The sequence below is a fragment of the Bradyrhizobium sp. WYCCWR 12699 genome (assembly GCF_032144035.1).
In the GTDB taxonomy this organism is placed as follows: Bacteria; Pseudomonadota; Alphaproteobacteria; order Rhizobiales; family Xanthobacteraceae; genus Bradyrhizobium.
In genome coordinates this window covers 1,670,320-1,784,033 of record NZ_JAVTJN010000039.1, presented here as the reverse complement: position 1 = coordinate 1,784,033, position 113,714 = coordinate 1,670,320, and the positions used below count along the sequence as shown (strand labels likewise).

At 61.6% G+C, this 113,714-nt stretch carries 101 protein-coding genes and 1 pseudogene (2 of these 102 only partly in view); 54 read left to right on the top strand and 48 right to left on the bottom strand.

The features are described from left to right. The 6 genes from ybaK to RPS27_RS38955 all read left to right on the top strand — a co-directional run. Positions 1-54, top strand: the 3' portion of a protein-coding gene (ybaK, locus tag RPS27_RS38980; protein ID WP_212068849.1) for a Cys-tRNA(Pro) deacylase. 420 nt of this gene lie to the left of the window's left edge; 54 of the gene's 474 nt are visible here — the last part of the coding sequence; its start codon lies beyond the left edge, outside the window; it ends in the stop codon at positions 52-54. A gap of 237 nt (positions 55-291) precedes the next feature. Next, on the top strand, positions 292-735 hold the full coding sequence (locus RPS27_RS38975) for a hypothetical protein (RefSeq protein WP_211419631.1): 444 nt from the start codon (positions 292-294) through the stop codon (positions 733-735). After that, positions 732-1,589, top strand: a complete 858-nt coding sequence (locus tag RPS27_RS38970) for an alpha/beta fold hydrolase (RefSeq protein WP_212068850.1) — start codon at positions 732-734, stop codon at positions 1,587-1,589. The genes RPS27_RS38975 and RPS27_RS38970 overlap by 4 nt, the downstream gene beginning before the upstream one ends. Positions 1,590-1,605: 16 nt before the next feature. Next, a complete protein-coding gene (locus RPS27_RS38965) occupies positions 1,606-2,802 on the top strand; it encodes an ABC transporter substrate-binding protein (RefSeq protein WP_212068851.1) in 1,197 nt (398 codons plus the stop codon). A 61-nt stretch (positions 2,803-2,863) separates the two neighbouring features. After that, entirely contained in the window at positions 2,864-3,745 is an 882-nt protein-coding gene (locus RPS27_RS38960) for an NAD(P)-dependent oxidoreductase (protein WP_313755084.1), read from the top strand. A gap of 8 nt (positions 3,746-3,753) precedes the next feature. Continuing rightward, the gene (locus RPS27_RS38955; protein ID WP_211419627.1) at positions 3,754-4,506 is read left to right on the top strand and encodes an IclR family transcriptional regulator; all 753 of its coding nucleotides are present in this window, start codon (positions 3,754-3,756) and stop codon (positions 4,504-4,506) included. 1 nt (position 4,507) lies between these two features. Here the strand turns inward: RPS27_RS38955 and RPS27_RS38950 are convergent, their stop codons facing one another. After that, complete coding sequence (locus tag RPS27_RS38950; protein ID WP_211419626.1) at positions 4,508-5,203, bottom strand: GntR family transcriptional regulator; 696 nt, start codon at positions 5,201-5,203, stop codon at positions 4,508-4,510. 156 nt (positions 5,204-5,359) lie between these two features. On the opposite strand from RPS27_RS38950, the gene tcuA reads away from it, so the two are divergent. From tcuA to tcuB, 3 genes are read left to right on the top strand one after another with little or no spacing between them, the layout of a single operon-like run. Then, positions 5,360-6,751 carry an FAD-dependent tricarballylate dehydrogenase TcuA gene (gene tcuA, locus RPS27_RS38945; RefSeq protein WP_212068853.1) on the top strand — a complete coding sequence of 464 codons (1,392 nt, stop codon included), beginning with the start codon at positions 5,360-5,362 and terminating at the stop codon, positions 6,749-6,751. A gap of 25 nt (positions 6,752-6,776) precedes the next feature. Then, a complete protein-coding gene (locus tag RPS27_RS38940; protein ID WP_212068854.1) occupies positions 6,777-7,805 on the top strand; it encodes an esterase in 1,029 nt (342 codons plus the stop codon). Positions 7,806-7,809: 4 nt separating this feature from the next. Further along, positions 7,810-8,910 (top strand): tricarballylate utilization 4Fe-4S protein TcuB, encoded by a 1,101-nt coding sequence (gene tcuB, locus RPS27_RS38935; RefSeq protein ID WP_212068855.1) that lies wholly within the window; start codon positions 7,810-7,812, stop codon positions 8,908-8,910. A gap of 3 nt (positions 8,911-8,913) precedes the next feature. On the opposite strand, the gene RPS27_RS38930 is transcribed toward tcuB, so the two are convergent. Both RPS27_RS38930 and RPS27_RS38925 read right to left on the bottom strand, forming a co-directional pair. Next, complete coding sequence (locus RPS27_RS38930) at positions 8,914-9,582, bottom strand: alpha/beta hydrolase family protein (RefSeq protein WP_212068856.1); 669 nt, start codon at positions 9,580-9,582, stop codon at positions 8,914-8,916. Positions 9,583-9,587: 5 nt separating this feature from the next. Continuing rightward, a complete protein-coding gene (locus RPS27_RS38925; protein WP_313755083.1) occupies positions 9,588-12,992 on the bottom strand; it encodes an acyl-[ACP]--phospholipid O-acyltransferase in 3,405 nt (1,134 codons plus the stop codon). A 669-nt stretch (positions 12,993-13,661) separates the two neighbouring features. Between RPS27_RS38925 and RPS27_RS38915 the strand changes: the two genes are divergently transcribed. Next, positions 13,662-14,282, top strand: a complete 621-nt coding sequence (locus RPS27_RS38915; protein ID WP_212068911.1) for a TetR/AcrR family transcriptional regulator — start codon at positions 13,662-13,664, stop codon at positions 14,280-14,282. Positions 14,283-14,295: 13 nt separating this feature from the next. Here the strand turns inward: RPS27_RS38915 and RPS27_RS38910 are convergent, their stop codons facing one another. The 3 genes from RPS27_RS38910 to RPS27_RS38900 form a co-directional block, all read right to left on the bottom strand. Further along, positions 14,296-15,603 carry a GGDEF domain-containing protein gene (locus tag RPS27_RS38910; protein WP_211419620.1) on the bottom strand — a complete coding sequence of 436 codons (1,308 nt, stop codon included), beginning with the start codon at positions 15,601-15,603 and terminating at the stop codon, positions 14,296-14,298. A gap of 246 nt (positions 15,604-15,849) precedes the next feature. Continuing rightward, positions 15,850-17,154: a nicotinate phosphoribosyltransferase gene (gene pncB / locus RPS27_RS38905; protein WP_194406391.1), complete on the bottom strand. Its 1,305-nt coding sequence runs from the start codon at positions 17,152-17,154 to the stop codon at positions 15,850-15,852. Positions 17,155-17,232: 78 nt separating this feature from the next. Next, complete coding sequence (locus tag RPS27_RS38900) at positions 17,233-18,153, bottom strand: LysR family transcriptional regulator (protein WP_194406392.1); 921 nt, start codon at positions 18,151-18,153, stop codon at positions 17,233-17,235. A gap of 100 nt (positions 18,154-18,253) precedes the next feature. Between RPS27_RS38900 and pcaH the strand changes: the two genes are divergently transcribed. Both pcaH and pcaG read left to right on the top strand, forming a co-directional pair. Next, on the top strand, positions 18,254-19,042 hold the full coding sequence (gene pcaH, locus RPS27_RS38895) for a protocatechuate 3,4-dioxygenase subunit beta (protein WP_212068858.1): 789 nt from the start codon (positions 18,254-18,256) through the stop codon (positions 19,040-19,042). Between the two features lie 3 nt (positions 19,043-19,045). Next, a complete protein-coding gene (gene pcaG / locus RPS27_RS38890; protein ID WP_194406394.1) occupies positions 19,046-19,672 on the top strand; it encodes a protocatechuate 3,4-dioxygenase subunit alpha in 627 nt (208 codons plus the stop codon). A 5-nt stretch (positions 19,673-19,677) separates the two neighbouring features. On the opposite strand, the gene RPS27_RS38885 is transcribed toward pcaG, so the two are convergent. After that, a complete protein-coding gene (locus tag RPS27_RS38885) occupies positions 19,678-20,577 on the bottom strand; it encodes a helix-turn-helix domain-containing protein (protein WP_212068859.1) in 900 nt (299 codons plus the stop codon). A gap of 50 nt (positions 20,578-20,627) precedes the next feature. Between RPS27_RS38885 and pobA the strand changes: the two genes are divergently transcribed. Beyond that, positions 20,628-21,800, top strand: coding sequence for a 4-hydroxybenzoate 3-monooxygenase (gene pobA / locus RPS27_RS38880; protein ID WP_212068860.1), 1,173 nt, complete (start codon positions 20,628-20,630; stop codon positions 21,798-21,800). A gap of 32 nt (positions 21,801-21,832) precedes the next feature. Here pobA and RPS27_RS38875 read toward each other — a convergent pair whose 3' ends face one another. The 3 genes from RPS27_RS38875 to RPS27_RS38865 form a co-directional block, all read right to left on the bottom strand. Continuing rightward, entirely contained in the window at positions 21,833-23,983 is a 2,151-nt protein-coding gene (locus RPS27_RS38875) for an adenylate/guanylate cyclase domain-containing protein (protein ID WP_212068861.1), read from the bottom strand. A gap of 18 nt (positions 23,984-24,001) precedes the next feature. Further along, positions 24,002-24,670 carry a hypothetical protein gene (locus RPS27_RS38870; protein WP_211419615.1) on the bottom strand — a complete coding sequence of 223 codons (669 nt, stop codon included), beginning with the start codon at positions 24,668-24,670 and terminating at the stop codon, positions 24,002-24,004. Positions 24,671-24,852: 182 nt separating this feature from the next. Continuing rightward, the gene (locus tag RPS27_RS38865; protein ID WP_212068862.1) at positions 24,853-25,977 is read right to left on the bottom strand and encodes an HD domain-containing phosphohydrolase; all 1,125 of its coding nucleotides are present in this window, start codon (positions 25,975-25,977) and stop codon (positions 24,853-24,855) included. 258 nt (positions 25,978-26,235) lie between these two features. Here RPS27_RS38865 and RPS27_RS38860 point away from each other — a divergent pair, with 258 nt between their 5' ends. The 14 genes from RPS27_RS38860 (at position 26,236) to RPS27_RS38795 (ending at position 41,400) form a co-directional block, all read left to right on the top strand. After that, positions 26,236-26,559 (top strand): lipid asymmetry maintenance protein MlaB, encoded by a 324-nt coding sequence (locus RPS27_RS38860; protein WP_212068863.1) that lies wholly within the window; start codon positions 26,236-26,238, stop codon positions 26,557-26,559. Continuing rightward, entirely contained in the window at positions 26,559-26,924 is a 366-nt protein-coding gene (locus RPS27_RS38855) for a response regulator (protein WP_018317043.1), read from the top strand. The genes RPS27_RS38860 and RPS27_RS38855 overlap by 1 nt, the downstream gene beginning before the upstream one ends. Further along, on the top strand, positions 26,921-29,014 hold the full coding sequence (locus RPS27_RS38850) for a chemotaxis protein CheA (RefSeq protein WP_211419612.1): 2,094 nt from the start codon (positions 26,921-26,923) through the stop codon (positions 29,012-29,014). The genes RPS27_RS38855 and RPS27_RS38850 overlap by 4 nt, the downstream gene beginning before the upstream one ends. Continuing rightward, complete coding sequence (locus tag RPS27_RS38845; protein WP_194406402.1) at positions 29,014-29,475, top strand: chemotaxis protein CheW; 462 nt, start codon at positions 29,014-29,016, stop codon at positions 29,473-29,475. The genes RPS27_RS38850 and RPS27_RS38845 overlap by 1 nt, the downstream gene beginning before the upstream one ends. 36 nt (positions 29,476-29,511) lie before the next feature. Then, positions 29,512-31,599 (top strand): methyl-accepting chemotaxis protein, encoded by a 2,088-nt coding sequence (locus RPS27_RS38840; protein ID WP_212068864.1) that lies wholly within the window; start codon positions 29,512-29,514, stop codon positions 31,597-31,599. A 74-nt stretch (positions 31,600-31,673) separates the two neighbouring features. Further along, the gene (locus RPS27_RS38835) at positions 31,674-33,602 is read left to right on the top strand and encodes a methyl-accepting chemotaxis protein (RefSeq protein ID WP_212068865.1); all 1,929 of its coding nucleotides are present in this window, start codon (positions 31,674-31,676) and stop codon (positions 33,600-33,602) included. Between the two features lie 62 nt (positions 33,603-33,664). Continuing rightward, positions 33,665-34,147 carry a chemotaxis protein CheW gene (locus RPS27_RS38830; protein WP_211419609.1) on the top strand — a complete coding sequence of 161 codons (483 nt, stop codon included), beginning with the start codon at positions 33,665-33,667 and terminating at the stop codon, positions 34,145-34,147. A 60-nt stretch (positions 34,148-34,207) separates the two neighbouring features. Continuing rightward, positions 34,208-36,016 (top strand): methyl-accepting chemotaxis protein, encoded by a 1,809-nt coding sequence (locus tag RPS27_RS38825; RefSeq protein ID WP_212068866.1) that lies wholly within the window; start codon positions 34,208-34,210, stop codon positions 36,014-36,016. 138 nt (positions 36,017-36,154) lie between these two features. Next, positions 36,155-37,009, top strand: a complete 855-nt coding sequence (locus tag RPS27_RS38820) for a protein-glutamate O-methyltransferase CheR (protein ID WP_211419607.1) — start codon at positions 36,155-36,157, stop codon at positions 37,007-37,009. A gap of 15 nt (positions 37,010-37,024) precedes the next feature. Continuing rightward, positions 37,025-38,116 carry a chemotaxis response regulator protein-glutamate methylesterase gene (locus tag RPS27_RS38815; protein WP_194406408.1) on the top strand — a complete coding sequence of 364 codons (1,092 nt, stop codon included), beginning with the start codon at positions 37,025-37,027 and terminating at the stop codon, positions 38,114-38,116. Between the two features lie 5 nt (positions 38,117-38,121). Further along, positions 38,122-39,846, top strand: a complete 1,725-nt coding sequence (locus RPS27_RS38810; protein WP_212068868.1) for a chemotaxis protein — start codon at positions 38,122-38,124, stop codon at positions 39,844-39,846. 150 nt (positions 39,847-39,996) lie between these two features. After that, positions 39,997-40,443: a hypothetical protein gene (locus RPS27_RS38805; RefSeq protein WP_211419605.1), complete on the top strand. Its 447-nt coding sequence runs from the start codon at positions 39,997-39,999 to the stop codon at positions 40,441-40,443. Between the two features lie 107 nt (positions 40,444-40,550). Beyond that, positions 40,551-40,832: a hypothetical protein gene (locus RPS27_RS38800; protein WP_194406411.1), complete on the top strand. Its 282-nt coding sequence runs from the start codon at positions 40,551-40,553 to the stop codon at positions 40,830-40,832. A 121-nt stretch (positions 40,833-40,953) separates the two neighbouring features. Then, the gene (locus RPS27_RS38795; protein ID WP_212068869.1) at positions 40,954-41,400 is read left to right on the top strand and encodes a CHRD domain-containing protein; all 447 of its coding nucleotides are present in this window, start codon (positions 40,954-40,956) and stop codon (positions 41,398-41,400) included. Positions 41,401-41,446: 46 nt separating this feature from the next. On the opposite strand, the gene RPS27_RS38790 is transcribed toward RPS27_RS38795, so the two are convergent. The 4 genes from RPS27_RS38790 to RPS27_RS38775 form a co-directional block, all read right to left on the bottom strand. Next, entirely contained in the window at positions 41,447-41,812 is a 366-nt protein-coding gene (locus tag RPS27_RS38790; protein ID WP_194406413.1) for a VanZ family protein, read from the bottom strand. A gap of 78 nt (positions 41,813-41,890) precedes the next feature. Further along, positions 41,891-43,477, bottom strand: a complete 1,587-nt coding sequence (locus RPS27_RS38785; RefSeq protein WP_212068870.1) for an EAL domain-containing protein — start codon at positions 43,475-43,477, stop codon at positions 41,891-41,893. A gap of 465 nt (positions 43,478-43,942) precedes the next feature. Further along, positions 43,943-44,104 (bottom strand): hypothetical protein, encoded by a 162-nt coding sequence (locus RPS27_RS38780; RefSeq protein ID WP_313755082.1) that lies wholly within the window; start codon positions 44,102-44,104, stop codon positions 43,943-43,945. 216 nt (positions 44,105-44,320) lie between these two features. Further along, the gene (locus RPS27_RS38775) at positions 44,321-44,494 is read right to left on the bottom strand and encodes a hypothetical protein (RefSeq protein ID WP_194406416.1); all 174 of its coding nucleotides are present in this window, start codon (positions 44,492-44,494) and stop codon (positions 44,321-44,323) included. Positions 44,495-45,524: 1,030 nt separating this feature from the next. On the opposite strand from RPS27_RS38775, the gene RPS27_RS38770 reads away from it, so the two are divergent. From RPS27_RS38770 to RPS27_RS38760, 3 genes are all read left to right on the top strand, one after another. After that, positions 45,525-45,812: a hypothetical protein gene (locus tag RPS27_RS38770; protein WP_212068872.1), complete on the top strand. Its 288-nt coding sequence runs from the start codon at positions 45,525-45,527 to the stop codon at positions 45,810-45,812. A 42-nt stretch (positions 45,813-45,854) separates the two neighbouring features. Then, positions 45,855-46,271, top strand: coding sequence for a hypothetical protein (locus RPS27_RS38765; protein ID WP_212068873.1), 417 nt, complete (start codon positions 45,855-45,857; stop codon positions 46,269-46,271). Between the two features lie 346 nt (positions 46,272-46,617). Continuing rightward, entirely contained in the window at positions 46,618-46,854 is a 237-nt protein-coding gene (locus RPS27_RS38760) for a hypothetical protein (protein WP_246776488.1), read from the top strand. 15 nt (positions 46,855-46,869) lie between these two features. Here RPS27_RS38760 and RPS27_RS38755 read toward each other — a convergent pair whose 3' ends face one another. Next, positions 46,870-47,400, bottom strand: coding sequence for a hypothetical protein (locus RPS27_RS38755; protein WP_313755081.1), 531 nt, complete (start codon positions 47,398-47,400; stop codon positions 46,870-46,872). A 366-nt stretch (positions 47,401-47,766) separates the two neighbouring features. Between RPS27_RS38755 and RPS27_RS38750 the strand changes: the two genes are divergently transcribed. The 3 genes from RPS27_RS38750 (at position 47,767) to RPS27_RS38740 (ending at position 48,820) form a co-directional block, all read left to right on the top strand. Further along, a complete protein-coding gene (locus RPS27_RS38750) occupies positions 47,767-48,120 on the top strand; it encodes a hypothetical protein (protein ID WP_313755080.1) in 354 nt (117 codons plus the stop codon). A 145-nt stretch (positions 48,121-48,265) separates the two neighbouring features. Beyond that, entirely contained in the window at positions 48,266-48,508 is a 243-nt protein-coding gene (locus tag RPS27_RS38745) for a hypothetical protein (protein ID WP_212068874.1), read from the top strand. Positions 48,509-48,577: 69 nt separating this feature from the next. Continuing rightward, a complete protein-coding gene (locus RPS27_RS38740; RefSeq protein ID WP_212068875.1) occupies positions 48,578-48,820 on the top strand; it encodes a hypothetical protein in 243 nt (80 codons plus the stop codon). 34 nt (positions 48,821-48,854) lie between these two features. On the opposite strand, the gene RPS27_RS38735 is transcribed toward RPS27_RS38740, so the two are convergent. Further along, complete coding sequence (locus RPS27_RS38735; RefSeq protein ID WP_212068876.1) at positions 48,855-49,229, bottom strand: hypothetical protein; 375 nt, start codon at positions 49,227-49,229, stop codon at positions 48,855-48,857. A gap of 456 nt (positions 49,230-49,685) precedes the next feature. Between RPS27_RS38735 and RPS27_RS38730 the strand changes: the two genes are divergently transcribed. Further along, positions 49,686-50,060 (top strand): hypothetical protein, encoded by a 375-nt coding sequence (locus tag RPS27_RS38730; RefSeq protein ID WP_313755079.1) that lies wholly within the window; start codon positions 49,686-49,688, stop codon positions 50,058-50,060. Between the two features lie 3 nt (positions 50,061-50,063). On the opposite strand, the gene RPS27_RS38725 is transcribed toward RPS27_RS38730, so the two are convergent. Both RPS27_RS38725 and RPS27_RS38720 read right to left on the bottom strand, forming a co-directional pair. After that, entirely contained in the window at positions 50,064-50,726 is a 663-nt protein-coding gene (locus tag RPS27_RS38725) for a hypothetical protein (protein ID WP_313755078.1), read from the bottom strand. Positions 50,727-50,788: 62 nt separating this feature from the next. Further along, positions 50,789-51,526, bottom strand: coding sequence for a metallophosphoesterase family protein (locus tag RPS27_RS38720; protein WP_211419594.1), 738 nt, complete (start codon positions 51,524-51,526; stop codon positions 50,789-50,791). A gap of 190 nt (positions 51,527-51,716) precedes the next feature. Between RPS27_RS38720 and RPS27_RS38715 the strand changes: the two genes are divergently transcribed. Continuing rightward, positions 51,717-52,343, top strand: coding sequence for a transglutaminase-like cysteine peptidase (locus RPS27_RS38715; RefSeq protein WP_211419593.1), 627 nt, complete (start codon positions 51,717-51,719; stop codon positions 52,341-52,343). Between the two features lie 11 nt (positions 52,344-52,354). Here the strand turns inward: RPS27_RS38715 and RPS27_RS38710 are convergent, their stop codons facing one another. From RPS27_RS38710 to RPS27_RS38700, 3 genes are all read right to left on the bottom strand, one after another. Further along, a complete protein-coding gene (locus tag RPS27_RS38710; RefSeq protein ID WP_313755077.1) occupies positions 52,355-53,629 on the bottom strand; it encodes a hypothetical protein in 1,275 nt (424 codons plus the stop codon). 152 nt (positions 53,630-53,781) lie between these two features. Further along, the gene (locus tag RPS27_RS38705; RefSeq protein WP_313755076.1) at positions 53,782-54,051 is read right to left on the bottom strand and encodes a hypothetical protein; all 270 of its coding nucleotides are present in this window, start codon (positions 54,049-54,051) and stop codon (positions 53,782-53,784) included. A 74-nt stretch (positions 54,052-54,125) separates the two neighbouring features. Further along, positions 54,126-54,689 (bottom strand): hypothetical protein, encoded by a 564-nt coding sequence (locus RPS27_RS38700; RefSeq protein WP_313755075.1) that lies wholly within the window; start codon positions 54,687-54,689, stop codon positions 54,126-54,128. 277 nt (positions 54,690-54,966) lie between these two features. On the opposite strand from RPS27_RS38700, the gene RPS27_RS38695 reads away from it, so the two are divergent. Further along, complete coding sequence (locus tag RPS27_RS38695; protein WP_259218979.1) at positions 54,967-56,169, top strand: polysaccharide biosynthesis/export family protein; 1,203 nt, start codon at positions 54,967-54,969, stop codon at positions 56,167-56,169. A 292-nt stretch (positions 56,170-56,461) separates the two neighbouring features. Next, on the top strand, positions 56,462-56,923 hold the full coding sequence (locus RPS27_RS38690) for a hypothetical protein (RefSeq protein WP_313755074.1): 462 nt from the start codon (positions 56,462-56,464) through the stop codon (positions 56,921-56,923). 220 nt (positions 56,924-57,143) lie between these two features. On the opposite strand, the gene RPS27_RS38685 is transcribed toward RPS27_RS38690, so the two are convergent. The 4 genes from RPS27_RS38685 to RPS27_RS38670 all read right to left on the bottom strand — a co-directional run bounded on the left by RPS27_RS38685 (position 57,144) and on the right by RPS27_RS38670 (position 59,930). Next, positions 57,144-57,716: a hypothetical protein gene (locus RPS27_RS38685; protein WP_313755073.1), complete on the bottom strand. Its 573-nt coding sequence runs from the start codon at positions 57,714-57,716 to the stop codon at positions 57,144-57,146. Between the two features lie 46 nt (positions 57,717-57,762). Continuing rightward, positions 57,763-58,434 (bottom strand): hypothetical protein, encoded by a 672-nt coding sequence (locus RPS27_RS38680; protein ID WP_313755072.1) that lies wholly within the window; start codon positions 58,432-58,434, stop codon positions 57,763-57,765. A gap of 58 nt (positions 58,435-58,492) precedes the next feature. Next, positions 58,493-58,822 carry a hypothetical protein gene (locus tag RPS27_RS38675; RefSeq protein ID WP_313755071.1) on the bottom strand — a complete coding sequence of 110 codons (330 nt, stop codon included), beginning with the start codon at positions 58,820-58,822 and terminating at the stop codon, positions 58,493-58,495. A gap of 901 nt (positions 58,823-59,723) precedes the next feature. After that, entirely contained in the window at positions 59,724-59,930 is a 207-nt protein-coding gene (locus RPS27_RS38670) for an XRE family transcriptional regulator (RefSeq protein WP_313755070.1), read from the bottom strand. 130 nt (positions 59,931-60,060) lie between these two features. On the opposite strand from RPS27_RS38670, the gene RPS27_RS38665 reads away from it, so the two are divergent. The 7 genes from RPS27_RS38665 to RPS27_RS38635 all read left to right on the top strand — a co-directional run bounded on the left by RPS27_RS38665 (position 60,061) and on the right by RPS27_RS38635 (position 69,306). Further along, positions 60,061-60,900: a YqaJ viral recombinase family protein gene (locus tag RPS27_RS38665; RefSeq protein ID WP_313755069.1), complete on the top strand. Its 840-nt coding sequence runs from the start codon at positions 60,061-60,063 to the stop codon at positions 60,898-60,900. Beyond that, positions 60,881-62,011, top strand: coding sequence for an ERF family protein (locus RPS27_RS38660; protein WP_313755068.1), 1,131 nt, complete (start codon positions 60,881-60,883; stop codon positions 62,009-62,011). Before RPS27_RS38665 ends, RPS27_RS38660 begins: the two co-directional genes overlap by 20 nt. Positions 62,012-62,298: 287 nt before the next feature. Continuing rightward, positions 62,299-63,636, top strand: a complete 1,338-nt coding sequence (locus tag RPS27_RS38655) for an O-antigen ligase family protein (protein ID WP_313755067.1) — start codon at positions 62,299-62,301, stop codon at positions 63,634-63,636. 144 nt (positions 63,637-63,780) lie between these two features. Then, a complete protein-coding gene (locus RPS27_RS38650; protein WP_313755066.1) occupies positions 63,781-64,404 on the top strand; it encodes a hypothetical protein in 624 nt (207 codons plus the stop codon). Between the two features lie 280 nt (positions 64,405-64,684). Beyond that, positions 64,685-66,943 carry a polysaccharide biosynthesis tyrosine autokinase gene (locus RPS27_RS38645; protein ID WP_313755065.1) on the top strand — a complete coding sequence of 753 codons (2,259 nt, stop codon included), beginning with the start codon at positions 64,685-64,687 and terminating at the stop codon, positions 66,941-66,943. Positions 66,944-67,001: 58 nt separating this feature from the next. Further along, positions 67,002-67,700, top strand: coding sequence for a hypothetical protein (locus RPS27_RS38640; RefSeq protein WP_313755064.1), 699 nt, complete (start codon positions 67,002-67,004; stop codon positions 67,698-67,700). 481 nt (positions 67,701-68,181) lie between these two features. Continuing rightward, complete coding sequence (locus tag RPS27_RS38635; protein WP_313755063.1) at positions 68,182-69,306, top strand: acyltransferase; 1,125 nt, start codon at positions 68,182-68,184, stop codon at positions 69,304-69,306. A gap of 33 nt (positions 69,307-69,339) precedes the next feature. On the opposite strand, the gene RPS27_RS38630 is transcribed toward RPS27_RS38635, so the two are convergent. The 9 genes from RPS27_RS38630 to RPS27_RS38590 are packed head-to-tail and all read right to left on the bottom strand — an operon-like array spanning position 69,340 to position 78,765. Continuing rightward, positions 69,340-69,921 (bottom strand): hypothetical protein, encoded by a 582-nt coding sequence (locus RPS27_RS38630; RefSeq protein ID WP_313755062.1) that lies wholly within the window; start codon positions 69,919-69,921, stop codon positions 69,340-69,342. Further along, positions 69,918-70,691 (bottom strand): methyltransferase domain-containing protein, encoded by a 774-nt coding sequence (locus RPS27_RS38625; RefSeq protein ID WP_313755061.1) that lies wholly within the window; start codon positions 70,689-70,691, stop codon positions 69,918-69,920. Before RPS27_RS38625 ends, RPS27_RS38630 begins: the two co-directional genes overlap by 4 nt. A 37-nt stretch (positions 70,692-70,728) precedes the next feature. Next, a complete protein-coding gene (locus tag RPS27_RS38620; RefSeq protein WP_313755060.1) occupies positions 70,729-71,934 on the bottom strand; it encodes an O-antigen ligase family protein in 1,206 nt (401 codons plus the stop codon). A 31-nt stretch (positions 71,935-71,965) separates the two neighbouring features. Continuing rightward, positions 71,966-72,730 (bottom strand): glycoside hydrolase family 16 protein, encoded by a 765-nt coding sequence (locus RPS27_RS38615; RefSeq protein WP_313755059.1) that lies wholly within the window; start codon positions 72,728-72,730, stop codon positions 71,966-71,968. Positions 72,731-72,744: 14 nt separating this feature from the next. Then, the gene (locus RPS27_RS38610; RefSeq protein WP_313755058.1) at positions 72,745-73,782 is read right to left on the bottom strand and encodes a hypothetical protein; all 1,038 of its coding nucleotides are present in this window, start codon (positions 73,780-73,782) and stop codon (positions 72,745-72,747) included. Further along, on the bottom strand, positions 73,779-75,095 hold the full coding sequence (locus tag RPS27_RS38605; protein ID WP_313755057.1) for a hypothetical protein: 1,317 nt from the start codon (positions 75,093-75,095) through the stop codon (positions 73,779-73,781). The genes RPS27_RS38610 and RPS27_RS38605 overlap by 4 nt, the downstream gene beginning before the upstream one ends. A 2-nt stretch (positions 75,096-75,097) precedes the next feature. Then, a complete protein-coding gene (locus RPS27_RS38600) occupies positions 75,098-76,276 on the bottom strand; it encodes a glycosyltransferase family 4 protein (protein WP_313755056.1) in 1,179 nt (392 codons plus the stop codon). Continuing rightward, a complete protein-coding gene (locus RPS27_RS38595) occupies positions 76,273-77,367 on the bottom strand; it encodes a glycosyltransferase family 4 protein (protein WP_313755055.1) in 1,095 nt (364 codons plus the stop codon). The genes RPS27_RS38600 and RPS27_RS38595 overlap by 4 nt, the downstream gene beginning before the upstream one ends. Before the next feature lie 33 nt (positions 77,368-77,400). Beyond that, on the bottom strand, positions 77,401-78,765 hold the full coding sequence (locus RPS27_RS38590) for an undecaprenyl-phosphate glucose phosphotransferase (RefSeq protein WP_313755054.1): 1,365 nt from the start codon (positions 78,763-78,765) through the stop codon (positions 77,401-77,403). A gap of 470 nt (positions 78,766-79,235) precedes the next feature. Between RPS27_RS38590 and RPS27_RS38585 the strand changes: the two genes are divergently transcribed. The 4 genes from RPS27_RS38585 to RPS27_RS38570 all read left to right on the top strand — a co-directional run bounded on the left by RPS27_RS38585 (position 79,236) and on the right by RPS27_RS38570 (position 83,256). After that, the gene (locus RPS27_RS38585; protein ID WP_313755053.1) at positions 79,236-80,147 is read left to right on the top strand and encodes an ABC transporter substrate-binding protein; all 912 of its coding nucleotides are present in this window, start codon (positions 79,236-79,238) and stop codon (positions 80,145-80,147) included. Between the two features lie 209 nt (positions 80,148-80,356). After that, positions 80,357-80,629, top strand: coding sequence for a hypothetical protein (locus tag RPS27_RS38580; protein WP_259218947.1), 273 nt, complete (start codon positions 80,357-80,359; stop codon positions 80,627-80,629). Positions 80,630-80,912: 283 nt separating this feature from the next. Then, entirely contained in the window at positions 80,913-81,887 is a 975-nt protein-coding gene (locus RPS27_RS38575; RefSeq protein WP_313755052.1) for a GDP-L-fucose synthase, read from the top strand. A 61-nt stretch (positions 81,888-81,948) separates the two neighbouring features. After that, positions 81,949-83,256, top strand: a complete 1,308-nt coding sequence (locus RPS27_RS38570; RefSeq protein ID WP_313755051.1) for a WcaI family glycosyltransferase — start codon at positions 81,949-81,951, stop codon at positions 83,254-83,256. Positions 83,257-83,360: 104 nt separating this feature from the next. Here RPS27_RS38570 and gmd read toward each other — a convergent pair whose 3' ends face one another. The 4 genes from gmd to RPS27_RS38550 form a co-directional block, all read right to left on the bottom strand. Next, on the bottom strand, positions 83,361-84,452 hold the full coding sequence (gene gmd, locus RPS27_RS38565) for a GDP-mannose 4,6-dehydratase (RefSeq protein ID WP_313755050.1): 1,092 nt from the start codon (positions 84,450-84,452) through the stop codon (positions 83,361-83,363). Between the two features lie 163 nt (positions 84,453-84,615). Next, entirely contained in the window at positions 84,616-85,182 is a 567-nt protein-coding gene (locus tag RPS27_RS38560; protein ID WP_313755049.1) for a transglutaminase-like cysteine peptidase, read from the bottom strand. A 544-nt stretch (positions 85,183-85,726) separates the two neighbouring features. Then, positions 85,727-86,209, bottom strand: coding sequence for a hypothetical protein (locus RPS27_RS38555; protein ID WP_313755048.1), 483 nt, complete (start codon positions 86,207-86,209; stop codon positions 85,727-85,729). A 250-nt stretch (positions 86,210-86,459) separates the two neighbouring features. Further along, positions 86,460-86,675, bottom strand: a complete 216-nt coding sequence (locus RPS27_RS38550; protein ID WP_313755047.1) for a hypothetical protein — start codon at positions 86,673-86,675, stop codon at positions 86,460-86,462. Positions 86,676-88,248: 1,573 nt separating this feature from the next. Between RPS27_RS38550 and RPS27_RS38545 the strand changes: the two genes are divergently transcribed. Beyond that, the gene (locus tag RPS27_RS38545) at positions 88,249-88,431 is read left to right on the top strand and encodes a hypothetical protein (RefSeq protein ID WP_313755046.1); all 183 of its coding nucleotides are present in this window, start codon (positions 88,249-88,251) and stop codon (positions 88,429-88,431) included. A 1,687-nt stretch (positions 88,432-90,118) separates the two neighbouring features. On the opposite strand, the gene RPS27_RS38540 is transcribed toward RPS27_RS38545, so the two are convergent. Beyond that, positions 90,119-90,304, bottom strand: coding sequence for a hypothetical protein (locus RPS27_RS38540; protein ID WP_313755045.1), 186 nt, complete (start codon positions 90,302-90,304; stop codon positions 90,119-90,121). A 2,744-nt stretch (positions 90,305-93,048) separates the two neighbouring features. Between RPS27_RS38540 and RPS27_RS38535 the strand changes: the two genes are divergently transcribed. Continuing rightward, the gene (locus RPS27_RS38535) at positions 93,049-93,378 is read left to right on the top strand and encodes an H-NS histone family protein (protein WP_313755044.1); all 330 of its coding nucleotides are present in this window, start codon (positions 93,049-93,051) and stop codon (positions 93,376-93,378) included. 2,246 nt (positions 93,379-95,624) lie between these two features. On the opposite strand, the gene RPS27_RS38530 is transcribed toward RPS27_RS38535, so the two are convergent. From RPS27_RS38530 to RPS27_RS38520, 3 genes are all read right to left on the bottom strand, one after another. Beyond that, positions 95,625-95,843: a hypothetical protein gene (locus RPS27_RS38530; protein ID WP_212065688.1), complete on the bottom strand. Its 219-nt coding sequence runs from the start codon at positions 95,841-95,843 to the stop codon at positions 95,625-95,627. 933 nt (positions 95,844-96,776) lie between these two features. Further along, positions 96,777-98,411, bottom strand: a complete 1,635-nt coding sequence (locus RPS27_RS38525) for a hypothetical protein (protein WP_212065687.1) — start codon at positions 98,409-98,411, stop codon at positions 96,777-96,779. 793 nt (positions 98,412-99,204) lie between these two features. Continuing rightward, entirely contained in the window at positions 99,205-99,537 is a 333-nt protein-coding gene (locus RPS27_RS38520) for a hypothetical protein (RefSeq protein WP_212065686.1), read from the bottom strand. Between the two features lie 236 nt (positions 99,538-99,773). On the opposite strand from RPS27_RS38520, the gene RPS27_RS38515 reads away from it, so the two are divergent. After that, a complete protein-coding gene (locus RPS27_RS38515) occupies positions 99,774-99,959 on the top strand; it encodes a CsbD family protein (protein ID WP_212065685.1) in 186 nt (61 codons plus the stop codon). 92 nt (positions 99,960-100,051) lie between these two features. Here the strand turns inward: RPS27_RS38515 and RPS27_RS38510 are convergent. Then, positions 100,052-100,257 (bottom strand): annotated as a pseudogene (locus RPS27_RS38510) (cold-shock protein). A gap of 381 nt (positions 100,258-100,638) precedes the next feature. Between RPS27_RS38510 and RPS27_RS38505 the strand changes: the two are divergent. After that, positions 100,639-100,884, top strand: a complete 246-nt coding sequence (locus tag RPS27_RS38505) for a hypothetical protein (RefSeq protein ID WP_212065684.1) — start codon at positions 100,639-100,641, stop codon at positions 100,882-100,884. Positions 100,885-101,445: 561 nt separating this feature from the next. Here RPS27_RS38505 and RPS27_RS38500 read toward each other — a convergent pair. The 4 genes from RPS27_RS38500 to RPS27_RS38485 form a co-directional block, all read right to left on the bottom strand. After that, complete coding sequence (locus tag RPS27_RS38500; RefSeq protein ID WP_313755043.1) at positions 101,446-102,039, bottom strand: hypothetical protein; 594 nt, start codon at positions 102,037-102,039, stop codon at positions 101,446-101,448. 49 nt (positions 102,040-102,088) lie between these two features. Continuing rightward, complete coding sequence (locus RPS27_RS38495) at positions 102,089-102,520, bottom strand: hypothetical protein (RefSeq protein ID WP_249131502.1); 432 nt, start codon at positions 102,518-102,520, stop codon at positions 102,089-102,091. Between the two features lie 194 nt (positions 102,521-102,714). Next, positions 102,715-103,755, bottom strand: a complete 1,041-nt coding sequence (locus tag RPS27_RS38490; RefSeq protein WP_212065682.1) for a TAXI family TRAP transporter solute-binding subunit — start codon at positions 103,753-103,755, stop codon at positions 102,715-102,717. 39 nt (positions 103,756-103,794) lie between these two features. Continuing rightward, the gene (locus RPS27_RS38485) at positions 103,795-105,189 is read right to left on the bottom strand and encodes a hypothetical protein (RefSeq protein WP_212065681.1); all 1,395 of its coding nucleotides are present in this window, start codon (positions 105,187-105,189) and stop codon (positions 103,795-103,797) included. 572 nt (positions 105,190-105,761) lie between these two features. On the opposite strand from RPS27_RS38485, the gene RPS27_RS38480 reads away from it, so the two are divergent. Next, complete coding sequence (locus tag RPS27_RS38480; protein ID WP_212065680.1) at positions 105,762-105,962, top strand: hypothetical protein; 201 nt, start codon at positions 105,762-105,764, stop codon at positions 105,960-105,962. A gap of 79 nt (positions 105,963-106,041) precedes the next feature. On the opposite strand, the gene RPS27_RS38475 is transcribed toward RPS27_RS38480, so the two are convergent. Then, on the bottom strand, positions 106,042-107,142 hold the full coding sequence (locus RPS27_RS38475) for a helix-turn-helix transcriptional regulator (RefSeq protein WP_212065679.1): 1,101 nt from the start codon (positions 107,140-107,142) through the stop codon (positions 106,042-106,044). 988 nt (positions 107,143-108,130) lie between these two features. Here RPS27_RS38475 and RPS27_RS38470 point away from each other — a divergent pair. Next, positions 108,131-113,714, top strand: the beginning of a protein-coding gene (locus tag RPS27_RS38470) for a VCBS domain-containing protein (RefSeq protein ID WP_313755042.1). The gene runs 6,944 nt beyond the window's last position; the window shows 5,584 of its 12,528 coding nt (coding positions 1-5,584); it begins with the start codon at positions 108,131-108,133; its stop codon lies off the right edge, out of view.

The window sequence follows — 113,714 nt, the reverse complement described above, 5'->3', positions numbered from 1 at the left end:
CCTGCCGACGTAAGGGACGTGTCGAAAGCGATCGCTGCGGACGTGCTGGCGTAACGGCCATGGGGGCGGGTTGATCAGGTGGCACTGCGCTTCGCGATCCTGCCCGGAGCTGCCGGCGAGGCGGATGAAATCAATCAGATGACGGCGCCCGTGGCGCACACCCCGATCGCACGGCCAGCAGGACCTGAAGCTCCCCCAGTCGTGCACTTGAGTTCGCTCACCAGCTCTGTATAGAAGTGCAACAGAAATAGAATACTGTTCTATCTAATAGAACAGTAGGGAGTGCGAACGATGGAGTCCGAACGTATCCGTCAAGATGACGGCTCGCCGGTGCCGTTCACGCCGGAAACGGTCACCGCGGCTTTCAAGACGATCCCCGATTTGCTGGCCCGCGATGAGGCGTTGATCGCCCGTGGCCGCTCACTCGACGTGGATTGCCAGCTCGGGCCGAGCACGCAGCCATTTCACCTGGCCATTCGGGCCGGACGGATCGTGGATATGGTTCCGGCGCCGGTACTGATGCGCTCCTGGCGCTTCTCCTATCGCGCGACGCCCGCTGCCTTCGCCGCCTATTGGCAGAAGATGCCGCCCGCGGGCTGGCACGATCTCCTGGCCCTGACCAAGCGCGGGCAGGCAACCCTCGAAGGCGATCTGCATCCCTTCATGACACATCTTCAGTATTTCAAGGATCTGCTGGCTCTGCCCCGGCGGAACGGCTTTGGAGGCCCGTCATGAGCGGCTTCATCGAGCCGATCGTCGGTCGCTACCTGCATGTCGAGATCGACGGCGAAATCAACCGGATCTATTTCGAGGAGAACGGCAGCGGCATTCCCCTGGTTTGCCTGCACACCGCCGGGTCCGACGCACGACAATGGCGCCATCTACTGGTGGACGACGAGTTCACCCAACATTTCCGCGTCATCGCTTTCGACATGCCCTGGCACGGCAAGTCCAATCCGCCGGATAGCCAATATGGCAGCGAATACCGGCTGACGACCGCGGGCTATACCGCGACCATCCGCGCGTTCTGCAACGCGCTCGGATTGGATCGGCCGGTGGTGATGGGGTGCTCGATCGGCGGCCGCATCGTGCTCAATCTCGCCATCGAACATGCGCGCGAATTCCGCGCGCTGATCGGGCTAGAGGCCGCCGATTTCCAGCAGCCCTGGTACGACACGGCATGGCTCAACAGGCCCGACGTTCATGGCGGTGAGGTCTGCGCGGCCCTGGTGTCGGGATTGATCGCGCCAAACGGGCCCGAGGTTGCACGCGATGAGACGCTGTGGGGCTACAAGCAGGGCGGCCCCGGCATCTTTAAGGGGGATCTCTATTTTTATCGGGTCGATGGCGATCTGCGCGGACGCACCGGCAACATCGACGTCGAGCAGTGCCCGCTCTACCTCCTGACCGGCGAATACGATTTTTCCTGCACGCCGGATGACACCCTGCGCACTGCTGCCGGCATTCCCGGCGCGAAGGCGACCGTCATGGAGCGGCTCGGCCATTTTCCGATGAGTGAGAACCCGGACCAGTTCCGCCGCTACATCGCGCCCGTGCTGCAAGACATCCTCGATAAGCAAACATTGTAAACGGGAGGCGTAAGTTATGAAGTTGCGTTGGATGATGGCGGCCGTTCTGGCCGCGCAAACGAGTGCGGCATTCGCAACCGACAATGTCATCAGGATCGGCGTGCTCAACGATCAGTCCGGCGTGTTCGCCGACAATGGCGGACGCGGCTCGGTCGCTGCCGCAAAGCTCGCCGCCGAGGATTTCGGCAACGAGTTGCTCGGCAAGAAAATCGAGATCATCTCGGCCGATCACCAGAACAAGCCCGACATCGCAGCAGCGACCGCGCGAAAATGGTTCGACAACGAGGGTGTGGACATGATCGCGGACGGCGCGGCATCTTCCGCCGGCTTTGCCATTCTCGAAGTCGCCAAGCAGAAGAACAGGATCTTCGTCATCTCCGGCCCCGGCTCGTCCGATTTCACGGGCAAGTCCTGTTCCCCGGTGAGCTTCCACTTCAACTACGACACCTACGCGCTGTCGAAGTTGACCAGCGATGCAATCACGCGCGCCGGCGGCAAGACCTGGTATTTCGTGACCGCCGACTATGCCTTCGGCCACGCGCTGCAGCGCGATGCCACCAAGTTCATCGAGGCGGCGGGCGGCAAGGTGATCGGCTCGGCCGCGCACCCGCTCGGCACCGCCGACTTTGCCTCCTTCCTGTTGCAGGCGCAGGGCTCGAAAGCCGACGTCGTCGGCCTCGCGACATCGGGTGCGGACGTGCAGACCGCGATCAAGCAGGCGGGCGAATTCGGCATCGTCGAGGGCGGCCAGAAGCTGGCCGGTCTGCTCGTGTTCATCACCGACGTGAATTCGCTCGGGCTGAAAGTGACGCAGGGCCTGCAGGTGACGACCTCGTTCTACTGGGACCTAAACGATCAAACCCGGGCATGGTCGAAGCGTTATGCCGGCCTGATGGACGGCAAGGTCGCCAGCATGGTGCAGGCCGGGGTCTATAGCGGGGTCCACCACTACCTCGCCGCCGTGAAAGCAGCCGGCACGACTGATGCGACGGCGGTGGCCGCCAAGATGCACGAGCTGAAGGTGAACGACATGTACAACAAGGACGTCGTCATCCGCCCCGACGGGCGCGTGCTGCACACCATGCATCTCGTGCAGGTGAAGAAGCCCGAGGAGTCCAAGTACAAGTATGACTACTATCGGGTCGTCAGCTCCAAGCCGGGCGAAGAGGTGTTTCGGCCCATGAGCGAAGGCGGTTGCCCGCTGGTGAAGTAAGTGGGGCGGCCGGGCGGAACCGCCATCCGCCCGGCCGCGGGATTTTGAGGGAGAGTACGGAATGTCCGGTTCAATCGGGTTCATCGGTCTCGGCGTCATGGGCGAGCCGATCTGTCGCAACCTGCTGCGCAAGAGCGGGCGAACGGTCCTTGCGTTTGACCTTGCCGCTGAGCCATTGGCGCGCATCGCGGCTGATGGTGCGACGGCGACGACATCGATCGCGGATGTCGTCGGCGGCAGCGAGACGATATTCCTGTGCCTGCCCAGCGCCAGGCACGTGATGTCGGTATTCGCCGGCATCTTGCCGGCCATCAAGCGCGGCCAGACCGTGATTGACCTCGGCACCTCTGACGTCGGTCAGACCCGGTCGTTCGCCGAGCAACTCGCCGCGAAGGGCGCGCTCTGGATCGATGCACCGATCGCGCGCACACGCCAGGCCGCGCAGGACGGCACCCTCAGCGTCATGGTCGGCGCGACGGCGGAGCAGTTCGCGGAGGTTGAGCCGCTGATCCGGCATTTCGCCACCGATGTCACACTCTGCGGCGGAACCGGCGCGGGCCAGATGACGAAGATCCTCAACAACATGGTGCTGTTCGAGACCGTCAACGCGCTGGCGGAGGCCGTCGCGCTCGCCAAGCACAGCGGCGTCGAGCCGAAGCTGCTGCTGGAGACGCTGTCGAAAGGCTCGGCGGACAGCTTTGCCCTGCGCAACCACGGCATGAAGGCGATTGTCGCCAAAGAGTTTCCGCTGCGGGCCTTCTCGACTGAATATGCCATGAAGGATCTCTCCTACGCGCTGGAGCTGGGTGCGCAGGCCGGGCTGAATCTGCGCGGCGCGGCGCTGATGCGCGAGATCTTCCAGGAGACGATCGACAAGGGCATGGGCGATGCGTATTTTCCCGTCATCGCAAAGCTGATCGATCCCTCCGGATTTCCTCAATAGGAGACGACATGCCTTCGCCCGGCGTCGCAGCCGTCGACCGCGCTCTCAGCATCTTGGCGGCGTTCGAAGATGCTCCGGAGCCGATGACGCTGGCCGAGCTCGCCCGGCGTACCAAAATGTACAAAAGCACGCTGCTGCGGCTGATGACGTCGCTGCAGGAATTCGGCTACCTCGTGCAATTCGCCGACGGTCGCTATCATCTCGGCCCGACGCCGTTCCGGCTCGGCGCGGTCTATCAGCGCAGCAACAACCTGCACGACCGGGTGATGCCGCTGTTGCGGCAGCTTGTGGCCGATGGGACCGAAAGCCCCTCGTTCCATGTGAGGCATGATGCCAGGCGCCGGCTGTGCGTCTTTCGCGTCGATTCACAGCATTCGACGCTGGACCGCGTCGAGGCCGGCATGCTGCTGCCGCTCGACCGCGGGGCGGCTGGCCGACTTATTCTCGCCTTCGACGGCGAGAAAGGCGAGGGCTATGACGAGATTCGCGAGGGCTGTGTCGCCATGTCCTTTGGCGAGCGTGATCCCGATTGCGCCGGGCTTGCCTGTCCGGTGTTCGGACCCGATGCCAGATGTGCCGGCGCCTTGTCGCTCTCCGGTCCGAAGCCGCGCTTCACGCGGGACAACATCAAGACGATGACGTCGCTATTGTTGAAGGCCGCCATCCGTCTGACGCGCGCTCTGGGCGGGCCGACCGAAGCTCTCGACGCCGCGCTGGCTGCGGCCGACGATGCGCGTCCAGCGCGCCGGGCACGACGATAGCCTACTGCTTCTGCAACAGTTTCAGCCGGCAGCGCAGCGCCTCGCCGATATGGGCGCGTGCAAGCTGCTCGGCCTTGTCGCCGTCGCGTGCTGCGATGGCCTCGATGATCGCCTGGTGCTCGCCATGGCTGGTCGAGGGGCGACCCGATACGGTGAAGGTGGTCGGACCGAGCAGGGCGATCCAGTCCTGCAATTCGCGCGAGGCGTTGTCGAGATAGCGGTTGCGCGCGGCGCGGCAGATCGCCTCGTGGAAGGCGCGGTTCAGCCTTGCCATGTCTCCTGCCATCTCCGCGGCGTTGGTCTCGGAGGCCTCGACGAAAGCCTGCTCGATATCGCTGAGCGCGTCGATCTCCGGCGTTGAGGCATGTTCGGCGGCGAGGCGCGCGGCGGCACCTTCCATGATCTCGCGCATGGCGTAGAGCTCGAGCACCTCCGAGATGTCCAGGTTGCGGACGATCACGCCGCGGCCGCCGGCGGGCTCGACAAAACCGCGTGCGGCGAGCCGGCCCAACGCTTCGCGAACCGGCGTGCGGCTGACCTTCAGCCGCTGGGCGACCTCTTCCTCGCGCAATCGGTCGCCGGCGCGGTAGCTGCCGGCCTGGAGCGCCTCGCAGAGCGAGCGGAACACGGCTTCGCCGAGCGCGACGCCCCCGCCACGCGTGATCGATCCGCCTGCCTTTGCCGGGCGTCTGGCCATTTGTCCTCGGAACGTAAAGCGCATCCTGCCCATGCGAAGATGGCGCTTGTCCCGCCAATGTATATCTTTGTATACAAAAGTACGCAATGGCGGCCTGGTTGACCGCGGCCGCCGGCGCGCAGAATGTCTCCAACTTCGTCGCATCGGGCGGACGGCATGAGCAGCAAATACGATGTGCTGGTGATCGGCGGCGGCAACGCGGCGCTGTGCGCGGCGATCGCGGCGCGGCGCGGCGGCGCGTCCGTGCTGGTGCTCGAAGGCGCGCCAAAGTTCTACCGTGGCGGCAACACGCGCCATACCCGCAACATGCGCTGCGCCCACGACGCGGCGACCGAAATCCTCACCGGCCCTTACACCGAAGAGGAGTTTTGGGAGGATCTGCTGCGCGTCACCGGCGGGCAGACCGACGAGGTGCTCGCCCGCCACATGATCCGGGAGTCCAAGGACATTTTGAACTGGATCGTCGAGCAGGGCGTGCGCTGGCAGCCTTCGCTCGGCGGCACGCTGAGCCTCGGCCGCACCAACTCCTTCTTCCTCGGCGGCGGCCGCGCGATGCTGAACGCGCTGTACCTGACCGCGGAGCGGCTCGGCGTCGATGTCGAATACGATGCCGAAGTCACCGATCTCGTGATCGAGGACGGCATGTTCCTGGCCGCGCGCCTCAAGCGGCCGGTCAAGGGTGCGACCGAGATCCGCGCGACCTCGCTGGTCGCTGCCGCCGGCGGGTTCGAGGCCAACATCGAATGGCTGAAGCAATATTGGGGCGAGGCCGCCGACAATTTCCTGATCCGCGGCACGCCCTATAATCGCGGCTCGATCCTGAAGATGCTGCTCGACAGGGGCGTGCAGGAGGTCGGCGATCCCACCCAGTGTCATGCGGTCGCGATCGACGCCCGCGCGCCGAAATTCGACGGCGGCATCATCACGCGGCACGACTCCGTCGTGTTCGGCATCGTCGTCAACAAGCACGCGCAGCGATTCTACGACGAAGGCGAGGACATCTGGCCGAAGCGCTACGCGATCTGGGGTCGGCTGGTCGCGGCCCAGCCCGATCAGATCGCCTACATCATCTTCGATTCCACGGTCGTCACCAGTTTCATGCCGACCTTGTTCCCGCCGATCGCCGGGCAAACAATTGCCGAGCTTGCCGGCAAGCTCGAGCTCGATCCGGCTGCGCTGGAAAAGACCATCACAGAATTCAACGCCGCGGTGCGGCCCGGCACCTTCGACCACACCATCCTGGATGATTGCGTGACCGAGGGCATCACGCCACCCAAGACCCACTGGGCGCGCAAGATCGAGACGCCGCCTTATCTCGCTTATCCGGTGCGGCCCGGCATCACCTTCACCTATCTCGGCACGCGCGTAACCAAAGAAGCGCGGATGCTGATGGCTGACGGCAAGCCCTCCGCCAACATGTTCGCGGCCGGCGAGATCATGGCCGGCAACGTGCTCGGCAAGGGCTATGCCGCCGGCATGGGCATGACTATCGGCAGTGTGTTCGGACGGATCGCGGGGCGGGAAGCGGCACGTCATGCGAAAAACTAGAACGAAGAAAAGTCAGGGAGGAACCATGTCGCGCATTGCCATCGCTTCGCTCGCGGCGCTGCTGATCGCAGGTTACGCCCACGCCGCCGAGCCGATTACCCTGCGCGACATGGGTTCGTTCCATGTCGGCGGGCGGCTTGTCGAAATCTCCGGCAAGCCCGTGAGGGAGGTCGTGTTCACGCCCGGCGGCGTGCCGGCCAAGGTCGATCCAAACGGCACCTACCAGGTCGAGCAGATGTACGTGCAATATTTCCTGCCGGCCAACGAGAAGGGCGCCTATCCGCTGCTGATGTGGCATGGCGGCGGACTGACCGGCGTCACCTACGAGACCACGCCGGACGGGCGCGAGGGCTGGCTGAACTACTTCTTGCGCAAGGGCTGGGCGGTCTACAATTCCGACGCGGTGGAGCGGGGACGCGCGGGCTGGGCGCAATACCCTGACATCTTCAAGGGCGAGCCGGTCTTCCTCACCACGGCCAATCCATTCGAGCGCTTCCGCATCGGCGAGGGTCCGGGCTCCTACGATCCCGATCCCGCCAAGCGAAAGCTGTTGCCGGGCAACCAGTTTCCGGTCGAGTTCTATGAGAACTTCGTCAAGCAGAACGTGCCGCGTTGGACCACGACGGATGATGCGACCGTCGCCGCCTATATCGCCGAGCTCGATCGCGTCGGCCCCTCGGTGATCCTGTTCCACAGCCAGGCCGGCAGCTTCGGCTTCAAGGTCGCGCAGGCCCGGCCCGACAAGGTCAAGGCGCTGATCGCGATCGAGCCAGCCGGCATCGGCGATCCCGCCAAGGCGGACGTGCTGAAGTCCATTCCGACCCTCATCATCTACGGCGACTATATCGAGCGCGATTCGCGCTGGCCCAAGATCCGCGCCAATGGCATCGCCTTTGCCGATGCCATCAAGGCGGCCGGCGGCAGCGTCGACGTCGTCGACCTCCCGCAGGCCGGCATCAAGGGCAATTCGCACATGGTGATGATGGACAAGAACAACCTCGAGGTCGCCGCCCTGATCCAGAAATGGCTCGAGGGCAAAGGCCTGACGAAGTAGCGCCATGCACGGAACCAGAATTCTGGACGAAACCGACCGCCTGATGACGGTCTGCAATTCCTGCCGCTATTGCGAGGGACTTTGCGCTGTGTTTCCCGCCATGGAGATGCGCCGCGCCTTCTCCGACGGCGACCTCAATTATCTCGCCAATCTCTGCCATGGCTGCGGCGCCTGCTATGTCGACTGCCAATTCTCCCCGCCGCACGAATTCAATGTCAACGTGCCGAAGACGCTCGCGGTCGCGCGCGCCGAATCCTATGCGGCCTATGCCTGGCCGGGCGCGCTGTCCGGCGCTTTCGCCCGCAACGGGCTCGTCATCAGCATCATCGCTGCGCTCAGCATGGCGGCCTTCATCCTCGGCTTCGCTGCCCTCAATGATCGCAACGTGCTGTTCGGTGTGCACACCGGTCCCGGTGCGTTCTACAGACTGATGCCGCACAACGCGATGGCCGCATTGTTCAGCGTTGCCTTCCTCTATGCTGTGCTTGCCATGGTCATGAGCGTGCGCGCCTTCTGGCGCGACATCGGTCCGCCCATCGGCGGCCGCGCCGACGGCGGCTCGATCTTCCAGGCGATCCGCGACGCCGGTGAGCTGCGCTATCTCCATGGCGGCGGGGTCGGCTGCTACAACGAGGACGACAAGCCGACCGACCGGCGCAAGCTCTATCACCACCTGACGTTCTACGGCTTCATCCTGTGCTTTGCCGCGACGTCGGCGGCGACGCTTTACCACTATCTGCTCGGCCGCGAGGCGCCGTATCCGTGGTGGGACCTGCCGGTGGTGCTGGGCACGCTCGGCGGCATCGGATTGATCGTTGGCCCGATCGGTCTGTTCACGGCCAAGATGCGGCGCGATCCAGCGTTGCTCGACGAGTTCAGTTACGGCATGGATGTCGGCTTCATCGCCATGCTGTTCCTGACCGGGCTCACCGGCATGCTGCTCCTCGTCCTGCGCGAGACCGCCGCCATGGGCCCGCTGCTCGCGCTGCATCTCGGCGCGGTGTTCGCGCTGTTCGTCACCATGCCCTACGGCAAATTCGTGCACGGCATCTATCGCTTCGCGGCGCTGGTGCGCTATGCGCAGGAGCGACGGACGGCAGCGTGACGGTTAGCGGGCGCGGAAGCGGCCGTCGCGCAGGAAGGCGATGGTCTGTTCGATCGCGCCGGCGTCACGTGGAAGCCGGGTATGCGATGCCCTGATGACGATATGATCGGCCATGCCGGCCAGCATTGAGCTCTGGACCGACACCCGCCCGTCATTCGGCCTCGGCAGAATCAACAGTCCGGCGACGGGATCGATGAAACGGCTCCCCGCAATCACGCCGACGGGATAGTCCACGGCTGGCAGGGCGTCCGGCCGGGTCGCTGTCGTGAGCTCGAGCCCGGCGGGCCCATAGAATGCGCGGTAGAGCCGGGATCCGCTGAGGACATCGGCGACCTCGCTGCCGCCGTTCGGCGTACCCAGCATCACGACGCCGGCAAGCTGGGCCGGCCGGTGTCTTGCGATATAGGCGCGCGCCACGAGGCCGCCCATCGAATGCGCGACGAAGTGCAGCGGTGCGTCGCGCTCGGCGAAGCGGGCGATCGCCGGGTGGATGTCGTCAGCAAGCGCCGTGATCGGCTTCTTGCGGCTGGAATAGTCGATATTCAGCGTTGCGAAGCCGGTCGCACGGAGCGCCCGTTCCAGCCTGTTCAGGGATGCCGAGGTCCGCGCGATTCCGTGAAGCAGAACCACTCCCGGGCATCGCGCATCGCCTGATCGCGGCGCCTCGTGCATCTCTCCTACGCCACCTCGCGCTCCGGCGCGGAGGCTTGCCCGCGTGCCATCGTCGTTGCGGTGACATAGTCGGTCTTGCCGGTGCCGAGCAGCGGCACCTTGTCGACCACCATGATCGCCGCGGGCACGGTCAGCTCGGACGCGCCGATCGCCTTGGCCTGGCCCTGCATCGCGCTGCGCTCGGCACCCTTCTCCGTCGTCAGCAGCACGATGCGCTCGCCCTTGCGCTGGTCGGGGATCGACACGGCGACCGATCCGGCCTGCGGCCACAGCGTGGCCGCGATGGCTTCGACCGCGGACAGCGAGACCATCTCGCCTGCGATCTTGGCAAAGCGCTTGGCGCGGCCCTTGATGGTGATGAAGCCGGCGGCGTCGATCGCCACGATGTCGCCGGTGTCGTGCCAGCCCTCGGGAAGCTTTTCGAGCACGCCGGGATTCTCGGCCCTGAGGTAACCAAGCATCACGTTCGGCCCGCGTACCGAGAGGCGGCCGCCTTCCTCGATGCCGGGGACCGGATCGAGGCGGCTTTCCATCAGCGGCGAGAGGCGACCGACGGTACCGGGGCGATTGGCCATCGGCGTGTTCATCGCCAGCACCGGCGCCGTCTCGGTGACGCCATAGCCTTCGAGGATGCGGATGCCGTAGCGCTCCATGAACACTTGCCGGGTGCGATCCTTGACCGCTTCGGCGCCGGCGATCACGAGGCGCAGCGTGCGGAAGTCGTAGGCGTGCGCCGAGCGGGCATAGCCGGTAAGGAACGTATCGGTGCCGAACAGGATGGTGGCGCCGGTCTGGTAAATCAGCTCGGGCACGATCCGGTAGTGCAGCGGCGAAGGGTACATGTAGATCGGAATGCCCGCGAGCATCGGCATCATCATTCCGCCCGTGAGGCCGAACGAGTGGAACACCGGCAGCACGTTGAACACCTTGTCATTGGCGTTGGCATCGACCCGCGCCAGCGCCTGCGCCGCGTTGGCGAGGATGTTGCGGTGGGACAGCACCACGCCCTTGGGAGTGCCTTCCGAACCCGACGTGAACAGCACGACGGCGGGATCGTTGGCCTGGCGGACGACGCGGGGCGTCGTGCCGGCGAGCAGGCCCTTGATCTTGTCGGCCAGGCCGATCGAGGCGCGGACGTCTTCGAGATAGACCACCCGCGCTTCCGCGGAGATCGCGGCCATCAGCTTGTCGAGCTTGCCCTTCTCGATGAACGCCTTCGAGGTCAGCACGGTCTTGACCTGCGCGGCCTTCATGGCGGCGGTCACGTTGACCGGGCCGGCGGAGAAGTTGAGCATCGCCGGCACCCGGCCGATGTTCTGCAGCGCCATGAAGACGACGGCGACGCCGGCGGAATTCGGCAGCAGCACGCCGACATTCTCGCCGACGGCTGTCCCGTCCTCCAGCTTGCGGCCGAGGACCTGCGCGCCGAGGATCAGCTTGCGATAGGTCAGCTTGGTGCCGAGCGCATCCTCAATGATGACCTTGCCGGTGTCGCGGTCGCGATAGGCGTGTCCGAGCGCCTCGAACAGCGAGTGGTCGAGCATGGCGTTCTTCACCATGGCATCGATCATCACGTCCTGGAGCGCGGCACCGGCGGCATTGCGGCGCGCCTTGCCCTTCAGCGCGGCATCGACCGGAAGCTTGACCGGCGGCAGGATCGTCACCGTCACCCGCGGAAACCACGAGCGCTTGATCTGGCTGGAATTGAGGTAGCTGAGATGCGAGCGCTGCGCGCCTTCGATGCGCACCGGCACGACCACGGCGTCGGCCTTGTCCGCGATCATCGCGGTGCCGTCATAGACCTTCATCAGCGAGCCGGAGACGGTGATGCGTCCTTCCGGGAAGATCACCACGGGCTCGCCGGCGGCGACGAGCTTGATCAGGTCGCGGGCGGCCAGCGGCTTGGTCGGATCCATGGTGTAATGCTTGACGACGCGCAGGAACGGCTTGGCCCACCAGGCCTTGGCGATGCCGGTGTCGACCGCGAAGCTGGCATCGATCGGCAGCACGGCGTGCAGCAGCGGACCATCGATCAGGCTGACATGGTTCGGCGCGATCAGCATCCGCGTGCCCGGGGGCGGCAGGTTTTCGAGGCCGCGGACCTCGGTGCGGAACAGCGCGCGGAACAGGAGGCCGCCGAAATCACGCACGCCTTCCTTGCCCCATTTGGTCAGCACGAACCACACGGCGCCGAAGCTGGCGACGCCGAGGCCGAAGAAGATCCAGCCGACATGAAGGCCGGCCGCCTGCAGCAGCGCGACGAACAGCGAGCCGACCACCATGAACGCAGCCTGCAGCACATTGCCGGCGGCGATGATACGGGCGCGCTCGTTGGGCGCCGACCAGGCCTGCACGGCGGCGAAGGAGGGGACGACGAACAGGCCGCCACCGAATGCGAAGGCGACGAAATCGGCCAGCATGCGCAGGCCCGCGAACGAGGTCGCGAAACCGGACGCGGTGATGTCCTGGCCCTTGGCGGTCACGGCGATCGCGAAGGCGAGGTCGAGGCCGGCAAAGCCCATGATGATCGCGCCGATCGGCACCAGCGCGAGGTTCGGGCGAACGTGGCTGAGGCTGGCTGCGAACAGCGAGCCGATGGCGATGCCGATCGCGAAGATCGCAAGGCACAGCGTCACCACGCCCTCGGTGCCGCCGACGACCTCCTTGACCAGCGCCGGCAGCAGCGACAGCACGATGGCGCCGACCAGCCAGAACCAGGAGACGATCACGGTGCCGTCCCACAGCCGATGGTCGGCGTGCAATGTCCTGAGCAGGCTCACCGTCGAGGTCCAGGGATTGGTATCGACGGGCAGATCGGGCGCGGAGGGCGTGGTCTGCGGAATGCGGGACGCGAACGCCCAAGACAGCAGGGCCAGCACGACCACGGCCGATGCGACCCAGCCCATATGCGCGGAGCCGGCGACGAACTGGCCGCCGGCGACGGTGCCGAGCAGGATGGCCATGAAGGTCGCGCCCTCGACCAGCGCATTGCCCGTCGCGAGCTCGCCGAGCTCGAGCTGGTCCGGCAGCATGGCGTATTTCACAGGCCCGAACAGCGCGGCGATGACGCCGAACAGGGCGAGTGCTGCGAACAGGAGCGGTACCGAGTGCATGAAGAAGCCGGCGGCGGCAAAGCCCGCTGCGAAGATCTCGGCGAATTTGAGCCGCCTTGCGACGACGGATTTGACGTATTTGTCGGCGAGCTGGCCGCCGAGCCCGGACAGGATGAAATAGGGGAAGATGAAGACGGCGCCGGCCACCGTCACCAGCGCATCGCCGTGCCCGGTCGCGGCACTGTAGAGCAGAATGATGACAAGCGCGTTCTTGAGCACATTGTCATTGAGCGCCGAGAAGAACTGCGCCCAGAACAGCGGCGCAAAGCGGCGTGACGACATCAATTCCCTGATCATGACTAGTCCTGTTTTGGAAAGGCAGCCTGAGGTTGTTACGTTGCCGGTGAGGCGTCACGACCGGAAGCGCATGGGGTTAAGCAAATTGCACGGCGAGAATGTCGCCGGCCTGCTTTGTCCCCTCGGTTCCTCCGATCCTGTTGGTCTCCAATTGGTCTCGTTAGGTTCGCAATTATCTGATCGCGGCCGCGTCAGCCGCGCTGGGCCGGATATGGCCCGGGTCATGATGAAAACCTGAACCGCATCACGGTGGCCAGCGGGATCGACCGCGAATGTCGGGACATGGTGAGTCCTTCCTTGCGACCTGATCCGGGATTCGGGCTGAACCTGGGGTCCATGGCTGCACGCGTCTCAGGTCAGATGGGAGAGGCAGCGAAACGGCGAGCAGCGGCCAAGAAGGCTGAACTTGCGCCCTTCGAGACGCGCACGATCGCGGCTGGCCCGCCACATCCGGAAGGCTGCCCGACGTTCCGCGAGCACGCCGGCGACGTCGCAGGCGTTGGCGATGCGATTGATCGGGCCCATGGCGAACCGCAGCAAGGCCCGGCCGGAGCCAGTCACGAGGGCGGCAGCGTCATCGACGAAGGTGGTGGCGATATCAACAGCAAGGGTTTGCATTTTGCAGGTCTCCGGGTTAATTTGAACAATGTTCACATGAGTAGCTTGAAAATGAACAATGTTCAAGAAGAATCGCTGCGAGACCGCAAAAAAAATCGGCGGCGGCTCCAGATCCTGGAGATCGCCCGCGGCATCATCGCGACTAAAGGCCTGAGATCATTGAAGGTTCGCGATGTTGCGGAGGCCGCCGGCTGTTCCGTCGGCAGCGTCTATAACGAGTTCGGCGACTTTGACGGCGTGATCCTGACCGTCAATCGGGAGACCGTTCAGGCCCTCACGGCCCGGCTCCGCGAGGTTCCGGACAAGGACCCGGTGCGGCAACTGTACGGACTTGCCGGCACCTATCTTGAGTTCTTCGCCGAGCACGCCAATCTGCTGCGCTCATTGTTCGAGCACCGGATGGAGGACGATCGTCCTTATCCCGACGACATCCTGCAGATGGTGATGGATGCTTTCGCGCTGATGCATCCGCCCCTGGTGCGGCTATTGCCGGATGCGGACGACGTGAAGATCGCGCTGCTGTCGCGCACGCTGTTCTCCGCCGTGCACGGCATCATCTCGCTCGGCCTCGAGGAGCGCATGGTGGCCGTGCCGCCGCAAATGCTTCGTCAGCAGGTCGAGCAGTTCATCGACGTGCATCTCGCGGGTCTCGGGATTCCGTCTGTGCGGTGAGGGGCGGCCAGCCTCAGGCCCGAGCCGCTTCGCGCGGCCGGGCTGCAACGAGGACGACGTCCGGTTTTCCGCCGTCGACCTGAACGCGGTTGCGTCCCTTCTCCTTGGCGCGATAACACGCGGCATCCGCGCGGCGCATTGCGTCCTCGAGCGTGGTGGCGCTGTCGGCGATGCAGGCGACACCGATGCTGGCGGTCACCGCAAAGCAACGATCGTCCCAGGCGAAGGTGAACAGCTCCAGCGCTCGCCGCAGCCGTTCGGCGATATCGACCGCGCTCGCGGGCGGGCACTGCGGCAGGATCAGGCCGAATTCGTCGCCGCCCAGGCGCGCCACCAAATCGTGCGGACGCCGGTCCTGTTGCAGGAGACACGAGATCTGGCAGAGCAGGCGGTCGCCGGCAAGGTGACCGCAGCTGTCGTTGACGTTCTTGAACTGGTCGAGGTCGAGCAGGATCAGGCTGAGCGAATCGGCCGCGGCAACGTCGAGCTCGCTTTGCAGCCGCGCCTCGAAGGCGCGGCGGTTGGACAGGCCGGTCAGCCAGTCGTGCGAAGCCTGCCACGCCAGGCGTTCCTTCTCTTCATGCAACGCGTCTTCGAATGCCTGTCGTTGCAGCACCAACCGTCTTGTGTGCCAGACCAGGAGCAGGATCAGCGTCGCCGCGGTGACGATGTTGATGCCGGTCAGCGTCAACTTGATGGCGCGGGAGCCTTCCCCGAGGACGGTCGAGAACCGGTTGGCATGCACCGTGAACTGGGCGTTGAGCTCGGAGAGGCGTGACGACAGCACTTGCAGGCGGCTCGCGTCCCGAACCGGACCGTTCTTCCACTCGGACCGGATGACCTCGCCGAAGACGCTGAGCTCCAGCAGCATGGGATCGGTCGCCGTCCACTCGCGGATCGCTTCCTGCAGGAAGCTGACGCGGTTGAAATAGCGAAACAGCCAGATCAATCCCGGAACGTCGTCGGGATGATTGCCGCCTTGCAGGAAGCCGATGCGCGCGGCCTCGAGGTCGACCGGATCGCGCTCGAGGGCCCAGCGTGCGAACTCGTCGCCGATGGGAACGGCGAGCGAGGCCTGATACTGCGTGAACTGGCTGGCGTCGCCGGAATGCAGATAGAGATTGAGGAAATAGACGGCGTTCTTTTGCGAACGCGACCACAGCGCTTCGCCCGCGACATAGGCGCGGACCGAAGACATCACCTCGAGGCTGAATCCCGCGATCGCCGCCTGGAGCACGACGACCATCACGAAAGGCGAGACGAGCTTGATGACGTGAAGGAAGCTGCCTCCCTTCCTCGACGTCGCTGTTTTGCGAAACACCCTGCCGTTCCCCAAATCGCGCAAAGCCCCCAGCGGAGCGCTACGCCTGCAACGCGAAGTAGAAGCGACGGTTGCTTAACTCGACCTGAAAAGCGCGAAAGTCTGAATCGCAGGGTGAAGGCGTCGTGAAATGAATGCCTGCAGATCGCTTCAAATGCCGGCAAATCGGAACCGGCGCGGTATCGGAAAACGAATACCTCGCATTCGTCGTGTCCGGTTTACCGATGAAGAGCGCTGGGTTCGCGACTAGACCAGCACCGGCTTGCGCACGCGGCCGGCGTCGCCGAACACGCGCAGATATCGCTCGATCTCCGAGGGCATGCCGGTCGCCTTCTCCGGATTGTCGGAGAGCTTGACTGCGGGGCGGCCGTCGACCGACGACACCTTGCAGACCAACGAGATCGGATCGAGGTTGAACGAGCCGTCCGGCGTGCAGCCGACGAAGTCGTTGGTGAGATTGGTGCCCCAGCCGAAGGAGAGCCTGACGCGACCGGTGAAGTGATGATAGGTCTCCTCGATCGAGCCGACATCCATCGCGTCGGAAAAGACCAGCAGCTTGTCCCTGGGGTTGCGACCCTTCTTCTCCCACCAGGCGATGATCTCCTCGCCGGCCTGGATCGGCGGCGCGCTGTCGGGCCGGAAGCCGGTCCAATCGGCGACCCATTCCGGTGCATCGCGCAGGAAGGCTTTTGTGCCGAAGGCATCGGGCAGTGCGATGAGGAGGTTGCCGCCATAGGTCTGGCGCCATTGGTCGAGAATGCGATAGGGCGCCCAGCGCAATTCCTCGTCGTCCTTGGCGAGCGCGGCCGCGACCATCGGCAGCTCATGCGCATTTGTGCCGATGGCCTCGAGATCATTGTCCATCGCCAGCAGCACGTTGGAGGTGCCGATGAAGGAGGAGCCCAGGCCTTCCTTCACCGCCTCCACGCACCAGCGCTGCCAGAGGAAGCCGTGACGGCGGCGGGTGCCGAAGTCCGAGAGCCGGAGGTTCTCCAGCTTGCGAAGACGCTCCACCTTGGTCCAGAGCTTGGCCTTGGCGCGGGCATAGAGCACGTCGAGCTCGAAGCGGCCGCGGCCCTTGATCGCGGCGCGCGAGCGGAGCTCGTTGAGGATCGCGAGCGCCGGAATCTCCCACATCGAGGTGTGGGTCCACGGTCCGTGGAAGTGCAATTCGTACTGGCCTTCGACCTTGCGCAATTCGTATTCGGGAAGGCGGAATTCGGCCAACCAGCGGATGAAATCCGCCGAGAACATGTGGGTCTTGCCGTAGAAGGTGTTACCGGCCAGCCAGATCAGCTCCTTCTTGCTGAAGCGGATGGTGCGGGCATGGTCGAGCTGGGCGCGCAGCTCGCCCTCGTCGATGATCTCGGCGAGCCGCACATGGCGCGAGCGGTTGATGACCGAGAAGGTCACCTGCTGATCCGGGTAGTCCTCCCGAATCATCTGCAACATCAATAGTTTGTAGAAGTCGGTATCAAGCAGGCTGCGGATGATGGGATCCAGCCGCCAGCTGTGATTGTAGGTCCGGCTCGCAATGTCGGTCACTGTCATGGGGGAATTCTAGCGTGGCGGCCCGCGCGCAACCAGTGGATTTGGCGAGGGCTGGTCTTCCGAAAGACGGTATCGCTATCAGGCCCTGGCGGCTGTTGCTGCGACCGTCTCGAGCTGGCTCCTGACCCAGCGATGGGCCGGATCTTTCTGATAGCGCTGGTGCCACACCATGAACATCGGCAGCTCCGCCAGCGTGCGCGTGCGGGACGCCAGCGGAATGCGTGTTTGCGCGAAATCGCGCATGATTCCGGACGCCAGCAGGCTCGGCATGCTCGCCAGCATCTGCGAGCCGCGCAGGAAGGACGGCACGCCGGAAAAGCTCGGCACCGAGATCGCGATGTCGCGGTGAAGACCGCCAGCCGCCAGCCGGCGGTCGAAGTCGAGCCGCTCGTTGTCGGTATAGACGACGGTAATGTGGCGCGCCGCGAGATAGGCACCCCGGCTGGTGGGCGCGGCGCGCGACTTGGGATCGTAGTAGCAGACGTAATGATCGCTCAAGAGGCGCTTCTGCACGATGTCGACGCCGGATGGCGGCAGCGGGGTGATCAGGAGATCACAGCGGTTCTCGCGCAGCATCGCGGGCGAGGGCGATTGCGAGGGGATCACGCGCAGGTTCAGGCTCTTCACCTGTGCGGCGACATGGTCGAAGAACCGTGGCAGCAGCAGGTCGCGCTGGAAGTCATTGGCGGCGATCGTCAGCGAAAGCTGCGCGCGTGGCGGCTCGAACGTGACACCGCCGGCAAAGCTCCGCATCTCGTCGATCAGCGCGCGTGCCTTTGCGGCGAGGGCCTGCGCATGCGCGGTGGCGACGATGCCGCGGCCGGATTTCGCGAACAGCGGATCGCCTGCGATCCGCCGCAGCTTGTTCAGGGCGTGGCTGACCGCCGATTGCGTCAGGCCGAGCCGGGTTGCCGCCGCGGTGACCGATCCCTCCTCAAGCACGGCGAGGAACAGTTCGAGCGCGTGGCCGTCGAGCGCCAAATGATCGATTTCTTTCATGCAATATATTATAATCGATCTATTTATCCGGGGAATAGACCGGACCATGATCTCCCGATAAGCCGCGCGTCCGGATCGGACGCCCCCAGGGAGAGACACGATGAATGCCCAGGCGCCAGCCTTGCGGGATCCCCGCCTCAACCGTCCCGAGCCCCTGACGCCGCCGCTCGGCGACGGCGGCTTCTTCCAGCGCGACCGCTCCATCCATCCGCCCGCGCACGCGCCGGGCTATAAATCCTCGGTGCTGCGCTCGCCGCGCCAGGCGCTGCTGTCGCTCGAAAACTCGGTCTCGGAGATCACCGGGCCGGTGTTCGGCCATAACGATCTCGGCCCGCTCGACAACGATTTGATCCGCAACTACGCCAAGGACGGCGATCCCGTCGGCGAGCGCATCGTCGTGCACGGCCGCGTGGTCGACGAGACCGGCCGCGGCGTGCCCAACACGCTGGTCGAGTTCTGGCAGGCCAATGCCGGCGGCCGCTACCGGCACAAGAAGGACACCTATCTGGCGCCGGTCGATCCGAATTTCGGCGGCTGCGGCCGCGCGCTGACCGACGATACCGGCTATTACTATTTCCGCACCGTGAAGCCGGGGCCCTATCCCTGGCGCAACTACGTCAACAGCTGGCGCCCCGCCCACATCCATTTTTCCGTGTTCGGTTCGGGCTTTGCGCAGCGGCTGATCACCCAGATGTATTTCGAGGGCGATCCCCTGATCCCGATCTGTCCGATCCTGACGACGATCCCGGACAAGGATGCGCTCGATCGCCTCGTGGCGCCGCTCGACCTCAACGCCTCGACGCCGTTCGACTCGCTCGCCTACCGCTTCGACATCGTGCTGCGCGGCCAGCGCTCCACCTATTTTGAAAATCGCACCGCGGGGAACTGAGCCATGCCGCAGCCGCTCAACTATCTCAAGGAAACCGCCTCGCAGACCGCGGGTCCCTATGTTCATATCGGACTGATCCCGGCGATGGCCGGCTTCGACATTTTCGAGAAGAACTTCTCGAACGTGCTGACGACGCCGAGCACCGAAGGTGAGCGCATCACGCTGGAAGGCAGGGTGCTCGACGGCACCGGTACGCCGCTGCGCGACGTGCTGCTCGAGATCTGGCAGGCCAATGCGAGCGGCCGCTACAATCATCCGGCCGATCGTTCGGCCGGCGCGCTGAGTGAGGAGTTTCGCGGCTGGGGCCGCGCAGGCTCCGATTTCGAGAGCGGCCTCGTGACGTTCGAGACCATCAAGCCGGGCGCGATCACCGACAGAGCGGGACGCAAATGCGCGCCGCATGTCAATGTCTGGATCGTCGCGCGCGGCATCAATATCGGCCTCAACACGCGGCTCTATTTCTCGGATGAAGAGGCCGCCAACGCCGCCGACCCCGTACTCAATTTGATCGAACAGCCGTCCCGGCGCCAGACCCTGATCGCAAAACGGACCGAGCGCGGCGGCAAGATCGTGTATTCCTTCACGATCAATCTGCAGGGGCCGGAGGAGACGGTGTTCTTCGATGTGTGAGGCCGCTAGGTCTCTTCGCCATGGAGCTGCGCGCGGAAGGCGCGCGGCGACACGCCCGTAGCGGCAGTGTAGACCCGGCTGAAATAGGCGGGGTCTTCGAAGCCGAGCGTGTAGGCGATCGTCGACACCGGCAGATTGGTATAGACGAGGTTGCGCCGCGCCTCGCGGATCAGCCGGTTGAGGATCAGGTGCGAGGCGGTGTCGCCGGTCGCTGCCCGCGTGATGCGATTGAGATGCGTCGGTGTCACCGCCAGCGCCTCGGCGTAGTCCGCCACGCTCCAGCGCTCCAGATGATGCTGCTCCAGCAGCGCCTCGAAGCGGCGGAACAGACTTGATTCGACCGTGCCATTGCCGCCGCTCTCGCTGGTGAGCGCGCGCGCCACCAGCCCGATCATGGCGGACGACAGCGCGCGCAGCACATGCGCGCGGCCGAAATCGCGCGCGGCGTGTTCGGCGAAGATCTGCTTCATGGTGGTGCGGATCTGCGGTGTGCCGCGGACCACGGCCGAGCGCGACAGCGCGGCGCGCAGGCCCTCGGCGGCGAGCAGCGCCTCGTCCAGAATTTCCGCGGCGATGGTCAGCACCCATCCTTGCGTATCGGGCACGAAGCGGAAGCCGTGGACGTGGCCGACCGGCACGTTGACGATCTGCATCGGCTTCAACGGCACCACGCGTCCATCCAGCGTTGCTTCGCCGCCGCCGCGCTCGATCAGCAGCACCTGGTGCAGCCGGGCATGCCGGTGCACGGCCAGGGTCCAATCGTGCAGCACCGAGCGGGACGCGATGGTCTCGCAATGCACGACGTCGGGCAAATCGCCGGACTCGCCGAACAGGTTGTAGATCCGGATCGCGGGGGCTGCGGCTCTCATGTTCGAATAGTACAAGACAATGGCGAAACCCTCCATCGGTCCGCGGCACTAAATCTGCAAAAAAGTGCCGACGGGAGGACGCAAGAATGAAGGTTCAGGTCTGTATCATCGGCGGCGGGCCGTCGGGGCTGCTATTGTCCCAGCTCCTGCACCTCAAGGGCATCGACACGATCGTGCTGGAGAAATACAGCCGCGACCACGTGCTCGCCCGGATCCGCGCGGGCGTGCTCGAGCATGGCTTCGCCAAGTTGATGCGCGAGGCGCAGTGCGGCGAGCGGATGGACCGCGAGGGCGAGATTCATACCGGCTTCGAGATCGCCCATGACGGCGTGCTGTCCAAGATCGACCTGCACAAGCATTCCGGCGGCAATTCGGTGCTGGTCTACGGCCAGACCGAGCTGACGCGCGACCTCTACGAGGCGCGGGACCGCCTCGGCGGCAAGGTCGTGCACAATGCGGAAGACGTGATGCCGCACGATCTGACGTCGGACCGGCCCTACGTAACCTACCAGTCGAACGGCGCGACGATCCGCATCGATTGCGACTACATTGTCGGCGCCGACGGCTTTCACGGCGTCAGCCGCAAGTCGATCCCGAAGGACGTTCTGCGCGAATATGAGAAGGTCTATCCGTTCGGCTGGCTGGGCGTGCTGTCGCGCACCAAGCCGGTGTCGCCCGAGCTGATCTATGCGAAGCACGAGCGCGGCTTTGCGCTGTGTTCGCTGCGCTCCCAGGTGCTCAGCCGCTACTACATCCAGGTGCCCTTGACCGACAAGGTCGAGGACTGGAGCGACGATGCATTCTGGACCGAGCTGAAGTGCCGCCTGCCGGGCGAGGTCGCCGGCAATCTGGTCACGGGGCCGTCGATCGAGAAGAGCATCGCGCCGCTGCGCAGCTTCGTCGCCGAGCCGATGAGCTATGGCCGGCTGTTCCTCGCCGGCGATGCCGCCCACATCGTGCCGCCGACAGGCGCACGCGGACTGAACAGCGCCGCATCCGACATCTACTATCTCTACCACGCTCTGCTCGCGCATTATCAGAGCGGCGATGATGCCGGCCTCAAAGGCTATTCGGCCAAGGCACTGGCGCGGATCTGGAAGGCGCAGCGCTTCTCCTGGTGGATGACGATGCTCCTGCACCGCTTTCCCGACCGGCTCGACTACGAGGATCGGCTGCAGCAGACCGAGCTGGACTATCTGCTCTCCTCCGAGACGGCGCAGCGCCTGCTCGCGGAGAACTATGTGGGACTGCCGTTCTAGGGTAATGGCGTCGGCGCGCTTGGCTCGCTACGTCACTTCCCTTCCAGCGTATTGACCGGTGTCCAATCTGTTGGCGGCGGACTCGCAGCGAATGCCTGCGCGCGCCTGGCAAACAGCGCCGACGCCGGATCGGTCCCCGCCATCCGCCCGAATGCGTCAGCCGCTTCCGCAAAATCCCGCGCGCGCCAGCAGGCGAGCCCGTCGGCATAGGCGGCGGCCAGCTTCGTCCGATCGGCGCTCTCCGCGCCCCTGGCCGCCAACGGCTCGAACACCTTGATCGCCTCGCCGCGGCCAAGCACCCTGATCGCGTCGAGCTCGCGCCAGGCGAATGTATCGCCGGTCTGCACCATCGTCGTTTCGGAGGCCATGATCGCGGTGCCGTAATATTTGTTGGCGCCCTCGAGCCGCGAGGCGACGTTCACGGTGTCGCTCATCACGGTATAATTGAAGCGGCGGCGCGAGCCGATATTGCCGACGACGGCCTCGCCACTGTTCAGCCCGATGCGATGCGACAGGCCGTGGCCGGCGAAGGCAGGGTGGCCGGCGTTGAGCTCCGCCAGCGTCTCGTGGCACCTCAGCGCAGCACGAACCGCGTTCGTGGCGTGGGCGGGATCGTCGGCCGGCGCGCCGAACATGGCGACGATGGAATCGCCGATATATTTGTCGACATAGCCGCCGTGGCTTTGGATGACGTCGGTCATGGCCGACAGATATTCGTTCATCAGCGTCACCAGTTCGACCGGCGTCATGGCCTCGGCGATGGACGAGAAGCCGCTGAGGTCGGAGAAAAACATGGTGACGTTGCGCATCTCGCCGCCGAGCGCCGGCATCTTGCCGGATGCGACCATGGTCTCGATGACTTCGGGCGCGAGATAATAGGCAAAGCTCCTGCGCAGGAAGCGCTCGTCGCGATCGGCCAGCACGAAGCGGTAGCCGATCATCGAGGCGAGGGCTGCAAGGCTCGCGAGCGCAGGCTCGGCGAGCGGCAGCGCCGTCGCATGAACGAAGACGCCAACGGCCATTGCGGTGTAAACGGCGGTGAGGACGAGCCAGACGGCCAGCGCACCGGTCGGCACGAGAATCGAGGCTGCGCAGGCAATGAGTGCGGCGAACACGATCGTGAGAATGGTCGGCATCGGAAAGCCGAGCTCGGTGACGGCGTCGTGCTCCATCAGGTTCCGGACCGCGGTCGCGTGGACGAACACGCCTGCGACGTCGCTGCGGGCTTTCTGCGGCGCGCTTGCCGGCGCGGGCAGGGCGCATCGTGCGGCCGGCGTTCCGTCATGGCCGCCGGACAGGCGCATCGAGGTGAGCTTGCGGTCCTCGAAATTCAGCACCGTCCCAAGCAGCACGACCTTGCCGTCGAACGCGCGGCGGAAGAAATCGCGGTCGCCCTTTTCAAGGCAGGCGCGCAGGTCAGCGAAGGAGAAGGTCGGGATGTCGCGTCCCAGCCCCCGGAAATTGAGCGCCATCGTATTCGGCACTGCGCTCGGGATCGCGTAGCCGGACAATTCGGTCGCGCCGGAAAGCGCAATCCCGGGCTTTGCACCGGTGGCGCGCGCGGCGAGCTCGACCGCCATCGCGGGGACCGGCCGCCCTTCGATGGCAAAGCTCAGCGGCATGCGCCGGATGACGTCGTCGTGGTCGGTGTGGACATTGAGCGCCCGGACGGTGTTGCGCACGGCCACTTGCTGGGCGCGGTAGGGCACTTCCGGATGGTCGTTGCTGAGGATTTCGCCGAGCACCAATTTGCCGCCGTCGGAGATTTGCCGCAGCGCGATCAGATAGTCCCGATCGAAACCTTTCATGCGGCCGCCGAGGGCGGTGTCGCCAAAGGGAATCTCCGACTGCTCGATCGAGTTCTTGAAGATGACGTCGAAGCCGATCACCTTGGCGCCGCCTTCGGTGATGCTGTTGAGCACCCGGCCGATCTCGCGGGTCCAGGTCTGCGTCGGCGATCCCTGGAAGGGCGGTGTCTCGTAGGTCTCATTGTCGATCGCGACGACGACGACGGGCGATGTCGCGGGATCGCGGCGGTCGCCGATGATCCTGCCGCGCAGCGCCGTGAGGATGTCGAGCGAGAGGCCTTGCAGGACCTGAAGCGGCGGGGACGTGAAGATCGCGCCCGCAACGAGCGCAATCAGAACCGCTGCAACGATGTCCCGTCCCCCGATCCGCCGCATCGCCCCGTCGCTAGGCCGCTATTCGAGCCGCAGCAGGCGGCCGATGATCGGGGTCGGCGATGCCGTGGCGCTGGCGTCGACCTGGAAGGTGTAGCGCTTGGAGCCGAGGCTTGCGAGATAGCTGCCGCCCGGGGTCAGTGATTTCCCGGCCTTGGCGAAATCATAGAACTTGCCACGGGTCATGACGTCGCTCTTGAGCGGCACGCTGATCGTGGGCTCCTTGCCGTCGGTGCGCTCGATCACCAGCGTGCTGCCGCTCTTGGCCTGAACGATCGGCGCGACGCCGTAGATCGTCGGCAGTTTGGACGGAGCGGCCTTGGCATCGGACCGCATGGTCCGGAACGTGGTTGCGGCACTCTGATTCGCTTCGCGTTCGGAGAGCTGGGCCGCCTTGGTGTCGCAGGGCACCTTGGCGCGTTGCACGTCGCCGAGCTGCACGGTGCTTTGCTCGGCGCCGACCAGCACGACGCCTTCGCTGATCGTCTCGCGCAGGCAGGATTTGAGATAGCTGAGCGTAATGCTGGCCTTGGGTCCGAGCTTGATGATCTTGCCCGCCGCGACATAGTCCATGAATTCGACGCCGTCGACCTTGCCTTGCACATCCTCGACGATCGCGGCAGGGGTCTCCGCCAGGGCGGGGGCCGCAACACAGAATGCGCCGACAGCGGCGCCGATCAGGCTTTTCATGGGAATTCTCATCCAGTTCGACCGACGTATGACCGGTCCCCGTCCTGGTTCGATGCTTAGCAGCACGGCGTCCAGGCAAGTGTGACCAGAATCACTCTTTTTCGTTGGTGCCACTCTAGCAGGAACAGGTTCAACCCGGCGACCGGAGAAACCGGAGCCGCGGCAAGCCGTTGGTCGAACAGTCAGGCGGCCGGGACGGCTTCGGCCGGATCGTTCTCCGCTGCCCTCTCTATATCGGCAACGGGCGCGGCTTCCGCCGTCTGAAACGGCGTCGCCCGTTGCCCCGCGGCGATCTCCACCACCTCGCTCCAGCGCGACAGGAACGCATCCACGCAGGCCGGGTCGAATTGCCGTCCCTGATTCTCGATCAGGTAATGGCGCGCCGTCTCGAGCGGCATCGGCTCCTTGTAGGGGCGTCGCGTCGTCAGGGCGTCGAACACGTCGGCGACCGCGACGACGCGTGCGGCAACCGGGATTTCGTCTGCCTTGAGGCCGTTCGGATAGCCCGCGCCGTCCCATCGCTCATGATGACCTGCGGCAATTTGCGCACCGAGCTGGATCAGCTCGCAGCCGGAATCGGCCAAAATCCGTTCGCCGATCGTCGCATGCGTCCGGATCACCGCCATCTCTTCGTCGGTGAGCTTGCCGGGCTTGAGCAGGATATTGTCGGGTATCGCGACCTTGCCGACGTCGTGCAGCGGCGCGGCGAGATAGATGTCGCGGCAGAGCCGGGCCGGCAAGCCGAGCTGCTCGGCGATGATGCGGCTGTAGCGGGCGACGCGCAGCGTGTGCTCGCCGGTGTCATTGTCGCGGTATTCGACCGCGAGGGCGAGCCGCAGGATGATCTCCTCCTCGCGCTCGCCGAGCTTTCGTGTCGCTGCTGCGACTTCACTCGCCAGATGCGCGGCACGATCGCTGAGCTTGCGTACGGCTGCACCAAGCTGAACCAAATTCCGCAGGCGCACGGTCATCTCGACGCTTTGCGGCGCCTTGGGCAGGAAATCGGTTGCACCGGCCTGCAGCGCTTCCATCTTGACGTCGTCGGTCTGTCGCGAGGTGATCATCGCGATCGGGATGTCGGCACAGCCGGGCAGGGACCGGAAGACGCGGATGAAGCTGATGCCGTCCATATGCGGCATCTCGTAGTCGACCAGCACGAGGTCGAAAACGCGCTCACGCGCGCAGGTCAGCGCTTCCACGGGATCGAGGAAGGTCGTGGCTTCGACCAGACCTTCGGCCTCGATGTGACGTTTCAGGAAGTTGAGGACGGAGCGGCTGTCGTCAACCAGGAGCGCTTGGGTCAGCATGAAGGGGCCGGGCTCTCTTCGCTGGCAAAGGCAGGAACTCATGCATACGCGTGCCAATTTAACGCGAAGCAAATACGCGCCACGCGGCGCATCACTCGCCATAGGGCGCACGTAGTTTCACGGAGCTGTGCACGTCTGCATGCACTTGCGCGAATTCCGAGAGAATGTGACCCGTAGTTGTACGGACCACTCCGTTAGGAGTTTGCTCATTTGATTCACGTCAAACGTGTATCGGAATTTAGCAGAGGCGGGGCAGCGATGGCGCTCAATCCGACGGAGCCGAAGTGGTCGTTGCGGTTGCCCGCCGATTGCAGCATAGCGGCCATTCGCAGTGTCTATGATCTCATTCGCGAGGCGTTCGGCCGCCAGCAGCGGCTCGAGATCGACTGCTCGAACGTCGACAAGGCCGACGTCACCTCGATCCAGCTTCTGCTGTCGACCGCCAAGACGGGCGAGGCCCAAGGCCGCCCGGTGGTCCTCACCTCCTTCTCCCAGTCCCTGCGTAACACCCTTCGCCGCGCCGGCTTCGCCAGCGAGGCGATGATCGATCAGCATTTCCTGCAAAAGAAAGATGGCACCTAATGGCCACGATTCTCACGGTCGACGATTCCCCAAGCATCCGGCAAATGATCAAGGTCGTGCTCGAGCCGGCCGGTCATAGCGTGATCGAGGCCGGCGACGGTGCGCAAGGGCTCGCCAAGGCGCAGGCCGGTAAGCTCGATCTCGTGATCACCGACCTCAACATGCCCGTCATGAACGGGCTGGAGCTGATCCGGGCGCTGCGCAAGCTGCCGAGCGCGGTCGGCATGCCCATCGTGTTCCTGACGACCGAATCCAACGACACGGTGAAGCAGGAAGCCAAGAGCGCCGGCGCCACCGGCTGGATCACCAAGCCCTTCAAGCCCGAGCAATTGCTGGCCGTGGTCGGCAAGCTGGTGCGCGCATGAGCGCGATGGACCCGACCGAGATCTTCCGTCAGGAAGCCGCCGAGCTCTTCGAAGTTCTTGAAGGAGCCCTGCTCGATCTCGGTCTGCGTCCCGATGACCGCGAACTGGTCGATTCCGCATTCCGCGCCCTGCATACGATCAAGGGCTCGGGCGCCATGTTCGGCTTCGACAAGGTCGCCTCCTTCACCCACGAATTCGAGACCGCGTTCGACCGCGTCCGCAAGGGCGAGATCAGGCCGACGCAGGAGCTGATCTCGGTCGCGCTTGCCGCCAAGGACTATATCCGCGCGCTGATCGAGGATCCCCAGTCGACCGACGACGTCATCGGCGAGGCCATCCTCGACGACCTCAAGCGCTTCGTCACGGCCGACCAGCCTGCCGCTGCGGTCGTCGCGATCGCCGAGGCGCCGCCGCTGGCCCCGGCCGAGAGCAAGCAGGCCGGCTGGCACCTCTACCTGGAATTCGAATCACACATCCTGCGCAACGGCTCGAACCCGCTCGACCTGCTGGAAGATCTCTGCAAGCTCGGTCCCTGTTTCGTCGTGCCCGTCACCGACGGCATTCCGCTGCTCGACGAGATGGAGCCGGAAGACTGCTATCTGAAGTGGGACGTCAAGCTGCACGCGGCCTGCGACAAGGACGCGATCGACGACGTCTTCATGTTCGTCCAGGACGAGATGAAGCTGACGCTCTCCCCGCTCGCGCAGGCCGAGGCGCCTGCGCCTGCGCCGCTGTTCCAGTTGCTCGACGAGGAGCCGCTCGTCGTCGAGATGGCTGCGCCGGTGGTCGAGCCCGCGCTCGTCGTCGAACAGCCGGTCGCAAAGGCGGAAGCTGAAGTCGCGCCCGAATCGAAACCCGAGATCAAGCGTGAGGCGGCGCCCGCGCGCCGCGAGGACGCCAAGCAGGATCGCGGCATTGCCACCGTTCGCGTCCAGGCCGAGCGCCTCGACGAGTTGATGGACCGTGTGGGCGAGCTCGTCATCGCGCAGGCGCGCCTGAGCCAGCTCGCTTCGTCCGGCTCCGACCTCTCGATCAAGATGATCGCCGAGGAAATCGAACGTCTCGCCTCGTCCTTGCGCGATACCACGATGGGTGCGCGCATGGTGCCGATCGGCTCGCTGTTCGGCCGCTTCCGCCGCCTGGTGCACGACCTGTCGCGCGATCTGTCGAAGCCGGTCGAATTCGTCACCACGGGCGAGGACACCGAGCTCGACAAGACCATGATCGAGTGTCTCGCCGATCCCCTGGTCCACCTGATCCGCAACGCCATCGATCACGGGATCGAGGATACGGCCACGCGCTCCGCCAACGGCAAGACCGAGCAGGGCCGCATCGAGCTGGCCGCCGTTCACTCCGGCGCGCAGGTGCTCGTCACCGTGAAGGACAATGGCGGCGGCCTCAATACCGCGCGCATCCGTGCGAAAGCGGAAGAGCAGGGGCTGATCGCCGCTGGCGCCGTGCTCACCGATCACGAGATTCATCAATTCCTGTTCCACCCCGGCTTCTCGACCGCGCAAACCATCTCGGCCTTGTCCGGCCGCGGCGTCGGCATGGACGTGGTCAAGCGCACCATCGAGAACATGCGCGGTTCGATCGACCTCTCGACGAGGCCCGGCCAGGGCACCACGGTGACGTTGCGCCTGCCGTTGACGCTCGCGATCATCGAGGGCCTCCTGATCCGCGTCGGCGAGGGCCGCTACATCATTCCGCTGTCCGCGGTCGAGGAATGCATCGAGCTGACCGCCGAGGACGAACGCTCGCGCGGCCGCAACTTCCTCAACGTGCGCGGCAATCTCGTGCCCTTCCTCCGGCTGCGCGAGATCATGACCGCATCCGGTGCGCCCGACCAGCACCAGAAGACCATCATCATCTCGACCGGCGAGACCCATGTCGGTCTCGTCGTCGACCAGATCATCGGCAACCACCAGACCGTGATCAAGTCGCTCTCCAAGCTGCACTCGGACGTCACGATCTTCTCCGGCGCGACGATCCTGGGTGACGGTACGGCGGCGCTGATCCTCGACGTCGCCCAGCTCGTCGCGTTGGCGCAGTCGAAGGTCGAAAAGCAGCATATCAGCGAGGCGGCGTGATGAACGATGGTTTGACTGGCGAGCGTCAGACGGGCGCGATGCAGGTCGTGATGATCGGTCTCGGCGAGGAAAAATTCGCTCTCGATGCCGGCCTCGTCCGCGAGATCATCGACCCCGTTCCCGTGACCAAGGTCGCCGGCGCGCGGGCCTTCGTTCCCAGCGTGATCAACGTGCGCGGCAACGTCATTCCGCTCGCGGACCTGCGCATCCGCTTCGGCATGCCGCAGCTCGACGACTCCGCCGACACGCGCATCGTCGTCATCGAGCTCGAGTTGGACGGCGAGCCGGTTCTGGTCGGGGTCACCGCCGACAAGGTCTACGAGGTCACGGAAATCTCGCAGACCGACGTGCAGCAGACGCCGCGCGTCGGCATGCACTGGAAGCCGGAGTTCATTCGCTTCATTGCGAAGTGGCGTGAAGAGTTTGTCATCGTTCCGAACATGGAACGCATCTTGAACTGAAAATCGGTCTCGATGACCGTGGGCTTGGGGGCTCAAATGCGATTTACGATCAAGGCGAAGCTGGCGTGCGCGTTCGGCGCGATCATCGTGTTGTCGGGTTTTACGGGCGGGCTGGCCTATCTGAAACTTGCGGATCAGGTCGAGGTGTCCGCGGATTTCGTCGTGCGCGCCGCGCGCATCGACAAGGCCGGCGAGTTGCAGAACAACGTGCTCTATCAGACCAGGGCGGAGCGCGACATCATCCTCGCTTCCACTGACGCGGAAATGCTCAAGCTGGTCGACGACATCAAGAAATATCGCTCCGATGCCAATCGTCTCCTCAGCGAGATCAAGGCCACCGCGTCCGATTTCGGCAGGCAGTTGCTGGACAAGTTTTCGGCGGCCTATGACAAGATGAACACCGGCGAGGACGCGATGCTCGTCCTTGCCTTGAAGAACTCGAATTATCGCGGCGCCCAATTGTGGTCGTCCGACGGCGTGCCGGTTCTGAAGCAGTGGAACGACGCTCTCGATGCGTCTCTCGTCGAGTTGAACCGTTTGCCGCCGTCGACCGAGAAGAGCAGCGCGCTTCTGGCGATCAACGCCATCAGGCTGGAAGGTGTCCGCCTGCAGCGGCAGGTCGCCCTGTCGTTTTCGGCCTCGAGCATGGAAGAGCTGAATGCCGCGATCAAGGCGATCGCGCAGGAGGACGACGCGCTCAAGGCCGCGGTCAAGCAGGCTGTCGCTCCCATTTCCGCGGTCGGCCTGTCGCCGACGAGCATTGTCACTCAGACGGACCGTCTCTTCAATGTCGTCTCGCGTGCGGCAGAGATCGTCAAGGAAGGCGGCAATATCAAAGCGACGGCGATGGCGGCAACCGAAGGAAAGGCGAACGCTGCGGAGGCCATCGCGACCTCGGGCGAGTACATCTCGCTCGTGAAGAAGCAGATGACGGAGATGTCGGCGGCCTCCGTGCAGGAAGCCGGTCGGGCCAAGATCCTGCTGATCAGCGTCATCGGATTGTCGCTGCTGCTTGGCGCGACGTCGGCGATCATGATGGCCCTCAGCATCAGCCGCGGCCTGTCTCGCGCGGTCAATCTCGCCGGTTCCGTCGCAAATGGCGATCTGAGCCAGACGATTGCCGTCAAGAGCAACGACGAGATCGGCGACCTCGTTCGCTCGTTGAATGCAATGGTCGAGAAGCTCCGTCAGGTGGTGTCGGAAGCGCTCACCGCCGCCCAGAACGTTTCTGCCGGCAGCCAGGAGCTGTCCGCCAGCGCCGAACAGCTGTCACAAGGCGCGACGGAGCAGGCTTCCTCGGCGGAAGAAGCCTCGTCGTCCATGGAAGAGATGGCGTCCAACGTGAAGCAGAACGCCGACAACGCCAACCAGACCGAGAAGATTGCCGCGCAGTCGGCGCGCGACGCCGAATCCAGCGGCAGCGCCGTCGGGCGTGCCGTTCACGCGATGCAGACCATCGCCGAGAAGATCACGATCGTGCAGGAGATCGCGCGGCAGACCGACCTGCTCGCGCTCAACGCGGCCGTCGAAGCCGCCCGCGCCGGCGAGCATGGCAAGGGCTTTGCGGTGGTCGCCTCCGAAGTGCGCAAGCTCGCCGAGCGCAGCCAGGCCGCCGCCGCCGAAATCGGCACGCTGTCTACCGAGACCGTCAAGGTAGCGCAGGAAGCCGGAGAGATGCTCTCCAAGCTGGTACCGGACATCAAGAAGACGGCGGAGCTGGTTCAGGAGATCACGGCGGCCTGCCGCGAGCAGGACGTGGGTTCCGCGCAGATCAACCAGGCGATCCAGCAGCTCGACAAGGTCGGCCAGCAGAACGCCAGCGCATCCGAGCAGGTCTCCTCGACCTCCGAGGAGCTGGCCTCCCAGGCCGAGCAGCTGCAGTCGACGATCTCCTTCTTCCGTATCGACGAGGCCGCGCGCAAGTCGGTGGCCGCTCCCCAGGAAGTCGACCGGGCCGTGGTTCAACTTCGAACCAAGGCGGCCAAGATGGCCGCGGTCGATCGTCGCGGCAAAGCGCCGGCAGCGAAGCCGGCACGGGCCCTGAAGGCCGCCGGCGGTGGCGGCGGCTTCGCCTTCGACATGGATGACGGCGGCGACGACCGCGACGCAGAGTTTCAACGCTAACATTCTTCCAGGGAGAAGCGCAGTGGAGCGCTTCTCCCGAGATCACGCCGGGCCGAACGCGAAGGACTTCGAGGATGAGATTCACAGTTAAAGCAAAGCTGGCCAGCGCATTCGGTCTGGTCATCGTCCTGTCCATGATCGCCGGCGGCGTTGCGTACATGAAGCTCGGCGACATGATGGCGACGGCCGATAGCATGGTCCTGCGCGCCAAGCGCATGGAAAAGGCCACCCAGATCGAGAAGGACATCCTGCTCCAGCTCCGGGCGGAGAAGAATGCCATTCTGGGGACCGAGGCCGAAGCGGAACAGTTCGCCGCCGACGCCGCCAAGCGTCGCGAGCACGCGACGAAGACGCGGGATGAAGTCCATGCTCTGGCGAGCGAGGCCGGCAGAAAGCTGCTCGACAGCTTCGCCGGCGTCTACGCCAAGATGAACGCGTATCAGGAAGAGACCATCCGGCTCGCAAAGACCGACAAGGCGAAAGCGACCGAGCGTTCGATGAACGAGGGTCGCAAGGTGGTCGCGGACGCCATGGAGTCGATGGGCGTCTATGTCGAGAACACCAAGACGCAGATGGCCGAGCAGGCCGCTCATTCGAAAGAGGAAGGGCACCAGGCACAGTTCATGCTGATGACGCTGATCGGCGTGTCGCTGGTCATCGCGGTCGGAGCTGCCGTCTGGATTTCGATCTCGATCAGCCGTTCGCTCGGCCGCGCGGTGGGTCTTTCCAACGCGGTCGCGATCGGCGACCTCAGCCAGACCATTGAGGTCCAGAGCAACGACGAGGTCGGCGACCTCGTCAAGTCGCTGAATGCAATGACCGCGAATCTCAACGCGACTGCGGCGATCGCCAACGAGGTCGCGCAAGGCAATCTGGCCGTCGAGGCCAAGCCGCTTTCCGACAAGGACACTTTGGGAATCGCCCTCGAGCGCATGATCGCGAGCCTGAACGCCAGCGCGGAAGTTGCCAACGAGATCGCGCGCGGCAATCTCACGGTCGAGGCCAAGCGCCTCTCCGACAAGGACAAGCTCGGCATTGCCCTCGAAACCATGGTGCAGAGGCTCCGGCAGATCGTTTCCGAGGCCCTGACCGCGGCGCAGAACGTCTCGGCCGGGAGCCAGGAGCTCTCCGCCAGCGCCGAGCAGCTCTCGCAAGGGGCGACCGAGCAGGCTTCGTCTGCGGAGGAGGCCTCCTCGTCGATGGAGGAGATGGCCTCCAATGTGAAGCAGAATGCCGACAACGCCAATCAGACCGAGCAGATCGCGGCGCAGTCGGCCAAGGACGCCGAGGCCAGCGGCGCTGCCGTCGGCCGTGCGGTCCAGGCGATGCAGACGATCGCCGAGAAGATCACCATCGTCCAGGAGATTGCGCGCCAGACCGACCTGCTCGCGCTCAACGCCGCGGTCGAAGCCGCGCGCGCCGGCGAGCATGGCAGGGGCTTTGCCGTCGTGGCTTCCGAAGTGCGGAAGCTTGCCGAGCGCAGCCAGGCGGCAGCGGCCGAAATCGGCACGTTGTCGGCCGAGACCGTGAAGGTCGCCCAGGAAGCGGGCGGCATGCTCTCCAAGCTGGTGCCCGATATCAAGAAGACCGCCGACCTCGTTCAGGAGATCAGCGCGGCCTGCCGCGAGCAGGATGTCGGTGCGGCCCAGATCAACCAGGCGATCCAGCAGCTCGACAAGGTCGGCCAGCAGAATGCCAGCGCCTCCGAGCAGGTGTCCTCGACCTCCGAGGAACTCGCCTCGCAGGCCGAGCAGCTCCAATCGACCATCTCGTACTTCCGAATCGAGCAGGCCGCGCGCAGCGCCAAGGCCGCGCCGCAGCAGGTCGACCACGCTGTCGGCCAGCTCCGCGCCAAGGCGGCGAAGATGGCAGCTGCCGACCACGGCAACAGAAGGCCCGCATCCAAGCCGGCGCGCGGTCTGAAGGTCGCGGGTGGTGGGGGCGGTTTCGCTTTCGATATGGACGAAGCCGACGACGATCGCGACGCCGAATTCCAGCGCTAACCAGCTGGTCCGGCCGACGCCGGACCAACGTCCCGGACACACCCGACCGAGTGGAACGCACCATGGCCGCAACCTCGCAATACCTGACGCTCGGTCTCGCCGGCGAGACGTTCGGCATCAGCATTCGCAATGTCAGGGAAATCCTGGACATGCGGCCGATCTCACGGCTGCCGCACGCGCCGGATTTCCTGCTCGGCATGATCGACGTCCGCGGCAGCGGCTATCCGATCGTCGATCTCAGGACCAAGCTCGGCCTACCCAGCGTGTCGGCGACCGAGGCGACCCGCATCATCATTCTCGACGTGCCGATGAAGGGCCGTCTGGTTGGCGTCGGTTTCGTCGCCGATTGCGTCTTCGAAGTCACCGACATCGACGAGCAGGCGATCGAGCCCGTGCCGGAGGTCGGCGGCAAGTGGCAGTCCGATTATGCGGCCGGCATCGGTCGCAAGGGTGAAAAGTTCGTCATCATTTTCGATCTCGCCAAGCTGATGGCACATGACGAGATCCCGGAAGGAAGCGATGCGGATGCATCCCGCGCCGCGTGAATTGAAGAGCGTAATGCGTTGCCAAGTGAATAAACCCGATTAGAACCGATGAGATAGACCATGAGATTCACTGTCAAGGCCAAGCTCGCAAGCGCATTCGGCGTCGTCATCCTGCTCTCGATGATCGCCGGCGCGGTCGCCTATCTGAAGCTCAACGATACGGTCAATACAACCGAGCACCTGTCGGCGCGGGCAGCCCGTCTTGCCAAGGTCGGTGACCTGCAGCAGAGCGTGCTTCTTCAGGTCCGCGCGGAGAAGAACACGATCCTCGCGGCGACCGAAGCGGACCAGGAAAAGTTCGTCAGCCAGATCGCGCAGCTTCGCGAGACTGCCTTGAAGATCAAGGATGAGGTTTATGCCGGCGCGAGCGAGGCCGGCAGGAAGATGATCGATACCTTCGCCAGCACCTATGCCGCGTCGAACAAGGTGCAGGACGAAACCATCAGGATGGCCAAGCAGGATAAGGTCAAGGCCGCCGAGCACTCGATGAACGAGGGGCTGAAGTCGACGACGCTGGCCCTGAACGCGGCGAACGACTACATCAACTACGTCAAGAAGGCGATGGCCGAGGAGAGCGCCGAGGCGCGGCACGAAGGCAGCAAGGCGATCACCATGCTGCTGGCGCTGGTGGCCGCATCCCTGGTCATCGCCGTGGTCGCCGCGGTCTGGATCGCCCTCAATATCAGCCGGGCGCTGGCGCACGCTGTCGGGCTGGCCGATGCCGTCGCGATCGGCGATCTCAGCAAGAAGATCGATTCATCCAGCAATGACGAGATCGGAGATCTGATCAAGTCGCTGAATGCGATGACGGTGAACCTCAATCAAACCGCGGCCCTCGCCAACGAGATCGCGCAGGGTAACCTCACGGTTGAAGCCAAGCCGCTCTCGGACAAGGACACGCTCGGCCTTGCGCTCGAGAGCATGGTTGTGAAGCTCCGCCAGATCGTGTCGGAAGCGCTGACGGCGGCGCAGAACGTCTCGGCCGGCAGCCAGGAACTCTCCGCCAGCGCCGAGCAGCTCTCGCAAGGCGCGACCGAGCAGGCTTCGTCCGCCGAGGAAGCGTCCTCCTCGATGGAGGAGATGGCTTCCAACGTGAAGCAGAACGCCGACAACGCCAACCAGACCGAGAAGATCGCCGCGCAATCTGCCAAGGATGCGGAAGCTTCCGGCGCAGCAGTCGGCCGGGCCGTCAACGCGATGCAGACCATCGCCGAGAAGATCACAATCGTGCAGGAGATCGCGCGCCAGACCGACCTGCTGGCGCTCAACGCGGCGGTCGAGGCCGCGCGCGCCGGCGAGCATGGCAAGGGCTTTGCCGTGGTTGCCTCGGAGGTGCGCAAGCTCGCCGAACGCAGCCAGGCTGCGGCGGCCGAGATCGGCACGCTGTCGACCGACACCGTCAAGGTGGCGCAGGAGGCCGGCGCGATGCTCTCCAAGCTGGTTCCCGACATCAAGAAGACCGCCGAGCTCGTCGAGGAGATCACCGCGGCCTGCCGCGAGCAGGACGTCGGCTCGGCCCAGATCAACCAGGCGATCCAGCAGCTCGACAAGGTCGGCCAGCAGAACGCCAGCGCGTCCGAGCAGGTGTCCTCGACCTCGGAAGAGCTCGCCTCGCAGGCCGAGCAGCTGCAGTCCACGATCGCCTATTTCCGCATCGAGCAGGGCGCGAGGAGCCAGGCGCCGGCGCAGATCGACCGGGCGGTGAGCCAGTTGCGCGCCAAGGCGGTGACCATGGCGGCTGCCGAGCGTCCGGCGAAAAAGGTCGTGCCGGCCAAGCCGGCGCGCGCCGTGAAGGTCGCCGGCGGCGGTGGCTTTGCCTTCGACATGAACGACGGCGAGGACGATCGGGACGCCGACTTCCAGCGCTGATGTGTCGCGGCGGATCGGCGCTCCATCGAGGGGCGCGCCGATCCGCCCCCGTTCTTCCAGTAGAAGCGTAGGATTGCAGATGGCCAGGATGGCCCGACATTCAGTGCACGCGACCGTTGGTGACTGGAGCCGGCATCCATGATGCCCGCCGTGCAGGATACCGCCGTCCATCTGTCGGACCGGCACTTCCGGACCATCGCCGAGCTCATCGAGGGGCAGGTCGGCATCAAGCTGCCGCAGGGCAAGCGGCTGATGCTGGAGGGGCGGCTGCACAAGCGCGTGCGCGCGCTGAATTTCTCCGACCTCAACGAATATGTCGAGAACCTGTTTCAGGCCGATCATTTCGACACCGAGCTCACGCATCTCATCGATGTGGTGACGACCAACAAGACCGACTTCTTCCGGGAGCCGCAGCACTTCACTTTCTTGCGCGATGTCGCGATCCCCGCCTTGCTCAAGTCCCATGGACGCAAGAACGCGAACCTGAAGATCTGGAGCTCGGCGAGCTCCACCGGCATGGAAGCCTACACGACCGCGATGGTGCTGGACGACATGACGCGGAACGGCGCGCGCTTTCAGTATCGCGTCCTCGGCACCGACATCTCGACCGCCGTGCTGCGCCTCGCCAAGACTGCCATCTACACAAGGGACGTGGTCGCCCCGGTGCCGGAGCCCTTCGTGAAGCGATATTTCCTGTCGTCGCGGGACAAGTCGCGCGGTGAGGTCCGGGTGGTGCCGGAATTGCGGCGCATGACTCATTTCATGAGGATGAACCTCATGGACGCGTCCTATCCCGTCGATCGCGACGTCGACATCATCTTCTGCCGCAATGTCCTGATCTATTTCGACAAGCCGACCCAGCGCAAGGTCGTCCAGCAGCTCTGCAGCCATTTGCGGCCGGGCGGATATTTGCTGGTCGGGCATTCGGAATCGATGATTCACAGTTCCGTCCCGGATTTGAAGCAAGTTCAGCCGACGATTTTCCAGGTCTGATTGGAGCCACACCAGATGCCGAAGGAGAAAGTTCGCGTACTGATCGTGGACGATTCGGCGTCGGTGCGCCAAATCCTGCAGACGATCCTCAACGACGACCCTGATATCGAGGTGATGGCGACGGCCTCCGATCCGTTCGTGGCGGCGCGTCGTCTCCAGGACGAGATTCCCGACGTCATCATCCTCGACCTCGAGATGCCGCGCATGGACGGCATGACGTTCCTGCGCAAGATCATGGCGCAGCGACCGATCCCGGTGATCATCTGCTCCTCGCTGACCGAAGAGGGCTCGAACGTGATGTTCGAGGCGTTCGAGGCCGGCGCGGTCGACATCGTGCCGAAGCCGAAGATCGACACGCGGCAGGCGCTGCTCGAATGCTCGACGCGGCTGCGCGAGGCCGTGAAGTCGGCGGCGCGCGCGCGGGTGCGCCCACGCGCGGAACGTCGCGCCATCGAGAAGAAGCTGACCGCCGACGCCATCATCCCGCCGCCGGTGCAGGGCAGGGTCCGGCCGACGACGGAGCGCATCGTCTGCATCGGCGCGTCGACCGGCGGGACCGAAGCGCTCAACGACGTTCTGGAGATGCTGCCGGCGCATTCCCCGCCGATCGTCATCGTCCAGCACATGCCGGCAGGCTTCACCGCCGCGTTCGCCAAACGGCTCGACGGCCTCTGCCAGATCAGGGTCAAGGAGGCCGAGGATGGCGAGCCGGTGCTGCCGGGCTGCGCCTATATCGCGCCCGGCGCCCGGCACATGCTGCTCCAGCGCATCGGCCTGCGCTACCAGATTGCGATCAAGGACGGCCCGCCGGTGTCGCGGCATCGCCCCTCCGTCGACGTGTTGTTCCGCTCGGCGGCCCAGCACGCCGGCGCCAACGCGCTCGGTGTCATCATGACCGGCATGGGCGATGACGGCGCGCGCGGGATGCTGGAGATGCGCAAGCTCGGCGCCTCGACGCGGGCCCAGGACGAAGAGAGCTGCGTGGTGTTCGGCATGCCCAAGGAAGCCATCGCCCATGGCGGCGTCGAGAAGGTCGTCTCGCTGCATCAGATCCCGCGCGAGATCATGCTCTGGTATCAGGCCGGCCACGCCGCGGTGGCGGGTTGATGGCCATGTCCACCGTTCCGGCCAACATGCTCGCTGAGGCGACCGCTGCGATCGAGGACGTCTCCTCGCGCATCGAGGACGTCTTCGCGCGCGTCGGTCACGAACTCGGGCGCGGTCACCTCATCTTCCAGGAGCTGAACCAGGGCTTGGCGACGCTGTCGGGCGAGCTCTCCGGCGCCGAGATCGAAGGCGCCGCGACCGCGCTGCAGGAGATCGCCGCGCGACTGAGCGAGCTGGAGCGGGCGTTGCCGGCGGAAAGCGCGCTGCTGCAGACGATCGGCAAGAGCACGGCGGAGGCGTCTTCGCTGCTCAAGCCGCTGTTCAAGCACATCCAGATGATCACCATCATCGCGCGCAGCGCGCGGATCGAGGCGGCCTCGCTCGACGGCGACCGCGAAGGCTTTCTCGCCTTCACGCAGGAAGCCTATGATCTCGGCAAGGCGGTGCAGCGCTCGATCGAAGGCTGCGCGCGCGACCAGCAGCGCCTGTCGGAAGCAGTCGCCACCGCCTCCGGCCGGCAGAAGGACTTCGAGAGCCGCTACCGGGCCCAATTGATGTCGGAGAGCGCCGAGCTCAGCGCGGCCTATTCCGGGCTGCGTGACCAGCGCAGCAAGAGCAGCCATCTGGCCGATCGCGCCAGCTCCAGCACCAGGAAGATCGCCGAGGCGGTCGGCAGCGCGATCATCTCGCTGCAGGCCGGCGACAGCACGCGTCAGCGTCTCGAACACGTGTCCCACGGCCTCGGCCTCGCGTCGGCCGCCGCGCCGAGCCTCGTCCCCGAACCCGTGACGAGCGATCACGGAATGCGCGCGATTCGCCAATTGCAGGCCGCGCAGCTGAGGGATGCCCAGCGCGAGTTCGGCGGCGACATTGACCGGATCGTCGGCGCGCTGACCGCCATCCTGCGCGACGCGGGCAGCGTCGCCGGCCACGGCCGCACGCTGTTCGGCGGCGAGGAGGACGGCTCGTCGTTCCTGACGCGCATCAAGCAGACGCTGGCGCACGCTTCGAACCTGATCGCCACCTGCGAAAGTGCGGGCCGCTCGGTCGACGAGGCGCTCGCGATCGTCGAGGACACGCTGGCAAAATTTCGCCAGGCCATCGCCGGGCTTGCCGAGGCGACGGTCGACATCACACTGATCGGAATGAATGCCGGCCTCAAGGCGAGCCATCTCGGCAGTCGCGGCAGCGCCTTCGTCGTCATCGCCAACGAGCTCAAGGCGACCGCCGACCAGGTCTCGGCGGGCGCCGGGCGCCTGCGGCCGGTGCTCGACGGCATCGAGCGCTCGGCCAATGAGCTGAAGGAGCTGCGCGTGCAGGGTGACCCCACGCAGCTTGCCAAGCTCGAGCCGCAGATCCTTGTGGCGCTGCGCGAGGTCGAGGCCGGCAATGAACGGCTCGGCAAGCTGATGAGCCGGCTCGCGAACGAAGGGGCGGAATTCGAGCGGCTGATGAATTCGGCGCAAGGGCAGATGACCACGCTCGGCGAAAGCTCGGCGGCCTTGCCTGCGGTCGCCACGCGGCTCGAGACGGCGAGCGCGGGTGCGCAACGGCTCCAGGTGGAGCTGCAGGATCAGGCGATCCTCGACGATCTCTTCGCGCGCTACACGATGGAGCGCGAGCGTGACGTTCATCGCGAATTCCTGCACGCGCTCGGACTGGTATCGGCCGCCGCCTCGCGCCGGGTCGAGGCGGTCGAGACCGCGGACGACGGCATAGAATTGTTCTGACGGCACCGCCGGCGCCGCCTCGCGCGGCGGCGGCAATTTGATATGTTGGTTTTGCAGGGCGTTAACCGTGGCGGAATGCTCGCCGCATCGGTCATTGTCGCGCCGCACAGTTGGTTGCAAATACCGGTCAATTCTACGGTGGATGTTTCCATGATGAGAGACGGCAAATACGCGGCCTGGTTCAGGACCCCGCGCGCGCAGGGCACGGGCATCGTGCATCTGGCGGAAGGGCGGATCTCCGGCAGCGACAGCTTCTTCACCTATGGCGGCTCCTATCGGTTCGATGACGAGCAGCGCTTCACGGCGGTTCTGACCACGCGGCGCCACGCCGATGGGCCGCCGACCGTGTTCGGTCTGGACGAGGTCGAGGTCGAACTCGCGGGCGTGTGCAGCGGTGCGATGGCGACCTGTTCCGGAACGGCCAGGCAGGCGCCCGACGTGATGTTCGAGGTGACGCTGATCTACAGCCAGGACGACGTGCCGGCCGCGGAAGCTCGCGGCGCCGTCGTGAAGCTCAACGACAAATTGCCCAAGGGCCTCGACAGCCGATCGCGGCCGCGCCAGTTCCCGGCACATTCGAAGCCTTCCGCATCTTAGTCTTGCGTTGACGCTGTCGCGTGAAACGGGCTGTGCGTGCGGCGCGGCAACGCAGCATTCAGGTGCGCGAGGCTAGCATGAGGTCGCTGTAAAGGACGGACGAAAACATGCCTCAGATCTGGATGACCTACGACGAGCTGGCGACACTCAGCGGCTGCACGCCGGCAGAAGCCAGGATGCGCGCCCTGCATTTGTCGCTCGACCGCCGCAAGAGCCGCGACGGCGCAACGCGCGTCAAGCTCGACCTGGCGCTGACCGCCAAGTTCTTCGCATCGATCCGCGACGCGGATTTCGATCTCGACGGTGCCATCGCCGCGCTCCAGAGCACACACCGGCAGATGGCCGAGTTGCTGGCACCGACCGGGTTCCGCGAGCGCGGGGCGGCATAGGCGCTTCGCGCTCGGAACTCCGATAGCTCATCGCGAATCAGGCATAGTCTCGTTTTCCGGAAGATATCGCCGGAGCCGGGGTTTCAACCGAGACGGGTCTTGGTGCCCGCAGGAGAATGCCATGAGGAAAGCCAAGTATCGGATCGGCGTGACTTCGTTGGGAATGGCGCTGCTCGGTGGGCTATTGATCGTCACAGCCGCGCCGTCACATGCGGAAGTCGTCAAGCTGCAGGCCGACCTCAAGGGCAGCAATGAAGTGCCTCCGAACAACTCCACGGGTTCAGGCAAGGCCGAGGCCGCATTCGATACCCAGACGAAAGTCCTGACCTACACGGTCACCTATGCCGATCTCTCTGGTCCGGCGATGGGAGCTCATTTCCATGGTCCGAGCGAAGCGGGCAAGAACGCCGGCATCGCTCTGCCGTTCAAGACGGTGCAAAGCCCGATCCAGGGCAGCGCCACGCTGACCGACGCTCAGGCAGCCGATCTGTTGGCCGGAAAATGGTACGCGAACATCCATACGGCCGCGAACCCGGGCGGCGAGCTGCGCGGGCAGATGATGAAGTAGGGATGATGTCCCCGCGGCGCTGAACAAATTGTCAGCGCCGTGATCGTCAGGCTGGCGGCCGGGGCAGGAAGGCCAGGATCGTCTGGGCGAGGATGACGCCGACGGTCCCGCCCGCCGCCTTTTGCAGCACGTCGAGGAAGCCCGGATCACGATCGGGGGTCAGCGCTTGCAGGACTTCCAGCCCCATTGCGACGGCCACGACGAGCGAGCAGGCCAAAGCGAGCCGGCCGGGCAACAGGAAGGACAGCAGGAAGCCGAGCAGGCCATAGGCGCTGAAGCGCTCGATCACGACGATCCAGTAGGCTTCGCTATGCCCCATCAGCGCCGGCCGTCCCGCCAGTCTTGCCAGGGTGGCATAGACGATAAGGGCGAGGCAGATTCCCGCGGCTGCGATGAGGTGATTTCGGCGCATGGACCCAGCATAGCCCCTCGGCTGCGGTCCCGCTTTGAAAGACGAGAATATCGTTAAAGCATCCCCGGCGGAATGCGGTCAGGCGACCAGGACATCGCCGGCCGTCGCCGCGGATGCGGTATGGCGGCGTGAGGCGACGAGCTCGTTGAATTTGGCGAACGGGAGCGGTGCGGCGACGAGATAGCCCTGTCCCTCTTCGACGCCGGAGGCGATCAGCGCACGGCGCTGCTCGTCGGTCTCGATGCCTTCGGCGACGACCGTCATCCGGAAGTCCTTGGCGAGCGCGACCAGCATCTCGACGATCGTCGTGGTCGATGCATCCGCGGTGATGGTGTCGACGAAGAACTTGTCGATCTTGATCGTGTTGGCGCCGAGCCCCTTCAGCCGCGACAGCCCGCTATGACCCACACCGACGTCGTCGATGGCGATGCGGAAGCCGTGGTCACGCAGCTCGGCCACGACGGAAGCGGCGCGTGCGAGATCGTCGAGCTCGTCGCGTTCGGTCACTTCGACCACGATCTGGCGCGTGGAGATTCTCGCCGCCAGGACCGTGCGGCGCAGCGTTTCGATGAAGCCGGCACTCAGCAGGTGCTTGGGCACGACGTTCACGGACATCTTGAAGGTCTTGTCCGCCCTCAGCACGGCCTTCAGGTCGGAGAGCGCGGATCCCAGGATCTGCCAGGTCATCACCTGGATGCGCCCGCTGGATTCGGCCAGCGGAATGAAATTCATGGGCGGCACCACCGAGCCGTCTCGACGAACCCAGCGCGCTAGAACCTCGCAGCCCGTGATCCGGCCCGTCCTGAGATCGAAGATGGGCTGGTAATAGGGTCTGAATTCGCCGGCTGCGAGGGCGCGGTCGAGATCGGCGACCGGCCCTTCCATCCGGCGGCTGCGTGCCAGCAGGATGCCGAAGAGTGCACCAAGTCCAAGGGCCACCGCGAGTGCCGGCCAGTAAGCCTCGTTGTTCCAGCTCGAAAGCACTGCGTGCTCGAGCCGGATCGTGGCATGAAGCGGCAACCGCGTGGAATGCCGCTCGAAGCTGATCGGCCCTGGCAGGGGCCTGTCGGCATCGAGCCGGAATTCACCGAGCTTCTCGCCATTGCTCAAGGCGAGGATCACCTCGCTGTGCGCGCGCAGCTCGGCGGGCATGAGATCGAACAGGTTGGCGTTGATGCCGACGATGGCAACCAGTGCGGAGCTGCGATTGACGTCCCTGAGCACGCCCAAGGCGTCGCCGCCGAACTGCTCCACGCGAAACAGGGAAAGCCTCTTGTCCTGCGAGGGCAGCATGTCGCGACGATCCGCCCATCCCTTGTCGAACTCGAGCGTCTCGGAATAGGCCGAACAGATCACCGATCCGTCCGGATTGACGAGACGGACGTCCTTGATCGCCGAGCGCTGGTAGACGTGGAGCCGGATGGCTTGCAGCGCTGCCGGTGCGCAGCTGGCAAGATCGCGCTTGGCGAGTTCGTCGAGGCTCGCCGCTGCAAAATCGACAGCGAGTTCGGAGCGGCGCAGAACCACCTCGGTCAGCTCGTTCAGCTGGTGCGCCTGCTGGTGGCGAATGACGGCCTCTGCCGCAAAATGGCCCGCCAGCCCAAACGCCATCATGCTCGCAAGCACGAGCGCTACAAACGGAAGGTTCGGTCGCTGGTGTCTCATCCGGTCCGGGCGGAATTCAGGAGAGGCAGGGGACTAGGCTAGCGAATTATCTTGAGAACTATCTTGAGCGCTATCTTGGGAATTGATCCTAGCCAGCGGGGGCTAAGATAGGGTTTAACGGGCCGACCGGCGCGGATGGGCGACCGAGTGGTTGCCTGACCGATGGTCACGCGACCCGAGCATGAAAGTTGAGCAGTATGATCAGGACGTTAAGCCTCCTCCTCCTGTCGTTGGTCGTCGGAAGCTCCGTGGCCTTGGCGCAGGGGACCAAAGACCAGCCCGCGGGCAATCAGCCCACCACACGCAGCGGCACGGCGACGAATTCCGGTTCGGACAGCATGGGTGGTGCTTTCAAGGGGACAGGGACCCCCAACTATGGAACCAGCCCCGGGATGGGGTCCCAGAAGAAGACGCGCAACTAGCCTGAGGCGCCGGCTGATCGGCTGCAAAGCGGCCGATCGAGTCTCACCCTCCGGGCCGGTGGCTCAGGGGGATCGCCTCCGGATAAGTGGCGCTGGAATTGTGGATGTAGGGGCCGGGGTGGTGGGTGGCCCGCAACCGGAGCACCACGAAGGCGATGTTGATCGCCAGCCAGACCAGGACCGCGGAAATGGCAAAGTCGAGCACTGCCAGACCTCGCTGTGGGACCGGAACCAACCTCCAAGCGTGGGTTTGGTTCCGTCCCGCCGAGGTAATGGCGCCGGAAAGTAATGTTGCATCTGCGAGGTGACCGTGGGCCTTTGGGGTGACCTGCCGGTCCTGTCGTTGAGGTCGCTCGTCATCACCGCCACGCGGGAAATCGTTCTGCAAGGCTCACGGCGAGCGTGGCCGCATTGCCGAGGCCTACGTCTTCTTTCCCGTCTTCGACTTTAACGAAAGACCAAGCCGCAAGGCCATGCGCTTGATCGCATCCGGCGAACGGCCGAGGAGTTTCGCCGCCTCCTCCAGCGAGGCTGAAGACTTGGCCAGCTCCATGAGCCGGCGGTCTTCCTTGAACGACCAGGGCTTGCGCGCCATAACCGAAACCATCCTCTTCGACACAATGACAAAGCCGCCAAGCGACCCATGTTCGCTCGACGGCTTTGCTTGGGTGGGGCCAGGCTTGGGGGAGCCCGGTGCGAAGATGGATATGCGATCGGCGAGACTTCGCAACAAACAACGCGGATTAAGCTAACTGCTCAACCTTACTGCGATGAAGTCGGCCCAGGAGGCCCCGTATAACCACGGCATTTCGTGGCGAATCCGATCCACCGGTGGCGATCATCGGAGCCGACGAAGTCGCACCGACGACGGAGCTTTTCCGTCAGTCGCCGCGGAATGTCTGGAGGCGTCGAAGAAGGTCGTCATCATGCGCGCCATGAACGAGGGTTCATGGTGTCGCCGTGTCGAGTTCTGGTAAAAAGAAGAAAGAGAGCCTCTTCTCCGCGCTTGGTGCCCTCGCGTGCCGACCAATCTTCAAGCACCACGTTGCACAAACTTCATGTTCGTCTGACAAAAGTTTCAGCGGTGCCGAGCTTGAAGTCGACACACCGAAAAGATGAAATGAGCGCGGGAGGAGCGTTCCGGCAAACGTGGGAACATTCCAGATGTTGGCTGTCTTGGTTTTGATTTCGATTTTCGCAGCGGGCTTTTGCTGCGGCTATGGTGTGCGGGCGTGGCGCTCGTGGAGGCGATCGGCACGATATCGTCTTTACGCACCCTATACTCCGGCCTCGATGGAGGCCGGTCGAGCTCAGAGGCCATCGTAATCAGGGCACGCCACCCCGATGAATGGTCGTCGGGGGCGACGCCGAAATAACCATGTGCGGTTAGGTTAATCCGTCGGCGTCCTTGAGCGCTTTGGAAAGGCAGCCTAAGACGGAACAATTGATAGCGAAGGTTTGGCCGCTCCATTTTTCCGGGGCGCGCAGGTGGGCATAGATGACGTATCTCATTGCGTTGCTGGGCGCGACGATCTGCGTCCTCATTTCGATTGCGTTTGTTTGCAGCTATGGCCGGCGTCTGAAAGATCTTCCGGGTCCGTGGATCATGAACGAGGGTCATTCAAATGATTGATCAACGGCACAACGCACCCCGCAGGTATTTCGTCGACGCACAAGGGCATCGTGTTCTGATCGGCCTGTCGCTGCAGGAGACGGCGGAATTCGAAGCGCTGGATGTCGCAGCAGAGACGCCGCAAATCGTGACCGAGACCTACATGGGCAAGGGAGCCGCCGCGGTTGACGACGTTCGATGGCTTGAGCTCTACTCCAAGCACGAAGGCGCCTGGCGGGTGTGGATCGCACGGAGCCACGCGGCGCGGACGCCGGATTTAGGCTTTGTTAACTATGTCTGACCGATGGTAGCCGCCTAAATCTCGAATGTGGGGATGGCCCAAATGTTTCAGCTGTTCCTGAGAGCGCGCGCACACAATCTTCTCGGCTCCCGCCGCGAGGACAAAGCGTTCAAGGCCCGCTCCGCGGAGCGTGACGCGGAGACCGACCGCACGCGGATCGGTGCGGTCCTGGCGGCGATCGAAACGGCGTTGCAGGAAGCGGAGAGAGAGCAGGCCGGCCTCAACCGGCGTGTCGATGACGCACTTGCGCGTGCATCCGTCACCTTCGGAAACGGCACCGACGAGTATCTCGAGCGCGAGGCGCTCGACAATCATCACCAGGACCTTTTTGCGGCCGACATCTCGAATGGCCAGCGCCGGCTCAAGGAATTGGCGACCAGCATTGCGCACCTGAAGTTCGTCAAGACCGCAATGCTGACGCGCTTCCCGGACTTCAAGCCGCCGCAGCTCAATAGCTAGGATAGCGCGCGCCGCCCTGCGGCCATCCTTCGAGACGCCGCCGTTGGCGGGCCCTCGGGATGGGGGACCGTGTGCGTTGTGCAGTTTCAACGAGCCGGGATGCCGCTTGGCCTCATCCTGAGGAGGCGCGTCAGCGCCGTCTCGAAGCACGAGGCGCGCGCGGCTCGAGCCGCAGCCAAGCGTCATATGGCCCTGCGCAGCAGAGGATCGATCACATGACAATTCGGCGCCGCTTTGCCGTTTGGCGCCTCGATCCTTTTTGCTATGGTTCCGGCAAACGTTTACGGTTCATGGGAGCAACAAGGTGCCGGTCAGAAATATGCGAAGATTGGTTGGATTGGCGTGCGTGTTGACCCTGGCTGCGCCGGCAACTGCGTCGGCGATCACCGCGGAAGTGGCGCGCGCATGCGACGCGGCGGTGGCCAAGGCCTTTCCGCCCAAGCAAATCGGCAACCCGGCGGCCGGGAGCACCAAGGGCACCTCTAAGGACCGGCGCCAATATTTTGAGAAATGCGTCGCGAACAACGGCAAGGTCGATGACGCTCCGGCGGACGCGCCCAAGGACAGCAAGCCCTCAAAGTGAGAAATCAGGGTTCGGCTAGCGCCGCGGTGGCGGACAGGGCGAGTAGAACGCGCCGTTCGCCGCATTGATGCGTTCGACACATTGATTGGGATCGGTGACCGTTCCAGCCACCGTGAAGTCGTAGCCCATGCCCTTGATCACCACGACGTAGCGGCCGGGAGTGAGCGTAAAGCCGTCCTGCTCCGGTTGCAGCAACAGCATCCTCTGCTGATCCTCGACCGGTCCCACCTTGTAGGGATAGGACATGCTGCGAATGACCCAGGAATCGCCCGCGCTGACCATCGCGGCTTTCCCGGTGGCATCGACGCCCATGGCGCGTGAGACTTTCGCCACGACCCGAACTTCGGTCCCGCTTGCATCGACACCACCGTCGGGCCTGAACACGATGAACTTGACGTCGCCGTCCATCAGCGTGGTCGCGCTCGGCGTGTTGATGGCCGCCGAGATCGCGACGCGGCGGTCTGGAATCTTGCCCGGTACCGACTTGAGCTCATGGAGCTGGCCCTCGCTCAAGGCGTAGACGCCGAACGTCGTCGGCAGAGGCATCGAAGGTTGTGCAGCCTGCGCCGGCTGATTCTGACTATCCGGGGTCCGTTCAACAGCCTCGCTCACCGCGGGAGGCGGACCGGCGCCCGGCTGAGATTGCGGGCCGTTCGGTGCTCGGTCGGGCGGCGGCACTGTCTGCGACAAGTTGGTCAGTTGTGACTTCAGCCGAGGCCAATAGATAGCTGCGGTCGCGCCCCCGCCAATGAGCAGGAGGATGATTGCCAGTCGAACCAGAGATTTGAAGGCGCCGCTTCGTTTGGGTCGGTCGAGCGAATCCGCAGGACGGCGCGGCGCTCCCGTGTCCTTCGGGCTGGACGGCGCAGCCGAAACCGGTGACGGCCCCGGAACGGGTGGGGGAGTCGGAGTTTGGACCGTCGCGGTCACCGGAGCGGCGGTTGCCGCGACCAGTTTCTGCTGTTCCGCCGCGGCGCTGCGCTCGAAGGAACGTTCGACCTCCTTGATGGCACGTTCGAGGACCTGCTGGAGCTCGCGGGATTCCCGCGCCTCGGTGTGAGTGAATTGCTCCAGCAGCTTGACGCGCGCCAGCTCATAGACGATCTCCCGCATCTGCTGGGGATCGTCGGATACGGCGCGGATGCGGCTCGACAGGAGACGGATAAACCCGGCTTTGATCTGTTGCGCCGAGGGGGCGTTGGCCGCAGTTTCACCGGAGTCGGTCATCAAGGCGATCAAGTAGCCCGGATAAGGCCATTTCGCTAGGTTTTTCCGCCTGAAACCTCGCGATCGAGGCAGCTCTCCCGCGGATCAACGGGTCTGCCGACGTCCCTCTCGGTCCCTTGAAGGCGCTTGCTTTTAGGGGAAAACCTGTGACATTTCGCCAAGCTCCTCTTTCCGGTGTTCAACCATGCGCGGCGTTCTGACAGTCCTCTCGGTCTTGACCTTCCTGGCCTCGCCTGCCGTTGCGCAGGGGATCAAGGATCAGGCCAACACCACGAGCTCCAGCATCATCACGACGCCGACGAAGAAGGCGCAAACCGCCCAGGCGGCGTCCCGGCCGACCGCGGTCCGGCATGTGACGGGGCTTCCGGCCGGAAAGTCGGCCCAAGGCGTCTGGCGCGACGGCAAGCTGGTCGCCGTTCCCCGCTGAGGCTGCGACCCAACGAAGCGTGAAGGAACGGTGATCGCCTCCCTGACGTTCACGCTCGGGAGATATCATATGAAACGACCAGTTCTGATCGCCATTGCGTTGCTTGTGCCCGCCGCTGCCTGGGCGCAGGGCGTCAACGACCCTTCGACGCCCAACCGCAACGTGACCATCGTCAATCCGTCGCAGCCCGCGCCACCCAATGCGACGCGGAACATCCCGAGCCGGATCGAGCCGCCGGTCACCACCGGGAGCGGACGCGCCCGCCCATACTATGGGAGCAGAACCCGGGGCAGCGCGTCGAGCCACCGCTAGCCGCGCCGTTCACCGTTCGCCGGCCTCCTGGCTATTACGGGTTGACCTCGACCTCCAGGGTCGAAGTTCCCGAATCATGTCGGTTCTTGCCCGAAATCAGCAGCGTGAACTTGTCGGTGCCGCGCGTTTCGTTTTCCGCCGAATAGCGGAAGCCGGACCCGACCACGGCCAATTGTCCTCGCGAGGGGCCGCTGACGACCGACACGTTGAAGATCTGCATGTAGGACCAGCGCAGGCCCTGGATGCACTCCGCGCCAGGCGCGATTGACATCGTCCATCTCACCGTATCGTGCGACAGGGCAAACGGCGTCCGTTTCTTGATGCAGAGCGGGCTGGCGTGCGCCGCAAGGCCCGACACCACGGAAGCCGCGACGGCAATACCTGACAGCAATAAGGGTCTTGCACGCATGCCCGGCAACTCCACGAAGGGGATGCCGAAAGCTAGCAGCAAGGAGCTAATGAGGTCTTAGAAGAGAGCCGTTGTCCGTTCCGGCGCGGATCGCGGGTTCATCGGCCATCAGCCGGGCCCTCTCTCCGGGCCTTCTCTCCGGGCAACGCCGGTCTGCGCTCTGTTTTGCCCGGGAAGTTAATCTCGATTTCGGAAAGTCGTAACCCATTGATTTGATGGGGGCCGGCTACTGTGCATGGGGTTGTTTTTCGATTGACCAAAAACGAAATCCTGCCCGCGAATTCGCTTCCTTGCAATTGGCAAAGCGATAGACTGAAAGCCTTGCGCCCAAGCGTTTCCGGCCAATCGCCGTTGTTTTGATGTGTCTTTGGATTTATCGATATGCGAACCGTTCGACCTGACCAATTGCCAGCTGGCGAACGCCGGCTTGTGGCGCTGGCTGGAGCAGTCGCAACCATGGCCGCTGCGCTCGGTCTCTGTCTCGCCAGTCCGTCCCTGTGTCTTGCTCAGACCGATCCGGAGCCTTCTATCAGCGACTATCTTCCGCCCAAAGAGCCGGAAGTCTCGCGCGACGAATGGCGGCAACGCATCGAGGAGGCGCGGCAGCGGGCCAAGGATGTCTCGCGCGAGCGACGGGAGCATCCTGAGCTCTACAAGCCGATCCCGGAAGATCCGGACCTCGTCGCGACCGAACGTCTGCTCCGCGACGACAGCCTGCAGCGAGGCGACATCGTCACGACCAAGAAGGGCATGTTCGTCTACCAGGGTCGATCCGATCAGCCGCGCCGCGATCAGGATTTTGTGCCGGTCAACCCGAAATCGGTGCGCTGAGGCTCAGTAACGCCGCAGGATCTCGTTGAACTTGGGATCGGTCATTTTCGTGGTGTCGAGCAGCAGCGACTTGCCTTGCGGCGTGGCCTGCACATAGGCCGCGATCAGCAGCGGCTCATAACGGGAGCGATTGGCCAGCGCGGAGCGGATGTCGGATCGCGCCAGCAGCTTGATCTCCTCGTCCGTCGCGGCGGCGCCCGAGGTCACGGTCCGGACGCGGGCAAAGGCGACGTCGATCGGCACCGATCCGGTCAAATAGGACATCTTCACCGCCGCCGTTGCCGCCTCGCCGGCCTGGGCCTGCAGCGTGCCGAGCGTGAGCCAGAGCGCGGGCCTGATCGGCGAGACCTTCAAGGCCGAGACCACGGCGGCCTGGGCGGCCTTGTTCTCGCTGGCCCGTCCGCCTGCATCGACTGCGGGCCGGTGAAGAACGTCAGCGGCCTTCGCCGCCGCGTAGTTCGCGAGCAGGTCCCCATCCAGCGAAAACGATGCCAAAGCACCGCCGGCCGCCAGCTTCGCTTTCTCCGGCGGGATCTCGCCCGAGAACAAATCACTGGCGCGAAAATCCGGTCGGACGAAATCGCCGTAGAAGGCCATGGCGGCATGAAGCGCCAGCAGGACCGCGGCGCAAATGCCGATGACGCGAAGCAGGATCATGCGGTTCATGGTGGAATCGACGCGGCCTGTGAGGGCAAAGCAAATACGGGATTGAAGGGAAAGCGGGGACCTTAAATTGCCATCAGACTATCGCCCTGGATCGTCAACAGCGTCAAGTTGCCGGTCGCGTAGGCGCCGGTGTCGATGTTGATGCGGTTCGGGCGAATGTCGGGCACGCTGACCGGCGTATGACCGTGGACGATATATTTGCCGAAGCGCTCCTCGGACGCCAGGAACTCCTCGCGGATCCAGAGCATGTCTTCATCCTTCTGGCGCTCGAGCGCGACGCCGGGCTTGACGCCGGCATGGACGAAGAAGAAGTCGCCGCAGGTAAAGGACGAGGGCAGTTGCTGCAGGAAGGCCAGGTGCTCCGGCGGCAGCGCGCGCTTCAGTCCGTCGATCAGCTCGACCTGCTGCTCCGCGGACGGGTTCATGGTCGGCGTGATGCCGTAGGAGACCAGCGTCAGCAGGCCGCCATAGTGGCGCCACTCCTGGAGGCGGGCGGGGTCCTTGAGGACCTCGAGCAGGAAGACCTCGTGGTTGCCCTTCAGGCAAACCGTCTCGTGCGATTTCGAGCGCGCGATCAACAGATCGAGAACGGCGCGGGAGTCCGGGCCGCGGTCGACATAGTCGCCGAGAAAGACCTGAATGGCCCGCTCGGGGGCGGAGCGGGCAAGATCGGCGTCGATGACGGTTAACAGCGATTGAAGCAGATCGGCGCGGCCGTGCACGTCGCCGATTGCATAGACGCGAATGCCATCGGGGAGCCGAGGCTTGGTTTTCTTTCGAAAGCGCGAGGAAAGGCCCATCAGGTCGGTCGAATCGCATCCAGCGTCACGAGCGGAACGTGATCGCTCTTAGCAGAACAAGTTACACATCGGTATTCTTAATTGTTTCCGACCAAGTCGTCCGCATTTTGATTAAAGGATCGTGCGGCCTTTGAGCCGTATTTCAAGACGTCTCGCGTAGCGTCTCCTCAACAAGAACGGGGAGCGCGACATGCGCAAGATTGTAAAGTTCCTGGCGGCCGTCGCCGCGATCGTTGGTGCTGCAGGGGTGCAGCAGCGCGCTGAAGCCGCTTTCGTTGGCGCGCCCTTGGGGCTGCGCGGCGCCATCCAGTACATCAAGTTCGACCAGCCGACGCTGGCGCCGATGGCCTTCACGCTGTTTTGCCTGAAGTACAAGGACGAGTGCAAGCCGCGGCCGCAGCAGATCGTGTTCCGTGGCGGCCGGCTGAAGCTCACGGCGGAGCGGATGGCGCAAATGCAAGAGGTCAACCGGCAGGTCAATACCGCCATTCGTCCGGAGGCCAATCTGGAAGGGTTGCGCGGCGAGAAATGGCTGCTGCATCCGACCAGCGGCGACTGCAACGACTACGCTGTGACAAAACGCCACGAATTGATCGCCATGGGCTTTCCGGCGCGCTCGGTGCTGCTCAGCGAGGTCGTGACCACCTGGGGCGAGCATCATCTCGTGGTCGTGGTGCGGACTTTCTCCGGCGATCTCGTGCTCGACAATCTCTCCGGTCACATCCTGCCGTGGTCGAAGAAACCCTATCGCTGGGTCCGCATTCAGTCGCCCAAGAACCCGAACTACTGGGCTTCCCTCGGCGATCGCGCGGTCTGATCACCCGCGCTCTATCGTGATCCGGACTGGCCGACGCTCTGCGACAGGCCCAGTCCCACGATCACCGCAAGACACAGGATTGCTGCGGGCCGCAGCAATCCGGGACCTGCAAAGCTCTGAACCAGCGCAAACAGAACACAGGCCGCGGCGGCCGCAGGGAAGAACGAGTCGCGTCCGCGCTGCAAAGCACCGAAGAACAGCCGTACCAAAGCGATCAGGGCTGCCAGCACCGCAAGAGCGAGACCGAACGCTCCCATGCCGGCGAAGATCGCTGTTGCCGTCGACGGCGCCGCCAAGGCCGCTCCGGCATCGCTCTGATAGATCCTGCCGACCGCCGAAAACGTTCCTGCGCCCGCGCCGAACCAGCGTGTGTCGGCCAACATCCGCTCCAGCGCAGCGCGCGTTTCCGCGCCGATGTCGGGGTTGAGCCGCAGGAGGATCGGCCCGGAGCTCTGTTCGAACAGGAAGGTCAAGACAATAGCCGATCCGATCAGCGCGGCGGCGGCGAGCGCGCTCGCAGCCAAGGGCGACAGATCAAGCCGGCGGATGACGAGGACCAGAAGGATCAATACGACGCCAAAGCCCGCGGCGATCGCGTTGTTGGTCCCGGAAAGGCCGAACACCGCAGCTGCGCTGATCAGGGCTCCGGCAAAGCCGAGCAGGCCAAGCATGATCGAGCGTAACAGCGAGTGATGCGTTTCGGCCCGCTCCGCAGCAAGCTGCATCACGGCAAGATTCAGGACGAGGCCGAACCCTGCCAGGGTCGTCGCGAACTCGGACGTTGCGGTAGCCCCCGCAATGGCCGGCGAGAGCCGGTGCAGATCCAGGGTCAAGGCGGAGACCGCTGTGATGCCGGCGAGGACAAACAGGACAAGCTCGGCGCGGCCGCGATCGCGGACGACCACAATGGTTACGCCGAGCAGCGCGGTTGCTGCCAGCGCCAGCATCAGCGCGGTCAGGGTTAAGCCAAGATCGGCGGTGACCGGCCCGAACGGGAGGCCACCAAGTGCGTCGCGAGCGCTCGCCCAGATCGGATGCCCGAAGCCCAGCGGAAGCGGCATCAGTTGCGCGGCGATCAGCAGCGGAATGGCGATCAGGATCCAGCGGGCCCAGGAGGTCGCGCGGACATGGTGGTCGTAGTCGGCTTTTCGCGCGCTGAGCGTGGCTGCCAGCAAGCTCAGCGCGGCAGCCATCATCCCGAGCTGCGCACCGAACTTGGCGCCGGCGATTTCGAGAGCGGATGCGGAAACGATGGAAACGATGAGGGCAAAATAAGCGAGGGACAAACGGCGCGCTCGATACGGATTCCTAAAACGATCAGGTCACCATACAAGCGAGCGGGTGGTTTTCAAGCAGAGGTCGGCCCGGGGCCAACAACTTGCCTGTGAGCCTTCGCATGCGGGCGAACGGTCGAGCGCAAGAGATTAGCTGAGGGAGATCAGCGAGCGCTCTTGACCGGACGGGCGAACACGCGCGCGGCCCGGGCGGCGGCAAGGCTGAAGCGAGCGGCCGAGCCAAAGAGGTAGCCGGCCTGGAGCGCAATGGCTGCAAAGGCCGCAGCCTTCAGGCCGTCGAGGACGCCAAGACTGGTCATGACCGGCAGCACGGTGAGCACCAGGGCGAATGTGACCGGCAGCAGCACCAACACGCGAAAGCGTTGGCCCAGCACGGCACCTACCAGAAAGCTGAAAATCAAAAACGCGGTCATCCGAAACACTCCGTGCTTCGGACCCTAGGTTCCCCACCCTAAAAAGACCCTTAAGCTGTATGGCTAAATTTGGCCTATAGGCCGCAATTTGCCAGCAGCGAATGATAGGCCTCCCGCAAGCCGTTCAGGCCCACCATACCTTTGATCTCGCTGTCGCTTTCCTTAACCACCACCGACAGCGAGGTCGACGTCTGCCATTTGCCGGCGGCAAAGGCCGAGACCTCGTCGGGCAGCAGCACGGCAGCCCCTGCGGCGGCCATGCTGGCGTCAACGGTCAGGGTGCCGCCGCCGCTCGCGGCGATGGTGACTTTTGGACGGCTTCTGGGCGGGAAGGGCCGGATCAAGGCAACCAGAACGTCGATCTTGCCCTTGGGGGCGCAGCGCACGATGAGGCCGGCGAAGTCCGGGTCGGATTGGGTGGTATCCGCGGTCTTGGTGATGGCCGCGAAGCTCTCGCCGTCCTTGCCCCCTTGCGTGCGGCTGAACTTCCAGACGGAGGAGGGAGTGGAGGTCGCCACCTCAACGACGGGGGCGATCGGACACGAGGGCTGTGCGCAGGAGGTAGCCCCGTCCGCGGCGCGATCGGCGCCGCCAAGAAGCGATCCTGCCAAAAAGGCGAACAGAAGGAGGCCAGACACGAGGGAATCCTATCCTGATGGGTTCCAGCGTTAGCAGACGGACGGGAGGTCAAGAAGGCCGGTGCTGGCGTGCCGGGCCCTCCGCCTGGGCGGATTGCCCGCGGACCGGGCACACGAAATACAACAAATAGTCACAAAGGGTTAAACCAAGCCCCAAAGCGTGACCCGCACGCAACAGTCACCGGTGATTGCACCGTTAACCATTCAGGAACCCTTGTCGCACCGCCCCCAGCGCCGTACCAATCGAGTCTAATTGGGGTCTCCTGGGGCGCGATTGATGCATTCCTTTGCCAAGTCATATCTTTTCAAGCCGGCATTTCTGGCAGCAGCTTTGGCGCTCGGCGCCTGTTCGACCAATCCCGGCTCCGGTCCGCTGACCGACGACGTTAACAACAAGATCCAGACCGAAAACGCGCCGGCCTATGAGCTGGTGCCGCTCAATCCGGCCACGGTGAAGATCCTGCACACGCATGAGCCCAAGGGGCTCGCCGGCGTGTTCACCGACCGCCGTCCGCCCGCCAGCATCGTGTTCGGCATCGGCGACGTCGTCAGCGTCACCATCTTCGAAGCCGCGGCAGGCGGTCTGTTCATCCCGGCGGAAGCCGGCGTCCGTCCCGGTAACTATGTGACGATTCCGGATCAGTCGGTCGACAATGACGGCTTCATCACGGTGCCCTATGCCGGCCAGATCAGGGCCGCGGGCCGTACGGCGGTGGAGATCCAGCGCTCGATCATCGAGAAGATCGGCAACCGCGCCATCGAGCCGCAGGCCGTGGTGTCGATGTCCTCGCAGCGCACCCAGCTCATCAGCGTGCTCGGCGAAGTCAATTCGCCGGCGCGTTACCCGGCGAGCGCGGCGGGCGCGAAGGACAAGGTGCTCGACGCGATCACCCGCGCCGGCGGCATCAAGGGCCAGGGCTTCGAGACCTGGGTCATGCTGGAGCGTGGCGGACGGCGGGCTACCGTGCCGTTCGAAAATCTCGTGATGGCGCCCGAGAACAACGTCTATGTGCGCCCCGACGACAGCATCTACGTCTATCGCGAGCAGCAGAAGTTCCTGGCGTTCGGCGCCAGCGGGCAGAGCGGCGAGTTCAACTTCGATGCCTGGCGCATCAACCTCGCTGAAGCGGTCGGCAAGGCCGGTGGTCTCCTCGATGGTCAGGCCGACCCGGCTGCCGTCTACCTCTATCGCCGCGAGCCGCGTGAGGTTGCGGCCCAGCTCGGCATCGACGTCAGCAAGTACACGTCCGAGACCGTTCCGGTCATCTTCAACGTGAACCTCCGCGATCCGGGTGGCTTCTTCCTTACCACCAAGGTCATGATGAAGAACGGCGACGTGATCTACGTCTCGAACTCTCGCAACGTCGAAGTTACGAAATTCCTGCAGTTCCTGCGTGTGATCATGGCGACCGGCAGCGATGCGGTGAATCTCTCCAACGACGCCCTGATCTTCCGCAACAACGTGAAGCTGGCGCCGTAAGACGCCAACTTGATCCACCAAACGATGGCACCGGGGCTTTGTCCCGGTGCCATTTTCGTTTAGCAATCGAAGCGGTTGCTGCGCCGACGCGTTCGGGAGCTGGATCAAGGCGCACTGAGCACCTCGTGCAGGTCATCGCTCACTTCGCATTATTGCCAGAGGCTTTAGCTTCATGCGCTTTCGAACGGTCTGGCGCCTTCGGGCTCTCGTCTTCTTGTGTCTTGGGCTTGCGCCGGTCGCGACGGCTCTCGGCGCCGCTGCGGAGCTTGGCGTTCGCCACCGGATCGACGTCATGGTCTCCGCCGAGCCTGATGCGCCGATCTTATCGCGTCTGAAGGGAGCCAAGGGTGAGCTGTCGTTTACGGTCCGGCTGTCGGCGAACTCCAAGGAGAGCAAGTTCTTCGGCATGCTGCGCCCGTCTTTCCCCGATATTGTCGTCCCTGACGGCGCGGGCAAATTGCTGGTCCAACAGACCAAGCTGTGGGAGGAGGACGTCTGCCATCAGCGCCGCGGCCTGCCGAAGGTCACCGTGACCCAGCTCGCTGGGCATTTTGCGGAAGGTGAGGGGCGGATCGAGATTTCGGCCATCAACCGGCACATCGGCGTCCTGGTCCCGCCCGATGAATTAACCCCCGGAATAAAACTCGATCAGGGGAGTGATAGCTTTGGGCTATTCTACGCGTTCCGGGCGCAGACCCGGAACAGCCGCCTCAACGTGGACCTGAAGATCTATCCGATCGATTGCTTCCTCTAGGGACCCTTTCAAACAAGATGCGCTTGGGGCGCTTGACGTTCCGAAGAACCCTAGTTGCTGGGTTGTGATGGACCTCCCGCGGCGACGGAAAACCGCCGAACAATTGATGTCGTTGAGATCTTTGGCTTCGTTTGGCCAAACGGCGCAGCGATGGGCAATTCAACTTACAGGAGAAATAAGGCATATGCACATCCAGAGATAGTGAAAAGACCAGGCCCTCTCATTCGCCGCCGCAAGGCCGACGCTGGCGCGCGTAATCGAGGGCGCGGATGGCAAATTTGCGCTTCGACAGCGCGCGGCGCTCATAGCGCTCAAACAGCGCAAGCTCCTCGGCATGCTCGGCCAAGATTAGCACGGACTTGGCCGAGCTCTCCGCCCCTGGCACCCCCCGGTCCGTGGAGTCATCCGGCATCGCGGTGAGCGGGCCTGCGGTGCGGCCCAAACGCGCGACAGCCGTCACCTCTATCCGCAGATTGATCTCGCACTCCGCTGCCGGATTGCTGAACGCATCAACCAAGACTTGATGACGCGTCCGCCGCGCCCGGGTCAACACCGCCTGGGCCGCCGCCACATCGCGGGCAAGCGCCAGCAAGTCCTCGTCTGAACTTTCACCGACAAGTTCGCGGGCGAGCGCCTCTACCTCGTTCGCCAGCACCGGATCGGCCAGCGCCGCCACCGCCAAGCCGTGGCGCCGAGCATTTTGCGACGAATGGCTTTTGCCGCGAGCAGTTTTGGGGCCGGTGCTGGCGCGCGCGTTGGCCCGATTGGCGGCCTGTTTTTTGCTGCTGTTCATTACGGCGCCTATCCGTCCGCGTCCGGTCGCGGCACGTCCGATGACCTTAGCCGATCGCGCCTGCGTCTAGGGTTTCAAGCATCTCGCGAAGGTTTGCCCCGACGAGGCGATGGCGGTCGAACTCGCGGATGATAGCGTTCCGGCGGCTTTCGATGCTCGCCAATGCGCGCTCGAGCCGGTCGATCTCCTCGAGCTCGAGCAAAAATGCTCGGGCGGCGACGGCAGCGGGCGTGGCACCGATCGCGGCGAGCTGCCTTTCCACTCCTTCACGGGCTCCTGCCTCGCCCGCCGACCATTGGGCGACCAGCGTCCGTCTGGCATCCGGACCGGCTTCTGCATCAGGGACAGTCGCGAGGACTTTGGTGAGAAAGGTCGGCGTCAGGTCGGCGAGAAGATCGGCTCTGAAGCGGCGGGCACGCCGGACCTCCCAGGTCAGAAAGGCGAGGTCCCAGGTCCAGATCTCCTCGATCATGCCCTGCGGCGCGAGGTCGGCCACGATGCACGCGAGCAGCTCGTCGAACTCGGCCGCGTTGTCCCCGGGCAGTATCGGCGCGGGTCCAAACAGCCGGTAGAAGCGCTGCAGCGCACCGGGCGGCTCCGCGGCGCTGCCGTGCGATCCGGGATGCCCGCGCGGCCGGCCGGTCCCCTGCAGCGCCTTGGTCGCGAGCTGCGACCCGCTCAAGTTCGGTGACGAAGCGTGCTGCAAGCGCGGCGTCATATCCTCTCAAGCCCTCCGATGCCGGACCGTTGCGATTGGATGGCTCAGCTTCATCGTCTTATTCCTCAGCAACGTCGGCGGCTGGAACTTGGCCGCGGGCCAGGATCTGGTCGAGCTGCTCGAGTTCATGATCCGTTAGTCTTTTCACGTCGATGACGAACTCGCTCTCGCCGGTCGCCTGGATCACTAAAACCGGCGTGAACCGCGGATGGAGATACGCCGCCGCGGCTTTGGCCATGTCGCGACGAAAATTCGGGCCACGCCTGAAGTCGTTCAATTCCTCCAGGAAGAAGTCCAATGGAAAGAGCCGGTAGCGAGCCCGAAGAGCGCGAAGGCTGCTATCGATCCTTTTGTCAGAGGCGCGCTCGGCGTTATTCCGCTTGGTCATGATCCTCTCTCCACTTCGGCGTGTCCGGACAGCGGTACTTGCGCTCTCGGCCGCCCGCTGGACTCGCGCAAAATCTGAGTGTGCTGCAACCTTCCGCGCGAAAATAGTCACAACGATTTTTCGTCAATGAAAAATCAGCGACGCGGGCGCCCTCCGCGCGGCGCTCCGGATTCGGACCAGGCCGAGGCATGTAGAAGGCGGATGACGTGCTCGCGAATTGCGCCGGCGCGCCGTGCTGATAGCCCAAACTGGTTGCTACCAATGACCACCAAATCCTTTTTCGACATCGTGCGGCGCTCGGGTGAGCTGGAAATCAAATGAGCCGCAAATTTCTCGAACTCGCGTTCCTGGCGTGTGCGGCCAAAGGGCGCGGAGCCCGTGAGGCCTTCGGCCACCAAAGCGTGCTGCTGCTGCAGTGTTGGCCGGCCAAGGACAGGCCGACCCGCGGCGGTGCTGGCCGCAACCAGCCGCACCCGACCAGAGCGCTTCTTCTTCGCCGGTGGCACGTCATCACCTCGCGTCGTCACTCATTCATTCACCGCGCTCGCGCTGCTCCCGCATCCCCGGCCTAAGCGCCTCAGCCATTGTGCTGCCGCGGTCGTTCTTGGCGCTGAGCGAATATTTTAGCATAGAAATTTTCGCGGGGGGCGGTCGCCCGCAAGCCCTCTCGCGCCGGGTCGCACCAAGCGCTCGCCAATGGCAGGGCAGAGGCCCGCCGGCTCATTATGGCAGGGAATGCGAGCGCGGTTTCTCGCCGCGCCCGCACGGCGGTTCCGATGCGGGGAAAAGTTCAGCCGATGCCCGGGCCCGATGCTCACAAGTCGGGAGCCTTGCCAGCGGAGGCTCGCAGTTCGCATACAACAAAGTTATCCGACGGCCAACTTGATGGTGTCGGGCCGCCCTATTTCTGAGATTTTGACCTTGTGGCCTTCCGAAGACGAACCCCGAGGCCCCCGCCGTTCTCGTCAATGAACTGCACGCCAGCCGCCTCCAAGGCCTGCTGCATCTTCATGATCGCTTCGTCTGAAACGCTTCGACGTTCTCGTTCGAAATCAACAACGGTCGATAAGCCGACCTTTCCCACCGTCGCCAGCTGCGGCTGGGTCATATCCAGCAGCGCTCTTGCTCCTCGACATTGAGACGCGGACATTCGCTTCAACATTTTATGTTGACATCTCCAGGCTCTCCAAGTATCAACATTTTATGTTGATTTTTTTCAAAGTGAACGGGAGAGTGCCGTGATTCCCAACCAAAGACATCAGGATTCTTTTGCTTCAGACCGCCGCGCCTTCATTGGCGGCAGCGATGCTCGGATCATTATGGCCGATGACGAGGCCGCTCTGCTGCGGCTGTGGCAGGAAAAACGCGGCGAGATTGAGCCGTTGGACCTGTCGGGCGACCTCCTAGTTCAGCTCGGCAACGCGACCGAACCTCTCAACCGCTACTGGTATGAGAAGAACACTGGGCACACCGTCCGCCATGTCCAGCGCCGCGTCACGCACCCGGTGCACCGCTGGATGGCGGCGACGCTCGATGGCCGAGTCGAGGCAAGCGGTGCGGTGTTCGAGGCCAAATTCATGTTGCCGTGGAATTTCTCCGAAGAGGCGGCGGCCGAAAAGCACATGGCGCAGCTGCAGCACAACATGTGGGTCACGGCTGCGCGCGCAGCTGTGCTGTCGATCATCACCGGAGGCGGCAAATGGGTCGAGCTGACGATTGCCGCCGATCCGCTCTATCAACACCTTCTGCTGACCGCGGAGAAGAAATTCTGGTGCTGTATCGAGAGCGGCGAGCGCCCCCACCTGTTCGGCATTGAACCGCCGCGACCCCGGGTCGAGGCCACTCGAACCGTCGACATGAGCGCCTCCAATGCTTGGGCGGAATTTGCCGGACTGTTCCGGCAGACGCGAACCGCCGCGCTACAGCATGAGCGGGCCAAGAACGAGCTGAAGGCCCTGGTGCCGGAGGATGCCAGAGAGGCGGCCGGCCATGGCCTTCGTGCCAAGCGCTCGAAATCCGGCGCGATCAGCCTCGAGCTCCTCAAAGATGAGCCGCCCCATGCAGCGTTCCAGCCCTAACATCGGCGCGCTGGCCGCCGCGCTGGCCAAGGCGCAAACCAAGCTACAGAACCCGCCGAAATCGCTAACCGCAACCATCGAGACGCCGTTTCCGCGCGTGAGCCAGCGCTCATTCCGCTACGCCCCGCTATGTGCCGGCCTCGATATTGCCCGCAAATGCTTAGGCGAGCACGAGATCGCAGTCGTTCAGGCGACGAACTTCGACCGCGACACCGGCTTGATCCATCTGACGACAACGCTGGTGCACGCTTCTGGCGAGTGGATCGCGTCGGAGTGGCCGGTGTGCCCGGCGATCGACACCGCCGCACCGCACCGGATGGGCGCCGCGTTGACCTATGCAAGGCGCTATGCCCTGTTCACGCTGGTGGGAATCGCCGGCGAAGATGATATTGATGCGCCCGATCTTGCCATCACCGTGGGCGCGCCATCCCAGGCGAACGCACCCGTTGCGGCTAGCAACGGCCTGGACGGCGAGGCAAGTGACGCCGCCCCGCGGGCGCGGCCACTATTGAGGCCGCCTGCCGACCTGCGGCAGAGGTCCCGCAGCCAAACCGGGCCGCTTGGCGCGGACGAATCGGCCCGCCGGCGTGATCGCCTGGTCTCGGAAATCGAGAGCTTCACCGATTCGGCCGAGCTCGACGCCTGGTCCCTGCACGCCTGGCGCGAGGTTAATGCCCTGGCGAGCACCGATGGGGCGCGGGTGCGGCAGGCGTTTTCGGCGCGGCTTGGCGCTGGTGAAGAGGTGGAGCACGGCCCCCAACCGGCCTCGCCGCCCACGTCGCAAGACGCGCCGGCGGACCCGGGCGACGGTGGCTTGGCGTTGCCAAAGCTGAAGCGGCAACGAGATCGGCAGCACCTGCGCTTTGTCGCCAAGCAGCCGTGCCTCGTCTGCGGGCGCCAGCCCTGCGATCCGCACCATGTGCGCTTTGCCCAGGCACATGGTCTCGGCCAAAAGGTCAGCGACGAGTACGCGGTGCCGCTGTGCCGGGCGCATCATCGCGAGCTCCACCGCGCCGGACGCGAGACCGAGTGGTGGTCAACATTGGGCATCGAGCCGCTGCCGGCCGCGCGCACACTGTGGCTCGCCACCCGCCCAAGCGCCGGCGCTTAAGAAAGATCCCGCCGTGGCGGCGCGCGGCCGCTTGTGCGACAAGAGGGTTGCGGCGGTAGCCTTGATCCCGGTACACGGCATCGATGTGGGATCTGAAGATTTATCCGACAATCTCTGAGGGGCTTTCACCGAATACGATGCGCAGGGGCCGGTTGAACATTAGGGGGTTGAGGACACTACCAGCTACCCTTATTCTCTTATTCGTGGCCGCCGGCGCGCCATTCCCGTTCGGCTCGACCAATGATTTGTCGATCGCGTTCTGGTGCCTGTGTCTCGGGATCGCGGTGATGTTCGCACCGACGCGCGATCTGCGCCGACCGCATCGTTGGCTGCTCGCCGGCATCGGCGTCATCGTCGCCGCTTACGCCTTGGTGCTGCACGAGCAGCTCTCCGACCATCCCTGGGTGGCGCCGTTCCAGCCGATCTGGAAACAGGCGTCGGATCTTCTGGGCGTGCCGATCGCGCCGTCCGCGTCCATCGTGAAGAACGAGGCGTTCTTCGCGCTCGGTGCGCCGCTCGCCAACATCCTCGCCATCGTGCTCGGCATCACCGTCGGCGCCGATCGCGAGCGCGCGCGCCGCCTGCTGTGGGTGCTCGCGATCTCGGGCGCGGCTTACGCGCTCTACGGCGTGCTGTCGTTTTTGATCGAGCCCACCATGATCCTGTGGCGGGACAAGACGGCTTATCTTGGCAGCGTCACCGGCACCTTCATCAATCGCAACACCGCCGCGGCGTATTTCGGCTCCTGCGCTTTGATCTGGATGCTGCTGATCCTCGAGGATGTCCGCCGCCGTCTGCCGGAGCGGCACGTCGAATGGCGGCGCCTGTCGCTCGATCTGCGCACGATCCCGCCACGGGAGATCCTGCCGCATCTCGCCAGCCTACTGATCTGCCTGATGGCCATGTTCATGACGGGATCGCGCGCCGGCGTCGGCCTGTCGCTGCTCGCGATGATCGTCTCGTTCACGCTGTTCCTCAGGAAAGACCTGCCGCCGCGCACCGGCATCTGGATCTCGCTCGGCTCGGGCGCGGCGGTCGCGCTCGGCCTGTTGCAGCTGCTCGGCGGCCGCGTCTCCAGTCGGTTCGACAGCCAGGGCCTGGTCGACGAGGGCCGCATCGAGGCCTGGAAATCGACGCTTCGGATCATCGGCGACAATCCCTGGTTCGGCACCGGCATGGGCACCTTCCAATGGGCCTTTCCCCCGTACCGCAGCCCCAACATTTCGATTCGCGGCGTGTGGGACGCCGCGCATTCGACGCCGCTGGAGCTTGCCTCCGAGGTGGGCATCCCCATGGCGCTGCTGGTGGCGCTGGGCTGGGCCGTGATGCTGCTGGTTCTGGCCAGGGGCGTGTTAGGCCGCCGGCGCGATGCCATCATCCCGCTGGCGGCGGTGGCGACCGCGACGCTGTCGCTGCTGCATTCCTCCCTGGACTTCACGCTGCAGGTGCCCGGCTACAGCATTCCATTCTTTGCGCTTTTCGGCGCGGGCCTGGCGCAGTCCTTCCGCACCAAGGAGGGGCGCCAGATGGCGGAGGCCGGCGCCACCAGCCGGCGAGGCGAGGGCCGCCAGACAACCGCTGATGCTGCTGCGAGCCGGGTCCCCGAATTTCACAAAAGTGTCTAGATTTGAAGCAGTTGTGCCGTTTACGAAGTCTTTAGAATAAGTGGACAGCTCTTTTCTCTTCCGCTAGGTTCCTGCAACGAGCACAGCCATTTGCCCGGGGCCGAGGACGCTTATCGGGGGCAGCTGATTTTTGGAGGTTTGTTTATGAGCGTTATCAAGATTGCGCTTCGCATGGCTGCCGCCGCGGCCCTCGCCGCGACGATTTCGTCGGCCGCCAGCGCCGCCGTTTACCCGCCGCAGCGCCAGCTGCCGGCCACCGTCATTTCCGACTTCAAGGCTGCGCCGAACAGCCTGCTGCAGCAATATCCGACCGGCGGCCCGCAGCTGATCTCGCGCGTGCGCGACCTCGGCGCCTCCGATCCGACCACGCTTCCGGGCCTGATCGCGCTTCTGAAGGATCCCGCGACCACCAAGGACCAGATGCGCGCGATCGTCGGCGGCCTCGCCCAGGTCGCCCGCATGGCCGCGCAGGCCGACCAGGCTTTCGCCAATGAGATCCAGGCCGCGATCGCCGGCACCCAGAACCCCGACGTGATCGCCGCCTACCAGGCCGCGACCGGCGACGTCGCGATCGCCGCGACCGGCGGTGGTGGCGGTGGCGGCAGCTCCGGCGCGGGCGGACCGGTCGGCAATCCCGGCAACACCGGCGGCTCGAACAACGGCGCGCCGAGCTTCGGCGGCTTGCATTACGCGACGACAGTGAGCCCGAACGCGAGCGCCGGCGTGAGCGGCACCACCAACGCCGCCAACCGCATCAGCACGCGCTGACCGTAATTGCCCGGGGGCGAAAAGTCCCCCGCGGCCTCATTCGCGATCTAGTCAAGGCGGCGCTTCATGGCGCCGTTTTGTATTTTGGCCGTTAAGCTTCCTGCAAAAAGTCGCGTAAGCCGCGCGTTGCACTGCATCGAGCGCGTTCAATTGCAGGCAGGGTTGTGCTAGTGTTGCGCGCAGCGCGGGTTTTGGCATCCGGTTTGCTCCGGACATAGCCGGGTTCTGGCGAACATTGATCCCAAGAACACAACATGGATCTATTTTCAGGAATTGCTAGATGCTGCAAGTGAATAAGCCGGCCTCGGAGATCAACCGCCAGATTGTTGAGGTCGAAAGCTCTCCATCGCAGACGCTCAACCATTACTTTGAGATTGTCCGACGCCAGTTCCCCACGATTCTGGCAATCCTGTCGGCATGTATCATACTTGCCGTGCTTTATTTGTTTACGGCTTCGCCACAGTTCACCTCGACTGCCTCGATGGTGATCGATACACGCAAGGTCCAGCTGTTCCAGCAGCAGTCCGTGCTCGGCGACATCGCGGTCGATTCGGCGACGGTGGAAACGCAGGTTGAGATTCTAAAATCAGAAAACATCAGTCTGGCGGTCATCAGAGATCTGCATCTGATTGATGATCCTGAATTCACCGGCAGTGGCGGCGGCTTGCTCGGCGCTGTCTTCGAATTCGCTAGTACGATCTTTTCTTATGGACAGCCGACATCTGAATTCGAACTGACACGCAAGGCACTGGAGCGCTTCGAGAAGAATCGGACCGTCAAACGTCTGAGCCAGACCTATGTGATGGAGATCGGCTTTACTTCAAAGGATCCGGCCAAGGCGGCCCAGATCGCCAATGCGATTGCAGACGCCTATATCGTCGACCAGCTCGAGGCGAAATACCAAGCTACCCGTCGGGCCAGCGTCTGGCTGCAGGACCGTATCAAGGAGCTACGCACTCAGGCCTCCGCCGCGCAGAAGGCCGTAGTCGATTTCAAGACTGCGAACAACATCGTGGACACCGGCGGCCGGCTGATGAACGAGCAGCAGCTCGCCGAGGTCAACAGCCAGCTCATCATGGCGCATGCGGCGACCGCCGAGGCCAAGGCGCGGCTCGACCGCATTAACGACATCCTCAAGCAGGACATTCCGGACGCTAACGTGGCCGACGCGCTGAAGAACGACACCATCGTAAAGCTGCGCGGCCAATATGTCGACATGGCTTCCAAGGAATCGATCTGGGCGATGAAATACGGCTCGGATCACTTGGCGGCTGTGAACCTGCGCCGGCAGATGGCTGAGATCAAGAAGAACATCATTGACGAGCTAAAGAGGATTCAGGAATCCTACAAGAGCGACTACGACATCGCCGTCACCCGCGAGGAGAGCATTAAGTCGAGCCTCGCCAACGTCGTCTCGGAGTCCCAGCTCACCAACCAAGCCCAGGTTCAGCTGCGCGAGCTGGAGAGCAACGCGCAGTCTTACCAAGCGATGTACGACAATTTCCTCCAGCGCTACATGGAAAGTGTGCAACAGCAGTCTTTCCCGATCACTGAGGCCCGCGTAATCAGCGCGGCGACGACGCCCCTCAAGAAGAGCTATCCTAAGTCCGCAATTATTCTCGGCGCGGCGTTATTCGGTGGATTTCTGGTCGGCTTCGGCGTGGCCCTCGCACGTGAATTTATGGACAAAGTTTTCAGGACCACCGGGCAGGTGGAGGAGGTGCTGGGTGCGAACTGCATCGCTATCCTGCCGTCTCTCTCAGGCGGCGCCGTCGGGCCTTCGACGTTCCGGAACAAAATGACAAGGAAGAGCGACAATCCTGCACCGGATCTCTTGCGCTATGTGGTTGAGAATCCGTTGTCACGCTTCGCAGAGGCTGTTCGCTCACTGAAGGTGGCAGTGGACCTCAATTCTATCGTGCGAGAAAACCGTGTGCTGGCGGTTACCTCGACTCTGCCGAATGAGGGCAAGAGCACGCTGTCGACCAACCTCGCACAGCTGATGGCACATAGCGGCGCGCGGGTGATCCTGGTCGATTCCGATCTGCGCAATCCCTCGCTGTCGCGCGCGCTGGTGCCCGATGCCAAGATCGGTCTGGTCGACGTCGTCGCGCAGAAGGTTCAGCTCGAAAAGGCGCTGTTCGTCGATCCTGAAACCAAGCTCTCGATTTTGCCGGCGGGCACCACCTCAAGGCTTATGCACACCAATGAGATCCTCGCTTCCAAAGCGATGCACGCGCTGGTCACCGAGCTCCGGTCGAAATTCGATTATGTGGTGCTCGACATGCCTCCGATGGCGCCCGTCGTCGACGTGCGCGTGACCTCGCCCTTCGTGGATTCCTACGTCTTCGTGGTGGAATGGGGCAAGACCAACATCGACGTGGTCCGGCATAATCTCCGCGGTTCGCCGGAGATTCAGGATAAACTGCTGGGCGTGGTACTGAACAAGGCCGACACCAAGGCGCTGGCGCGTTATGAATCTTACCACGGCCGCTACTACTACCAGAAGTACTATGCCCGATATGGGTATGTCGAATAGAACCAACCGGCTAGGCCGGCTGTGGGTCCGCGGAGCCCTAATCGGATGCGGCGCGCTGATGGCGCTCTGGTCAGCAGCGGCACTCGCTTCCTTCCGAGCGACAGCTCCAGCTCGCGACATCACGGCTCGCATCATTGCAGATGAGCGATTCCGGCCCGGCGCGCTGGCGGATATGCAGACGAAGATGAGCGCCACCTCGACGCTATTGATTATCCAACCAGAATTCGCGCTCGCTCGAGCTCTTGTTGCGGTGAGCTTGGCCGAACAGACTGCGCTACGCATGACTTCGGGCGAGGCCGACCGCGAGATAGGTATCGCCGAAGCAGCGGTTAAATCCTCCCTCTCGCTCAACCCGACTGATTCCTTTCTGTGGTTGATGCTCTATTCCCTGAAGACCACGCGGAGTGGGTTCGGGCCCGACAATGTCAAGTATCTCGATCAATCCTACCTTGCAGCGCCGCTGGATGGATGGATAGTCCTTCGGCGCAGTCGGCTGGCGCTCGCGATCTTTCCGCTCCTGAGCGCGGTCGTCCAGAGTGAGGTAGTCTCGGAATTTGCGGCGTTGGTGGACAGCGGCTTTTTCGACGAGGCAGCTTTCATTTTGACAAATGTTGGCTGGAATCAACGAGAGATTCTGTTGCAAAGCCTGCAGCCGCTCGACCCGCTCCCGCGGGAGGCCTTTGCCAAGAGGTTGGAACAGAATGGCGCAAAAGTTCGCGTGCCCGGGGTCGTTAACCCTGAAAGACCATGGCGGTGAAATGATGCATCACTCTGACCAGAAACGCCATCGTGCTTTGCTTTGGACGGCCTTTATCGTGGTCTGTCTGCCCGGTCCGCTATCTGCTCAAACATCTGGTCAATCGAAATTCACGATTCAGAGCCCGGCCGAGCAGGCCGGCGCAGCCATAATCCGAGATGCTCTTAACCGACCCTGTCTCGATGTAGAAGCTGTCGCCAGAGCTCACGTGGTCAATCCAGACGTTCTCGACCACGTCGTGAGTGTTAGGAACAACTGCCCTCGCCTAATCCACGTAAAGCTTTGCTACTATCAAAGCGACCGTTGCAAGGAATTCAGTGTTCAAGGTTACAAGAGGGTAGACACTATTCTCGGCACAATGGCCAAAGTACCGAATTTCCGTTACTCGCTATCTCAAAAATAACGAGCTTAGCCAGCCTGCAACACACTTTTTACGTGCAAATCCCAAATCGCCAATTTTATTAACTGCTGAGAGCTGATTGTGTTTTTCCTTCCTCGCCTTCGTTCATCATCGGATGAACTTCTCAATCTCGATCTCTTAAGGTTTGTTGCTTCGGTTGGCATCGTAGCACATCACTCGATAGAGTTTTTTCTGCCGGCGGAATACCGAGAAGTCCTTCCGGAGCACACGATGGGGTTGGCTTTATTTGTAGATCTTTTCTTTGTCGTGTCAGGGTTTGTGATTGCCTACGTATATCACGACAGGGTTGGGACTATTCGTAACTATTGCACGTTCATGCAGCGCAGAATTGGGCGGCTGGTGCCGCTTCACCTCTTGACCTTACTTGTCGCAATTTTCATTTGGGGGGGGGTGATCATGCTTGGCAAGGCCGCCAATCACATTCCCTCGTTTCAACCCCGGTGCATCGCTCAAACAGCGCTGTTTCTGCACGCAATAGTCGAATGTGACAACGGCTTAACTTTTAACTCGGTCTCATGGTCTATTGGGGCCGAGATGATCATGTACTTGCTATTTCCGGCACTTGCATGGGCGGGGTTTTACTCGAGAACTGGTCTTGCAATGGGGGCCGGAGCTCTTTTGGTTGGGGCCGTGATATTCGACTCGTTCGTCGAAACCACGGCGAGCAGATCATGGGTCGAATTGTGGCCGGCGTTCAGAGCCTTACCTTCCTTCGCGATTGGTTCATCAATGTTCTATTGGCGAGATGCCCTACGGAAGATTCCCCGCGCGGCAAGCTGTCTAGGAGCTTCGCTGTTGCTCCTTGTGGCCGCTATGACTACGGGAGTTTCGCACGTCCTGGTGTTGGCGTTGGTGTACGTCGTAGCCGGATCTGCAGTTGCGGCTGATATGCAAGGCTCGGTGCGTCCCATCGTGAGGAAGATTGGCCCTCTCGGACAGCTGACCTACTCAATGTATATGTGGCATTCGATTCTCATCTTGCTCTTTATGAACGCGATTGGCGATAAGATCCTTCACGCGAAAACCGGTTTGATGCTCGTCATAGGCATGGCCTGTTACGCGAGTATTCTTGGACTTGCCTACATTTCTTTTCTGTTCATTGAGACGCCTGCACGGCGATGGATCGATGGTCTACGTTTATTCTCAGCTTCTCCGCAGCCGGTAACCGCAAAGTCGCTTGGATGAGCGACCGAGCTGCGCGGACCGCTTTTTTCCCTCTCACATAGAGAACTTGCCGATGCAGATCATATCGTGAGACACGCGGAAGCTATATCCACGGCTCTCGACAAATCGGCGAACCGAAGCGAGAGAAGGCCAGCCGTTGATCCAGAGAAATTTCCTGGCGTCATCTACTAAGATTATTGGACTGATCCGCGGATGGTTGAATATGATGTCCAACTCCAAAAACAGCGGGCAGGCGCTTTTGCCCTTCGTCATTCCTATTTGATAGTGCGCGTCGAGCCAAAATAGCGTTGGGCCGGCTAAGCCTGAAATCAGCCCTCCGAGGATATCTTCGCTGGGACCACAGAAGACGGAAATGTTGCTGAACTCGGCGCAATTGTTCTTGGCCACCTCGGCGTTGGCCGGATCAATCTCAATCGTAATTACGCGGTCCACGATCCTCGCTAGTTCCTTGGAAGTGTCTCCATGGTACGATCCTGTCTCAACGAAATTCACCGACCCAGAGCGCTTCGCAAAGTAAATAATCCGATCCCGCTTTTCGAAAGGTGCAAGCAGAATCGAATCGTGAATACGGGTCCAATTGATCAAATAGAACCAGAACTTGAGAAACGATTTCATTTAATGCCTTCGGCGTACGGTTGATTTTGTCGCTTGCGGATGAAGATCATGAGCATCGTTTTTAAGCTTGGCGGCGTGAACTGATGCAGTAGCAGGAACGCGCGATAAATTGAGCGGCGGTTGGCGTGATACCCCGGCTCAGCATCCCAGCCGTAGACAAAGTGTTCAAAGCGCGCCGGAGGGAAGTGCTTCAATAGATCGGCGCGCGTATTGAGGAGGTACACAGCAGGAAAAACATCCTCTTCGAGCCGGTCAGGCTGAGCAGTAGATAAGACGCCATGCTTTACCTTCTCTGGCACAAGCCTGTTTCCCAGGGCAATGTAACCGAACTTATTCGGCGTACGCGCGCAGATCCAGCCGCCTGGCTTGAGTAGCCGCTCGATCTCACGCGCCGAGCCTTCTGGGTCGGCAATGTGCTCGAAGGTAAAGTCAGAGACAATCAGGTCGGCCACGCCATCGGTGAGTTGAACGCATCCACGCTCGTCTAGGACGTGCGCCTCATCCAGCGACGGATTGGTCATTACGGCGCGGTCTACGTCGAGACCTATCACTTTCGAGACCTTTCCCTTGAGCGTACGAAGTGATCGTCGATAATCTGACACAGGGTCGAATTGACCTGCCCCTCGACCTGCACCGAAATCAATAACAACGGAATTCTTATCAACGAGCGCATTCACGCGCTGATAAAACGCGATTGTTCCGTCGATCCGCGTAAACCCTCCGGCCTGCACCTCGGGAAAGAATTGTGAGGTAATCGAATGACTGGACATGGGAGCCGCCGGCTGGAATGAAGACTCGGTTGAAGGGCTAATGTTTGTCACTTATCTGCTTCATACTTGGGTGAATAAGGCTAGTAACTCGCTTAATAGGGGCGTGCAACGCAGCAGCGTTCAGATTGAAGCGCGATCTGGGATATTGGTAAAAGACGTACAGAAAGAGTACGGTCGGGTAGACGTTCAGATTTACAAAGCGATCATTAAACGCCAGCATCGGCACGAATGGCACCAGGTAAAGCGCAGCAGCGCCACCGTACAGCGTCACAACCCCAAATCTCTGTACAAATATAGCCAAGACCGCCAGTCCCATAAAGCCGTAGTAGGCGAGTGGATAAAGAAAGAAATTATGTGGCTGTATAGACCGCAACCGAGTGACGAAGTCAGACCCTGCGCCGAAGAAAGGGTTTTGGATGAACATTTCCAGCGCATTTTCCCAAAACCGCCCGCGGCCGGACGCGCCCGTGCCCTCGCCTCGATAACTATCGTCAAGCAATAATACCTTGTTGGCCAAGCCGGAGAGATCACTGTTCAGGAGGACGGCGATAACCACAAATAATGACAGTACCACTAAGGCGACGCGCACAAGATGATGAACCCGTTTCAGGCTCTGCCAACCCAAGATGGCCTCCGCACAGACGATGCCGAGCTCCGCAGCTCGGCCTTGCATTAGGAACGCCGGCACAAAGAATAGAGGTACGACAAACAGCGATAGGCGAGGTGCCCTCGTTAGCAATGCGGCAAACGCACCACCGAAGAAGATCTCGGCGCCGAGGTTTGGGTGAGACTCGGAGAAATAGAGATATCGGCCATAGACGATCCCGACGCTTCCTCTCGTGGCGAACGCGAGGTACGCCGATGCGTTGACGACCGTGCTGAGGACCAGGCCGCGCCAGTAACTCACGCTGACAAAGTTCAGAGTGATGAAGAGGTTGACGCTGAAAACAAGAATTCTGACGGAGGAGATGGGCTCGACTTCATTTACGACCGCGGAAATTAATTCTGCGAGAAGGAGGGCGTACAGGAACGGCAGACTACAGCGCGCGGCCTCCGTAGCAGGCTTTCGGCGAAGTAAGAGCAGGATCAACTTCACGATGATCGTCGCGCTGTAGTAGATCGACTGATCAATTTCGAACATATAAGACAGAAAAATCAGGCCGTCTGTCGCTCCAGCCATCAAGCAAAGGCGCGCGTCAGCCCGCGTTCCTGGCTCCTCTCTAGAAATATAACTGATTTGCACTTAGTTCTGCTCCAGCGAATATGTCGGAGGTTTATCGGGATAGCACCCGGACCCAGTCCACATCCAATTGGTGCTGTGGTCCATCCTTGTGCTTATAAGATCCTAGAATCAAGAACATGTCCTGCTGCTCGCATATCTCCGGCGGCTTTGCTTCAATCACCGGGACCGAGTCGAAAAACCATGTCAATTTCTCTGGCGTCCACAAGAGCCCATAATTGTGCCAAGTGGAAAAATCCACGTTGTGCGGGAATTTGTAGCGCGCGTTAGTGTTTCGTACGTGCGTCTTTTTGGTCCAGTCATGTACCGACCCAACAAAAAGGTTTGGGCCGAAGTTTTCGAACACGTCAATTTCGCACCAATGATCGTTGTCGGTCCCTAGCGAATGCGGACGACTGAAGAGCCAGAACGCTGACCAGTCGAGATCGTCATTGGCAAATCTCATCCGCGCTTCGAAAAAGCCGTGGTGAAAGGTGACGCCCCCACCGCCCCGTCTAGGAACCGTGGTGATCGGCGTCTCGGTATTCCCAGGCGGTGTCGTGATTGTCAGGATGCCGTCCGTTGCCTGGATTTGGCTCGCGGGACGCGGATTCTGGTACCATAGTGCATTGTACCAGGTATTGGCCTGCTTACCTGGAGTGTCCAAGTCCAAGCCCGTAAAATCGTCTTGGAAGATTACGCGCGTGTAGCCCTGAGTCGTGACCTCCGCCGGAATCGAAGATCCGTCTGGATTCGCCGCGGCAGTTCTTTGACCGATGGCAACCAAGGCGATGATGAAAAGAAGAAAGCGAGTTTTCACGGACTTTCCCCAGATCAGTTTGTCATTCTATTAATAACTCGAACTACTTGCGCCGGTAGGAGTTGTCTCGCCATGGCTCTCGCCCTCAGTTTGATGAAGTACTGAAGCTTGATCATCGACGACTCTTTTCGAGCAATATTTCCGTCGAGGAGAATGATTCGGTCAGGGTGTCCATCTCTGTATAGAATGTGACTTCCTGCGATCGCCGCGAAATGAGCATTGTCCTGGCCTACGATTCCTCCGCAGGAAGCCAGCAGTTGCAGGTTCTTGAATGCGACATAGGTCTCTTGAGCGGCGATGGTTGGGTTCGCCATCAACATCTTATGGTTGGCGTTATTGTACCGCTTCTCTGCACGATCAAATATCACGTCGACTCCCATCGGCGCGACAATCGCTGAATCCGCCTGTGGGTCGTCACTAGCGACGAAGATGCTCGTAAACTGCCACTTCTGGTAAATTGTGCTTATTGCGCTATTGATCAATGAAGCGGGTACATAAGGTGTTTCGACCCGCTTGTCACCACGTCTCAGGTGCACTCCAAGTGTGTTCGTCGTGACTCCGAGGCGTATGAGGTCTTCTTGAAAGCGAGCTCGGAAGTCCGGAAGAAAACGGATCCAGGAAAGCAGCCACCCATCGATCTCGGCCAAGTCGCTGCTTGAGAGCTCGTACTTCCGGGCAAGTTCTTGCTTTGCCCATCTCTCGACGCTGAGGCCTTCAGCGCTCAGCGACCTTTGAACATCAAAATAGTTGAATCTAACAAGCGGGGCTGCGTGAGAGTCGTCTCTCAAGTCGATCGGAGGAGCGTTCGCAGCCGTACGCTCGTCGTACTTAGCCACGTATACAGGCTCCATACTCTGAACGTACGGAGGGTCTTCGTGAGACAGGAAGATAGCCTTGCGATCGACAATAAGAGCGATCTTTAATCCAAGAAGTCGTCTCGACAATTGTCCGCCGTATCCGATCGGGAGCTGATCGATAACTACGCCGGGACATGCCGGTGAAAACTGAAGATCGCTCAACTTGGAATTAAGAAGCCTGTCAAATTTAGTCATCTTGCGCTCAACTTGCTTGAAGGGAATGTTGCAAAGCGCCACGTCAGGTAAATGGAAGCGATGGCACTTCCCGCGGCGATGCTCGCAAGCATGGCTATTGGCCCGATCCAAGCAGTCGCGAAGCCGCCAACCAGAACCGATGCGACATTAGCAACAAGACATGTTCTGCTGAACACTCCCATCCGCCGTTCAGCAAGATAGACACTTGCCAACAGTGTCAGTGACGACGTCGAAGCAAACAACAGAAAACCACTAACCGAGTACCAAGTTGATTCCGGCCCGTGGAGCGCGACCACACCTACGCGAACGTCTCCCGGCGGCTTGACGGCGGTCACAAGCACAACAAGAAGTACCGCAAGAAAAGCAACGAGGCACAGAATAGAGCTAGCCCGCTTCAGCCATCTTACCCACCGCAGATCACCACGGGCGATCGCGTCCACATACGCTGGAATAAGGGGACGAGCTATAAGGGAGAGTGGATTACTTAGCCGTGCTATCAGGAGCTGAACCGTGGAGAATGCCCCGTATGCCTGCGCACCGGACAAATAGAAGGCGACAAAGGACGCCCCATATAGCTTGATGTAGTCAGAAACGCTGTTTACGACATTGGGCCGCGCATGCCAGATCGTTCGCTTCCACTCATCGTAATCCGTCTGAAGACGAAACCTGATTCCAGTTGAGAACAAGACCTGAAGGAACGACACTAATGCCCAGCAAAGCGGGCAAAAATAGTAGACAGTGAGCACGCGTGCGAACGTAAGCCCCTCATATTGGTGTAATAATCCGAAAATGAGAATTATTGTTGCGTTGCTGGCTAACCCGAACGCGCTTGAAATATGGTCCTGCCGAACCCCCAACCGGAATACTTCCGCCCAGGACAAGGTGGCGGTCGCGACGAACGCTGCGGCACAGACGGCAATCGACAACCTGAACTCAGCGGGCGATAGCCAATACGCGAAGAGGATGGCCGGCAATTCAAGTGCAAGCCCGAGCGTCATGAAAATAGCTAGCGAATTTTGCGCCAACCGCCGCAACTCTATCCGGTCATTCGATGCATGAGCGAAACGCACAACGAAGGTAGTGCCCACGGGAGTAAAAACGATCGCAAACGTCGTGGTCGCCGCCATCGAATAGTTGAAGGCGGCGTATTCATCGGCTGTGAGAGACAGGGCAGCCAAGGGCAAACAGGCAAAGATCACGAGAAAGCCGAACGCCTTCGTTAACGCGCTGAAGGCGATTGACCTGATGAGGAGATAGCTCCGGCCTTTAGGCTGGGTCAGGTGAGACCGAACTCTTGTCGAGACCTTTTGCACCTTTAGACTTTTCTGGTGGTTAGGGAAGATCTGCTATTCCGGCTTCTGTCATAAATCATCCAGCAGCCCTGCAAAATAGCCTTTGCTGCATTATCAGGATTGTACGGTTCAATGTGCTTGAGGCAGGTTCTCGCCGTCACCGCCACATCTGAGAATACATCTGGTGCGGTCTTCATACGTTCTGATAACTGCCTGATATTTCCCCACTCAAACGAGAATCCAGTCCTTCCTTCATCAATCAGCTCAGGAACGCACCCGCAGCGATGGCTGACTACTACGGGGCAGCCATAGCTTAGGGCCTCATTGACGACCAGTCCCCAGGGCTCGCTGTGGCTTGGCAGTACGAAGCAACTGGCTTTCGCGTATTCTTCAAACAGTTCGGGACCGGATTTCGACCCGGCGAACATTACACCTTGTTCAATTCCCAACGTGGCAGCTCGAGTCCGCAAATCTGGTTCGGAGGGGCCGCTTCCGACAAACACAAGCTTTGCTTCTGGTTTGGCGCGCAGAACCTCCGAAAACGCTTCGAGCAGGTGGTCCAATGATTTCTCCGGCGAAAGCCGGCCAACATAGAGGTAGCGTGGAGCGCCGACCGGTGCCGCATACTCCATGCGCATCCTAATCGCTTCCTCCGCTCCGTAGTTCTTGGGCAGTGCCGCGGCCTGACAGCGAATAAAGATCCTTTCAGTCGGCACGCCGTAACGAATGACGTGCTCTGAAGCTCGGGCTCCATAACAAAAAATGCCGTTGGCCCAATTGAAAATGATGCGCTTGCAGAGGCCCCTCAGGAACGTTTGCTGCTGATCATACAAGGTCGAGTCGCAAAACAAAGCAAATGGGTGCCGCTTCAAAGTTAGTATCAGCGCTTGCAACCATACAGCGGGCTTTTCATATCCCGAGAGGATAGTGATATCGGCCGTGTCCTTCCAAGTCAGGCGAGCCATCTTCGACAGCAGTTTTGCACGGGGAATGTCCGAAGAAGCGCCTTTAAAGAGGAGTTCGAAGGGATACTTATGCCAGCTGAGGTCTATCGGCGACAGGGTAGTGCGATTAGTATCAGTTTCGGCAATCTGATAAACATGCACTTCGGCGTCTGCTACGTTCGCTTGACGGTAGACGGATGAAAATACGGCCGCCTTGTAGCGCGACCACATGATATTGTGCCAAATCGAGATCTTCATGTCCGGGAATCGTTTTGCGCATCGGCGTGTGAGGAGAAGGCGATCTTTGCTCTAGTTCTTTCTATGTCATGAATTCCAAATGAGTGCCGGGCTATTGCCGTACGTCTTTGAGCAAAGCCTTCGGATCTCAATTCCTGAAGCCAAGATATGGCTGCCGGTATAAAGGACTGATCTTTGGGTATGACTAAGCCATGGCCGTTGACCTGCGAGGCGATGCAACCGCGCTCATACGCAATCACGAGGTTGCCGGCCGCTAGGGCTTCGTAGAGCACCGTTGGCTGAGCCTCGTTGGCATAAGTCGTCGGAAACACGAACACGTCGATGGACTCGTAAAATTGGACTTTCTCATCGCCGTACAGAGGGCCGGAATAGCTCAGGCGATCGCCAAGATCTTTCTGTGCGGCCTCGATAATGCGCCTGTCATCCGCCTCGCGCACCGGGCCGGCGAGCGTTCCTCGTATGTTTAAGCCTTTGTCACGTGCCGCGCGCAACAGATCGAGAAAGAGATGAAGTCCTTTTTCGCGATTAAGGTTGCTCAGCAGTCCGATCTTGATGGGCACGCCATGCGAGGGCAGACCTCGGCCAGTTTGGGGCGATACAAACGCGGCGTTCGAAATCACGATCGCTCGTTGCGGTTTCCAATATGTGTGACCGAAGCGCTCTTGCATCCGCTCGCAAAGAAAGATGTGCATGACCTTCGAGCCAGCCGCATGGAGGGCAATCTCCATCATGCGGCGCTTCTCGTTGATATATCCGAAATTATGGTGATGTAGATAAGTCGGATAGCCAAGCAGCCGGGCCACCGTCAAGAGATAGATTGTATACACGACCCCGAAATCGCTCTGGCATGGCATGTAGCAGATGCGGTTTCCGCGCCACGTATTGAAGACCAGATGCATCGAGGCAAGGAGCACGCTGACTGTTCTTAAGAAGTGGTAAGCGAGTCCGCGCTTACCGACTCTTGGCGAAATGTTTACAACCTTGACGTCGTGATCCTCGCTGAGGAGCTTCACGTATTCCAAAGTGATATAGGCAAGGCCGTCTGTCGGCGGCGGAATTTGTCCGATCGCTACAATGAAACGTCGATTCATCTGCATAAGACCGGGGATCGATGCCGGCCGTGTTTAGTAGGCGGAAGTGTGAAGCATGCTAAACGCGGTTCGTAGCATGATTTTCAGATCCAATCCCAAGCTCCAATTATTGATGTACCACAGATCATGCTCCACGCGCTTCTGCATCAGGTCGAGCGTGCGGGTTTCTCCGCGATAACCATTAACCTGGGCCCAGCCGGTGATGCCGGGCTTGACGTGGTGGCGGAAGGCGTAGTTGCCGATGATCTGCTCATATTCGTCGTTGTGGGCGGCCGCGTGCGGGCGGGGGCCGACCAGCGACATGTCGCCCTTGAGCACGTTGAAGAGCTGCGGCAGCTCGTCGATCGAGGTCTTGCGCAGCCATTTGCCGATCGGCGTGACGCGCGGGTCGTTCTTCTCTGCTTGCTTGATCGTCGAGCCGTCTTCCAGCACGCGCATGGTGCGGAACTTGAAGATCTTGAACGCGCGCCCGCCGAAGCCGTGGCGGGTCTGGCGGAAGAGCACCGGGCCCTTCGAGCTCAGCTTGATCAGGATCGCGGTCGCCAGCATCACCGGCGCGAACACCAAAAGCGCAACGCTCGCGCCGACGAGGTCCAGCGTCCGCTTGAGCGCGCGCTCCTTCCAGGACAGCGGCGCGCGGCGCAGCTCGGCGGTGAAGGTGTTGCCGGTGGAGACCAGCGGATAGCGCAGGAACCGCGCCGCGTTGGGGTCCGGCACCAGATGCACGGGGATCGGCAGGATCTTCAGCGCGTCCAGAATGCTGTCGATCGCGTGCTGCCGGCTCCAGTTCATCAGCAGGAAGACGTGCTCGATCCGCTGCTCGCGCGCGAACGCGATCAGCTCCTCGAATCGCGGCGCCTGCTGCGACAGCAGCAGCGGCGAAGCGAGGTCCTTGGCCGGGATCTCCATCACCCGCACCAGGCGGTAGCCGTGCTGGCCGAGGTCGTCGACCGCGTTGGAGGAACTGGCGAGGCCGAACTCGGCGATCATGATGGCGCGGCCGTTGGCGAAGGCACCGGTGCGCAACGCATAAGCGGTCCAGCGCGCCGCCAAAGTCTTCCAGGCGAGCAGGACGGTGAGGCCGACCAGGTAGAACGAGATCGTGATGCCGCGCGAAAACTCCTCGCTGGCCTTCATCGTGAAGGCGATCGCCAGCAGCGCCCCGAACAGCCCGGTCCACGTCGTCAGCGTCAGCCGGAACGTGCGGGGGAGATTGGTGATGTTCTTCAGGCGGTAGCCGTGCTGCACCACCGTCAGCAGCACGAAATTGATCGCAACCAGCACGCTCGCCGCCGCATAGACATCCGTCTTGCCCAGCGTGCCCGCGGTGACGACGTGATAGCCGACCGCGCAGCCGATCCCGCTGACCAGAACCAGCGCTGCATCAACGACAGCCATCGCCCGCTCGACGATCGCAGGTCGCATCCAGCTCGGCGCAAAGCCTGTAGCCGTCTCCGCACCTGGCGCGACCACGCGGATTTCCGTCGTAGAATCAGCGACGGGTACCGGTCGAGTGGAAAGAATCGTCATCCTGCCAAACCCATTGACGCAAAATTCATTACCCGAACAAGCCGTGCTATCGGTCAAAATCGCTGATAAAACAAGGCGAAGGAAAAATTAACCTTACCCCACAAGCTGTATTGTAGCTCATCTCGCCTCGCCTGATATGTTAAATTTCGCAACCCGTTAGGAAGTTCTCATTGCCACGAACCCAGTCTCGGCGGCGAACCCGGTCGAGAGGGAAGCGCTACCTCGCCATTGGCCTTGCCGGCTTGGCCTTGGTCGGAACCGCGCTCCTCTTTCTTAGTCCCGATGTGGCTCCAGTACGGGCGCCGACGGCCCCAACGGCCGCCGCAGTCAAGTTCTTGTTGGACGGGCCATATGGGGCGCGCTTTGCCGGCGATCTCGCAGCATCGAGGCAGGGTTATTTCTCGTCCCGCATCGAGCTGGCGGCCCAACCCGACCCGAACTTCGTCCAGATTGTTGCAGGTCAACATGCCATCGGCGTGACGAGCGGCCAAAAGTTCCTGCTGGCAAGCTGGCGCGGCGCTCCCGTCACAGCGTTTGCCGCAAGCTTCCTCGATACATCCGTCGCGATCTTCACGCTCGAAAGCTCGGGCTTGCGGCGGCCGGCTGAACTGGTCGGAAAGCGGGTTGGGTACCGCAGAGCGAGCGAGGGAGACGTCGTCTTCGATGCCATGATGGCGCAGCTCGGCCTTCCCCGCAGCCAGATTACCAAGGTGCCCGATCGCGACAGCTTCGAGGCTCTGCGGGCCGGAGAGGTGGATGCCGTCATCGCAGCCATCGACGAGCAACCGGATCCCTCCAGTTCGGCTTTTGTAAAGCTGAATGTCATCAAACCGCAAGACTACGGGATCCATGTTCCTGGCTTGGTCTACTTCGCGAGCAATGTCCTCGTCCATGAACAGCCATCCATCATTGCCGATGTCCTTCAGGGCGTCATTCGGGGATGGCAGTTCACCTACGCGGACTATGCACGGAGCGTGCCCGTTCTCGCTGGCGCCGGACCGGCCAAGCTGCCCCCTGAGCGACTGAAATTTGAGCTGCAGCAGCAGCGCCCGCTGGTACTTCCGACGGGCGGCCGGATCGGGGACTACGACGAGAGCCGCTGGCGCACGCTTCGGGATATCCTTCTCTTCGCCAAACTTGGCGAGGAAGACGTCCCTCTGGCCCAAACTGTCAACTACCAATTCCTTCGGGATGTCTACCGCCGATCGCCCGATCTCGCCGCCCCGGGCGCCTGGAGCGAGGAAAAATAGGACCAAGAAGCCACACTTGCGCGCCATATCGTCCCAAAAGCCCCCCAGCTGCCTCGGCATCAGTTGCATTTCCGCTGGTGGCCTTGGTAAACTTCGGTTCACTATTTGGGCTGGTCGCGGAGTGAACTGGCGAACCGGCGACGTCGGTCGGCGGGAATCTGACGAGCATGGTTGGGAATCACCTCCGCAGGGGCGAGGAGCTATTTTGGATGTTTAATACGTTGATCCGCGCAGGCCTTTTGGCCGCAACTGTTACCTTCTGCACAGTGAGCGGAGCGAACGCCGCGATGCAAATGCCTGCACCGGCAGCCCTGCTGTCGGGCGAAAGCCAGGCGACGCCTGTGACGTTCTGGGCGCAGCCTTATCCCTACCGCTACGCGCCGTGGCGCCGTTGCCCGCTGGTGCGTGTCGAGACGCCCTATGGCTGGTATATGGACCGGGTTTGCGCGCCTCTTGGCCCCGTCCTGCGCCGGGCGTACTGACGTTAGCCTAACCCGGGCGGCGGCTGCCGTTTTCATCGATCTTCAAGGCAGCCGCACGGCCGATGCGGCTGCCTTGCTCGTTTTTGTTTCATTTGTGCCGACCTTTTGTGCGCGCGGTGCAGGTTCACCATGAATATCTTTGCCTAGCCGGGACAGGCTGTCGCATGGTGAAGATTGTGTTACCTGTTTGGCGGGGCTGCATCGGCAGCGTGATTGCGTAATGCGACGGTCGCTGAACTCACAGGAGTGAGGTCCGCCGATCTGAACGCTGGTAGAGGATATGATGACAGGGGCTGCTACCTACGATCTCTCGGGCAAACGTGTCTTTGTCGCGGGTCACCGAGGCATGGTCGGGTCGGCTGTCGTCCGCAGGCTCGCGTCCGAGAATTGCACTGTACTGACGGCCGATCGGCGCGAACTGGATCTGACGAAGGAAGAGCCCACGCTGAGATGGCTCGAGGCTAATCGCCCCGAGGTCGTGGTTCACGCTGCCGCAAAGGTCGGTGGTATCGCAGCCAACAACAATTTTCCGGTCGACTTTCTCTGCGACAATCTTGCGTTGGAATTGAGTGTGATCCGCGCAAGCCACGCGGTCGGTGTGCAGCGCCTGCTGTTCCTCGGCTCGTCTTGCATCTATCCCAAACACGCCAAGCAGCCAATGGCCGAAAGCGAATTACTGACAGGGCCGCTTGAGCCGACCAACGAATGGTACGCAATCGCCAAGATTGCCGGCCTCAAAATGTGCCAGGCGTATCGTCGGCAATATGGCGATGATTTCATCTCAGTCATGCCGACGAATCTATACGGCCGCGGCGACAATTATCATCCGGATCACAGCCATGTTCCGGCAGCTTTGATCCGGCGCTTTCACGAAGCCAAGATCGCCAAGGCGCCGACAGTCACTGTGTGGGGCACGGGCACGCCGCTCCGCGAATTCCTCAACGTCGAGGATTTTGCCGACGCCTGCGTTTTCCTTCTGAAGAATTATTCAAGCGACCTGCCGATTAACGTTGGCAGCGGCGACGAGTTGTCGATTGCCCAATTTGCAACAGCGGTTGCGGAAGTCGTGGGCTATGAAGGCAAGCTTGTGTTCGATACCTCAAAGCCAGACGGAACGCCCCGCAAGCTGCTCGATAGTTCGAGGCTTCTTGGGCTTGGCTGGCGCCCGAACGTTGCTCTGCGGGCCGGTCTTGCGGCCGCCTACGAAGATTTTTTGAAGGGCTACGGACGCCATTTGGAAGTCAGCGCAACGCACTGAGTAAACCGACTTGGACTGCAAAAAGATTTTTTATTCTGAACTTTGATTTGGGCGGGGCTTAATGCGTGTTCTTCTGGTCGGCATCAACTATGCGCCCGATCTGATCGGCGTGGCGAAATACAACGCCGAGCTCTGCGAAAGCCTGGCTGCGGAGGGGCATGAAGTTAAGGTCATTACGGCGCCGCCCTATTATCCGGCCTGGAAGATTCCCCCGGCGTTCAAGTCGTCCTACTTCAGATCAAGAGATATTGGCGGCGTTCAAGTGACGCGTACGCCGATTTATGTGCCGGGACATCCCTCGGGCGCAAAACGGTTGGTCCATCATGCTTCATTCGCGGTCACGAGCGCGGCGCCGGTCCTCTTTCAGGCGCTATCCTGGCGACCCGATATTATGATCGCCGTCGCGCCATCGCTGATGTCGGCTGCTTTCGTCTCGTTCGTAGCCCGTCGCGTCGGTGCAAAGTCGTGGCTCCACATTCAGGATTTCGAGGTCGATGCGGCGTTCGACCTTGGTCTGTTGCGCAATCCTAACTTGCGAAAATGGATGCTGAAAGCCGAGGCGGCGATCCTCAGATCGTTCGATCATGTTTCAACCATCTCTCAAGCAATGGTCGAGCGGCTGAGAATCAAAGGGCTGCGTCCCGACAAGACAGCCGAGGTGAGAAACTGGATTGATACCAATGCGATCTGCCCGGGATCGCGAATGACCAAATACCGTCAGGAGCTGAAGCTGGGCGAGAGCGAAGTTGTTGCACTTTACTCTGGAACAATGTCCAACAAGCAAGGCCTCGAACTCGTGATCGAGGCAGCAATTGGATTAGAGAAAAGCCATCCGCACATCCACTTCATCCTCGCAGGCGAGGGGCCTCATAAAATGAGACTCGAGCAACTCGCCACCGGACATGGCAATATCCATTTTCTCGGGCTTCAGCCGATCGATAGCTTCAATCAATTGATGGCCACGGCCGATTTTCATCTGATTCCGCAGAAGGCCGAGGCCGCCGATCTGGTGTTGCCCTCGAAACTTGGCGCAATCTTCGCGTCCGCTCGGCCTGTCATCGCGATGGCCGAAGAAGGTACGGGTCTTGCGGCGGAAGTCACCGATGCGGGCCTTGTGATTCCGCCCGGAGATTCGTCGGCCCTCGAGCTCGCAATTTGCCAACTCAGCGAAGCGCCGGCCCTGCGGGAGCACTACGGCCAAGAAGGAAGAAAACGAGCCCTTGATCGTTGGGACAGGCGTACGATCGTGCGCCGGTGGTCGGATGCTATGACAGGGCAGGGCAATGCGGCAGGGCAGACGAATGCCGGCCTGACGGACGCTGCGACCAACATTGGGCTTCCCGTTGAGGAGGCCGTTCGGTCGTCCTAAGGCACTCGACAGCAGTGGATGCGTGACGTCATCTCAAAAAAAAGAGCGCCCCGATGGGCGCTCACTTGCTTGGCTAGATCGCTTTTCTGGCCGACCTGTAAGAACTACTCGTGGCGCGGATAATATCTGAAGCCGTGCTGCTTAATGAGTTCGTCCCGTTTTGCGGATTCGAGATCTTCCTTCATCATTTCCCGAACCAGGCTTTCGAACGACGTCTTCGGCTCCCAGCCGAGTTTCTGCTTGGCCTTGGACGGATCACCAAGAAGCGTCGCGACCTCAGTGGGACGGAAATAGCGCGGATCGACGGAAACGATGCACTTTCCAGTCTTGGCGTCGTATCCCTTTTCCTCGACGCCGCTTCCCTCCCAGCGAACTGTCATGCCGACTTCATTGGCCGCCACATTCACAAAATCTCGGACAGAGTGTTGTACGCCGGTAGCAATGACGAAATCCTCTGGCTTGTCTTGTTGCAGCATCAGCCATTGCATTTCGACATAGTCACGCGCGTGTCCCCAATCGCGCAGCGCGTCCAGATTGCCAAGGTACAGCCGTTCCTGCAGGCCCAGATGGATGCGCGCTAAAGCGCGCGTGATCTTTCGGGTCACGAAGGTTTCGCCGCGAACCGGCGACTCGTGGTTAAAGAGGATGCCATTGCAGGCATACATGTCATAGGCTTCGCGGTAGTTGACCGTGATCCAGTAGGCGTAAAGCTTGGCGACGGCGTATGGGGAGCGCGGATAGAATGGCGTGGTTTCCTTTTGGGGGATCTCCTGGACCAAACCGTAGAGCTCGGACGTCGAAGCCTGGTAGAACCGCGCCTTCTTTTCCAAGCCTGTAATGCGCATGGCCTCGAGGATACGCAAAGTACCGAGGCCATCGGAATTTGCAGTATATTCAGGTTCCTCGAACGAAACCGCCACATGGCTCTGCGCCGCAAGATTGTAGATCTCGTCCGGCTGCACCTGGCCGACGATACGGATCAGGCTCGAAGAGTCCGTGAGATCTCCGTAATGGAGGCGGAACGGCGGATTAGGTTCGTGCGGATCGAGATAGAGATGATCAATGCGATCGGTGTTGAACAGCGAGGTCCGGCGTTTGATGCCATGAACCTCATATCCCTTCTGCAAGAGAAGTTCGGCCAAATAGGCGCCGTCCTGGCCTGTGACGCCAGTAATCAGAGCTCGTTTCTTTGTCATATCGATCCCAAAAATTGAAACTTTTGCTTACATGAAATTGACTTGGTGCGGGAGGGCGAAATCGCACGAAAGTCGAGCTTAGATTAACGGCCTTCCAGTCGGTGCATGGAAACCGGGGCATGGTTACTCCTAGGGCTGCTGGCCAGAGGCTGTCAATTGGCGCCTAAAAGGCTGCAATCTCGCGGGTCCAATGCTGTGGATCTGTTCCTGACTCCGCCCGCACGATGACATATCGGTCCAAGGTATCCACGAGCGGCGTAACAACGGGGCTTAGATTGTCGAGCACGAGGACCGCTTTCCCCTCGCGCACGAGCAGCACAAGATGGTGCTCTCCGGTTGCTCGGATAACGACCTCTGCAAGTAGCAGTGCTGAACTGGGCCAGCCGGATCGCAGCAGGAGATGGCGTTTGGTGACAGCGTAATCTCCGCAATTGCCTCTCTCAGGAAATATCTGCCATTCCAAATCTCGGCGGCTTGCGGGCGGATCGCTGGGCGCTATGCCGAAGTTCACCGTCGAATTGATCTGAGCGAGTTCTCGCCAGCGCTGGATCGAGGACCGGAAATCCCGGATTCTGCGGTCGTCCTGACGTTGGCAGTCATCGGGATATTGAATGCAGAATTGCGAGAACGAGAGGGGTGGCGTTACCGCTTGTGATTCGTAGCTTGAATAGGCGGGCTGCCCGCAAACGCAACAAATTATGGCCAGCATGCGGAACGCATGTCGGATCATCGAAAGTTCGCCTAACATTCTTAATTGCTAGACAGAGTATATTGCGATGCGGTGGAAGCGCCATGACAATTGTGAAGCAAACGATGCACAATCGCGGGGCAGCGCGCGCGCTTGACCTGAATGGAGGTCGGAGGCGCCTGTATTGAAGCACTGGTCTCGAACATCTGAATGACTTGAAGGTCTGCTGCCGCTCGATCCGCTATCAGAAAGGCTTACGGAAAGAAGCAAGGCCCGTTCAAAAGGAACCTGTCCGGATGGTCTTTTTGCCAGACGATGACCTTGCTCGGTTGACCCTTGCGCGAGCAGTTCCCGCAGCATGACACCAATGAACGCGGTTCAAGAGTGGACTCGTAGCTGGACCGCTGCTGCATCCAATCGCTGATGTCGGGCTTGAACGTCTCATTGCCGCATCAAAATCCAGCCGCAAACGGGTAAGGCCAGCCGAGCCTTGTGAGGTTGGTACGCGCGCGGCAGGCGGGTCCTTAAGTGCAATTATACGCTGCACCGGCCCAGTACCGATGCAGCGCTATAAGACGGCCTTGATCTACTGCCTGTCGTAGACGGCAACGCTACTGATCGGCTGACCGTTGGCACCGACGCCCTCAGTACTAACGGTAAAGGTTTTGCCCTCAGCGGATATCTCGTTTGAGCCGGTTTGAATGGGCTTATCGGCTTTGGATCGAACCCACTTCACGTGGTGATCATCGACCCGCGTGTACGTCGTTGCGTCAAACAGGGGATTGCCTGTCGTGGGGTGCGGCTTCCCATCGTAAATATGCATGAAGACAATTTTAGAGGCCTGCCCCTGTGCGTCGATGGTGTCCGCAGTATTCTGGAGATCTTGCCCAACCCGTTGAAAATTGAGGGTTTGACTTTTCGGGGGTGGGCCAGGACTAAATTTTGATTTTTCGAGGTTGAGCTTCCACGTTCCTGTCAGAAGATCGCTCTGCGTCAGTCCCATCTGCGATCCTGCGCTGGTGAATGCAGCAGATAGCAGCGCCAAAGCAAGGACGGTTCGTCGGTTCATGCTGTTCCTCCTATACAATCATCAACGACCTCTGAATGCGTTTCGCTGTTAAAGACGGTGAGAAGTTGTAGCGTGTCACCGCCTGTCGATTTAATCTGGATCTGCAATCCTGATCAAAGGATTTATGAGGTTCGCGCTGTTTGACGACTAGATAGATGATCTGTCCGTACGACCACTAGCGAAAGCTCGTCGAACCATATCGAGCGCGCGCCAGGGAGGAGAGAAGCTGGATAAGGCCGGGAGGACCACCTTAGGGCTGCAACCGCGAGAGGAGACGTTGTCGATCGAGGTCGCGACGTCGCTGATCTTCGCGCATTCGTTCAAGTTCGGATTCGGCTTTGGTTGTATCCAAGTGTTGGCGTTTCAAATCAATAATTAGAGCTTCTTGCTCGGCAAGCCGTCGTTCTCCGTCGACCACATCGCGTTCAATCTGCCTGAGCTCATCAAACAGCGCTGTCCTGTCCATCGCGCCCATGCTCCGGCCGTGTTGCGATTTACGTGTCTGTACAAGACAGAAGCACGCAGCAATGACCGCTCAACGCAGCCAACTTCTCGAACGTTCCGAGTGACCCAGATTTCCCAAGCCTTTGGCAAGGTCTATCGCCAGCGTCAGCGACGGGCAGCGGTGCTCTTGCGCGGGCAGCCTCCCCGGAAGCGCGAGGCTGGCGAACCGCTTGCGAGTCTAGCGAGAAAATATCCTGCCCCGCCACAGGCAGTCGAATAAGCGAGGGATGTGCCCTACTTTCCAACCCGCCATACGCAGTAGCTCTCACGCGCCAAATGCACTTGGAATGGATAACTGACTCTCGAGTACAGCCTGTCTCGATAGCCGCATGCCCTAGCCTTATACCCACGTTCGTCCGATCTGCTCCGATGATGGGGGCCTGAACCACCCCTATGAAATTCGCGTCTCTACCTTAGTGCAGTTCGATGAGAACCCAGGACGAAGATCAATCAGCGGCCGGGCCGCAAGGTGGAGGCTGAAAGATCGCCAAAAGATCGCCAGGAGCGAGCGCGATCGGCCAGGGGCGCCGGTGTGGACGTGATTTGACTAGCACACCGCGGCTGCTCCTTTTGTTGAGACACATCTCATGAACAAACAGCACGAAAATCATAAATTCTGTTCTGCCCAACTTATGTTAGGCGATCGGGTTCCTTAGTCGTCTCACACGAGCTTTCCGCACCGGCACTGAAAGCCCGAAACCAGCTTGCCTTTCCCGGCATCGAAGATCGACGCGGCGAGGAGAAACGGGCCGGAGGATTTAGGACAGGCCCGAACTGTGTGCAGTTGTCAGCGCCAGGGAGGTCAGACCCTAACCATGCCCCGCGCAGCCTGCAGCGATAAACGATCATTGTCTTTCACCTACGATAATCGGACATAGGCGGGAACGCTCCTGCGGTTGCCAAGTTGTCCCGGCGCCCTTTGCCCCAAGGGTAACCCCAAGTGAAGTGGCCCCAGCTCACCGCCCCCCAACCCTGCGAGCTGGGGCTTTCTTTTGGGCGGTCCGCCAGCAGGGTTCCCCGGATTTTTGTTAGCAATACTCCGGTTTCATTTTCGGAACTTGCGAAAAATGATTCGCTTTACCGATTTGTCCCGACTAGGCTCCTGCTCACCGGGGCTGGCTTCATATTTCCCCTAGAACTTTCACCCGGATTTTTGGCACGGCGCGGGGCCGCAGCGAAATGAACCTCCGCTGCGGCCTTCGTGCGTGGGTCCGTATGACACTCGGGCTGCCCGTACAAGGCGCCGACCCGCTTACACATGCCTATGCAGCCCCCAAAACGCTATTAGCAGAAGGGCCTCGCTCCAATTCCCAACAGCATGAGAATAGCGTCCAGCATGACGAATCAAGCTCCGCCCGTGCAATCGGTTACATCCGGGCGTGAATATGTCATCCAGGGGGCCGTTTGCTCGGGCAGCTAATGCGGGGCGGCGTCCACCTGCGCCACTTCAGAACATCGATCTGGGATGTAACACTTCGGCTACAGCATTTGCCGAGGAGCATTGCTAAGCAGTTCGGGGGCAACGGAGGCGCAGCATGTCGGCCGATATCGCTCACAGACCAGAACGAGACGAAGACCACTCAAAGGTCAATTCTCAGGCGACTCCTCATCCGTCCGGCGTGCATTTCGCGGAAGCTATCAAGGCGGAGGGGGATGCTGATCCTTACCTGCCGGGCAAATGGAGCTGGGGACCAACGAAGGCTTCGTTCGATTGGTAGATCGCCCGCGATAGCATCGCAAACCCGTTGCGCTTTCGTAGCTATCTGCTATCGCCGGCGCTCAGACCGAGCATCGTAGTAGATGATCGCCGCGAATGTGGCCCCCACGGCTAAGATGCCGATGCAGCCAGTAATCAAAAGCCCTACCACCATTCCCTAGTTAGTATTCGCAAGCGCATCACGACGGCAATTCACGAATGATTAGCAGCGGGAATGACGGTTGATTGCGCCTATCCGATCGACGAATCCCGTCAGCCTTTAAAAGCGGCGTCGCGTTTATCATGCTTGGCGCCTCCAACTTGCTCAGGAGGCGCGCCGTCGGCCCACTAATTTTTGAGCCAAGCTTCCTCAGCCAGCGTACAAGCTTTCACCGTGCTTTCCGATTTTTCGACAGTCTTGGCCGTGCTGACCTCGATGGGACTGGAGTTGAGGATAGCACTTAGGAGGAGCGACAAACGAACAGCCTCACTCGGGCGGATGACACAGCAGTGTATGAAGCGAGCTCCGTTCGCTACTGGTCAGGGGAAGCCTGCGCTGAAGCGAGCGGGCTAGGACGTCGGTCTCCACGGTAAAATTGGTGATGCGTGGGTCTTCCGGAACCGACCGAGTGGCCGCCGTTGCACCCCTGCCCAGCCTCCCTTCATCGCCGGGGCCGGGGACATCACTATCCTGCTTCGAACTCACACCGTTTCGAATCAACGGCGTCTCTGGTTGTTCTCAGCCAGCCAGACCTTCTCTCTAAGCCTCTCTAGGTCTTTCATTGCTTTAAGCAATCTCGTCAATTCGGAGACGATGTGTGCCAGAGTGGGTTTGCGCAGTTTTCGGACTCGTGATTTCTGCCTCATCGCGAAACGGCTCCCTGCCAGGACCGACGGAGATGTGGCTTAAGTCGCAAGAATCATGCCAGTGAGTGCAACCGCAATTATTTGGCTGGCGTCGCTCTCCACCCATACGACTGGCGTGCGATTTGGCCAGTGACGTCGTCCCTCTCGTCAGAGAGACGCCAGGCCGCCACTCCGAAGCAAACAGTTAAAGTTACTGCTGTTGTTAACAGTAGCATCGATAGAAAGTGACCCACACCTCTACCCCGCAAGTCGACGCATGAGTGAGGACCATGGAACGTTGATTCGGAAAATACAGATCCGTTGACCTAAAGGCAGGGCATCCCCAACAACAGCCAGTCCGGATTTATCCCGCGTGCAGTTTCTCCATTTCGGCCGCGTGAGCCGCATCTGCTCGAACAGCGGAATACAGATCGATTGGTACGGAAGGCAGCCGGTTATGAACTCACACTCGAGACGGGCCGCGGCCCAGGGGCAAAGTGCAGGTGGGAACGTTGGGTGCGGGCGCGGACCGCACTGATAACGTTGCGGACCTCGCATCCCGCGATGCTGAAAGGGCGGTCGAAATGAACGAGGAAAAGCCGATCACTGCGAGCGCTATGAACACAACTCCGGAAAATAGGCTGGTCATTTGAACCTCCCTCACTCGCCTCAGCATCGGACGGAAGTGTTTCAGTATTGCTTCGCTCTGGCGCCAATATGGCTTCGTACACATAACCGTGTACTGCGGAGTGGTGTCTTGCTATGGCTACCCATTAGCTCCTGCAGAGGCCGTCTAGGAGTGAGCTAGCAGCCCAGACAATCTACATCTCGGATGGTTGCACCGGCACAACGGGCAATTTTGATTACTGCACTTTCTGTCCGAGATCTTTCAGCACCGCGTGAAGAAAATCGCTGGCATGGTCGTATTGCGCGTTGCCGCTTGTGACCTGGTGGGCTTGCGGCTCCATTATCCGGCCCACGGTTTCGGAGCCCAGACGTGCAACTCTGTCCGACCACTGCTGCAGTAGACGATCGGGAATGTCTTTCACGGATCCGAACAGCCTGAGCAGGCACTGTTCGCCCGCCGACTATGGTCGTGATGAGCCTTGGCTGCATAAAATGCGAATAGCCCGCGGAATGCCTCACGGGAAACGACAGGTTTTCCCATCGCAATATCCCTGAAAATAAAATCCCAATAAGATCTAGTTTGCCGACCTCGCACGGGAAAAACCAGCAAAAAATTACTTCCGTTCACCTAGGTCAATGCTCGTAACCTACTCAGCCCAAGCCAGGAGCGCCGCGGATTATATTGGTTGCCTGCGACGGTCCTGTCGAGACTTTGTCGCGACCAAAATATTTAGTTCATCTATTTAAATCGTGTGGCTATCTCAGCCTGGTCAGGCTCCGATGATTGCCGCTGCTTAGCCGGCGCAGGTGGCCCCGGAGCGCGACGACCAAGAGCCCCTGTTGTGCAGGTAGGCGGTCGACAAGCTGGGAGCGCGATATCCGAGCTTCGCGTCTCGTGTGGTGGGCCGCACGTTCTTCGTGCGTTTTGACGCGCAATAGAGCGCCGACGACCGGCATTCGAAACCCTTGCGAAGCCTAAACCGAAAGCCGTTTCTGATAAGCGCGCGAATGGAACTTTAAAAGCCGCGATTTAATGACAAATTTGGTTATAATATATAATCATGATGACTCCATCGCAAAATTGAAAAATATGCTTGGAGAAAATGGGAGGTTGCAAATGGAAGCTGCTCGCCGCTTTCGCGCCATGGCATTGCTTTGTCGACAGACTGCCGCGCTCCAACCGGGCAGAAGCTGGCAGCTGCTTGCAGAGGCAGAGTACTGGGAGCATCTGGCGGCTGCGGCTTTAGCTCATTGAGCTTCGGTCGGGTGATTGTTCGTGTTTCTTTTTTTTGGCGACTTTTTAGTTCAAGTCATTTTCCGAGGCATGTGATGTTGCGTACCCAGACTTGTGCCGTTCTGAGAGCGCGGCTGCAGGCGCTTGTGACGGAGCTTAGAGAGGTGGAGAAGCTCCGAAGTAAGCTCCGACATGTAGAAGCGAGAGCAATCGGCCGAAGACGTCGGATCAGAGCGGACGGCAAAGCGAGAGCCGTTTAGGGTCGAGACCCGCCTGGTCCGAAGCTTGATATTCGCATCTTGAACAAGCGGAAAGGCCGACGCCTGCGTCCCGCGGGGAAGGACCTCGGCGAGTATGTCTCTGCGACGCACGGGCCGCCAGCAGGCCGACGTACCTCGCAGCTTTTGAACGAACTCAGCGGTTAAGCCCGGGCCTCTATTCAGGATTGCGCGCTCGCCCCAGAGTCTCATTCGTTACACTTCGGAACACTGCAACAAGTCGATCGCGTTCCCAAAGCTCCACGTCGTGCTGGCCGTTCATCTGCTGGGCTCGACGTCTCGCCGCTTGCTCGTCAATGCAATCGAGCTTTGCAGCGCAGATCACTCGCCGATTCCCGTCCACCATGAACACTTTGTACCGCACGATGGCAGTCCCGAACACAAGAGAGGACCGCATCATAATCGAATGTTGGGCTGAGGCAGTATGAGATGAAGTGCGGGCGCGTGGAACATTATAAGTGTTGCAATCCGGTAGATCCAGCGCGTCAGAAACTCACCGAGCCCCTGGGTGATCTGCCAGCATGTTTTCAGTGGCGAAATCTCACCGCGTGTCGAAGTGCCCGAGTCGCGCTTAGGATCGAGAAGCCTCCCAGCATCATCAATGCCGCACCGAGCCAGGTTGCCACCCGGCTGCGCAACTCGCCCGGCGCCTGTTCGTCGCGCGCAGCCGTCGGCATAACAAGAGATAAGTTGCCTCGCGCGGCAGCGGAAAGCCTCTCAACCTCAGCTTGGGACGGCACGGAATGCTCGGCCGTGATCTGGCCGCTGGGAAGATCAGAGAGGGGGGCCGCCGTAATTGGGGTCGACGTGCCTGAATCGAACACAGAAGCAGCATTAGCCACTTTCATTTCGCGTGCCGGCGGCATCGGTTGAGGCTCGTCAGCCTTCGCAGAGCTTGATAACTCCGCGCGCGCATCGCTTACAGGGCTCCGCCTTTGCCGCATGGTCTCGTCCCCGTCGGGCCTGACGGTGCGGTTAGCGATGCGACGATGACCCGGTTGTCGCGCCGTCGCGACTCCCTCGGCCAAGAACCAGCATTTGTTGCGGCCTTCCCGCCGATACACCCAGCGCTGGCTGGTGCCGGGCGGGTTGCCGGGCTGTGCCAAGCATTCCGGTCGCGCTGACGAGCTGGTAGCAGGTTCGCGAGGTGCAGGATGAAACAAGTCAGTAAACGGGGCGGAGAGCGCAGGTGTCGCCGCAAGATCTCCAAGAAGAACCAAGCTGACGAAACGACATCGCAAATGACCGGACATCGAAAACTCTCGGTGATGTGCCCCACCCGAGACTTAGCGGCGATATTGGCCACGATACGACTAAAATCCGGCAGGGCAATGAATTAAATGTGTTGCCGGTCAGCAGATTAAATACCTATCCAACTCGCGTCGGTTGCATCAGGGTTAGCTCGATTGGCCAAGTTGGGGCGAAGCTGACGAGCGAGTTTCTTGGATAATCTCGTTTTGGTTGCGGCGAGCGAGTGTTTGCGTCGATGATCAAATTAAATGCCTGCCATGATATTACCGCTGTCATGCCATTCTCCCCGCCGCATCCCGCATTTAAATGTGGATTGTGCGATTATCATCGGTCTGATGCCTTGCCTGCTTCTTCATCTCAGACTTTTGTGCCTAGGCTTTCGTCCCTAACCTCGGATCTCGCCATGGACACCGCGCATTTCAGTTCGCTCTCCCTTGATGAGCTCTGGATGTTTCACCAGCAGGTCACTGCCAGCCTTACTCAGAAACTCTTGGTGCAAAAAGCACATTTGGAGGAACGACTTCACCGGATTGGGCTGGCCGAGAATGCTACACGGTTCGATCGTAAACGCCGTCCATACCCGCCCGTTCGTCCCAAATACCGCAATCCCAAGAACCCGTCGGAGACATGGTCCGGTCGTGGCAGGCTGCCGCGGTGGCTGCAGCCGCAGCTCCGAGGCGGTCGGAAGCTAGACGATTTCCTGATCGAGCGGGCTTCAGTGCAAAAGCGCTAGGCGAATTCAACGGCGATTGCGACATCTGGAATGAGAATGCCGGCGACGGCTGTGATCCATCCTGCGGCTGGGGTCATTGCTTCACAGCATCATCGAATTCCGGTCTAGAACCCTGCTTAAAGGGAAATGACCATCTTTCTAAGCTGGACCGCGCGGTCTTCTGTGGCCGCCATAACGAGGCCGCGTTCGGGTTTGATGCGGGAAATCGACCGAACCGTTGAGCTGTAACGTTCGGCCGCGCGACACATTGGCGGGGCAGACCGACAATCGCTCGATGCTATTTCTTCAGTAACACCCCCAATTTCCGGGCCATTCGCCTCACGGACCCCGCGTAGCGGCCGAGTTCGGCCGCGATCCTGCCGGCGCCGACTCCCTGCCGGGCAAGCCTTACCAATCGTTGGGTCTCCTCTTTAGCCCATTGCTTCGGCTTCGGTGTTTTCATGCTGCGAGCACTCGGCTCGAACCAGTAAACCAGCGAGCTTAGTGGTCGACACTTGGGAAATTTACGGGTGGCCAGCCCTTTAAGAGGGGGTGCAATGCTCTAGCAGAGCTGGCGCCGCGAGTTCTCCAAGATCGCATTCCGCTTAGGGCGGCTACACCGGATCTGCTTGGATCGTCTCAAGACTGGGGCCGCGCAGTGGTCTGGCGGAAGCAGCCGCAGGCTCGTGAACGGGGTTCGCTGCCGACACGAGCTCCACGATGCTGATCTCGGCAGGATCGGCTGCCTCGAGCCGCAACTAGTGGGCGACCTCAACCGAAATGGGCATCCGCCTTCGAAAGAGTGGTCTTGGAAAAAGCCTGGTCGTGGCCCAGCTGCGCTGACGAGTCAGCATATGCCGCTCGTCTCGGCGAACTAGGTCAATTACCGGTGAAGAAGTGCGTGGCTCGAGGACGAGCGTGTGTTGCAACAACAGGAACTGGATTGCGGCGTGGGGGTTAATGCAGATTTGGCGAAGGAGATCGTTAGATGCCCGCCAAGCCGCAATTAATTGCCGCCATCGTCGCAAGCTCATTTCTGGTGGTCCTCGCGTTAGACGGCATGGCTAATGCCGGGTCCGCGGGCGCAGGCACCGGGACAGGCCCGAGTAGCGCCAGCTCTGGCCCGTCGGCACCCTCTGGAATGGGGACGGGTGCAGGTAACGCTGGTTCGTCAGCAACTCCGGGAATCGGAACGAAAGATACTGTCACCAGCGGAAATCCAGGCATCAACGCCGAGCCGAGCAATTCGAACGTTCAGCCCGCCACGCGGGCGAGGTCGCGGGCGGCAGCCCAGGCCGCACGAAATGCAGGGGCTGGCCACGCGCAAAATGGCCTGCCGATCGGTGCGGTCGGGAGCGGCACGAGCAAGGAGGATCAAATGGCCATCGGCCTAGCGTCTTCCCGAAATAGGTCCGGGCCGGCAACACAGGCTCAAGGAAACACTATTGGTACAGAAGGTCTCTCAGGGAGAGGCACGAGCCTTTCGGACCAGATCAGCCTTCCGCGCGCTGCACGAGCTGGAGACAAGGTGCTGGACGCCAAGGCGCAGGTCGGGCGACGGACGACTGTCTCCCCCCGACGCGTTCCGGGTCAGGCAAAATTGGGTTTGTAGGGGGAGGAAGCGCTCTCGCGGTGCTTTCAAACCACAAGCAGGTGACGAGGTGAACGCGTGCCGGTTGCCTGCTAACGCTGCGCAGAAATTACCTGTTTCGAGATCATGCTCCGCTGATGGATTTGGATGGTGGAATGCACACTCCAGTCCACACAGAAGTCCAGCTATTTTCGAGCAACCTTACGACCCATGGTGAGCGCATTGGAGCACATCGTGAACTAAAGAGAACTTTGGCTTCTCAAGTCACGGGCTTGAGGTGTGCGAGCGTGCCATGCTCGTTCTCGAACGACGATGCCCCACTCTGGCCGTGACACTATGGCCGGCCGGGCTTCCACAGACGATAGGCGATGGAACGCAGGATTAGTTAGTATGGGCCACCAGCGGAAATGCCGAATGATCAGCAGCTCTGTTGCTCAAGCCGCATTGTTCGCTCCCTTCAGGGGCAGCGGCACACCTCCGTCAAGGCAGCCGGCAGATGTGGCGCCGAATCATCTGTGGCCCACTACAAAAAAGCCCCAGCTCCAGGGCGGCCCGGAGCTGGGGCCTGATCCAGCTGGCCGGGGGGCCAAGGCAGCTTGATCAGACTTCGCCGAAGGGCATGCGAACCTAGCCCATCGGCCAATCGGTCCACGCCCGCGGTCGAACTAGTAGAACCTCAACGGCCCCTGTCGTCCTTGCCGTTAGGACTGCCGTCTCCGCCACCATTGCCCCAACCATTGTTGCCGCGATGGTGCACCAAGCCGCCGCCGGAATGGGCGATGGCTGTGCTGGTCAGAGAGGTCGAAAGCAAGGCTGTGATCGTGGGTGGCGTCACCACCGCGAACTTTCCGCAGGTCTTCAGAAATTCGCGACGGTCGTCGTCTTGGTCGGGCATGGCGTGCTCCGCGCTGGCTGAAGAATTAAAGCGTCTAAATCAAATTAAATCAAATTAAATAAGTTCACTGATGGCGTGATCACGAAAATGCGACCCGAGGCAAGTTCGGTAGCGCGTCCAGTCGGTATCATTGGGGAGCCTCCCGCGCCGCCTTCCGGGCACGTGAGTGACGACATGTCCTTTGACGTGTTGGCCGTCGCTTGGTTGGCTCGACTGCCCATCGAGCCGGAAAGATCGAGACGATTCTGGCAATGTACGCTGAGCATGCTGTGATTCGCTGCGGATGCGGCGGCATGAAAGCGATCGTGGGGCCGAAAGCTCGGCGCGCGTGCTCTACCCCCGCTTTGAACGCATTTCCGGCCGCAGCTCGCCAGCCTTCAGCGAGCGGCAGAGGGAGCGCTGATCTCTTACGAGCTGCCGGTTCAATCCGATCATCGGGTAGGCGGGATATGCGGCAGCTTCCTGTTGCCAAGTACCGGCTCGCCTGGTGCTAGGTCCAGTGGCGGATGTGGCCTTGCGAGGCCCGTCGTACCGGGCCGCGTCTCGTTGCTCGCCGTCCTTGTGTCGACCCCATCGAGTGTCGTGACGAACGCCGCGAGGATCGTGACGATTACCGCCATAGCGAAAAGTACGACTGAAGTGCGGTGGCTATTCCACTCTTTACTCATGAGGGGCCTCCACAGCTACCGAAACGTAATACGGCTTCGATTGTTCCCCGCGCGTCAGCGGAGATGGAGCAGGACGTCGGTGGAATCTAACGTTTCGTCGCCTACTCAGAGCCGTCGAGCGGGATCAACTTCGGACTTTGCAGCACGACGAGATGGGTCTGAACGCTGCCGGGGCAGCCGAGGATTACTCGATAACCTCGTCGCCCTGAGGCGGGCACGACGCTGGAAATGTGTGTCGGCTGCGCGGGTAGCCGTGAGCGTCGGCTCAGACCAACAAACCCTCCTGATGTGGCGCGAAGATAAAATCCTGAGGTCTGAGGGCTTGCTCGCTATGCACCACCACGTCGTTTCCCAGACCGAACGTGATCGTGCTCTCGTGTGTTACAGGGTCAAACAGCGAAATACCCAGATCACTGAAGTCCTCTATGTGAAGCGCGGAGACATCGATGTGATCGGCTCCCAAATTCGAGAGCCCCTGCCCGAAATCCTCGACCTTGTCGTGGCCGTTGTCGAAATTGAATACAAACGTGTCGTTGCCACCTTTGGCCAAGCCAAGCGTCATCTGGGCATCGCCCCAGATATCATCATTTCCGGTGCCGCTTACTAGTTTATCGTCGCCGCCGCATGCGTGGTCGGACATGGATCGTGCATCGCCGACGAGAATGGTCTCGTAGCTGCCCGCCGGATGCGGATTCGGATCATCGCCACCAACCAGCGTGTCATTACCGCCGTCGGCGTGGCCGGACATGGCCGACGCATCCCCATACGCCTGATTGACCAGCCCGGGGAATACGTTGCCACCGATATAGATGTCGTCGCCGCCAACAGCTCGATCACCCATATTGCCACCGGCGTCGCCATAAAAGATATTTTGGTCTTGGGTGCCTGAGGCCTGGAAAATGTCGTCGCCGCCGTGAGCACGGTCGGACATATCGCCTGCGGCGTCGCCATAGAATGTACTTCCCCCTAGGCCGGTCTTGTTGAAGGTGTCATCCCCGCCTCGGGCGGAACCGGACATGTTCCCGCCAGCGTCGCCGGCGAAGACATTTCGATCGGTCAGGGTTACATCGCTTGAGTCATTGAAGGTGTCATTCCCACCGGCGGCGAAGGCGGACATGTTTCCACCGGCATCGCCAAAGACAAAATTGAACGGATTGGCTCCGCTCACGGCGAAGCTGTCGTTGCCGCCAGCCGCATGACCAGCCATGTCGCCGCCGGCATCGCCATAGAGATAACTGTTGTACTCAGATCCGCTCACAGTGAAGCTGTCATCGCCGCCACGGCTAAGCCCGAGCAAGCTACCGCCCGTGTCGCCAAAGAACACTACATTACTGTCCGGTCCGACGTGGCCAACGAACGTGTCGTTGCCCCCCGCCGCCCAATTGATTAAGTTGCCGCCGGCATCTCCGTATACGGTGGCGGTCTGATGCCCACCACCAGAAACGCTGAAATGGTCGTCGCCACCACGGGCGTGACCGGACAAGATTCCGCCGGCATCGCCGTAGGCATTCACCTTCACCCCGGGTGTAAAGGTCGGGGGCAGTTCGAGATCAAGGGTGTCATTGCCGGCAATAGCCCAAGCCGAGATATCACCGCCAGCATCGCCGTACATATTCAGGATGAAAGCCTCGCCAATGGTGACAACAGACGCGAGCACCTGCGCTGACAACGTATCGTTGCCGCCCCGTGCATGATCGGAAATATTACCGCCTGCGTCGCCGAACAGACTTCCTGCGCCGGAAGTTACCAATGTGTCGTTACCGCCAATTGCGTGGTCGAGTAAGTTCAAACCCGCGTCCCCGAATAATAGGTTCATCGGTTCAGAACCAATCAGAGTTTGGCTTCCGCCATGCTGTCGTCCCGTGAGCGACCCAATCGTATCGCCGAATAAAACCGCCATGGCCCCCTCCGTTCTTTATGCTTCACGTGAAGATGCGCGGTGAACATCTACAACGTTTCGTTGCCATATATAAATCACGTTTTAAATCAAGGGAATTAATATTTTAAATCGATGTTCTGAGGAGTTTAGCGACGAGCCTGCTAATTTGACGATGCGGCCTGAACGGCCGCAGCACTTCTCAGCTCTGCCGCGGCCTTAGGAGGAATCTCGTCCCCGTCCCATCTCAGCCCAGCGTCGTGCGTAACGCAGAGAATCGCAGCCGTCCCGCCGCTAGCCCGCGATTGCTCGTCACAGTTTCGTGCAGGGTCCGATTGGATGGTCATGGCATCGCGAATATGCAATCGCGCTGCGGCCCGTAGCGTCTCAGAGCCAAGGAGGGAGCGATGCGCCTTGTTTTGCCCTATGTGGGAATCGGCATCTGCTTTTGTGTCGTGCTCTGGTTTGCATCGAGGCTTGTCCTCTAGGGCCGCATTTTGCCCGTTGGAGCGCCTCAACACACCTGCTTGCCACCGATTTGAGCGCCGAATCCGTTGCTGCTACGGCCAATCTTTAAGGAAATGTAGTCGGGGTAATCTTATTGGCGTGGGAGCGGTATGGCGTATGAAACACACGCCCATTTTGGTGTCGGTCAGGGCTTGGCTGGCGCCGCTCAGGACCAAGAGCCGACTTCTCTCAAAGCAGCGGCCGCGCCTTCGCCCGCAAGGAAACCCGCTAGCCTATTCGCGGGTTTCACTCCTTGTGCTGCCGGCAGATCGCCGGCGATCTCTTGTTCCAAGTCGGTGGTCGCAAGCTGCTATTTCTTTGGTGCAGAGCCATCCTTCAAGGAAGCGTTGTAGTCAGCCTGCGAACTATTCGTGTTTGATTGATCGCCGTGCGCACTGCTACCGGTCGTGGTCCCGACCGCGTTCGGTGTCTCTCCCGGTGCATGAGAAGCCGCCCCAGGCCGGTCCTGGTTGCCCACATAGCCGGACTCGCCCGAATTGCGGGTTTTGATGCCCTTATCAGCTTCGGTTTGCACGGCTTGAGCAACATTGGATTGAGGTGTCGCGCTCGTTTGCTGCTGCGCGGCAGCAGGTAGCGATATGAGTGGTAGTGCGAAGAGCAATGCCAAAGGCAAGTATCGCATGGCCGTTTCTCCATGTAGGCCCCGCCGTTCCATCAACGTGAGCATCCCCGAACATTTCCGCTAAACCTACAAAAACTTATGACTGGAGCGCTGTCACATTTCACAAAGGCTACCAGGACAGAACGCAATCACTCCTTCGCCCGCGCTTCGCTGACTATTGTTCATTGCGAAGTTCGCAGGAGCGACAGCGTGACGGTGTCGTTGTGCTTGTCTTCTGGACAAGACCGGTAGCGGTCATGGACCGTGAACATGTGAAGGGTGCCGCCGACAAAGGCGCGATCAAAGACGGGGCTGGCAGGCTTACCGGAGACAAGCATCTACAAGCCGAAGGCAAGATGGATAAGGCCTGCGGCTACGTCCATAACACGGCGGGAGACCTGAAGGACGCCGCGCGCGACACTGCCGACGCGCTCGAGAAATAAGTATAAGTAGAGGAGAAGACCACTAAAACTAGCCGCCTCAGGGCGGCTTCTTTCGTTCTGCCAGGCGCAGGCCGGGCTTTGCATGTAGCGTTTCAATCAACGCGCAGATCCTCGGCAGCCATTTTCCCGGATCGACCCGTTCTAAGCTCGTAGCTGACACGCGCTCCTTCGCGCAATGCATCATGACCGGCTTTTTGCACCGCGCTATATGCACGAATACATCCGGCCCGCCAGCGTCAGGCTGGATGAAACCGTAACCCTTCGTCACGTTGAACCACTTAACCGTCCCCATCGCCATGGGAAGACTCTCCAAATGGTTGAAAGAAATCCGACTGGCGTTAGTTGAATCTCGCTTCGGACAGACTCAATTTCGCGCCTTTCGCGCTCAAGCGCGCTGAGCACAATCACAACCGTCTATTCTCGCCAATGTACACGCTCGCACCCGCAAGAGTGGTACTGAACTTGAGAGGCCTTCAAAGCTTCTGACCTAGAATAGACATAGGACTTCGAAATTTGCGGACCGTGCCTCAGCTGCCCGTGCATTGACGGTCGCGAGGTCAATTTAAACTAGCTTTTTCCCGAATGAGGAATTAAAATGATTATGTCGTAATCCTATCGTTTTAAGAAGATTAAAATGGGAAACCTGTTTTTCCCGTGATGCCGTGACGAGCTGGATTTGATGTCCGTTTACGACCCCCTGCGGGAGGAGCTGCAGCGCCGCGAGGCAGAAACGATCCGCCTCAGCTTCTCGGAAATCGAAGACATTCTTCGTCGACCATTGCCGCCGTCAGCCTACAGGTTCAGCGCGTGGTGGGGAAATCACACATCACGCAAAGGTCACACGCAGTCTATGGCCTGGCTGCTCGCAGGCTTTGAGGCCAGAGTTTCGCTGAAGCAGCGGGTAGCCGAGTTTCGCCGACTATGAAGGCATTTGCGTCGCTTAACGGAGTGACCGCGATTGCCGTTATTGCATCGTTCGCTTTCTTTTGCCAAGGCGGAGCCGCTGGAGGAACAAGGCGGGCTTTCTTAGCTTGAGAGTCGCCAGCTTACCGCGGAGCTGGCAGAGCGGCCCCGGCCACCTCAACAGCCGCCCCAAAGCCGGGGCCGTCTCTTAGGTGTTAGTATTGGAGTAGGTCTCCACGATCGGCGCATCGTGCTGCACCATCGTGCCGCACAAACGTAAAAGGCTGCTGCGCTTGGTGAGGGCCGGCGGACGTCCAAGAGCGTTTTGCACTTCGAAAGTACGAGCATGACGTGGAAACTGCGCTTTCAGTGCCTCGTTTTGGGCCGTGGCGAACCTGCGCATCTGACCGCCAGCATCGTAAGTCGGGCTTTGGATGGCTTGCTCAGTCCGGCGCCGCGATAGGCCTCTAGTGTTTCAAGCTTGCTGCTCCAATAACGGCTCTTGGGGGCGACCGCACTAATATCATCGGTAATCCGCGCCGCGCCGAGCTACGGTCCATTGATGATCTAACCGCCCGCGAAGTCAGGGTTTTACGTAACTCCAGCCCTGCTCTTGCAGCTCCATAACGCGGACGACGCCGGATTCAACGACCGTGGCCTGCGGAATCAACTTAATGTCCTTGCTTTCCGCCTTACGCATGTTTTCCTGGGTGTTCGCGCATGCCCTGAAAGATATTTCGGGATGGCTCATCGCGAGCACCTCGATGCGAGGCTTTACCGGCGAGGTGTCGTCGCGCAACATGTGAAGGCCAGGGCCGAAGGTGACAACCTCGATGGACACGGGCTCGCCCCTATCGCTGTAAAATTGCGCGACGTTGGTCGCATTGTTGAGCACCAGATTCATCATGGCAGGCTCGTTGGAGTTCACCTGCAGGATCAGCCTATGCGACTTCGCGGCGGGGGCGGCTTTTGTCGCCCGAGCTAGCATCGGCTCAGCCCGAGCGGCGGGGTGCCTTGTTTGGTGCTGGCCCTGCTTTCTCGCCGGCTTCAATCTGCTCTGCGTCTGAGAATTTGCTAAGCTATCATTCGCTTGTGAGATCACAGGGTTGTCTATCTCGGCACGAACGTTCGCGCTAACCAGGGCTATCACCGCCAGGCCGCTGATGATGGCTGCCATTGCCGACTTCAATTTGCTCATCTTGTTCCTTGCCCGTTTTCTATGACCATCACCCTCCTGGTCTGGCGACGCTATGTGGCCATTTGCATGCCGCCGCCAATTTCTCGCGCACGTGCCCGAATCCATCGAGCTGGAAATGTCCTTCCTGTACCGCGCCGATGCGAGGCGAAAGACGCACAACAATACTGCCGTCGTTTGGTAGTGCCTTCAGCCATTGAATGGCATCGCCACCGAAAGAGACGCCGGACCCGAACGACGGCGAGGCGGCCTCGAGCCGAATTGGCGGATCCGCGTTGACTTGATACGAAATTACATATTCCTTGGCGCTGCGTGAGAGCAAAGCTCCTGCGACCGTAACCTCCGTGCGACCGGCTCGGCAGTGAATCGAGAGTTGCATGGCGGCGCCATCGGTAGCGCTGACCGAGGAGGTGGTCGCGGCGACGACTGGGGAATAATCGATCGGTGACGTAGTCTCGCTCACAACCCATCGGTTGTCTGATGCTCGTCGGCCGAGCGATGGAGCCTCGCGTGGCGAATTATGCAGGCAGTCTCGCCGCCCTGACCCCTCCGCCACCGAACACGCTCGAGCTATTCCCATGGGATCATTCGCACTTTGCGCGTGCGCGATTTGGCAGGCGAAGCTGACGGCGACGACCAGAGGAGCGGCCGCATTATTCATGGTGACTCTGCTCTCCGCGAGTTGCGATCTAGCCATTCCTGAGCGGCGTGAAAACGGGTGAGACCAGGAACGGTGGCTGCTAGATTGATCGACCTCCACTTCGCGTCAAAGCCCGGCGCCTGAAGCCGATCGATACGCGAGAACAGATACTCGACGAGACGAGCGACGCGTTGATAGCGGTTCGAGCGTGGCGCCCAGTTGAAAGCAACCAACGCTGTCGAAACCGCGATCGTCGAAACTCGCTCACCCGGCTTGATAAGGTTTGGGTACTCATTTGGCTCCAATGTCGCCGGCAGGTAATAGTCTTCGAATCTACTGTCATAGTGAACCGGAAGAAATTTGAAGCCCGCCTCCCAGCGACCGCGGACGAAGGCGTCGACCGGCTTTGACGTAATGAATACGACGGCCGATATCTCCCCTTTGCGCATCTGTTCCAAGGCAACCTGATGCGGAATAAATGTCTTGTCGGCCTCGATGCCGAGGCGGCTGAAGATCAGCGGTCCGGAGTAGGCGGCTGCGGTGCCCAAGGTGTTGAAGTTGACTCTCTTACCGGCAAGATCTTGCAGATTTGTGATCTCCGGCCGCACGAAAACATGCAGCTCGGACGGGAAGAGGTTGAGCAGGTATGTGATGCGGCTTCGGACCTGAGGTGCCTGAATTTTGTATTCCTCGAACGCGTCGGAATTGATGATCGCCGTGTCGACGCCGCGCAAATAGAGCAACGCGTTCAAATTGTCGGTGGCCCCGCGCGTGACAATCGGTAGGAGATGCAGATCTGCGCCGTCATCGACGACGCGTGCCATTTCCGAGGCGAGACGGATCGGTGCGCCTTCAAGCAGGCCGCCGGCGAGCCCGACGGTCCAGGCATTGACGCGGTCTTTCTCACTCTCCTGAGTGAGCGACCGTCGGATCACCTGGACATCAGCTTTGGTGCTCTTCGCGCTTTGGGCCTCAAGGCAGGCCGTCTGCAGCATCATCGCGACTGGCATGAATCCAGCTAGCAGCAGCAACGAGTGTGACCTTGGCACCTTCTTCATGTCGATCCCTTCTCGAGCAGGACTGCGACGAGTCCCTTTTCAGCGAGGCAGTGCATCTAGCCGTTCCTGGGCGCCGCGAATGCCGCCCTTTTGAGCCTTGGCATACAGCTCGCGCGCCCTCGCCACTTCACTGCGCGTTCCGTAAGTCCCCAAGGCGGATAGCACGGCCGGATCGTAGGTCTCGGCGAGCATGAAACTTGCCTGCGGGACGTCCTTCTCAGCCGCGAGCTCAAGCACAATCCGCGCTGCTCCAATATCCCCCTGATCGAGCAAGGCCCTGGCCCGCGGAATGAGTCGAGTCTCTGCCTCGCTTTGACGTGCGGCTACGGGTCCTTCCGCTACCATCGTCCCCCCGTTCTGCGTCGTTGGCGGGACCAAGCGTTCAGTGGCCGGAGCGGTCGAAACGTCCTCAGCGAGGCTCGAGGACGCTTTACGGTCTCCTGCCTGAGCCTCCGTCCCGCTCCGCTGCTGTCGCAGCGCCTGTCGCAGTCCGGCTATTTCTTGGCTCGCCGCCTGTTTTTGCTGCGCGATCGCATCATTCGCATCGCGCAATTGAATGTTCCGGGCTTCGATCTCACGCCGCGCTTCCGTAAGTTCCGAGGCCAACGCGGCCGCATGCGCCCGGGCATCTTGTACCGCACGACTTTGTTGTTCGGCATTCGCCGTTTCAGCCCGCGCAGCTTTGGCCTCTGCGACGAGCTCGGCGCTCTTGTCTCGCTCTTCTTGGAGAGACTGCTGCAATTCCGCGATTTCGTGAGCCATTGCCTTCCTCTGTTGCTCGGCGACATCGGCGGCATTGCGCGAGTCTTCATCACGGGTCTCGAGCTCGCGGCGAGATCTGGCAAGTTCTACCGTGAGCGCGTCCTTGCCGGCTTGCTCCTGTCGAAGCGACTGCCGCAGCCGTTCCGCGGCCGCTTCTGCCGCCTGCGCGCGCGGGACCGTGATATCGAACTCGTTCCGGGCGCCAGCCAACCCGCTGGCGAGTGCTTGTTCTTCATCGAATTGCTGCCGCCCAAAGCCTGGCGGCACCGCCAACATCGACGCTGCGGTCGTTTCCTGCTGAAGTGCCGCTTGAGAGCCGGTTTCGATCGCGACTTGTCGATGGAGGGCAAAAATAGTTCTGCCATCGCTCCAGACCGCGTCTTGACCCGCTCCCGAACTAAATGGGTCGAACGCGGCGAGCAGGGCTGCTCCAAGGAAAATTGCAGGGATAAGGATGAGGGCGGCTGCGGCCGAGCTGCCCGATGGTTCGTCGTCCGGATCGACATACTCGGCTGCTGGATACCAATGAGTCGGGGCAATATCGATTGGCGTGCCGTCTTTCCAAACCCATCCATCCATGTCTGACGACCACCGGACGGCCTCAATAGCCCCCGCCGCACCTTCAACCCAGATGAATTCACCATCCCTTGGCGCAGTATCGATTGGGCGCATAGTCACGCCTCTTTCGAAGAGTTAGGCAGTCAAAATAAAAATTAAATAACAAATAATATATAAATTTAACTTCAGGCAGAGTCAAATTAATCTCCAGCGAGAGCGGCTCCTACGGTTGCGTCGCTTTCCGAAGGGTCGTGTTTTGCCGCGGCAATAGGACCCGTCAGATGGCTCACCTGGCACATTTGTGGCGCAGCGCCCGAACTTTCCTAGGGCGGGGATCTATAACCGGACCGGCGTCCTATCTCGCCGAGGAGCCTTGACGCAGCTTAGGAGGTGGCCGGGGCATCACGGTAGGGCACAAAGGTCTTTGCGCTTTGGACTCTCGGTTTCGCCGCCAACTTTGACCGATTTGCCCTGTTTATTCCCGCGCACGTGTGGCCGGCGACCTACCCCCAACTGTTTTTCTAGGCCCAACCTAGCCCATTTGGGGGAGGCGCACCCAGCGGACTTTGGCATATCGCCTTGCATGGCTCTCCAATGCACGGCGGTGTTCTTGCGCTCGTGCGGGACAAGGTGCGGGCAGGTCGTCAAGCGGCGAAATGGCGTCAAACTGGTTGGGAGACGGATGAATGGGCTTCGACGAGTTCTCGTTCTTCGAGTTCGAGATGCGCAAGCTGTCACGGGGCTGGGCGTGGCGTATTGGCTCACGCGACGGAAAGGCCATCATGCGAGGACGAGCGAGGAAACGCGTGGTGGCGAGATATCAGGCGACAAGCGCGTTGTTTCTCTTGCTGATGAACGTGTCCGTGGCGGCTCGGAGCCGGAAGTGAGGGGGGCGCGCGCAAAGGCGCTGAAGCGCTGCTTCGTGCTCGGAGGAAATTTGGGGCGCCGATGGACACAAGCCGGATGTCACCCCAACTGCGAAACCAGCGTGACCAGCTCCGACTGGCGGTGGATACCTGTTTTCGAGAAGATCGACTTCAGGTGGTTGCGGGCGGTTTCGCGCGAGATGCGCAGATGTTCGGCGGCGTCGGCGATCGATGTGCCGGTCGCGAGCAGGGCAGCCAGTCGGGATTCCGCCGGGGTGAGATCGAAGGCCTGGCCGATCAGCGCCGGGTCCGGCGCAGGGCGCGGGGAGAGATTGGACAGGATGAGCAGGGCGCGCGCTCCGAGGAAAACGGAGCGCGCCGCGCCGTCCACCGGCAGGAGCCGCAACACGACCGGTGGCTTGGTCGTCCGGCGGACAAGGATCGGCGAGGCGGGGATGGCGGCGGCATCCGGCGTCGATCGGATCATACTGACCAGCTGATCGAATCGCGTCATCGCATGCTTGTCGCGGAGAACGAGACGCCGCCCCCTTATGCGGATCTCGTCGTCGAAGCCGCGATCGGCCATCTGGTTCGTGCGCAGGACCATACCTTCCCGATTGAGGACCAAGGCGGGTTGTCGAACCCGGTCCAGGACGTCGGTCATCGAGGTCAGCGCGGCTCGTCCAACCGCCGTCGCGAGCGTGGCGGTTTCGGTCAGGCGCGGTGCCAATTGGGCCAGCAGTTGCTTGTCGCGCGCCTCGAATGTGCCTTCGCGGCCGGTTCGTTGCAGCGTCAATGCCCACGCGGCGCTGTCGGCCCAGAAGCCGATGCCGGCGAACCACCGGTATCCGAAGGGAAACAGCACCTCATTGTACATGGGGTCGGCGCGAATCTGCTCAGGCGTCATCACGTCGAGGTCGGTCACGACCTCGCCCGCCATCATGCGCGGAAACGCCCTGGCGCGGGGGTCCCTCAGATGCCAGTTATTCCTGAAATAGACCTTGGTCCCCTCGTCGATCGATTCGGTGCGTGGAACGTCCGGGGTTCTGATGTCGCTCTGAAGAAGCAGCGCCGCCGACGCCCCGACCGCCTTGCAGATGTCGTCCATGATGCCGCGCCAGGCTTCCGGATTCACGGCAGCCTCGCCAAGTCGATTGAGGACCTTCGACAGCTCCTCATTGTCGATTCCATTGGTTTTCACGAGCGGTCCCCTCCGCTGAGCTCCAGGCCTTCGGCTGCGAGCCGGCGCGCATCCTTTCTTGCCGCATTCCGTGCAGACCCCCCGCCATGCTTCGTGAGGACGCGGTTCGACGCAAGCCCCTTTGCCGGTTTTTCCTGAAAAAGACGCTCGACCAAAGTCTAACGGATAATGTCCGCGGATGCGCTGTCACCAGGACCGGGATGACCCATTCGGGTCATGCGTCAAGACGTGCGGGGGTATTCCATGCAGGAGGAATAGGTCTTCGTCCCAGGAGTTGAGATGACGTCGCTCTGCTCGAGCCAGATGGATTTCAGTTTAGGTTCTCCGCCTGCAGTGTCGCTCCGCGGCCAGATCAGACTGCGGCAGAATGTCGCAGGCGATGCAGCGGGTCCGGGCGCGCGTCGCATCCCCGCGCTATCAGTGGTGGTAACTCATTTGCTCAGCACCTTGAGCGATCTCTTCGCGTCGGCCCCCGCGCGACGGCCGATCGCTTCGTTCCAGCACTTATTGTGCTGCAGTCCCGCAAAACTTCGATCCCCCTGTTTGCTGAAATCGGGCGAGACCTCCCATGGCGGTGACGCGCTGGCTCGGCTGCGGTGTTCAGTCCACACCCTGCTTAAGGTTAGCAGCTGTGCTGTCTTGACGCAGTCGCGCAACAGTGGAAACAATTTGCAATTATCAGAAAAGCATTTTCGACGTTCGGAAACTGCATTTCGAGAATTCAGGCGACGCCGAGCAACGGGGCGAAGCGTCGAACGATAACAAGACCACGTCATTTCAAACTCACGCCGTTGGGCTGACGGCGAACCTGAAAAATCAAAAAGGTTACGGGAGGGGGCTCACCATGAGCGACCGCACGATGTCACGCGTCTGGTCCATATCGCGTTCTGCTTTCGACGATTGAATTTCTCTCCATCCGCACAACGCGACGCCGCTTCCGCGCGCTCGCGAACAATGCCTGTTGCCATATCGAGAAAGATGAATTGCCATGATCATTAACGGCACCAATGCAAACGATCAGATCGCCGGCACCAGCTCGACCGATATCATCAATGCGAAGAACGGCGACGATACCGTCGGCGCCGGGGCAGGGAATGATCTCGTTCAGGGCGGCAACGGCAATGACAACATCAATGCCGGTGCGGGCAACGACATCGTCGACGCCGGCAATGGCAACGATACCGTGGATGGCGGCACCGGTAACGACATCATTTTCGGCGGCAACGGCAACGATACGCTGCTCGGGGGGGCGGGCAACGATCTGATCTCCGGCGACAACGGCGACGATATCATCGAGGGCGGCGCCGGCACCGACATCATCAGCGGCGGCAATGGCAACGACATCCTGATCTACCGCGTGTCGGAAAACGTGGGCTCTGTCGACATCTACGATGGCGGCAAGGGCCAGGACACGCTCCGCCTCGTTGTCACGCAAGCGATGGCGAACTCGGCTTCGTTCAGGTCCGATCTTGCGGCCATCCAGGCCCTCATCGCGCGCTATGGCAGCGCGGATTACGCGTTCAGGAGCTTCGACCTCGCCGTCGCCTCGATTGAAAAGGTCGAAATCGTCATCGAAGGCCCGACCAATCATGCGCCGGTCGCAGTCGCGGATACCGCCTCCGTCAAGGAGGATGTGACGACGGTTGCCAGCGGCAATCTGCTCGCAAACGACACGGACACCGATGCTGGTGATAGCCACACCGTCTCGGCCGTGGCGGGAGGCGCGGACAACGGCACCACGATCACCGTCGTCGGTACCTATGGAACGCTGGTGGTCACCAAGGCGACCGGCGCCTACACCTACACGCTGAACAATTCCAGCGCCGCCGTGCAAGCGCTCGCTGCGGGCCAGCAGGCGATGGAGCAGTTCACCTACACCAATGCCGACAATCACGGTGGAACGGGTTCGTCGACGCTCACGGTGGCCATCACGGGCAGCAACGACGCGGCCACGATCACGGTATCGGGGAGCCAGGATACGTCAGTGACCGAGGCCGGGAGCGGTGCCGGCGATCCCAACGCGTCGGGTCAGCTTGCGGTGAACGATGTTGACAGCGGCCAAGCCCATTTCGCGGTCCCGGCCTCGCTCGCCGGCACCTATGGCACCTTCATGTTCAATGCCGCGACCGGGGCGTGGACCTATACGCTCGATCCCGCGAAGTCGGATCCGCTGGCTGCAGGCCAGCACGTCACCGACACCCTGACGGTTGCTTCGGTGGACGGTACGGCCGCCCACGACATCGTGGTGAACATCACGGGCACCAATGACGCCGCCGTGATCGGCGGCCCCGCGCAGCACGACGTCACCGAGGACGGCACGCTCACGGCGTCGGGGCAGCTGTTCATCAGCGATGTCGACCAGAACCAGGCAGCGTTCCAGGCCGGCACGATCACGGCGCAAGACAACCTCGGCACCGTGACACTGCAGGCCGATGGCCACTACACCTATTCGGTCGACAACGCTGCGATTCAGTATCTCGGCGCGGGCGAGGTGAAAACGGAGACTTTCACGGTCACCTCCGTCGACGGCACGACCAAGAACATCAGCTTCGACATCCACGGCGCGCAGGACGCGCCGGTTCTGAACGTTCAGGACTCATCGGGCGCTGCGGACGGCAACATCACGCTGAATATCGCGGCGGCCAAGATCGACCAAAGCAGCACCTTGTCGCTGAAGATCGAGGGTGTGCCGTCGAGCTTTGCGGTCCAGAACGGCGCAGCGCTCGGCGACGGCACCTGGCTGTTGACCGGCGATTCGATTCAGAACGTCGTCCTGATCCCGAGCCATGCCGTCGGCAGCCCCGATCCGTTCACCCTGCACGTCACCGCCATCTCCGACGACGGCGTTCATCAGGCGGTGAGCTCGGCCGAGCTCTCGCTGAGCGTGACACCCGGTGCCAACGAGATCAACGCGCTGGATATCGACGGCTATATCGGCGGCGCGACCGTGTTTGCCGACGCCAACAACAATGGAATACTCGACGCGGGCGAGGCGTTCACGACGACGCGGGCTGACGGCAGCTTTACGCTGGCGGGCGGGTCCGGTCCGCTCGTGAGTATCGGCGGTGTCGACATTTCGACGGGATTGCAGGTCGCCGGCGTGCTGAGGGCGCCGGAAGGGTCCACCGTCATCACGCCGCTCACGACCTTGATCGTCGCACTGGTCGACAGCACGGCAAATGACGAGCACCCGCTGACGGTGGACCAGGCCATCAACGCCATTGCGGCCGCGTTCAACGTCGATCTCGCCGCCGACCCCCAACACCCCATCGACTTGCTGTCGTACGACCCGGTGCCCGCCGCGGTGAGTGGCGATGCGACGGCGACCGCGGTGCTTGCGGCGGCCATCCAGGTCCAGAGCACGGTGGCGCAGATCGCGGCTGTCGGGGTCGCGCCGGACGCGGTGATCGCCGCGATCGCGGACGCCGTTGCGACCGCTCAGGCCGATCCGGACAATCCGCTGCCCTTCAATCTCAGCTCGCAGGAAACGGTGGAGAGCGTCGTCTCGTCGGCCGGCGTCAGTGCGGCCGCCGCCGCGACGGTTGTGGAGGTCGTTGCTGCCGCGAACGACAGCATTCAGTCGGCCACCAACGTCACCGAGCTGGCGCAAGCCGGCCAGGTCGCCCAAGGCGCTGCCACCGACCAACTGGCTGCGACCAATTTTTCGGATCAAGGTTCCATCGATCTGCTGACGGACCGCTTTGTCGACAATCTCGACACGGAGGTTTCCAATGCCGTGCTGACCCCGGTCGGGAACGCCCTGTTCGGCTCGCTCGGCGACGACGTGCTTTCGGGCGGAATCGGCAACGATCTGATCGACGGGCAGGACGGAAACGATCGTCTCAACGGCGGTGACGGAAACGACATCCTCTTTGGCGGCGCCGGCAGGGACTATCTCGGCGGCGGCTCGGGTGACGATATTCTCGACGGCGGCCCAGGCTTCGACCGCGCCGTCTATACCGACGCAACCGGCGGCGTCACCATCGATCTCGCGGCGGGAACAGCGTCCGGCGCAGGCGTGGGGACAGACACACTCGTCAACATCGAAGCAGCCATCGGCAGCAATTTTGACGATACGTTCAACGGAGCCGGCTTCACCGGCGACGCCCATGTCCCGGGTAGCCCCGTCGGCTACAACGAGTTCGAAGGCAAAGGCGGCGACGACACCATCATCAGCACCACCAACAGCCAGGGCGCGGAGCTGACGCGCGTCTCCTATGTCAGCGCCACCGGGGCGGTGACGGTGGATATTGCCGCCGGTTATGCGCAAGGAGATGCCTCGGTGGGCCACGACACCCTGGTCGGATCCGGCTTCAACGGCGCCTGGGGCTCCGCCTATAACGACACGATTCTGGGCAGCAACAATCCGATGTTCACTGCTGAGGTCTACGCGGGCCTTGCGGGCAACGACTACATCGACGGCCGCGGCGGCTATGACCGCGTGGATTACAACGTCGATCCGAACACCACGACGGGAATTACGGTCAATCTCGCCACTGGATCGGTGACCGGCGATTCGACCGTCGGGACGGATACGTTGCGCGGGATCGAGGCGGTCCGCGGCACCAACTTCGCCGATACCTACAATGCCACAGGTTTTGGCTCCGGCAGCACCAATGCCGGGTCCAACGGGACGTTCAACGAGTTCACCGGCAATGGCGGTGACGACACCATCACCGGCAACGGCTTCACGCGGCTCGGGTTCAACAACGCGACCGCCGGGGTCCAGGTCGACCTCGTCACCGGCATTGCCACTGGCGATTCATCCGTCGGCACCGACCAATTCACCGGCGTCAACGCCGTCCAGGCATCGATGTTCGACGACACGCTGCTGGGCGGTGCGACCAACGACACGTTCACCGGCCTTGCGGGCAACGATTACATTGACGGCCGTGGTGGCTTTGACGTCTCGTCCTACAACAACATCTTCTTCATCACGGGAAGCATCACCGTCGATATGGCGGCCGGTATCGTCACCGGAGATGCGTCGAACGGCACGGATACACTTCGGTCGATCGAGGGCATTCAGGGCACCAACTTCAACGATACCTACGATGCGACCGGTTACGGCGTGACCGGTGCCAATACCGGCAACAACGGAACCTTCAACCAGTTCGAAGGCCTCGGTGGGGACGACGTCATCACCGGTAACGGCAACACGCGCCTCATCTTCGCCAATGCGACCGGCGGGGTGACCATCAACCTCGCGGGCGGCACCGCGACCGGCGACGGCTCGACCGGTCAGGACACCTTCACGGGCGTCAACAGCGCGCTCGGCGGCAATTTTGCCGACGTTTACGACGCGACGGGGTTCACCGGCCCCAACGCGAACTTCAATTCATTCCAGGGCAACGGCGGCAACGACGTCATCTCCGGCAACGGCAATACGCAGATCCAGTTTAGCAACGCGACCGGCGGTGTGAGCGTCAACCTCACCGCAGGTACGGTCGACGGCGACGGCTCGGTCGGCCATGACACCATCACCGGAGGCGTGTTCAACGTCCTCGGGTCCAACTTCAACGACACCATTATCGGCAGCGGCAGCAACGACAGTCTCTCCGGCAGCAACGGCAATGACACCCTGGACGGCCGTGCCGGCAACGACTTCCTCAGCGGCGGCGCCGGCGCGGACATCTTCGTCTACGCGACCGGCGGCGGCTTCGATTTCGTCCAGGACTTCGTCCACGGTCAGGACAAGATCGATCTGACCGGCGTCTACGGCATCTTCAGCCTTGCCGATCTGCAATCACATGCAGTTCAGAGCGGTCCCAACACGGTCATCACGTTCAGCTCGGGTGACGGCCTCACGCTTCAGAACGTCAATCTGAGCAGCCTGACGGCGAGCGACTTCCTGTTCGGCACGCCGGCCGCGCCAATTGTCGGCGACGGCAACGCGAACGACCTCGTCGGCACCGCCAATGCCGAAACCATCAGCGGTCTCGGCGGCAACGACCGCCTCCAGGGCCTCGGCGGCAGCGATCTCCTCGATGGCGGCTCAGGCTTCGACCGTGCCATCTATACTGACGCGACCGGCGGCATCGCCGTCAACCTCGCGGCTGGCACCGCCTCGGGACCGGGGGTCGGCACGGATACGCTCGTCAACATCGAGGGCGCTGTCGGCAGCAATTTTGCAGACACGTTCAGCGCGGCCGGATTCATCGGCGACAGCGGCATTCCCGGTGCAGCGGCAGGCCTCGCCGAGTTCGAGGGCAGGGGCGGTGACGACGTCATCACCGGCTCGATCAATGCATCCGGCGAGATTCTCGGACGCGTGTCGTATGTCAGCGCCACGGCGGCCGTGACCGTCGATATCGCAGCAGGGACCGCTGATGGCGATGCCTCGGTCGGGCACGACACGTTCAATGCGGTCAACGCCATCGTCGGCTCCGTCTATGCCGACATCTTGCTCGGCAGCGACAATCCCAACGGAACCTATGAGCAATACGACGGTCGCGGCGGCGACGATCTGATCGACGGCCGCGGCGGCTACGATTTCGCGACTTACAACAACGACCTGACGACGACATCCGGCCTCTCGGTCAATCTCGCCGCCGGCACGGTCACGGGCGACG

What these genes read in the sequence shown, in the direction of transcription:
- RPS27_RS38975 (WP_211419631.1), top strand. Translation starts at nt 292, where the DNA reads ATGGAGTCCGAACGTATCCGTCAAGATGACGGCTCGCCGGTGCCGTTC.
- RPS27_RS38970 (WP_212068850.1), top strand. Translation starts at nt 732, where the DNA reads ATGAGCGGCTTCATCGAGCCGATCGTCGGTCGCTACCTGCATGTCGAG.
- RPS27_RS38965 (WP_212068851.1), top strand. Translation starts at nt 1,606, where the DNA reads ATGAAGTTGCGTTGGATGATGGCGGCCGTTCTGGCCGCGCAAACGAGT.
- RPS27_RS38960 (WP_313755084.1), top strand. Translation starts at nt 2,864, where the DNA reads ATGTCCGGTTCAATCGGGTTCATCGGTCTCGGCGTCATGGGCGAGCCG.
- RPS27_RS38955 (WP_211419627.1), top strand. Translation starts at nt 3,754, where the DNA reads ATGCCTTCGCCCGGCGTCGCAGCCGTCGACCGCGCTCTCAGCATCTTG.
- RPS27_RS38950 (WP_211419626.1), bottom strand. Translation starts at nt 5,203, where the DNA reads ATGGCCAGACGCCCGGCAAAGGCAGGCGGATCGATCACGCGTGGCGGG.
- tcuA (WP_212068853.1), top strand. Translation starts at nt 5,360, where the DNA reads ATGAGCAGCAAATACGATGTGCTGGTGATCGGCGGCGGCAACGCGGCG.
- RPS27_RS38940 (WP_212068854.1), top strand. Translation starts at nt 6,777, where the DNA reads ATGTCGCGCATTGCCATCGCTTCGCTCGCGGCGCTGCTGATCGCAGGT.
- tcuB (WP_212068855.1), top strand. Translation starts at nt 7,810, where the DNA reads ATGCACGGAACCAGAATTCTGGACGAAACCGACCGCCTGATGACGGTC.
- RPS27_RS38930 (WP_212068856.1), bottom strand. Translation starts at nt 9,582, where the DNA reads ATGCACGAGGCGCCGCGATCAGGCGATGCGCGATGCCCGGGAGTGGTT.
- RPS27_RS38925 (WP_313755083.1), bottom strand. Translation starts at nt 12,992, where the DNA reads ATGATCAGGGAATTGATGTCGTCACGCCGCTTTGCGCCGCTGTTCTGG.
- RPS27_RS38915 (WP_212068911.1), top strand. Translation starts at nt 13,662, where the DNA reads ATGAACAATGTTCAAGAAGAATCGCTGCGAGACCGCAAAAAAAATCGG.
- pncB (WP_194406391.1), bottom strand. Translation starts at nt 17,154, where the DNA reads ATGACAGTGACCGACATTGCGAGCCGGACCTACAATCACAGCTGGCGG.
- RPS27_RS38900 (WP_194406392.1), bottom strand. Translation starts at nt 18,153, where the DNA reads ATGAAAGAAATCGATCATTTGGCGCTCGACGGCCACGCGCTCGAACTG.
- pcaH (WP_212068858.1), top strand. Translation starts at nt 18,254, where the DNA reads ATGAATGCCCAGGCGCCAGCCTTGCGGGATCCCCGCCTCAACCGTCCC.
- pcaG (WP_194406394.1), top strand. Translation starts at nt 19,046, where the DNA reads ATGCCGCAGCCGCTCAACTATCTCAAGGAAACCGCCTCGCAGACCGCG.
- RPS27_RS38885 (WP_212068859.1), bottom strand. Translation starts at nt 20,577, where the DNA reads ATGGAGGGTTTCGCCATTGTCTTGTACTATTCGAACATGAGAGCCGCA.
- pobA (WP_212068860.1), top strand. Translation starts at nt 20,628, where the DNA reads ATGAAGGTTCAGGTCTGTATCATCGGCGGCGGGCCGTCGGGGCTGCTA.
- RPS27_RS38875 (WP_212068861.1), bottom strand. Translation starts at nt 23,983, where the DNA reads ATGCGGCGGATCGGGGGACGGGACATCGTTGCAGCGGTTCTGATTGCG.
- RPS27_RS38870 (WP_211419615.1), bottom strand. Translation starts at nt 24,670, where the DNA reads ATGAAAAGCCTGATCGGCGCCGCTGTCGGCGCATTCTGTGTTGCGGCC.
- RPS27_RS38865 (WP_212068862.1), bottom strand. Translation starts at nt 25,977, where the DNA reads ATGCTGACCCAAGCGCTCCTGGTTGACGACAGCCGCTCCGTCCTCAAC.
- RPS27_RS38860 (WP_212068863.1), top strand. Translation starts at nt 26,236, where the DNA reads ATGGCGCTCAATCCGACGGAGCCGAAGTGGTCGTTGCGGTTGCCCGCC.
- RPS27_RS38855 (WP_018317043.1), top strand. Translation starts at nt 26,559, where the DNA reads ATGGCCACGATTCTCACGGTCGACGATTCCCCAAGCATCCGGCAAATG.
- RPS27_RS38850 (WP_211419612.1), top strand. Translation starts at nt 26,921, where the DNA reads ATGAGCGCGATGGACCCGACCGAGATCTTCCGTCAGGAAGCCGCCGAG.
- RPS27_RS38845 (WP_194406402.1), top strand. Translation starts at nt 29,014, where the DNA reads ATGAACGATGGTTTGACTGGCGAGCGTCAGACGGGCGCGATGCAGGTC.
- RPS27_RS38840 (WP_212068864.1), top strand. Translation starts at nt 29,512, where the DNA reads ATGCGATTTACGATCAAGGCGAAGCTGGCGTGCGCGTTCGGCGCGATC.
- RPS27_RS38835 (WP_212068865.1), top strand. Translation starts at nt 31,674, where the DNA reads ATGAGATTCACAGTTAAAGCAAAGCTGGCCAGCGCATTCGGTCTGGTC.
- RPS27_RS38830 (WP_211419609.1), top strand. Translation starts at nt 33,665, where the DNA reads ATGGCCGCAACCTCGCAATACCTGACGCTCGGTCTCGCCGGCGAGACG.
- RPS27_RS38825 (WP_212068866.1), top strand. Translation starts at nt 34,208, where the DNA reads ATGAGATTCACTGTCAAGGCCAAGCTCGCAAGCGCATTCGGCGTCGTC.
- RPS27_RS38820 (WP_211419607.1), top strand. Translation starts at nt 36,155, where the DNA reads ATGATGCCCGCCGTGCAGGATACCGCCGTCCATCTGTCGGACCGGCAC.
- RPS27_RS38815 (WP_194406408.1), top strand. Translation starts at nt 37,025, where the DNA reads ATGCCGAAGGAGAAAGTTCGCGTACTGATCGTGGACGATTCGGCGTCG.
- RPS27_RS38810 (WP_212068868.1), top strand. Translation starts at nt 38,122, where the DNA reads ATGTCCACCGTTCCGGCCAACATGCTCGCTGAGGCGACCGCTGCGATC.
- RPS27_RS38805 (WP_211419605.1), top strand. Translation starts at nt 39,997, where the DNA reads ATGATGAGAGACGGCAAATACGCGGCCTGGTTCAGGACCCCGCGCGCG.
- RPS27_RS38800 (WP_194406411.1), top strand. Translation starts at nt 40,551, where the DNA reads ATGCCTCAGATCTGGATGACCTACGACGAGCTGGCGACACTCAGCGGC.
- RPS27_RS38795 (WP_212068869.1), top strand. Translation starts at nt 40,954, where the DNA reads ATGAGGAAAGCCAAGTATCGGATCGGCGTGACTTCGTTGGGAATGGCG.
- RPS27_RS38790 (WP_194406413.1), bottom strand. Translation starts at nt 41,812, where the DNA reads ATGCGCCGAAATCACCTCATCGCAGCCGCGGGAATCTGCCTCGCCCTT.
- RPS27_RS38785 (WP_212068870.1), bottom strand. Translation starts at nt 43,477, where the DNA reads ATGAGACACCAGCGACCGAACCTTCCGTTTGTAGCGCTCGTGCTTGCG.
- RPS27_RS38775 (WP_194406416.1), bottom strand. Translation starts at nt 44,494, where the DNA reads ATGGCGCGCAAGCCCTGGTCGTTCAAGGAAGACCGCCGGCTCATGGAG.
- RPS27_RS38770 (WP_212068872.1), top strand. Translation starts at nt 45,525, where the DNA reads ATGATTGATCAACGGCACAACGCACCCCGCAGGTATTTCGTCGACGCA.
- RPS27_RS38765 (WP_212068873.1), top strand. Translation starts at nt 45,855, where the DNA reads ATGTTTCAGCTGTTCCTGAGAGCGCGCGCACACAATCTTCTCGGCTCC.
- RPS27_RS38755 (WP_313755081.1), bottom strand. Translation starts at nt 47,400, where the DNA reads ATGCCTCTGCCGACGACGTTCGGCGTCTACGCCTTGAGCGAGGGCCAG.
- RPS27_RS38745 (WP_212068874.1), top strand. Translation starts at nt 48,266, where the DNA reads ATGCGCGGCGTTCTGACAGTCCTCTCGGTCTTGACCTTCCTGGCCTCG.
- RPS27_RS38740 (WP_212068875.1), top strand. Translation starts at nt 48,578, where the DNA reads ATGAAACGACCAGTTCTGATCGCCATTGCGTTGCTTGTGCCCGCCGCT.
- RPS27_RS38735 (WP_212068876.1), bottom strand. Translation starts at nt 49,229, where the DNA reads ATGCGTGCAAGACCCTTATTGCTGTCAGGTATTGCCGTCGCGGCTTCC.
- RPS27_RS38730 (WP_313755079.1), top strand. Translation starts at nt 49,686, where the DNA reads ATGGCCGCTGCGCTCGGTCTCTGTCTCGCCAGTCCGTCCCTGTGTCTT.
- RPS27_RS38725 (WP_313755078.1), bottom strand. Translation starts at nt 50,726, where the DNA reads ATGAACCGCATGATCCTGCTTCGCGTCATCGGCATTTGCGCCGCGGTC.
- RPS27_RS38720 (WP_211419594.1), bottom strand. Translation starts at nt 51,526, where the DNA reads ATGGGCCTTTCCTCGCGCTTTCGAAAGAAAACCAAGCCTCGGCTCCCC.
- RPS27_RS38715 (WP_211419593.1), top strand. Translation starts at nt 51,717, where the DNA reads ATGCGCAAGATTGTAAAGTTCCTGGCGGCCGTCGCCGCGATCGTTGGT.
- RPS27_RS38705 (WP_313755076.1), bottom strand. Translation starts at nt 54,051, where the DNA reads ATGACCGCGTTTTTGATTTTCAGCTTTCTGGTAGGTGCCGTGCTGGGC.
- RPS27_RS38695 (WP_259218979.1), top strand. Translation starts at nt 54,967, where the DNA reads ATGCATTCCTTTGCCAAGTCATATCTTTTCAAGCCGGCATTTCTGGCA.
- RPS27_RS38690 (WP_313755074.1), top strand. Translation starts at nt 56,462, where the DNA reads ATGGTCTCCGCCGAGCCTGATGCGCCGATCTTATCGCGTCTGAAGGGA.
- RPS27_RS38685 (WP_313755073.1), bottom strand. Translation starts at nt 57,716, where the DNA reads ATGAACAGCAGCAAAAAACAGGCCGCCAATCGGGCCAACGCGCGCGCC.
- RPS27_RS38680 (WP_313755072.1), bottom strand. Translation starts at nt 58,434, where the DNA reads ATGACGCCGCGCTTGCAGCACGCTTCGTCACCGAACTTGAGCGGGTCG.
- RPS27_RS38675 (WP_313755071.1), bottom strand. Translation starts at nt 58,822, where the DNA reads ATGACCAAGCGGAATAACGCCGAGCGCGCCTCTGACAAAAGGATCGAT.
- RPS27_RS38670 (WP_313755070.1), bottom strand. Translation starts at nt 59,930, where the DNA reads ATGACCCAGCCGCAGCTGGCGACGGTGGGAAAGGTCGGCTTATCGACC.
- RPS27_RS38660 (WP_313755068.1), top strand. Translation starts at nt 60,881, where the DNA reads ATGCAGCGTTCCAGCCCTAACATCGGCGCGCTGGCCGCCGCGCTGGCC.
- RPS27_RS38655 (WP_313755067.1), top strand. Translation starts at nt 62,299, where the DNA reads ATGTTCGCACCGACGCGCGATCTGCGCCGACCGCATCGTTGGCTGCTC.
- RPS27_RS38650 (WP_313755066.1), top strand. Translation starts at nt 63,781, where the DNA reads ATGAGCGTTATCAAGATTGCGCTTCGCATGGCTGCCGCCGCGGCCCTC.
- RPS27_RS38645 (WP_313755065.1), top strand. Translation starts at nt 64,685, where the DNA reads ATGCTGCAAGTGAATAAGCCGGCCTCGGAGATCAACCGCCAGATTGTT.
- RPS27_RS38640 (WP_313755064.1), top strand. Translation starts at nt 67,002, where the DNA reads ATGGCGCTCTGGTCAGCAGCGGCACTCGCTTCCTTCCGAGCGACAGCT.
- RPS27_RS38630 (WP_313755062.1), bottom strand. Translation starts at nt 69,921, where the DNA reads ATGAAATCGTTTCTCAAGTTCTGGTTCTATTTGATCAATTGGACCCGT.
- RPS27_RS38625 (WP_313755061.1), bottom strand. Translation starts at nt 70,691, where the DNA reads ATGTCCAGTCATTCGATTACCTCACAATTCTTTCCCGAGGTGCAGGCC.
- RPS27_RS38610 (WP_313755058.1), bottom strand. Translation starts at nt 73,782, where the DNA reads ATGACTAAATTTGACAGGCTTCTTAATTCCAAGTTGAGCGATCTTCAG.
- RPS27_RS38600 (WP_313755056.1), bottom strand. Translation starts at nt 76,276, where the DNA reads ATGAAGATCTCGATTTGGCACAATATCATGTGGTCGCGCTACAAGGCG.
- RPS27_RS38595 (WP_313755055.1), bottom strand. Translation starts at nt 77,367, where the DNA reads ATGAATCGACGTTTCATTGTAGCGATCGGACAAATTCCGCCGCCGACA.
- RPS27_RS38590 (WP_313755054.1), bottom strand. Translation starts at nt 78,765, where the DNA reads ATGGCTGTCGTTGATGCAGCGCTGGTTCTGGTCAGCGGGATCGGCTGC.
- RPS27_RS38580 (WP_259218947.1), top strand. Translation starts at nt 80,357, where the DNA reads ATGTTTAATACGTTGATCCGCGCAGGCCTTTTGGCCGCAACTGTTACC.
- RPS27_RS38575 (WP_313755052.1), top strand. Translation starts at nt 80,913, where the DNA reads ATGACAGGGGCTGCTACCTACGATCTCTCGGGCAAACGTGTCTTTGTC.
- RPS27_RS38570 (WP_313755051.1), top strand. Translation starts at nt 81,949, where the DNA reads ATGCGTGTTCTTCTGGTCGGCATCAACTATGCGCCCGATCTGATCGGC.
- gmd (WP_313755050.1), bottom strand. Translation starts at nt 84,452, where the DNA reads ATGACAAAGAAACGAGCTCTGATTACTGGCGTCACAGGCCAGGACGGC.
- RPS27_RS38560 (WP_313755049.1), bottom strand. Translation starts at nt 85,182, where the DNA reads ATGATCCGACATGCGTTCCGCATGCTGGCCATAATTTGTTGCGTTTGC.
- RPS27_RS38555 (WP_313755048.1), bottom strand. Translation starts at nt 86,209, where the DNA reads ATGAACCGACGAACCGTCCTTGCTTTGGCGCTGCTATCTGCTGCATTC.
- RPS27_RS38550 (WP_313755047.1), bottom strand. Translation starts at nt 86,675, where the DNA reads ATGGACAGGACAGCGCTGTTTGATGAGCTCAGGCAGATTGAACGCGAT.
- RPS27_RS38545 (WP_313755046.1), top strand. Translation starts at nt 88,249, where the DNA reads ATGTCGGCCGATATCGCTCACAGACCAGAACGAGACGAAGACCACTCA.
- RPS27_RS38535 (WP_313755044.1), top strand. Translation starts at nt 93,049, where the DNA reads ATGGACACCGCGCATTTCAGTTCGCTCTCCCTTGATGAGCTCTGGATG.
- RPS27_RS38530 (WP_212065688.1), bottom strand. Translation starts at nt 95,843, where the DNA reads ATGCCCGACCAAGACGACGACCGTCGCGAATTTCTGAAGACCTGCGGA.
- RPS27_RS38525 (WP_212065687.1), bottom strand. Translation starts at nt 98,411, where the DNA reads ATGGCGGTTTTATTCGGCGATACGATTGGGTCGCTCACGGGACGACAG.
- RPS27_RS38520 (WP_212065686.1), bottom strand. Translation starts at nt 99,537, where the DNA reads ATGCGATACTTGCCTTTGGCATTGCTCTTCGCACTACCACTCATATCG.
- RPS27_RS38515 (WP_212065685.1), top strand. Translation starts at nt 99,774, where the DNA reads ATGGACCGTGAACATGTGAAGGGTGCCGCCGACAAAGGCGCGATCAAA.
- RPS27_RS38505 (WP_212065684.1), top strand. Translation starts at nt 100,639, where the DNA reads ATGTCCGTTTACGACCCCCTGCGGGAGGAGCTGCAGCGCCGCGAGGCA.
- RPS27_RS38500 (WP_313755043.1), bottom strand. Translation starts at nt 102,039, where the DNA reads ATGGCAGCCATCATCAGCGGCCTGGCGGTGATAGCCCTGGTTAGCGCG.
- RPS27_RS38490 (WP_212065682.1), bottom strand. Translation starts at nt 103,755, where the DNA reads ATGAAGAAGGTGCCAAGGTCACACTCGTTGCTGCTGCTAGCTGGATTC.
- RPS27_RS38485 (WP_212065681.1), bottom strand. Translation starts at nt 105,189, where the DNA reads ATGCGCCCAATCGATACTGCGCCAAGGGATGGTGAATTCATCTGGGTT.
- RPS27_RS38480 (WP_212065680.1), top strand. Translation starts at nt 105,762, where the DNA reads ATGGGCTTCGACGAGTTCTCGTTCTTCGAGTTCGAGATGCGCAAGCTG.